Origin of the sequence: Arthrobacter sp. zg-Y179, assembly GCF_020907345.1 — a bacterium.
GTDB lineage: Bacteria > Actinomycetota > Actinomycetes > Actinomycetales > Micrococcaceae > Arthrobacter_B > Arthrobacter_B jinronghuae.
Genome location: NZ_JAJJOB010000001.1, coordinates 1 through 92,307, shown reverse-complemented (window position 1 = coordinate 92,307; position 92,307 = coordinate 1). Strand labels below are relative to the sequence as shown.

Here is a 92,307-nt window from a genome sequence, read left to right as displayed (position 1 = left end):
TAAAATGAGCTACACCCGGCGGGGTGGGGGTTTTTTGGGGCCGGGGGCGGGCCCGGGGCCCCGCCCGCGGAACCCTAGGCCATTGCCTTAGCCCCTAGCTTCAACGCTAGGAACTGAAAGGAAGAGTATGGGAGCCCAAATTCGGGTCTACCGCCAGAAGATCGCGTCGACCACGTCGATGCAGAAGATCTTCAAGGCGATGGAGCTGATTGCTGCCTCTCGCATTGGAAAGGCGCGCACCCGTGTGGCTGCGTCACTGCCTTACTCCAATGCGATCACCCGTGCCGTTTCTGCTGTGGCATCCCAGTCGGAGATCGATCATCCGCTGACCACCGAACCGGAGCAGATCCGGCGCGCAGCCGTGGTCATCATGACCTCCGACCGCGGTCTTGCCGGATCGTACTCCGCCGGTGTCCTCAAGCAGGGCGAAGCACTCAATGAATTGCTCCGTGACGAGGGCAAGGAAGTTAAGACCTACCTTGTTGGACGCAAGGGGCAGGCGTACTACGAATTCCGGAACCGTTCCGTGGAACGGGTCTGGACCGGCGGTACCGACGCACCCGAGTTCGAAACAGCCCGTGAAATCGGCAAGGCACTCCTCGATGACTTCAACACGGCCTACGAAGACGGCGGCGTGGACGAAATCCACATCGTCTACACGCGCTTCAAGTCCATGGTTATTCAGGAACCTGCGGTCATCCGACTGCTGCCGCTGGAGGTAGTGGAGGAAGAAGCCCAGTCAAACGCTGAGTTCCTGCCTCTCTACGAATACGAGCCCGAGCCGGAAAAGGTCCTGGACGCACTGCTGCCGCGCTACATCGAGTCGCGCATCTTTGCAGCCATGCTCCAGGCCGCCGCTTCCGAGCTTGCTGCCCGCCAGCGCGCCATGAAGGCCGCAGGGGACAACGCCACGGACCTGATCAAGAAGTACACGCGACTTCGCAACAACGCGCGTCAGGCCGAAATCACCCAGGAACTTTCCGAGATCGTAGCCGGTGCGGACGCGCTCAGCGCCTCCTAGCCTGCCCCGCTCGAAGATAAGTTCCAACGCATAAAAAACTTAGTCCACACGCCATCTAACTGAGTGAAGTGAGAGAGATGACTGCCCAAACTGTCGAGCACGGATCTAAATCCGTAGCCTCGGGTGCCACCGGCCGTATCGCCCGTGTCATCGGCCCGGTTGTCGACGTCGAATTCCCGGCTGACGCAATCCCCACCATCTACAACGCACTGACCACCGAGCTGACGCTCGACGGCCAGACCCGCACCATCACGTTCGAGACCTCCCAGCACCTGGGTGACAACCTCGTCCGTGCCATCTCCCTGCAGGCCACCGACGGCCTGGTCCGCGGCGCTGCCGTGTACGACACGGGTGCTCCCATCTCCGTGCCGGTAGGCGACGGCGTCAAGGGCCACATCTTCAACGTCCTGGGCCAGCCCCTGGACGTTACCGAAGACCAGCTGGAGATCACCGAGCGCTGGCCGATCCACCGTTCGGCTCCGAACTTCGCGGACCTTGAGGGTTCCACCGAGATGCTGGAAACCGGCATCAAGGTGATTGACCTTCTTACCCCGTACATCAAGGGCGGCAAGATCGGCCTGTTCGGCGGTGCCGGCGTCGGCAAGACCGTGCTGATCCAGGAAATGATCACCCGTGTTGCCCGCAACTTCGGCGGTACCTCGGTATTCGCCGGTGTCGGCGAGCGTACCCGTGAAGGCAACGACCTCTGGGTTGAAATGGAAGAGGCGAACGTCCTGAAGGACACCGCCCTTGTATTCGGCCAGATGGATGAGCCGCCGGGAACGCGCCTCCGTGTTGCACTGTCGGCTCTGACCATGGCGGAATACTTCCGCGATGTGCAGAACCAGGACGTGCTGCTCTTCATCGACAACATCTTCCGCTTCACGCAGGCAGGCTCCGAGGTTTCCACCCTTCTCGGCCGCATGCCTTCCGCTGTGGGCTACCAGCCGAACCTGGCTGACGAGATGGGTCTGCTGCAGGAGCGCATTACGTCCACGAAGGGCCACTCGATCACGTCCATGCAGGCCATTTACGTGCCTGCAGATGACTACACCGACCCGGCCCCGGCCACCACGTTCGCCCACCTGGACGCGACCACGGAACTTTCCCGTGAAATCGCTTCCCGTGGCCTGTACCCGGCCGTGGATCCGCTGACCTCGACGTCGCGTATCCTCGACCCGCAGTACGTCGGCCAGGCGCACTATGACACGGCCATCCGCGTCAAGCAGATCCTCCAGAAGAACAAGGAACTGCAGGACATCATCGCGATCCTCGGTGTCGACGAGCTCTCGGAAGAGGACAAGATCGTCGTGTCGCGTGCACGCCGCATCCAGCAGTTCCTCTCCCAGAACACCTACACCGCCAAGCAGTTCACCGGCGTTGAGGGTTCGACGGTTTCCATCAAGGACACCATCGAAGGCTTCCGGGCCATCTGCGACGGCGACGTTGACCACATTGCCGAGCAGGCGTTCTTCAACGTCGGCGGCATGGATGACGTTGAGCGTCAGTGGGCGAAGATCCAAGAGCAGACCGGGAAGTGAGCCCCATGGCGGACGCTGCTGAACTCGAAGTTGAGATTGTTGCTGCCGACCACTTCGTGTGGTCGGGAGCGGCAAAGATGGTCAAGGCCCGCACCAGCGACGGCGAGATCGGGATCCTTCCCGGCCACTCACCGGTGCTGGCCATCCTGGCAGAGGGCGGACTGGCCATCGAACCGGTGTCCGGTTCCCGCATTGAGGTAAGCGTCGACGGAGGATTCTTCTCCGTGGACAACAACCGGGTGGTCATCGTGGCGGACAACGCCAAGGTGACCAACGAAGCAACCGCCGGGACCCGCTGACTCCTTCCGATGGACAGCTCCCATGTGTTCATTGCGTTGGCCGCCCTCTTCGGGCTGCTCGTCCTTGCAGTAGTGCTCTTCGGGGTGCGCCGCAGCCAGCTGCGGCGCGCCCTGGGGACCTTCGATGCCTCCATCTGCCTTCCCCCTGCGGGGTGGCGGATGGGGGTTTGCCGTTATACGGACACCCATCTGGAATGGCTGCGCCTGGTCTCGCTGAGCCCGCGTCCGCCGTACCGTTTCCTGCGCAGTTCGCTGGAGATGGCCGGCTGGCGGGAGCCCACTGAAGCGGAGCGTGCGCGTATCCAGCCCGGTGCCGTCGTCGTCAGCTTGAACTACCAGGGCAGCATCATCCTGGTGGCCATGAAGTACGAGGCCTACACGGGCCTGTCTTCATGGGTGGAAGCCGGTCCCGTGGTCGGCATCGGTACCTGGCGCTAGGCGCTAAGGGCCGGCAGGTAAAAGCTTTGCTTAAAAGGCACAGGGAATTCTCCCTGTGCCTTTTTTGCTGCCCCGCGGGTGCCTGTCGCATCCGCCTACTATGGAGTAATGGAAGACGTCATTGTTGTTACCGGCCCGTCCACCCTTCGCGGAGCCGTTACTGTCCCGGGTGCCAAGAACAGCGTCCTGAAGCTGATGGCGGCGACGCTGCTTGCGCAGGGCCGGTCCGTCATCACGAATGTCCCCAACATCCAGGATGTCTGGATCATGGCGGAGCTGCTGCGGAGGCTGGGATGCTCGGTGGATTACGACGTCGATGCGGCGTCCGTAGCCGTGGACGTCCCGCAGGAGCTGGGCCACCAGGCGGACTATGACCTCGTCCGCGCCATGCGTGCCTCCATCTCCGTGCTGGGACCGCTGGTAGCCCGCTGCCGGCGCGCAGAGGTGGCCCTGCCGGGCGGAGACGCCATCGGTTCCCGCGGACTGGACATGCACCGCGCCGGGTTGGAACTCATGGGCGCCGAGATCGGCATCGACCACGGGTACCTGGTTGCCTCGGTCCCGGAGGGCCTGCACGGCGCAGACCATATCCTGGACTTTCCTTCCGTCGGCGCCACTGAGAACCTCATGATGGCCGCCACCCTGGCCCGCGGACGCACCGTGATCGATAACGCTGCCCGGGAACCCGAAATCACGGACATTGCCCGCATGCTCAACGGCATGGGGGCCCAGATCACCGGCGTGGGCACCAATACGCTCATCATTGACGGAGTTCAGGAGCTGCACCCGGTGGAACACCGCGTGGTGCCGGACCGGATTGTCGCCGGCACCTGGGCTTTCGCGGCAGCCATCACCGGCGGTGAGATCGAAGTGCGCTCCGCGGATGCATCAGCGCTGGCCGTGGTTCTCGACAAGCTCACCCAGGCGGGCTGCGAGGTCAGCACGGGGGAGGACGGCTTCACGGTGAAGGGGCCGGACCGTCCGGAGCCCATCAATGTCTCCACACTGCCGTATCCCGGGTTCCCTACCGACCTGCAGCCCTTCGTGGTGGCCCTCAACGCCGTCTCAAACGGCTCGGGAATGGTCACCGAGAACGTTTTCGAGGCGCGCTGGGGATTCACCTCCGAACTGGCGCGGCTCGGAGCGGTGGTGCGCCTGGACGGACACCACGCCCTGATCCAGGGTGTCGAGCTGCTTTCCGGTGCACCGGTGGTGGCAAACGACATCCGCGCCGGCGCGGCCCTTGTCATAGCGGGCCTGGCTGCTGACGGAACCACGGAAGTGCGGGGCGTGGACCATATTGACCGCGGGTATGAAAGATTCATGGAGAATCTCCGGGGTCTCGGTGCGAACGTAGTCCGCCGTCGGGGCTAGAGGGCCGCAACGCAGAAAACCCCCGGCATAAGCCGGGGGTTTTCCGTTTCTTACGAAAAGATAAAGTGCGGAAACCTTAGAGGGCGGTTACGCCGGTGGCCTGGGGGCCCTTGGCGCCCTGGCCGATCTCGAAGGAAACGCGCTGGTTTTCGTCGAGGGTCTTGAATCCGTTGGTCTGGATTTCGGAGTAGTGAACGAAGACATCGCCGTCTGAATCGTCCGGGGTAATGAAGCCGAAGCCCTTTTCGGCGTTAAACCATTTGACGGTACCCTGAGCCATTTGTTTCTCCTCATAATGTGGAACTTACCTGCACGGTCCGTGCCGGATATGTTACTGAAGCAAGAAAGCCCAAGTTCTTGCCGTTCAGCAGTTCCTTGAGGAGCTTCTCACTCGCAACGGTCTTGCGAGCATGAAAAAACACCTGCACAAAGACTTGGTAACAGCGTTGCATAACCGAAATGTCTGGTCAATGCTCAAAACGAAATATTTAGAACTTTTTTTCTGTGTCTTTTCACCCCGGCAGCCACGTTCCGCAGCGCAGGACCGCGTGCAGCTCCAGGTCCGCTGAGACCACCAGCGCATCGGCCCGCAGGCCGCGGCGCAGGGCACCCACTTCATCGGCGAGCCGAAGCACGTCTGCAGGCACCGCAGTGGCAGCACCTACGGCGTCGGCGAGCGGCACACCGGCAGCAACAGCCGTGCGTACGCACTGGAGCAGCGTGGCCGTGCCGCCCGCCAGCGTGCCGCCGGGCAGGCGGGCCGTCCCGTTCCCCACCACGACGTCGGCAGTCCCAAGCCGGTAGGTGCCGTCGCCCAGTCCGGTGGCCGCCATGGAGTCACTCACAAGGGCCACGTTCGCAGCTCCTACGAGCTCGAAAACGGTGCGTACGAGCGCGGGGTCCAGATGCGCGCCGTCGGCGATCAGCTCCACCACGGCCGCCCCGCTGCGTGCGGACCGCAGGCTCGCTGCGACGGCGCCGGGGGAGCGGTGGTGCATCGGATCCATGCCGTTGAACAGGTGCGTCACTGTGGGCCGGGGAGCGTAGCCTCCGAACCCGGCCTCTTCCATTTCGTCACGGGCGGACTCCAGCGATTCGGCAGCAACAGGGTCCGCGGCGGCGGTATGCCCCAGCGAAGGCGTCACGCCGTGGAGGACCAGGCGGTCCACCAGATCGTCTGCTCCGGGCAGTTCAGGAGCGTAGGTCATGGTGACCAGTTCGCTGTCCGCGGCCTCAATCAGCTCATCCACGAAGCCCGGGTCCGGCGGGATCAGGAACCTCGGGTCCTGCGCGCCGCAGCGCTCCGGCGCCAGGAACGGCCCTTCGGCATGGATGCCGGCAATGAGCCCTTCCCTCGCCAGGGCACCGAGCCGGGCGGCGGCAGCAAGCAGGTCCCGTCGGGATGCGGATACCATGCTGGCGAGCAGCGTGGTGGTTCCCGCAGAATGCAGGAAGGCAGCTGCCCGCCGGATTCCCCCGGCATCGGAAGTGGTGAAATCGCTCCCCGCTGCGCCGTGGCAGTGCAGGTCCACGAGTCCGGGAAGGATGAGCGAACCGGTCGGCAGCGGCGCCGGCTCCGGCCAGCCGGCGTCGTCAAAACCGCCGGCCGGGCCGGCGTACGTGATCCGGTCCCCGACGAACGCGAGTGCGCCGTCGGGAACCAGCTCGTCCGGGGTCAGCAGGCTGCCTCGGAGGTAGCCGCGGTCCCGGCTGCGCGCTGTGGGGTTCATGCACCGATTCTAGGCATGTTGCCCGGCGGCCGGGAGCGGGGCGGGGAGTCAGAAGAGGCGGGAGTCCCGGTCATCTACGCCGCGCATTGCGTCGTAGTCGAGCGTCAGACAGGTGATCCCGCGGTCCTCGGCCAGCACGCGGGCCTGGGGCTTGATCTGCTGGGCGGCGAAAATACCGCGGACGGGAGCCAGCAGCGGGTCCCGGTTGAGCAGTTCCAGGTAGCGGGTCAGCTGCTCCACGCCGTCAATGTCTCCGCGGCGCTTCAGTTCCACGGCCACCGTGGCGCCCGTGGCGTCGCGGGCCAGGATGTCCACGGGACCGATGGCCGTCATGTATTCGCGGCGGATCAGCGTGTGGCCCTCGCCCAGCCGGTTGATCTGTTCGGCCAGCAGGCGCTGCAGGTCCGCTTCCACGCCGTCCTTGATGAGGCCGGGATCGGTTCCGAGGTCATGGGAGACGTCCGAGAACCGCTCGTGGATGCTGATGATGAGGCGGTCGTCGGTCTTTGCGCTTTGGACGTTCCAGACTTCCGTGACGCCGGCTTCGGCGTCCGTCTCGTCCGGTTCGAGGCTGCGCATGGTGGCCGGAGGGCTCATCCAGTTCAGCGGTTTGTAGGATCCGCCGTCGGAATGGATCAGGACGGAACCGTCGGCCTTCACCATGAGAAGCCTTACGGCCAGGGGCAGATGGGCACGGAGGCGGCCGACGTAGTCAACGGAGCAGCGGGCTATTACTAAACGCACAGTTGCACTTTACCGGCTGAACTGCGGCAAAATGACTTCTATGCCCCGTTCGAACCATCCCCGCCGCACGCCTGCCGCCGGCAGTGCCGCCGGCCGGAACGCCCGCCGCAAGTGGGCTTCCGCCCCGCCGGAGGGGGATCTGGAACGCACGCGTGCCGGTATTCCGCGCCGTGAAAGCGGCCCAGACGGCGAATGGTCGGTGCGGCAGATCACGGCCGGCAACGCTGCAAAGGACTATCGGTGCCCCGGCTGCGGGCAGATCATCCCGCCCGGAACCGCGCATCTGGTGGTGTGGCAGGAAGACTCGCTGCTGGGCCGCCAGACCGCCGTCGAGGGACGGCGGCACTGGCACAACCACTGCTGGCGGATCCGCCGCAGGTACTGACGGGCTACTGCCGGTCCTGCCGGGCGATGAAGACTTCCTTGAGCAGCAGCAGGGTGGCGGCCGCCGTCGGAATGGCTATCAGCGCGCCCAGTACTCCCAGCAGGCTGCCGCCGGCAATCACGGCGATGACGGCGACGGCGCCGGGCACCGCCACGGCCCGCTGCATCACGCGGGGGGAGACAAAGTAGGCCTCGAACTGCAGGTAGGCCATGTAGAGGATGGCGAAGACTACGGCTGTCTGCCAGCCCTCGGTCAGGGCCACCAGTGAGACCAGCACGAGCGCTATGGGCGGGCCCACCAGCGGGATGAATGCCAGCAGCGCAACCAGGAAGGCCAGCAGCACCGAGAACGGCACGCCGGTGATGGTCATCACGATGAAGGCATAGGTGGCGTCCAGCAACGCGACCAGGCCCTGGCCGATCACGTAGTTGCCTACGCTGCCGGTGATTTCCTCCGAGAGGGCCTCCACCCGGCGGCGGCGGCTGCGCGGGGCTAGCCGGTAGGCCCACTTCTTCATCGACGGAAGGGAAGCCAGGAAGTACAGGGTCAGGACCAGGATGATCAGGGCACCGAACAGGCCGTTGGCAATCACCGTTCCCACGCTCAGGACCCCGCCGAAAATGCCGCCCACGGCGGAGCTGTTGGAGAAGAAGCTGCCGACTTCCTGCTCGATGCGGTCACGGATCTGGAACTGCTTGTCGATGTTGACGAAGAAGTCCGAGGCAAGGAAGTTGTTGATGTAGCCCGGAGCCTTGGCGATGATTTCCGTCGACTGGCTGACGATGGTGGGGATCAGTGTCGCAAAGAAGGCCGTAACGACGCCGGCGAGTACCAGCACGGTGAGGGCGATGCCGGCGGGGCGGGGGATCCGCCGTGCGGCCATCCAGCGGACCACCGGATCCAGCCCCAGGGCAATGAACAGGGCGGCGCCGATCCAGACCAGCAGCTCGCCGACGTTGGTGATGACGAAGAACAGCAGCAGGGCCAGGCCAACGCCGACCGTGAGCATAAAACCAAAGTAGATGGGATGCGCGCGCAGGCTCCCGCTTTCCGCCTCATGCCCCTGCCCGCCGCCGCTCACGCTGAGCCGTTCATCGGGAAGCCGCACGTCCTCGTCGACCGTAATCTCCGTACCGGCTGCGTCCTCGGGCGGGAATTCGAAGCGCGGGCGGGGCCGGGCGCCGGGAACGCCGTGGCGCAGGCTGTAGCGGACGCGGTCCGCAGCGGTGGAAAGGAATCCGGGCAGAGGGGTGCGGGGCGCATTCCCGTCAGGGGCATTTCCGCCCGCCGGTTTTTTGTTCGCAGGGCCGGGGAGCGGCGCGTGGACGGGCACGTCCTCGTTTTCGCTCATTTCGCGCGTTTCTCCTCTGCCTGGTTGGGCTGCTGATACGAACCGAAACCTTACCAGCCGGTGCGCCGCCAAAACCGTTTTCCGCTTACCCGCATGCGGCGGTAACCGCGCCGGGTCATCACCCGAATGGGTGCTCTGGTGGGATTTCGTTACCATTGGGTTACCAAGTGCCAGGACATCAATGACCAGCTGCGAATTAGCCGCCGCATTCCGGCGCCCGCGTTCGGGCCTGCCGGTTCGGAAAATCCGCCGCCCTGCCATGTGATTTGCCCAGACTGAAGATAGGTAAGTTGTGCGAAACAAATTTGCAGTTCCGCTGATCGTCCTCGGGGTGCTGCTGATGCTGATAGGCATTGGCCAGCGCACGTTCTGGGCGCCCCCTGAGACCCAGTCGGTTTCCATGGAAGCCGAGGGCACCGAGGGCGCCGTGGTCACCGTACTGGAACCGGAACTGCTGGCCGGATACTCCGACGGTGTTGACATCACCGTCCGTTCGGATGCTCCCTTCACGTTGGCGGTTGGGCGGGCCAACGATGTCCAGGCATGGGTGGCAGACGCCGCCGCCACCCGGCTTAGCCCGGGAGACGACAGCTCGGACCTGACCGTAGGCACCGACAAGACGGGCAAGACCGCTCCGAATCCTGCCGGTTCTGACCTTTGGGTCGTTGAAGAGTCCGGTGAAGGCGAACTGTCCTACGACTGGGAGGCGCCGGGCGAGGGCGACTGGCGGATGCTGCTCGCCACGGACGGCACCGCTGCGGCCCCCACAGACGTGACCCTGACCTGGGCGAACGACGCCACCCGTCCGTTCGCCGTGCCGCTGATCGTCATCGGTGCCCTGCTGGCCGTTCTGGGCCTGGCCCTTGCCTTCCTGCGCAGCGGCTCCGACGGGCCGCGACGCAGCAGCCGCCGCAGCGCCGGTCCGGAGACCGGGCCAGCCGACAAGCAGCCCAGCGTCTCGGGTACGACGTCGGCCTTCACCGCCGCCGTCCGCCGCCGCCGTCGTCCGGCCTTCCTGGCAGCTGCTGCCGCCGCCGTCCTGGCAGCGGGCTCTGCCCCCGCAGCGGCGCTGGCTGCCGACGAGTCCGCCGGAAGCCAGCCGGTAATCGTGGATTCCCAGCTGACCCGCATTCTGGATTCCGTGGCCGGCACGGTCGAGGCGGGCGACGCGGCCAAGGATGCGTCGATGCTGACACCGCGCGTCGGCGGGGCCGCTTACGCCATGCGTGCAGCGAACTACGCCGTGGCCGCGAAGTCCGCCGACCATGAAGCCCCGGTGCCGGTGGCCGCGGAAACGCTGCGGACCCAGTCGATCGGCACCGCCGCCGACTGGCCCCGCACCGTCGTCGCTGTGACCCAGGGTGAGGGGAACCCGGTGCCCCAGGCGCTGCTGCTGGTCCAGGACTCGGCCAGGGACAACTACAAGCTCGTTTCCGCTGTCCAGATGCTGCCTGCCAGCACCTTCCCGCAGCCGCCCGCTGCCACGGACGGCTCGGCCCAGATTCCCGCAGACTCGGACAACGGGCTGGCCATGTCGCCGCAGGACGCCGTCGCTGCGCTGGCCGACTCCCTGACCAACCCGGAGGGCGAGAAGAAGGACACCTTCGGCGCCAACCGGTTCAGCGAGGACGTGGTCAAGTTCCAGCAGCAGGTGCAGAGCGACCCGAAGAACGAGTTCGCCACCAACACGTTCCAGCATGCCGCCAATCCGGAGGAAACGTACGCACTGCGGACCGACGACGGCGGGGCCATCGTGTTCGGCTACCTGTCCAACACGTTCTCCAGCACACCCAAGGAAGCCGGCGACTCGGTCAACCTTGAAGGTACCGTCTACCAGGCATTGACCGGCGAGACGAACACCGACAAGGGCATCGACGTCACCCACGGCGAAGCCGTAATGCTCTACGTTCCGGCTTCCGGCGGCACCGGCCAGGCCCTGGTAGTGGGTGCAGCGCAGGAACTGCTGTCCGCCAACCTTAAGTAGGCGGACGCGTTGGGCTTGCCGGTGGACGGGCGAGGCGTAATAAGGTGAAGAAATGAGCACACCGAACCGCCCGTCACCGGCAGCCCCCTCCTCCATGAACCTGCGGGGGGCAGTTGACCTCTCCGCCCTCAAGGCACGTTCCGCGGCCCCGGCGGCCCCCGCAGCCCCGGGTGGCGCTGCCCCCGGAGCTGCCCCCGGCGCCGCTCCCGCGCCGTCACCGTTCGTGGTGCAGGTCTCGGAACAGACCTTCCCCCAGATTGTCCAGCTTTCCGCCGAAGTTCCGGTGGTCATTGACCTGTATTCCGATGCGAGCCCCGACTCGCAGCAGGTCTCGGCGATCCTGGCGTCCATCGCCGTGGAACAGAACGGCCGGATGCTGCTGGCACGGGTGGACGCGGAAGCTTACCCGCAGATTGCACAGGCCTTCTCCGCCGTCACCGTTCCCACCGTGGCTGCAGTGATCAAGGGCCAGCCGGTGCCCCTCCTCGACCGGCCGATGCCGGAGGACCAGATCCGTGCCCTGGTCGGCGAGCTGATGCAGGTGGCCGCCGCCAACGGCGTCAACGGGTCCCTGGAAGGCGGTACCCCGGAAGAGGCGCCGGAAGCACCGCTGCCCCCGCTCCACCAGGAAGCCTTCGACGCCATCAACGCCGAGGATTACGACGCCGCGGCTGCGGCGTACCGCCGTGCACTTGCCGAGCAGCCTGCGGACGCGGAAGCCAAGGCCGGCCTGGCGCAGGTGGAACTCATGGCCCGGCTGCGTGATGCTGACGCGGAGGCCGTCCGCCGGGCAGGCGCCGAGGAGCCAGACAACGTGCAGGCGCAGCTCGCCGTCGCGGACCTGGACATTGCCGGCGGGCACGTCGAGGACGCCTTCCGCCGGATCACCGGCCTGATCGGCAGGGTGCACGGCGAAGACCGGGAAACCGCCCGGCTGCGGCTGCTGGATCTCTTCGAAGTGGTCGGGGTCGCCGACCCCCGGGTCACCAAGGCCCGTTCCGCCCTCGCCCGGGCACTGTTCTAGGCTGTGGGGCCCTTCCTTGGACACGTCATCGCTTTTTGACCCCGTCACCCTGCGCGGAATGGAGCTGGCCCACCGCGGATGGGTAGCCGCCATGTGCCAGTATTCCGCGGATCCCGCCGATGCGCCCGGCCTACCCAATGACTGGCACCTGATGCATCTGGGCTCCTTCGCCGCCGGCGGGGCGGCCCTGATCATCACCGAGGCCGCTGCGGTTCAGCCGGAAGGACGGATCAGCCCGCAGGACGCCGGGATCTGGAACGAGGCGCAGGCCGCCGCCTGGCAGCGCATCACGGATTTTGTGCACCGGCACGGAGCCGTCCAGGCGCGCATCGGCATCCAGCTGGCGCACGCCGGGCGCAAGGCCTCCACCTATGCTCCGTTCGCTGCCGGCACGGGCAGCGTGCCGCTGTCCGACGGCGGCTGGCAGACCGTCGGACCGACGGCGGATCCGTTCGGCAGCTACGCGGCTCCCGCAGCCCTGGATGAAGCGGGTATCCGGCAGGTGATCCGCGACTTCGCCGACGCGGCTGTCCGCTCGGTCGACGCGGGCTTCGACACCATCGAAATCCACGGCGCGCACGGCTACCTGCTGCACCAGTTCCTCAGCCCGCTGGTCAATACCCGCACCGATGCGTGGGGCGGGGACGAGGCGGGGAGGAACCGGCTGACCCTCGAGGTCACCGACGCGGTACGGGCCGTGATCCCCGAGTCCATGCCGCTGCTGCTGCGGATCTCCGCCACGGACTGGATGCCCGGGGGAGTGGACGCAGAGTCCTCGGTGGTCCTGGCACGGGCTGCGCGGGAACGCGGAGTGGATCTGGTGGATGTTTCCACCGGCGGTGCCGTTCCCGGGGCCACGATCCCCGTGGCACCGAATTACCAGGTGGAGTATGCCGAAGCGGTCCGGCACGGCGCGGGCGTGCCTACCGCCGCCGTCGGACTCATCGATTCCGGTACGCAGGCGGAGAAGATCCTGCAGGCCGGTTCCGCAGACGCGGTCCTCATTGCCCGTGCCGCCCTGCGGGATCCGCACTGGTGGATGCGTGCGGCGGCGGAGCTGGACGCCAAGCTGCCCTGGGTGCCGCAGTACGAGCGGGCCGCACGGCGCGGCATGTTCTAGCCGGCGGGCTAGTCCCCGCGGGGGATGCCGCACTCCGGCAGGGAGCCTGGAAACTGGTCCCTTTTGCCGAAGACGCACCGGTACGCGGTGGCTAGGCTATGGCCATGACATCGACACCGGATCCCGTCCCGGCTCTCGCCGTCCGGGGACTAGTCAAGCAGTTCGGCCGGAAGATTGCCGTCAACGGCATCAGCCTCGAAGTGCCGCAGGGCTCGTTCTACGGGCTGGTCGGCCCCAACGGAGCCGGCAAGACCACGCTTTTGTCGCTGGCCACCGGGCTGCTGCGTCCGGACACGGGCTCCGCGTGGGTACACGGCACCGATGTGTGGGCCCGTCCCTTGGAAGCCAAGCGGTTGATGGGCATACTGCCGGACGGTGTCCGGCTCTTTGACCGGCTGACCGGTGAACAATTGGTGACGTACGCCGGCCTGCTTCGCGGGATGGACCGGGAAACGGCGCATTCCCGCACGAAGGACCTGTTGACCGCCATGGATCTTGCTGCCGATGCAGGCACCCTTGTGGTGGACTACTCCGCCGGCATGACCAAAAAGGTGGCCCTGGCCTCGGCTCTGATCCACGCTCCCCGCCTGCTGGTGCTGGACGAACCGTTCGAAGCAGTGGATCCCGTCTCGGCCGCCAACATCCGCGGGATCCTCTCCGACTATGTCGCCGCCGGCGGCACGGTGATTGTTTCCAGCCACGTTATGGACCTGGTCCAGCGGATGTGCGACCACGTGGCCGTAGTGGCCGGCGGAAACCTGCTGGCCGCGGGAACGCTGGACGAGGTCCGCGGCGACACCAGCCTGGAGGACCGCTTCGTTGCACTGGTCGGCGGGCGCACCCATGCGGAGGGGCTGGAATGGTTGCGCACCTTCTAAGGCTGAAGCTGCTGCTGCTGCGCAACTCTTTGAAGCGCAGTCCCTGGCAGTTGGTGGGGATCATACTCGGCGGCCTATATGCGCTGTCCCTGCTGGTTCTCCTGGTGGGAGCCCTGTTCGTTTTCGGAGCCGATCCGGCCCTTGCCCGGACTGCGGTGATCCTGGCCGGGAGTACAGCCGTGGTTGCCTGGGCAGTGATTCCCGTGGCATCTTCGGGACTGGACCTGACTCTGGACCCGGCACGCTTCACCACCTATGCCGTCCCGGTGCCGCAGCTGCTCGCGGGTCTGGCCGCGGGCGGGCTCATCGGCATTCCGGGCGCCGTCACGCTGCTTGCCGTGCTGGCGCAGGCCGCAAGCTGGTACCGCTCGCCGGCGGCGCTGGCCGCAGCGCTTGTACTCTCGGCCGTTGCAGTCTTCACGTGTCTTATCTCCGCCCGGGTGGCCGTGGCAGCTGCCGTCTCCCTGACTGGTTCCCGCCGGTTCCGCGAATTCACCGGACTGCTGCTGGTCATTCCCCTTTTTCTGCTAGGGCCCATCATTGCCGGTGTTACCGACGGGATCCGGGCGGGCGCAGAGTACCTTCCAGGCCTCGCCGAGGTGCTGTCCTGGACGCCGCTGGGCGCGGTGTGGGCGGTCCCCGGAGACATTGCCATTGGCCGCTACGGTGCCGCTGCGGCGAAAACCCTTATCAGCGCGGCGTTCCTGGCACTGCTGGTGCTGGTTTGGAAAACCCTGCTGCTGAGGGCCCTGGTCCGCCCGCCGCAGGCCGGGGCCGGGCGCAAGGCTGCAGGCCTGGGGCTGCTCGCCCGTTTCCCGGCCACTCCCACCGGTGCCGTGGCCGCCCGGTCGCTGATTTACTGGCTGCGGGACCCGCGCTACAGCGCTTCGCTGCTGATCCTCCCGCTGCTCGTTGTGCTCCTGCTGTTCGCGGGCAACAACGCCGGCGCGGAAGCGGGCCTGATGGTACCGCTGGCGCTGGGGCCGCTGGTGGCCTTTATTCTGGGCTTCTCCATCAGCGCGGACGTCTCCTATGACAGCACGGCGTTCGCCCTGCATGTGGCCACCGGCGTGTCCGGACGGGCGGACCGCGCCGGCCGTGCACTCGCCTGCGCAGTGCTGAGTGCGCCGGCCGTGCTTGCCGCAGCCGTCCTGCCGGCGACCCTGACCGGGCACGCGGACCTCATAGCCCCCGTACTGGGGGTTTCCCTGGCGGCGCTGATGATCGGGCTGGGAGTCTCCAGCGCAGTGTCCGCGCGCTACACCTACAACGTGCCGCTGCCGGGGGAAAACGCATTCAAGACTCCGCCCGGTTCCACCGGCCGGGCCCTGCTGGTCCAGGGTGCCTTCAGCCTCGTGACCTTCGCGCTGCTGGTGCCTGTGCTCGTTCCGGGAGTGCTCGCCGTCGTGCTGGAAAGCACTCTCTGGGGAGTTGTGACACTGCTCGCGGGCCTGCTCCTGGGTGCGGCGGTGCTGATCCTCGGGATCCGGCTGGGCGGACGGTGGCTGGACGCGCGCGGGCCGGAACTGCTGCAGCAGGTCTCCATCAACAAGTAGTCGGCGGGTACTAAGATGGAACGCATGAGCCTGCCTCCCGATCCTTTCGAAAACGATCCCCGCCGCCTGGATGACAACGGTACGTCCACGGCCACCATCGAGCGCGAAGAACTGCGCGAAGAGCTGGAACCCGGCGACAGCGAACGCTTTGCCCACTATGTGCGCAAGGAAAAGATCATGGAATCGGCGCTTTCGGGCGAGCCGGTGATTGCTCTGTGCGGCAAGGTCTGGACGCCCGGCCGGGATCCCCAGAAGTTCCCCGTCTGCCCGACCTGCAAGGAAATCTACGAGGGCCTGCGTCCCGAAGGCGACAACCCCAAGGGCAAGAAGTAGTTCGGCCTCTCCGGCCGTTTTCTGCTCGCTCCGTTTCCCAGCCTTCCGCCCGAGAAGGCAGTTAGTCCTGATGCCTGCATGACCTATGTGTTTACGCCTGCGCCCGGGCGCAGCCGCTCAGCGCTGCGCCCGTCCGGTGCCCGCACGGCAACAACCAATCGAGAAATGAGAAAGGTTGCGTTCCCCGCGTGAGTTCCGAAACCCTGTTCGGCGCCGGTGCGTCCCTGCCGCCCGCCTACCCCGAGCGCGCCGCCTGGGGCACCGCCCCGAAGCTGCGTCAGTGGCAGGCGGAGGCACTTGAGAAGTACTTCGCATCCAATGCCAGCGACTTCCTCGCCGTCGCCACCCCCGGCGCCGGTAAAACCACCTTCGCCCTGCGTGTGGCCAACGAGCTGGTGGAGCGCGGAATCGTCAACCGCATCACCGTTGTCGCCCCCACGGACCACCTGAAACGGCAGTGGGCCGACGCCGCTGCGAAGGTTGGCCTGGCAATCGACCCGAACTTCAAGAATGCCGACGGACGGCACGGGCACGGGTTCATCGGCGTGGCCGTCACCTACGCTCAGGTGGCCTCCAAGCCCATGCTGCACCGCGCCAAGACCGAGGCAGCCCGCACCTTGGTGATCCTGGACGAGATCCACCACGGCGGTGACGCCCTGTCCTGGGGTGACGGCATCCGCGAAGCGTTTGAGCCTGCCGTCAAGCGGCTTTCCCTGACCGGTACGCCGTTCCGCTCGGACACCGCCGCCATTCCGTTCGTGGAGTACGTCGAGGACCGGGACGGCATCCGCCGGTCCAAGGCGGACTACACCTACGGCTACGGCCAGGCACTGAAGGACCACGTGGTCCGCCCGGTGATGTTTATGGCCTATTCCGGGCAGATGCGCTGGCGGACCAGTGCCGGCGACGAAATGGCTGCGTCGCTGGGCGAAGCCGCGGTAACCAAGGACATCACGGCACAGGCCTGGCGCACCGCCCTGAACCCCACCGGGGAGTGGATCCCCGCCGTGCTGGCCGCAGCGGACCGCCGCCTCACCGAGGTCCGCCGGTCCGTGCCCGACGCCGGCGGGCTCGTGATCGCAACGGACCACGACGACGCCCGCGCCTACGCCGGCTGGCTGAAGAAGATCATGGGCGAATCACCCACGGTCATCCTGTCCGACGATGCCAAGGCCTCGGAAAAGATCGAGGAATTCTCCGCCGGCACCCAGCGCTGGATGGTGGCCGTGCGGATGGTGTCCGAAGGCGTGGACGTGCCGCGCCTCGCCGTCGGCGTGTATGCCACCTCCACCGCCACTCCGCTGTTCTTCGCGCAGGCCGTGGGACGTTTTGTGCGTGCCCGCAAGCGCGGCGAGACGGCGTCGGTGTTCCTGCCCTCCGTGCCGAACCTGATGGCGCTGGCCAACCAGATGGAAGTCGAACGCGACCACGCACTGGACCGCCCGGACAACCATCTGGAGGAGGAAGGCTTCGGCCTCGAGGACAGCCTGATGGAGGCGGCCAACCGGGAAGAAAAGGCCTCCGGCGAGCTGACCAAGCAGAAGTTCGAGGCCCTGGAATCCCAGGCGTCCTTTGACCGCGTACTGTTCGACGGCGGCGAGTTCGGCACCGGCGGTGCGCTGGGCAGCGAGGAGGAACAGGATTTCATCGGCATCCCCGGTCTGCTGGACGCCGACCAGATGAGCACGCTGCTGCGCCAGCGCCAGCATGAGCAGCTTTCCCGCAGGGGCCGCCGTTCCGGTGCCGCCGCTGAGGCAGCGCCTGCGGAAGCCCCCGAAGTGGTGGACCACCGCCGGCTGACCGAACTGCGGGGCGAGCTGGCGAAGAACGTTTCCGCCTGGTCCGCCCGCTCCGGCATGCCGCACGGCGTGGTGCACAGCGAACTGCGCCGGATCTGCGGCGGGCCGCCCGTGGCGCAGGCCAACGAGGAACAGCTCAACAAGCGGCTGAAGAAGCTGCAGGACTGGTTCATCGGCCGTAAGTAGCTCCGGACACAGGGAACGGCCACAGGGAACGGCAAAGGGCCGGCCGCAGCAGCGGCCGGCCCTTTCTTTTGTGCCCTTGCTAAAGGTCGATGATCTCCACGCCGGCGTCTTCGAGTTCGGCCCAGGCCGCGAGCGTGGTCTCACGCTTGATGCCGCGGCACAGTTCCGGGATCACCGCGGTGGTGTAGCCGGCAGCGACGGCGTCCAGGGCGGTGGCGCGTACGCAGTAGTCAGCGGCAAGGCCCAGCACCACCACCTCGTCCACGTCGTTGTCCCGCAGCCAGTCGTCCAGGCTCAATGTCTCGGCGTCTGTCTCCGGCTCGGCTTCCGGCTCTCCGAGGGGCACCTCGACGTCCGGCGCCAGGACGCCCTCAAAACCGGAATACGCGGCTTCGTACTGGCCCTTGCGGAAGAAGGCATCCACCAGCTCGGTATCCAGGTCCGGGTGCGGCTGGGCGCCGGGCGTGCCGGCCACGCAGTGCCTCGGCCAGGAGTCCACGAAGTCCGGCGCTTCAGAGAAATGCGCACCGGGATCGATGTGCCAGTCCTGGGTGGCGGCGACCAGATCGTACCGGCCCGCGGAGGTTTCCACGTAGTCGGTAATTTCCCCCGCGAGGTCGGCCCCGCCGGCCACAGCCAGCGAGCCGCCTTCACAGAAGTCGTTCTGCACGTCGACGATTATCAGGGCGCGGGCCATTGCTTACTCCTCGTATTCGGTGGGGATGACCGGCTCGCCGCGCTGCAGGCGGTTCACCGAGGTTGGCAGTTCGGCAAGGGACGCTTCGTGCTGCTTGGCAGCACGCGTCACGGCCTCCGGTCCCGTCCAGCCGGGCAGGACAACGCCGTCGGCCACGAACTGGTGCAGCAGCGTACGGTCGTTGCCGTCGTCCGACGGCGCGTGGCCGATGCCGATCACCTCGGCGGTTGCCGTGCCGTGTTCGTCCAGCCGGCGCAGTGCGTACTTGCGCCCGCCGAGCGAGACCTTGTTCTTTGCGGCCTTGGCCACGGAAACGAACTCGTGGTCGTCTCCCTCGCGGCTGACCAGTTTGTAGACCATGCCGGCGGTCGGCGCCCCGGAGCCGGTGACCAGGGAGGTACCGACGCCGTAGGCATCCACGGGAGCCGAGGCCAGGGCTGCTATCGCAAACTCGTCGAGGTCGGACGTGACCATGATGCGCGTTTTGGTGTTGCCCAGCTCGTTGAGCAGGTCGCGGACCCAGCGGGCCTGCGCCACGAGGTCGCCGGAATCCAGCCGCACGCCGCCCAGCGCCGGTCCGGCGACTTCCACCGCGGTGCGGACCCCGCGCTCGACGTCGTACGTGTCCACCAGAAGTGAGGTGCCAAAGCCCAGGGACGCCGTCTGCGCGGTGAAGGCCTCCTTCTCGGAATCGTGCAGCAGGGTGAAGGAATGCGCGGCCGTGCCCACGGTTTTCAAGCCGTAGCGCAGGCCCGCCTCAAGGTTGGAGGTGCTGTCGAAGCCGGCGATTACAGCCGCGCGGGCCGCGGCAACGGCGGCTTCCTCATGCGTGCGGCGCGAACCCATTTCAATGCAGGGGCGTCCGTCGGCTGCGGAGGTCATGCGGGATGCCGCGGAGGCAATGGCACTGTCGTGGTTGAGCATGGACAGGATCATGGTTTCGAGGATGCAGGCTTCGCCGAAGGTGGATTCAACGATCAGCAGGGGTGACTGCGGGAAGTACGCCTCGCCCTCGGCATAGCCGTAGATGTTGCCGGAGAAGCGGAAGTCCGCGAGCCACTCAAGCGTGCGTTCGTCCACCACGTTGGTCCTGGCGAGGAAATCCAGCTGCGGTTGTTCGAAGCGGAAATTTTCCAGGGCTTCAAGAATGCGGCCCGTTCCGGCAGCGATGCCGTAGCGGCGGCCTTCCGGCAGCCGCCGGGCAAAGACTTCGAACACGGAACGGCGGGAAGCCGTACCCGAGTGGAGGGCGGCCTGGAGCATGGTGAGCTCGTAGTGGTCCGTATAAAGGGCTGAATTCGGGGTGTGCCGGACGGCGGGACTGTTCACAGGCAAAACTCTAACCCGCGGATCCCCCTTGAGTAGAAGGCTGCACTGTGGAGGTTCGCAAACCGATTCCTCACTACAATTGGACCCATGGCTACCAGCACCGCGACCGGAACGGACACCCTGACACGTGAGGAGACGGATACCCTCACCTCTTCGGACGTTCCCTGGGTCGTGATTGTCTGGAACGACCCGGTTAATCTGATGAGCTACGTCAGTTACGTCTTCCAGAGTTACTTCGGCTATTCGGAGTCCAAGTCCCACCGCCTCATGCTGGAGGTCCACCAGGCCGGGAAGTCCGTAGTGGCCACCGGATCCCGGGAATCCGCGGAACGCGATACCGTCGCGATGCATTCCTACGGGCTGTGGGCCACCTTCCAGAAGGCGGACGCGGCCTAGCTCCGCCCAGCGCCGCCTACACCGCCCGACCCAGTGCACTGAACAGAAACGGATATTCGTGGCCACCGGCTTCAAGCTCACCCGTAAGGGCATTACCGCCAACCTGGAACCGGAGGAGCGGGACCTGCTCCGCAAGCTCTTCTCCGATGTGCAGGCCCTGCTGGAACCTGACACTGCCGCGGATGCCGATCCGCTCGCGGCCATGGTCGGCATCGATCCGTCGGCGGCCGTTCCGGAGGACTCCGCCCTGCTGCGGCTCCTCCCCAACGGCACCACGGGGAACGACGACGACGCCCTGGAGTTCCGGCGGTTCACGGAACGGACGCTGCGCGAATCAAAACAAGCCGCCCTGCGCGCCGCCGCGCTGCAGCTGGAGGCGGCACCGCTTCGACTGGACACCGAGCAGGCGCAGCTCTTTGCCCGCGCCTTGAACGATGTCCGGCTGGTGCTCGCCGACCGCCTGGGCCTGGAAAATGATGAAGACGCAGAGCGGCTGCATGACATCACCGATCCGTCGAAGGCCGAGGACTTGGACGGCTACCTTGCGCTGGTGTACAACTTCGTCACATGGTTGCAGGAGACCCTGATGCAGGCGCTGCTCGGCTCCCTGAACTGACAAGGACTCCACGGCGCCGGCAGCCAACTATGTGAGCAACGGCACGGGTCGGTGAATGTGCCCGTGCGCGGGGGAGGACTATGGTCGTTACATTATGAGTTCGAACCCGGCCAGCCCCTCCACCCGTCCACTGGGCACGTCTGTGCACGAAACAGTCCGGGTCAAGGACCCGGACGCCCCGATCGGCATCTTCGACTCCGGTGTCGGCGGGCTGACAGTGGCACGCGCCGTCCTTGACCAGCTGCCCAACGAATCCGTCATGTACGTGGGGGATACCGCCAACGGACCCTATGGGCCCCTGCCGATCGCCGAAGTCCGGGCCAAAGCGCTGGGCGTGATGGACGAACTGGTGGATTCCGGCGTCAAGCTCCTGGTGATTGCGTGCAACTCCGCCTCCGCAGCCGTCCTGCGCGACGCCCGTGAACGCTACACGCACCGGTACGGCATCCCCGTCATCGAGGTCATCCAGCCGGCCGTCCGCCGCGCAGTGGCTGCTACCCGTAGCGGACGGATCGGCGTCATCGGAACGGCTGCCACCGTTGGTTCGCGGGCCTACGATGACACCTTTGCCGCGGCCCCGCACCTGCAGGTGTCCTCGGTGGCCTGCCCGGCGTTCGTGGAGTTTGTCGAAGCCGGCATCACGTCCGGGCCCGATGTGCTGGCTACGGCGGAGGAATACCTGGCTCCGCTGAAAGACCGGGACGTGGACACCCTGGTCCTTGGCTGCACGCACTATCCGCTGCTCACCGGCGTCATTTCCTATGTGATGGGCGACGGCGTCACGCTCGTGTCCAGTGCCGAGGAAACCGCGAAGGACGTCTACCGCGCCCTGATCTCGCACGGGATTGAACGGCGCTCGCAGACCGCCCCGCAGCATACCTTTGTTGCCACCGGAGACTCGGCCTCCTTCGAACTGCTTGCCCGGCGTTTCCTGGGTCCCGAGGTGCTCAGCGTCCAGCAGGTGGAACACGTGGCCGCGCATTACCCCACTGGCAGCATGGCGCGGGTAACCCCGCAGATGATTGCCGCAGCCCGGGCTGATGCCCCTGAACGCACGGAGGCGCACAGCGGCGCTTCCTGGAACGGCACGGTATGAAACTGACCATTGTGGGCTGCAGCGGATCCTTCCCCGGCCCGGCCTCGCCGGCGTCGTGCTACCTCGTGACCGCCAACGACGGCGTCCGCGACTGGCGGATCCTGCTGGACCTCGGCAACGGTTCGCTGGGTGCGCTGCAGCGCTACATGGACCTGCGGGACATCGACGCCGTCCTGCTCACCCACCTGCATCCGGACCACTGCATGGATCTGTGCGGCCTCCACGTAGCCGTGCATTGGGACCCCTCCGGGTGGAACCGGGACCGGATCAAGGTCTGGGGCCCGGCGGCAACGGCGGACCGGATGGCAACGGCCTACGGGCTGGAGTTGGATCCGGGCATGCACGAGGATTTCGAGTTCTCCAACTGGACCGCCGGCAGTGCAGTGCAGATCGGGCCGTTCACCGTGACCCCCTACCCGGTGCGGCACCCGGCCGAAGAGGCCTACGCCCTGCGCGTGGAGGCCCGCACCGTGGACGCCGACGGCGAACCCGTACTCCGGACCCTGGCCTATTCCGGAGATACCGATTCCTGCCCCGGGCTGGAAGATGCCGCCCGGGACACCGACGTCTTCCTCTGTGAAGCTGCGTTCCATGAGGGCCGCGACGACGCCATCGAAGGCGTGCACCTGACCGGCCGCCGCGCCGGAGAAGCAGCCACCGCAGCGCAGGCCCGGCGTCTGCTCCTCACACACCTGCCGGTCTGGAACGACGCCAGCGTCAGCGTCTCGGAAGCGCGCGGAACCTACAACGGGGACCTCGCCGTCGCCGTCGCCGGTGTCTCCTACGACGTCGGTAGCCCCTTCACTGCACCCCTGGCCGTGCAGGGCTGGGTGCAGTAAAGCGGGATAGGCCCGCCGTCAGCGGCCCTTCCCGGGGCCGTGGCCCGGTCCGTGTCCGTGGCCGTGGCCGTGGCCCGGATCCTGCGGGTAGTTCCGGTCGTTGACGAATTCTTCGGGACGGTACCTGATGAAGTCCGCTTCGCCCAGTCCCAGTGATTCGGCTGCCCGGTCAAGCTGCCGGGGCTCGGCCAGGTTCCCCCAGCGCCCGGCGTCAAGGCGTTCGTCCATGGCCAGCACGGCGCCGACCCGCTCCGCATCGGTGAAGGTGCAGTGCCCGGTCCGTTCGACGTAGGACTGGCGCAGCAGCGCACCGGCCCCGGCGTCCCGAACCGTCTCCGCGTACTCCTCCATGTACTCCACCGGCGCCAGGATGTCGGCCAGGGTATGCATGGTCAGCACCGGCATCAGGAGGTCCCCGTGCGGGGTCGAGGTGCGGTCCATCCAGTCCAGGGCTTCCGGATCCGGTGCAATGTCCGCGGTGGAGGTGAGGGTATGCAGGTCCTCGCGCAGATCCAGGCCGGCACTGCGGTACAGCGCCTTGACCTGCTGCCGCTGCGCCGAGTCCCGCAGCAGGGAACGGTAATCCACCCCTTGGTTCCAGCCGCTGTCACCGTCTGCGGCGTTGACAATCGAGGCCCGCGAGCCGACCACAAACGGGATCGTCTGCAGCAGCCAGTTGTACTGCGCCTCCTGCTGTGCGGCGAAGTCCGTCCGGTCCGGTTCCATGTCCCCGCTGAACCAGGTTGGTGTGTTCATCAGGGCCGCGGCCAATGCCAGCCGGGCCCGGCCCTCCGCCGTCGCCTGTGCCTGCTGTACCGCACCCATGAGGGCAGTGATGGTGACGCCTGCTTCCTCGGCGGTGCGGAATCCCGTCAACTGCAGGTCCGTTCCGGGCAGGAGCAGTTCGGCGAGCGCGTGGATGCCGTCCAACTGGTAATTGTTCAGGTTGATTCCGCCGCCTAGCAGCCCGCAGGTGCTCACCGCTCCGTCCACGCCGCTGTCCGGGGTTTCGGCGATGAGGCTGCTGACCAGGCCGCCCATCGAGGTGCCGAAGGCGATGGTCCGGTCCGGCTCGCCCGCAGCGGCCGAGAAGGCGGCCAAGGTGCCCAGCTGGTCCTCGACCGCTGTGCCAAGTGCCCAGCCGGCGGCTGCATAGGACGAGGATGCGACCGCGAATCCCCGGGCGGTCAGCGCCTGCGCGGTGGATTCGAAGCCCGGGTCCTCCGCCGGATTGTCGGGTCCGGGCCGGAAGCCGTGGCTGTAGAGCACCAGCTTGCCGTTCCAGTCCTGCGGCAATTGTGCTGCCCACGTGGCTCCGCCGGGAAGTGTCCCGCCGAGCTCCGTGACGTCAGGTTCCGCGGCTGTTGCCGTTGCCGGGGCTGTTGCCAGGGCCAGCGAAACGGCAACCCCCAAAGATGAAAGTCTGCGCATGTGCGTGCCGATCCTTTCTGCGTCATTGCAGGGGGTTCTGGGTCAGGTGGTACCGCGCCACCCTAGGAGCAGTGCAGCGGACAGGGAAGGGTGGAAGCGCATTATCGCCGGGCCGGCCCGCCGGGCGCGAACCGTCCGGCCGATAGACTGGGCCCATGACAACCGCCGCAAACAGCCCTGTTTCCACTTCACCCTCTGCAGCCGTCCGCTCCGACGGCCGTACCCCCGACCAGCTGCGGAGCATCACCATTACCCGCGGCTGGTCGAAGCAGGCCGAAGGTTCGGCACTGATCGAGTTCGGCAATACCCGGGTGCTGTGCACCGCTTCACTGACCCCCGGTGTGCCGCGCTGGCTCAAGGGCGAGGGCAAGGGCTGGGTCACTGCCGAATACGCCATGCTCCCGCGGGCCACCAACACCCGCAACGACCGCGAGTCGGTCAAGGGCAAGCTGGGCGGGCGCACGCACGAGATCTCCCGGCTGATCGGCCGCTCGCTGCGGTCCATCATCGACACCAAGGCCCTCGGTGAGAACACGATTGTCCTGGACTGCGACGTCCTGCAGGCCGACGGCGGCACCCGCACCGCCGCCATCACGGGCGCCTATGTGGCCCTCGCCGACGCCGTGGCCTGGGCCAAGGAAAACAAGCTCATTGCCCGCAACGCCAACCCGCTGCTGGACACCGTGGCGGCCATCAGCGTGGGCATCATCGACGGCGTCCCGATGCTGGACCTGCCGTACGTCGAAGATGTCCGGGCCGAAACCGACATGAACGTGGTGGTCACCGGTTCAGGCAAGTTCGTCGAGGTGCAGGGCACCGCGGAAGGCGCTCCGTTCGACCGCGCCGAGCTGGACGCCCTCCTCGACCTGGCCCTGGCGGGTACCGCAGAACTGGCCGTCATCCAGCGGCAGACCCTGGGCCTGGCCTAAATGCCGCAGCCAACAGCGCGTCTGGTCCTGGCCACCCGCAACCCGGGCAAGCTGCGCGAGCTGCGGGAACTGCTCCGCGGGCAGGTGCCCGGCCTCGACGTCGACACGCAGGTGATCGACGCCGCCGCGGCCGGTGTCCCCGATGTCCCTGAAACCGGTGTGACCTTTGAACAGAACGCCCTGCTCAAGGCCCATGCGGTAGCCGCAGCCACCGGTTTGCCCGCCGTTGCGGACGATTCCGGGCTGGCCGTCGACGTCCTGGGCGGAGCGCCCGGGATTTTTTCGGCACGCTGGGCCGGCCGGCACGGCGACGACGCCGCGAACCTCGAACTTCTGCTGGCCCAGCTGGGTGACATTTCCGCCGAACACCGCGGGGCGGCGTTCGTCTGCGCTGCCGCCCTGGCCCTGCCCGACGGCGGCGGGACCGTGGAACGCGGCGAGCTGCGCGGAACACTGCAGGAAGCGCCGCGGGGAGCGGGCGGGTTCGGCTACGATCCGATCCTGCAGCCGGCCGGACTGGACCGCACCTGCGCCGAACTGAGCAGTGCGGAAAAGAACGCCATCAGCCACCGCGGCCAGGCCTTCCGCGCCCTGCTGCCTGCCCTGATTGCCGCCTTGGATGACGGGGCCGCAGGAATCTCCTGACCTGCTGCCGGGGTGTGTGATGTGTCCCAAACACGCCCGGGAATGCAACCCGGATTCTTCCCTGTCAGGGGGCCTAGGGCAGAATTGAGCGCGAGATGACTATTACACAAGCCGTTACCCCAGCCACCTCCGTCCCCGCCGAAGCCTCAGGCGACCCCTCAGCCCTTGGAGGTGTGGCGGACTGGGCGGTCGGCATGATGGAAAGCATCGGCGCTCCCGGCGCGGGGCTGGCCATTGCCCTGGAAAACCTTTTCCCCCCGCTGCCGAGCGAAATCATCCTGCCGCTGGCCGGCTTCACCGCCAGCCAGGGCAACTTCTCCATTGCCGCCGCGCTTTTCTGGACCACGCTGGGCTCCGTCGTCGGCGCCCTGGCACTCTACGGCCTCGGCGCCTGGCTGGGCCGGGACCGGATGCGTCGGCTGGTCGCGAAGGTGCCGCTGGTGGACCTGGAGGACGTGGACAAAGTGGAGGCCTGGTTCGGGCGGCACGGGAACAAGGCGGTGTTCTTCGGTCGGATGATTCCGCTGTTCCGCAGCCTTATTTCGATTCCTGCCGGCATCGAACGGATGCATCTGCTGACCTTCACGGCACTGACCACTGCGGGCAGCCTGATCTGGAACGCAATCTTCATCGCGGCCGGTTACTACCTGGGCGAAAGCTGGCACATCGTCGAACAGTACGCCGGCGTTTTCCAGAAGATCGTCATCGTGGCGGTGATTGCTGCGGCTGTATGGTTCGTGGTCTCCAAGGTGCGCAGCTCGAGGCGGAAGCAGGCGGCCCGCGGCAATGCCTGAGGCTGGGCTCAGTTTTACCGCAATAGATTTTGAAACAGCCAACGGTTTCCGCGGCTCACCGTGTTCCGTGGGGCTCGTCCGGGTCCGCGGGGGACATGTTGTCGAGGAAGCGTCCTGGCTGATGCGGCCTCCGGAGGGGCACGACTACTTTGACCCGCGCAACGTGCGGATCCACGGCATTGAACCGGAGATGGTGGCGGGGGCTCCGCGGTTCGGTGAACTCTTTCCGGAGATCGGCGCCTTCATCGGCGATGACCTGCTCGTGGCGCACAATGCCGCCTTTGACCTGGGCGTTATCCGTTCCGCGCTCGAGGTTTCCGAGCTGGCCGGACCGGCGTATGACTACACCTGCACAGTGGTCCATTCGCGGCGTACCTACCAGCTGCCTTCGCATTCGCTGCCTTTCGCTGCGGAAGCGGCCGGGGTGCCCCTGCTGAACCACCACGACGCCACCGAGGACGCACGCGCCTGCGCCGGGATCATGGTGGATATTGCCCGGCGCAGCGGCGCACAGTCCATGCCGGAGTTTTTCCTGCGTGACGGCCGGCCTGCGTCCCACCTGCCGGCCTACGTGCCGGGGCAGCATCCGCTGTCCAAGGCGACGCGGGACGCCCTGGCCCGGGGTACCGGTACTCCGGCTGCGGCAGCGGGCGTGTGGCAGGGCTGGCCTTCGGAAGGCGAGAATCCGCCGCCTAATCCGCTGGCGGACCCGGCGCATCCGCTGTTCGGCCAGACTGTTGTGTTCACCGGCAACCTGGGCATGGCCCGGCAGACTGCCAAGGACCGGGCCGCGGAGGTCGGCGCCCGCACGGCCAGCAACGTCACCCGCGCCACCAGTGTGCTGGTAGTCGGGGACGGGTTCGAGCCCGGGGACCTGCGCAGCGGCCGCCTGACCGGCAAGGCACGGCGGGTGCTGGACCTGCACGAGCGCGGCCAGCGCATCGAAGTCCTGTCGGAAGCCGAATTCCTGCAGACCCTCGGCGGCACTTGGCCGCGGGCATCGCAGTAGGGGACCGGGCTCTCCTAGGGTGCGACCGTGGCCGCAACGAACCCCGAGGCCAGTTTCTCAATGACGCCGCGTTCCCGCAGCGTCTCAAGGTCGGTTTCCGGAAGGGTGCCGTACCGGGTCCCCAGCAGGCTTCCCGTCACGACGGCGGCCGGTGTGCCGCCTGCCGTTGCGGCGTCCCGGATGGCAGCTGCAGTTGCGGCACTGAGGTTCCCGTCTCCCGCAGCGGCGTCCACTGCGTCTTCCACGGCCTGTGCCTCGTGCAGCCCGATCGCCAGGGCTTCTTCCGACGTGGGCGTTCCGCCCGAGGTGCCGGCCGCTGCTGCGCCCGTGCCGCCGTCGTCGTCCAGTACCGCCTGCAGCCGGTCTGCGAGCTCCGGAACTCCGTTGGTCCGGGCCTGCGCCAGCGCCTCTATTGCCGCGCTGCGGAGCGTTGCTCCCGGTGCCAGCAGGCCGTGGACCATCGAAGCGAAGACTGCAGCGCTGTGCCTTGCCGAAGGATGGCCGTGCGTCAGCGAGGCAGCGTCAAGGGCCAGCTTGTAGACCGTTTCGGTCTGGACGTAGGGGAGCAGCCCGAACGGAGCCGAGCGCACCAGTGCGGCAGGAGTGTTGACTTCGGTGTTGAGCGGGCGCTGCCGGGTGCCCATTTCCCCGGTGGAGAGCGCCTGCAGGACGTCGGGATCTGCGGCCCCCTCGGTTCCGGCCGGCTGCAGCAGCGGCTCCGCATCGATGGGGCGGGGCAGCGGTGACGGGCCGTTCTCGGGAAGCGGCAGGCCCCGGCCTCGCATCCAGCGGAGATAGGCCAGCCAGACGCACGCCGTCTCGTCCGCTCCGACTCCCTGATTTGCCCATTCAATGGCCTCAAGCAGCCCGTCGAGGGAATACAGGGCCAGCTGCGTGTCCGCGGTGATCGAGGTGCCGGACGCGCCGGCGGGCGCGGAGGCTGCGGCTCCTGCATCGCCCAGTGCGCCGCCGAGCAGGCAGCCGCGGATCTTTGCCGACAGGGCAGCGGAGGAGAGGAAAGCAGGGGCGGAATCGGGTTCGGGGATCACTCTTCCAGCATAGGCGCTGGGTCCGAAGCGGTCCGTCGGGCTGCGGTTCCTGGGACCGGGACCGGGGCTGGGGCCGAGCCCAGGTCCAGGGAGCACAGCGTCCCAGCGTGTGGGGCGGAAGAGCCCCAGTGTGGTCCCATCGGCAGCTGCGCGGACCAGCAGAGCGCCTCGGTCGGGAAAAGCCCTTCGGTTTGTCGCGAACCCAGCGGTTTGTGACAATTCCTGCGCCGCGCGGTGCAGGGATCCGGACATACTGCGGGGATCCGGACATACTGCGGGGAATCCGGACATGCCGCAGCACCACCGGGTGGGACCCTGTGTCCGTTGCCCGGGCCGGGGCCAGGCAGCACAGCGTCCCGGCGGCGTACAGGGCCAATTCAGGAAGTTCACAGGCTGCGCTGACACGGTGGGGTAGTTTGTAGTGGGTTCGCGCATGTCCGCTTCCGCACCGTTCGGGGCAGGACATGTCGCCGTACCACTTCTGTTCTTGTACCGGCGGCCGTGAATCCGGCGTCGCCACCCACACGTTAGGAATTCTTCTTCCATGTCATCTGAGTCCTTACCACTCAGCGGAGCCCGGGCCGTTGCGCCCGCCCGCGATGCAGCGCCTGCGAACGGTGGCTACAACTACGGGTTTGTCGGACGGGCGGTAGCCGAGGCTATTGGTTCCTTCCTGCTTCTCTTCGTCGGCATCGGGATTGCCATCTTCGGCAACACCGCCGGCGGCGGCATTGGCTCACCGTTGGCCTTCGGCCTGGCCCTTGCCGGTGCCATGGCGGCTTTCGGCTTCATTTCCGGCGGCCACTTCAACCCCGCGATCACCCTCGGCAGCGCAGTCGCCGGACGCACGGCGTGGAAGTTCGTCCTGCCGTACATCCTGGCCCAGCTGGTGGGCGCCGTACTCGGTGTTGCAATCCTCTGGGTTGTCATCACCGGCCACGACCAGATCGGTGAGCAGGCCCGCCAGTTCCTGACCGGCACGGCCAACGGTTACGAGGAGCACTCGACAAACCTCTTCCCGCTTCCCAGCGCGCTGCTCATGGAGGTCGTCGGCGCGGCCCTGCTGACCGCCGTCTTCCTCGGCGCAGCGTCCCGCAAGGCAGGCACGGGCTCACGCAGGTCCGTCGCCGTTTCCGGCGCATTCGCCGTCGGCGTGACCTACGCGGTCCTGCTGACCGTGCTTGTTCCCGTCACCAACGGCGGCATCAACCCGGCACGTTCCACCGCCGTCGCCATCTTCTCCGAAGGCTGGGCACTGGAGCAGCTGTGGCTGTTCTGGGTTGCACCGCTGCTCGGTGCAGTGATTGCCGGCCTCATCTTCCGCAGCGTCGACATGACCATTGACGCACACAGCAACAACGCTGCCGCCGCCCTGGACGAGGATACGGACGACACCGACACCGTGAAGCCCGTTGCCGCCAAGCCTGCCGTCACCAAGCCGGCCAAGCCGGCATCCGATGCCGGCAGCACGACGCCGGTAGTGGACGAGGAAGCCCGGGGCTTCTTTGACAAGCCCGCAGGCGGCGCCGGCACAACCCGTCCGGAGGACGGCACGCCGGGCAACCGCGCCTAGGAGCTTAAGCACTAAACAGCAGGACCCCCGGGGGCAGCGGCACGCGCCGCTGCCCCCGATCCGTTAACTGTCGGAGCCGGGCTGTAGTTTTTAAGACATGCGTTTACTGCACACTTCAGACTGGCACCTGGGCCGTTCCTTCCACGGCGTGGGGATGCTTGACGCCCAGGCGGACTTCATCGACGCCCTGGTGGACACTGTCCGGGAACAGCGGGTGGATGCCGTGCTGATCGCAGGGGACGTGTATGACCGCGCGCTTCCGGCGGTGGACACCGTACGCCTGCTGGATTCGGCACTGGAACGCATCACCGGGGCCGGCGCCGTGGTGGTGCTGTCCAGCGGCAACCATGATTCCGCCGCCCGGCTGGGTTTTGGCAGCGCACTTTTCGAGCGGGCCGGCGTGCACCTGCGCACGCGGTATGAGGACATTGCCCGCCCCGTGATCCTGCCCGCCGAGGGCAGGCCGGTGGCCGTCTACGGCATTCCGTACCTCGAGCCCCGCCTCGCCGCCGGGGAGCTCGGAGTTGAGCTCCCGAACCACTTCTCCGTCACCGCGGCGGCCGTACAGCGGATCCGGGAGGACATCCTTGCCCGCGAACAGGCCGGGTCACCCGTCGCATCCGTAGTGCTGGCCCATACATTCGCCAGCGGCGGCATCAGCAGCGACAGCGAACGCGACCTGGCAGTGGGCGGTCTTGGGGCCGTCCCCCTGGACCTCTTCGAAGAGTTCTCCTACACAGCCTTGGGACACCTGCACGGCCGCCAGCAGCTGAGCCCCACGGTCCGTTACAGCGGCTCACCGCTCCCGTATTCCTTCTCCGAGGCGCGGCAGGCCAAGGGCGGTTGGCTGTTGGAGTTCGACGGCGGCGGCCTCGCTTCCGTGGAGCCGGTCACCTGGCCGGCCCGGCGCCGGCTGGCGGTGCTGCGCGGCAAGCTCGAGGACCTGCTCGCGGACCCGGACCTTGCCGGGGCCGAGGAAGCCTACTGCCAGGTCACGCTGACCGACAGCCAGCGGCCGGCCAAGGCCATGGAACTGCTCCGCACCCGGTTCCCAGACACCCTGGTACTGGCTTTTGACCCGGAGGGCGGCGCCCGGGGACCGGCCCAGACATACAGCCAGCGGCTGGCAAAGGCCACCGACGATCTCGACATCTGCTGCGGCTTCCTTGAGCACGTCCGCTCGCGCAGTGCAGCGGATGAGGAAAAGGACCTCTTCATCGAAATCCTGAACAAGGTCCGCGAAGCAGAGGCCGCACAGTGAGAATCCACCGCTTGGAAATGCAGGCCTTCGGTCCGTTCGCAGACCGGCAGGTTATCGACTTCGATGAGCTGGGAGCCCACGGGCTCTTCCTTTTGAACGGCCCTACGGGGGCGGGGAAGACCAGCGTGCTGGACGCCATCTGCTTCGGCCTGTACGGCACCGTCCCCGGTGCCCGCCAGCAGGGACGCCGGTTGCGCAGCGACCACGCTGCCCAGGACACCGCACCCGAAGTGGTCTGCGAGTTCAGTTCCGGGGTCCGTCGTTTCGAAGTTGTCCGGAGCCCTCAGTGGGAACGTCCGGCCAAGCGTGCGGGCGGGAAAGGCACGGTCACCGAGCAGGCCAAGACGCTGCTGCGCGAGTTCGTTGACGGCGCCTGGGTCCAGAAGTCATCCCGCAACGACGAAGCGTCTGCCGAAATCACCGAGCTGCTCGGGATGAACCGGGACCAGTTCACCCGCGTGGTGATGCTGCCCCAGGGGGATTTTGCGGCCTTCCTGCGCGCCGATGCGGCCTCGCGCGAGCAGCTGCTGCAGCAGCTCTTCGGCACCTCCCGGTTTGAAGACATTGAACGTCGCCTCAAAGCCGAGCTTGTCGAAGCCACCGACCGCTTTGACACGGCGCAGGAGCAGTCCGAGCATGTGCTGCGTCGTGCACGTGACGAAATCCGGCGCTACCGCGGCGAAACGGCAGACGGCAGCGGGCCGGATGACGGTGTCGACGCTGAGGGCGGGGAAACGGAGCTCGAACAGTTCCAGGCGGAGCTCGACTCCCGGACCGCCGCTGCCCGCAAGGAACTCGCGGAGCTGATGACAGCGCGAGAAAGCGCTGAGAAGCACCTGCAGGAATTCGAGCACCGCCGTGCCCGCGGCGTGGCCCTGCAGCAGCTGATCCGGGACGAAGCAGAACATGCCGGGTCCGAAGCGGAAATTGAGCCCCAGCGGGCCGCGCTTGCGACCCACGCTGCCGCTTCCCTGCTGGCAGGCAGCGTACGGGCTAAGGAAGCCGCCACCGGGCGGGCGGACAACCGCCGCACCGAAGCTGCAGTGACCCTGCAGGCGCTGGCCGACCATGTGCTGGCCCCTGCCTACGGTGTGTCGGCCGCCGCTGTGTCGTCGGCCGCCGGGACACCGCTGCCGGACGGTTTGGAGGCGCGCGTCAGCGCGGATCTCGCAGCTGCGCGTGCTGCGAGAGAAGACGAAGAACGTACCGAAGCCCTGCTCGCCCGCGCCGGAGCGGAGGCGGACGCTGCCGAAGCATTCCGGGTGCAGGCCGTCGACGCCGACGCATCGCTGGACTCCCTGCGGGCGGAAGAGGCGGAGCTGGCCGGCGAAGCCGCGGCGCTGGGACGGCTGGCGGAAGGCGAAGCGCGGGCCGAAGCCGCCCTGGCCTCCGCCGAAGAGCTGGTCGCGACCATCAGCAGTTATGCCGCGGCAAACGAGCGTGCAGCGGTGACGGAGAAGGCGGCTGCCGACGCCCGCCAGGAGTATCAGGATCTGCGGCAGCGGTGGCAGGATCTGCTGCAGGCACGCCTGGATCAGGCAGCTGCGGAGCTGGCACAGGAACTTGCAGACGGCTTGCCGTGCCCGGTGTGCGGGGGACTCGAGCACCCGCGTCCGGCGGAGCTGCCGGACGGCGAGGCTCCGGTCACCCGCGAAGCCGAACAGGCAGCCAAGGCACGCGCGGGCAAGGCCGAAGCGGCTTACGAAGAAGCCCGGCGTTTGGCCGGTACCGCTGCCGAGGAGGCCGCAGCCCTTCGTGCCCGCGGCGGTGCAGGGGATGCCGCCTCCGCACAGGACCAGCTCGATGCGGCCCGCGCAGAGTTGGAAAATGCCCGCGGGGCCGTCCGGGCGCTGGCTGAAGCAGACCGCCGGCTCACCGCAATCGCTGCTGAACTGACGGCCGCCGAGACTACCCGTTCCGAGGCACTCATTTCCGCTGCACAGGCGGATTCCCGTGCCGCGGCCGCCCGCGAACAGGCGGCGGAACTGTCGGAGCGCCTACGGGAGGCGCTCCAGGGCTTCCCGAGCATCAGTGAACGGGTCCAGTCCCTGATTTTGTTCGCGAAGCTCGCCGCCGCCGCGCGCGAGGCAGCAGGCGCGGTCGCCGCGGCCGAAGAGGAGCTGGACCGGGTCAGCGCTGAACTGGACGCTGCCTTGGCCGGAACACCCTTTGCCTCGGCGGCCGAGGTTACGGCTGCATTGCTGGACGCCGCCACCGCAGACGCCTATGCACTGGCTGTGTCGGACTGGGAAGAGCAGGGCCGCAGGCTGCTGCTGCGGCGGGAAGCCCAGGCAGCGGCCGGCCCGGACGACGCCGCGGGGGAGCCGCTGGCCGTGCCGGACGAGGAAGACGTGGCGGAGGCGGCAGACGCGGCCGCGGCTGCACGGAAGGAACAGGAAGAGGCCGCCCTGCTCGTCCGCCTGCTGGAAGGCTCGGCCGTGCGGCTCGCCGAGTACTCTGCCGAGCTGGAGGCGGCGCTTAAGCGCACCGCACCCCTTCGCGCCCGGCGGGACCTGCTGCAATCGGTGGCAGACACTGCCCGGGGCGGTGGCGAAAACCAATACAAGATGACGTTGAGTACCTACGTCCTGGCAGCCCGGTTGGAGCAGGTCGCAGCGGCCGCCACGGAACGGCTGGCGGCCATGACCGGAGGCCGGTACGCGCTGGTACACAACGATTCCAAGTCCGGCAACCGTAAGGCCGGCCTGGGCCTGCACGTCACCGACGAGTGGACCGGACAGCACCGGGATACTTCCACCCTCTCCGGCGGTGAGAGCTTCATGGCCTCCCTGGCCCTGGCCCTGGGGCTGGCTGACGTGGTGCAGCAGGAAGCGGGAGGGGTGAACATTGAAACCCTGTTCGTGGATGAAGGGTTCGGCAGCCTCGACGAGCAGTCCCTGGAACAGGTCATGGACGCGCTGGAAGGGCTGCGGGACGGCGGTCGCGTGGTCGGGCTCGTCAGCCACGTGGCGGAAATGAAACAACGGATCCCGGCGCAGCTCCAGATCCTCAAGGGCCGCAACGGTTCCTCGGTCCGATACAGCGCCGGCGTTCCCGGTTAGGTCCAGCGGCAGGGGATGGGTAAAATCGACGGGTTACAAGGGTTGTGCGCACCGGGAGGGGGGACGGTGCGCGGTTCGACGTATCTGGATACCGCACCATGACCCAAGACACCTCCACCCCGACTCAGACACCAAGCACTGACTCACCCCCTGCGGACCCGGCGAAGACGCCGTCCACAGGCGGCCGTTACCAGGCCATCTTCGCCCTGGCCGGCACATCGTTCTTCCCCATCGCCTTCCTCGCACGGTTGCCCCTGGCCATGCTCACTGTCGGGGCACTTACCCTCATTACCGAGGTCTCCGGTTCCTACGCACTCGGCGGCCTCGCCGCGGGCGCCGTCGGCGTCGGGTCCGCGGTGGGTGCCCCGCTGCTGGGGTACCTGGCGGACCGGATCGGACAGCGTCCCGTCCTCCTGGGCACCGCCGTCCTGAACCCCGTGGCTATCGGCTTGTTCCTCCTGTCGGCCGCGCTCCTGGATCCGGCCGACGCGCCGTTCTGGATGCTGGCAGCCGGATTGTTTATGGGTGCTTCCTGCCCCCAGGTCGGGCCCATGGCACGCGTCCGCTGGATGGCCATGACCGCCCGCCGTCCGCAGGGCCGCGAGATGGACACCGCCCTCGCCTACGAAGGAACCGCGGACGAACTGACCTTCGTGCTCGGCCCGGCCCTCGTGGGCCTGCTCGCCGCCGCCGTCGCCCCCTGGCTGCCGCTTGTGCTGGCGGCAGTGCTGACGGCCACCATGGTGACCTCCTTTGCTGTGCACCACACCGTGGAACACGTCGTCCCCACCTCGCGCCGCCCGAAGATCGCCCGCAAGGGAGCAGCGCAGGCGGAAGGCGTGCCGGATCCGGAAGCGCCGGCCCCGCGCGAACGTCCGCAGTGGCTGCTCATCATGGTTCCGGTACTCGGCATGGTCGCGATGGGGTCGTTCTTCGGTTCCACCCAGACCAGCCTCACGGCGTTTGCCGGCAGCTTCGGCATGGCCACTTCCGCGGGCCTGATCTACGCGGCCATGGCTTTGAGTTCCGCCGTTGCTGCCCTGTCCGTGGCCTTCTGGCCTGAGCGCTTCGGCACCGCAGGCCGCTGGGTCCTGTGCGCCGCGGCGATGCTGGCGTTCACCCTGCTCCTGTTCCTGCCCTCGAGCATCGGCACCATGGTTGTTGTGCTGCTGATTCTGGGTCTCCCCGTGGGGCCGACCATGGTCAGCATTTTCGGCATCGGCGCCATCGTGGCCCCGCGCGAACTGATGGGTACCGTCATGACCCTGCTGGCCAGCGGCGTCGTCACCGGCCAGGCGCTGGGCTCCTCCGTGGCTGGCGGACTGGCGGATTCCTTCGGCCACAGCCACGCCTTCATCGTTCCGACCGCTTCAGCGGCAGCCCTGCTGCTGCTCAGCCTGGTCGCTGTCCGCGCAGCCCGCAAACGTTCTGCAGCCTGAACAGGCCCGGCTGCCGAACCCCTCGGCAGGTGTTGGCCGGGCCACAGTTGGCCTAGTATCGAATAAGTAGGCCAGCGAGCACCACAAAGGAGAAACACCATGGGAAATACCGAAAAGGAAGCCGGCCAGGGGGATCAGTCAAAGACGGGTTCGCAGGGCGGCCCCGAAGGCACCATCCCCCAGAGCGAGGACGGTATCGCTGCCGCGAGCACCGAAGAAGCCTCGAACTTTGAGCCCGAAGAGGATGAAGCGGCCGACGACGACGGCAAGTAGTCTTCTGACTTATAAAAACGGATCGGTCCCTCGGGACCGATCCGTTTTTGTGTCTCTCCCGGCCAGCCCGGCCTAGCCCAGGCTGGGGGCGTGCTGCGGCGGGGCCGGAATATAGATGTTGCCCGTGGTAACGCCGCCCGTTGCGGAGTCCCCGGTGTCCGGATCGCTGAACACGGAGCTGTCCGGCGAAGGGACAGACGAAGGTCCGTCCAGCACCATGGCTTCGGAAGCCAGGGAACGAAGCGCCACTGCCACTTCGTGTGCCTCGGGGCGTGCGTCCACGAGGCGGGATGTCATGGCCCGAAGGATGCCGGTCCACTCCGGTCCCACCCACTCGGGAATCTCGGGGTCACGGAGCAGGCGTGCCACGGCTGCTTCCACAATCGGGCCGGGGAATGCCTTTTCCCCGGTAAGGCATTCCAGCAGCACCAGGCCCAGTGAGTAGACGTCGGTCCGCGGATCCACGGCAGCCCCCTGTGCCTGTTCCGGGCTCAGGTAGTTCGCTGTACCGATGGTTGCGCCGTTGGCGGTGGCAACGGTGGCTTCGACCATCCTGGCTATCCCGAAGTCGGTGAGCCGCGGGTACAGGCGGGTGTCCATGTCTTCCTGGGGGAAAAGCAGGATGTTTGCAGGCTTTACGTCGCGGTGGATCACTCCGTTGCTGTGCACGTAGTTCAGCGCGTCGGCCAGATCGGCGCCCAGCGCCGCCGTTGCAGAGGAGGAGAGGGGGCCTTCCTTGAGTGTGCCGCGCAGGTCCGGTCCGTCCACCAGCTCCATCACGAGGAAGCTGGAGCTTCGGCCCTCGTCGTCAACGTGGACGCCGGCGTCCAGCAGGGTGACCAATCCGGGGTGGTTCAGGGTTGCCAGCAGCTGCATCTCGATCTGCTGGCGGCGGGTTTCGTCATCCTCGCGGAACCCGGCGTTGAAAAGCTTGACGGCTACTTCCCGGCCAAGGTTTTCGTCGACCCCGCGGTAGACAGCAGCAGCACCGCCGGACCCGATGAGTTCGGTGGTGCGGTAACGGTGCCCCAGGAGTACATCCACGGGTGTCCTCCCTTGAGGGTCAAAGATGAAAGCAGGGAATCACGCGGAACATTAATCAGTAGGCTGATTAATGTCAGGCGAGTCCACTAGCCTTTTCATCTTAGCGTGCACCCGGAAATGTTGGCGGAATAACGAGCCGCCGTAACCAAGCTGTTATTCGCCGGCCAGGAATTCCACTGCAGCGTTTTTGAACGCCCGGGAGGTTATGGCGTTCGTGTGGGTGCGGGCGGGAAGCGATACCAGTTCGGCCTGTCCGCTCAGGGCAGCCAGCTTGGGCGCCGTCGCGGCGAGGTCGTCGCGTTCCCCGGCGACCAGGAGCAGCGGCATGGAAGGAACCGCCGCTGCGGGGGAGAAGGGTTCCTCCTTGATGGCTTCGATCATCCGGAACAGGGCGGCCAGGCGATTCTGCGGAACCAGCTGGGCCATGCGCAGCAGTTCGGCGGTGCGGGGATCCGCCACCGGTGCCCCGCCCGCGGCTGCTTCGCTGGCGGCATCGAGGTCGAAGTCCGCCAGCGGGTCGCCGCTTCCCGGCCCTCCGAGCACCATGCGGTGCACGAGTTCGGGCTGGGTCGCCCCGAATTCCCAGGCGAGGCGGGAACCCAGGGAGTAGCCCACCACGTCCAGACCGCTGGCCGGGTCGTCGTCTGCCAGCGGAAACACTCCGGCGTCCTGGAGTATCTGCAGCAGGTCCGCGCGGATGCGGCTGGGGCGGTAGGAATCCAGGTCCTCCGGTGCTGCGCTGCCGCCGTGGCCGGGCAGGTCCACGGTAATGACCCGCCGTCCCGCGGCGGTCAGCGCGGTGAGCCATCCAGAGTCGTGCCAGTTCAACTGCGCACTGGAGGCAAAGCCGTGCAGCAGGAGGACGGGACGCAGCGCCGTCGTGCCCGCAGCACCGCCGGCAGGGTCGATAATCTCCACCGAAAGGCGGGGATCGGTGCCTTCCACCAGGGAGCCGTAGTCGGCCACTGCCTAGTCCTCGTCCAGCGCGGCAGTCAGCCGGACCCGGCGGCGTGCCGGAGCTTCCTGCGGCACGGTGCCCACAATGCCGGCGGTGTTGTCCGGAACCTCGAAGACGATGAGCGGTTCGCCCACGTTGATCGTTTCGCCGGGCTCGCCGTAGGTGCGTGCAACGCGGCCGGCCTGCGGGGAGGGCAGCTCCACCGCGGATTTGGTGGTTTCCACCTCGACCAGCGGCTGGTTGCGTTCCACCTGGTCACCCACGGACACCAGCCATTCCAGCACGGTGGCTTCGATCAGGCCTTCGCCGAGGTCGGGAAGGGGGAAGGGGATTTCAGCCACGCCGGTACTCCAATACTCGCTGGATCCCGAACAGGATGCGGTCGATGTTCGGGATGTATTCGTCTTCAAGATCGCCTGAGGGATACGGTACGTCGAATCCCGTGACCCGCCCAACCGGAGCGCGCAGGGTATCGAAGCAGCGCTCCGTGATCAGGGCGGCCACTTCGGCGCCGAGGCCGGAGGTCAGCGGCGCTTCGTGGACGACGACGGCGCGCCGGGTCCGCGCCACGGAGGCGGCCAGGCCCTCGGCGTCGATCGGCTTGAGCCACCGCAGGTCCAGGACCTCCACCTCGATGCCGTCCTCGGCGGCCAGCTCGGCCACGGCGAGGCAGCGGGCCACCATGGCGCCCCATGCCACCAGCGTGACGTGCTTGCCCGGACGGACCACCTTGGCACCCTCCACGGGGCCGGCGTCGTCCAGGAAGACGTCGCCCTTCTGCCAGTAGCGGGACTTCGGTTCCATGAAGATCACCGGGTCCGGAACGGCCACGGCATGCTTCAGCAGATGGTAGGCCTCGTGCGGGCTGGACGGGGAAACCACCTTCAACCCCGGAACGTGGGCGAAGAGCGCCTCCAGCGACTCACCGTGGTGCTCGGGAGCGCGGATGCCGCCGAAGCTGGGTACCCGCAGGGTCACCGGCATGGGCATTGTGCCCCTGCTGCGGTAGTTCATCCGGGCCAGCTGGGTGACTATCTGGTTCACCGCCGGATAGGCGAAACCGTCAAACTGCACCTCGGGGATCGGATGGAAACCGGCCATGGCCAGCCCCACGGACATGCCGAGGATGCCCGACTCCGCCAGCGGGGTATCGAAGACGCGGTCGGCGCCGAAGCGCTGCTGCAGCCCGTCGGTGATGCGGAAGACGCCGCCGAGCCGTCCCACGTCTTCGCCCAGGACAACGGCCCGCGGATCCTCGGCAAGTGTTTCGGCCAGGGCACGGTTCAGGGCCGCCTGCATCGAGAGGTTTTCCACCCGGCCGTCGCCGGCCTCCGGGGACGGGGCCAGGGGGGACTGCTCCTGCGCGGCGGTCTGCTCCGTGTTCCGGGCAGCGGCTTCCAGGTCGGAGGACGCCACGGCGTCGCTTAGCTGCTCAGACATGTTCGGATTCCTCCCGCCAGGCGCGGGCCTGGGCTTTGAGTGCTTCGGTGGGCTCGGCGAAAACGAAGTCGAACATTTCCCGTCCGGGACGCGGGCCGAGCGCCATGACACCTTCGCGGACGGCGTCCGCGTTGGTCTTGGCGTCCTGCAGCGCGGTGTCCAGGAAATCGGAGTCCGCCAGTCCTTCCGCCAGGAGCCGGTCTGCCAGCAGCTGGACCGGATCCGCGCCTTCGTCGCGCCGTTCCTCGGCCAGGCTCCGGTACCGGCCGGGATCGTCGCTGGTGGAGTGCGGGCCACGCCGATAGGTCATGGCCTCGATCAGTACCGGTCCGTGTCCGGCCCTGGCATGAGCGGCGGCCTCCCGCGTGGCGAGGACGACGGCGGCGGCGTCGTTGCCGTCCACGGTGATGGCTTTCATGCCGTACCCGGCGGCCCGCGCGGCGACGGTTCCGCCGGCCACCTGGGCCTCGGTGGGCAGCGAAATGGCCCAGCCGTTGTTCTGGACGAAGAAAATGACCGGAGCCTTCAGGACGCCGGCGAAGTTCATTGCTTCATGGACGTCGCCCTGGGAGCTGGCGCCGTCGCCGAAGTAAGTCAGGGCCACGCCGGGGTTCCCGGCAAGCGTCTGGCCGTGCGCCCAGCCGACGGCGTGCAGCACGGAGCCGCCGACCACTGCCTGGATCGGGGCGAGCCGGGTCTGCACCGGGTTGTAGAGTCCGCCGTGCCAGCTGGCCTTGTGGGTGGACATATAGGCGGTCATGTCCACGCCCATGGTCAGCGCCACCCCCATTTCCCGGTAGGTGGGGAAAACGAAGTCGTGCTTGGGATCCATGGCGAAGGCGCTGCCCACCTGGGCTGCTTCCTGGCCCAGTTCCGGGGCGTACCCGGGGATGATGCCCTGGCGCTGCCAGGCGATTGCGGCGAGGTCCAGCTGCCGGACGGCGGTGACCAGGCGGTACAGCTCCCGGAGTTCCTCCGCCGGCAGGGCCGCAGGTTGCAGATTGTTGTCCATAGTCCGCAATTTAGTGCTTCACGCCACAGTGAGCAAACAGCGCCCCGAACATGACACAGTCTGTACAAATGTGGCATTCAGCAGCTGACTGTGCTTGGCAGTTTGCCTATCGAGACTGCCCGGCTCGGTCCGCGGGTGCGGTGCGGGCCTTGGCGGCGCTGCGCCGCTCGAAGGACCAGGCCAGCAGTACCAGCACGGTGCTGAGGGCCGCCGTCGCCAGCAGCTGGATCCGCACATCGGGGTCGAAGAAGCCCAGGACCACGATTCCCGCGAGCAGTGCCAGCGCAAAGTAGGAGAGCCAGGGGAAGGCCCACATCTTGAACGTGAGTTCGACGCCGGCCGCTTCCGCCCGCCGCCGGAGGATGATCTGGGAGACGATGGAGATGCCCCAGACCACCAGGCAGGTGGAACCGACGGTGTTGAGCAGGATCATCAGCACGGTGTCGGGGTAGAGGTAGTTCAGCACCACGGCAATGAAGCCGAAGACCACGGACGCCAGTACCGCCCGGCGGGGCACTCCGCCGGAGCCGAGCCTGCCCAGAGCGGCCGGAGCGCGGCCGCGTTCGCCCAGGGAGTAGATCATCCGGGACGCGCCGTACAGGTTCGCGTTCATGGCGGACAGCAGCGCGATGACGATGACGACGGCCATGACCGTGTCCGCGCCGGGTACCTTCGCTGCGTGCAGGACGGCCACGAACGGCCCGGTGCTCAGCGCTTCACTGTCCCAGGGCAGCACGGTGACCATTACCAGCACCGAACCGATGTAGAAGACCAGGATCCGCCAGATCACCGAGTTAATTGCTCCGGCAATGTTCTTGGACGGCTCTTCGGTGTCCGCCGCGGCGATGGTGATGATTTCGGTGCCGCCGAATGCGAAGACCACCAGCAGCAGTCCCGAGGCCACCCCGGTCAGCCCGTTGGGCATAAAGCCGCCGTTGTCGAAGAGGTTGGAGGTGCCCGGCGACGGGACGCCGGGAAGCAGTCCGGCCACAAAGGCGGCGCCGACCGCCAGGAAGATGATGATTGCCGCAACCTTCAGGATGGCAAACCAGTATTCGAATTCACCCAGGCTGGCGGCCCCGGCAAGGTTGACGGCGGTAAACACGATGATGAACGCCAGCGCCAGCATCCACTGCTCGACGCCGGGGATCAGGGACGCGACGATGGCCGCGGCAGCCGTGGCCTCCGCGGCTATGACGATCACAATCTGGAACCACCACATCCACCCCACCGTGGTGCCCGCCGTGCGCCCCAGGGCTTTCTCGGCATACACGGAAAAAGCACCGCTGCTGGGGTCGGCTGCCGCCATCTCGCCCATCATGCGCATGATGAGAATCACCATGGTTCCGGCAATCAGGAAGGAGATCAGCACTGCGGGACCGGCCGCTGCGATACCTTCGCCGGACCCTACAAAGAGGCCGGTGCCAATGGCACTGCCGAGGCTCATCAGGACAAGGTGCCTCGGCTGCATCTTCTTCGCTCCGGACGGTTCCCCGGCCGGAAGTGCAGTATCAGTGCTGGACGGGCGGGCGGAACTGGGCATAACAGGGGAGGCCTTAGAACGAACGGATTGACTGCCGGTGCGGGCGCCGGTCGGCAGGGATGCCGTCGCGGGTCTGTACACCGGATTCCATCTTAAGGCCGGTTTGTGTGTCCTCTGTTCCGACAGTCGGCCGTGCTGCCTTTACAATTTGTACACTGCCTGTGCTTAGTCCCGGAAAGGACACCATGCCCACCGACGCGCTGGACGCCCGTATCGTCACCCTGTTTACCGACAACCCGCGTATGTCGGTGCTCGAGGCCTCGCGCCGGCTCGCCGTCGCCCGGGCCACCGTGCAGGCACGCCTGGACCGGATGCAGGAGACCGGTGTGATTGCCGGGTGGGGTCCGCGGATCGACGCCGAGGCCCTGGGGTACGACGTCGTCGCCTACTGCTCGCTCACCATCCGCCAGGACACCGGCCACGATGCAGTGGTTGCGGCGCTGTCCCGGATTCCGGAAATCCAGGAGGTCCATACCGTCTCGGGGGAGAGCGACCTGCTGGCGCGCGTGGCGGCGCGGTCCAATTCCGACCTGCAGCGGGTGATCGACGCGATTGTCGCCACCAACACCGTCCTGCGTACTTCCTCGGTGATTGTGCTGAACACGCACTTCCAGGGGCGGATGCTGCCCCTGCTGAATGCCGCAGCAACCCCGGAAGCCTGAGCTGTGATGCACTGCATAGCCGTTACACTCGCCCCATGCCCAGCTCACTCACGGCGCTGTCCGCCGCTGCACTCGGCCGCGCGGCCGCCCCGAAGCTTGCCCGGCTCCTGACGTACCGCACCGTTTCCTCCCGGGTGCCCGAGGAAATGGAGCCGGACCAGTTCGAGGCCTTTATCGCAGCGCTTCCGGAACTCTTTCCCCTCGTTTCCGCCGCCCTGCAGCTGGAACGGGTCAACGGATTCGGGCTGCTGTACCGCTGGCCCGGGACGGCGTCACCGGAAGCTGCGGCGGACGGCAGGGGTCCCGCGGTGCTGATGGCCCACTATGACGTGGTCCCTGTGGAGGACCCGTTGCGTTGGGACTACCCGCCGTTTGCAGGCACGGTCACGGAAACCTCCATCGAAGGCCGCGGCGCCCTCGACGACAAGGGCGCGCTGGCTGCCGTCCTCGAAGCGGCTGAACAGCTGCTCGCTGAGGGGTTCTCACCCGCAGGGGACATCTATTTCTCGTTCGGCAACAACGAGGAAACAGCCGGCGATACGGCTGCCGCCGCCGCGGCCCTGCTCGCGGAACGCGGCATCCGTCCCTGGCTGGTGCTGGATGAAGGGGGAGCGGTCGCCTCGGGTGCCTTCCCGTTCGTGTCTGCGCCGCTCGCCGTCGTCGGCGTCTCCGAAAAGGGCATCCTCGACGTCGAACTGGCGGTCGAGGATGCAGGCGGGCATGCGTCCACGCCAAACCGGATGGGCGCAACGGCGCGGCTGGCCCGCGCCGTCGTCCGCCTGGACCGCCGTCCTTTCCCGGCGTCCCTTCCGGAGGTAAGCGTGGAGATGGTCCAGCGGCTGTCCGGTTCGGCGCCGCTGCCGCTCCGCCTGGTTCTGGGCAACGCCGCCCACCTGCGCGGTGCGCTCACCCGGGTGTTCGGGCTGCTCGGCGGGGAGCCCAACGCCATGACCCGCACCACCGTGGCGGTGACCCAGCTGCGGGGAAGCAAGGGATCCAATGTCCTGGCCACGCGCGCCACGGCCAATGCCAATATCCGGGTGGCCGTGGGTGAGACGGTGGCGTCCACGGTGTCGCGGCTGCGGTCGATCATCCGGGACCCCAAGGTGAGCCTGCGCGTGGTGGAGGGCAACGAGCCCTCGCCGGTCTCCGCGACGGACAACGCCCAGTTCGCCCTGCTGGAGGAAACCATCCGGAGCTGCTTCCCGGATGCCGTCCCGGTGCCGTACATCATGCTTGGCGGAACCGATTCACGGCGCTTCACCTCCATCTGCGATGCGGTGTACCGCTTCGCCCCCTTCCGAATGAGTGCCGCGGACCGGGCCAGCATCCACGCCGACAACGAGCGGCTGGGCATCGAAACGTTCGGCGAGGGCATTGCCTTCTACAAGGCCCTGATGGGGGATCTCTGATGTCCGCGCCGTCCCTGCCCGGGCTGCGCATGATCGGCCCCCTCGTGGGGTTCCTGGTGCTGGTGGAAATCACCAGCGGCATCCTGCAGGGCTACTACACGCCGCTGCTCACCGACATTGCCCGCAATTTGGGGATCGACGACGGCGACGTCAACTGGTTTGAATCCGCCCAGCTGATGCTCAGCGCCCTGGCCGTGCCCATCCTGGCGAAGCTGGGGGACATCTACGGGCACAAGCGCATCCTGCTGGTCTCCACGGTCCTGACGGCGGCGGCTTCCTGGGGAGTTGCCGTGGCACCGGACTTCTGGACGTTCCTGGCCGCGTGGTCGCTCCAGGGGTTCTACGTGGTCTGGCTGCCGATGGAAATCGCCCTGATCTTCAGCCGGGTGCGCCACACCCCCAACCGGGCCGTGCTTACCCGCAAGGCGGCAGGCCTGCTGGTCGGCGCACTCGAGCTGGGCGTGATCGGCGGAGCCCTGCTGGGCGGGGTGCTGGTGGAGCACCTCCCGCTCTGGCTCACGCTGTGCGTACCCGCCGCCGCGGTGACGCTCTGCATCTTCGCCGTGCACTTCGGGGTGCCGGAATCCAACTCCCTGGACGGCGGCACCGTGGACCGTACCGGCTTCGTACTGCTGGCGGTCGGGCTGCTGCTGCTTACCTCCGGGCTGACCTTCCTGCGGATCAACGGTCCGGATACCTGGTGGGTGTGGGCTGTCCTTGCCGCCGGTGCCGCCGCGTTCATTCCCTTCGTCCGGTACGAGCTCGGGCAGAAGGACCCGCTGGTGGACTTCCGGATGCTGCGCAGCCCGTCAATGTGGCCGGTCCAGCTGACGGCGGGGCTGTTCGGCATTTCGGTGCTTGGGGCCCAGGCGCCCATGTCGACGTTCGCCCGCACCGATCCCGGTCTGCACGGCTACGGTCTGGGACTGGCGGCGTCGCAGGTGTCCATCATCATCGGCACCTACGTCTTCGCGCTGCTCGCCGGCGCGCTGCTCTTTCCCCTGGCAGCCAGGCGGACCACCCCGCGGAACACCTTGGTAGGCGCGTCGCTCCTGGTCGGTGTCGGATACGGGCTCTTCCTGCCCTTCCATGACACCCTGCCGCAGGCCCTGATGAACATGGTGGTCGCCGGGCTGGGGTCCGGGGCGTTGGTGGCTGCGCTTCCCTCGGCTGCCGCTGCGGCTGCGCCCTTGAATAGAACGGGCATGGCAACCGGACTGACCAACACCACCAAGACCATCGGCGGGTCCTTCGCCTCGGCGGTCTTCGGAATTGCGCTGGCCGGCGCAGCTGCGGACGCCCTCTCGAGCTCAGCCGCCGACGCCGGGTCGGTGGCACCGCTGCAGGGCTACCTGACGGTCTGGGCAGTGTGTTCAGCGACTGCGTTTATTGCCGCGGCCCTGCTGCTGCTGGTGCCCCGGCTGGCATTCGCCGATCCGCCGCTGACGGAGGCGGCCGCCTAATCCGCCAGGCTGGCCAGGACCTTGTCCGTCAGTTCCTTCAGGCGTGCCAGCTCAGTGTTGTCCAGTGCCGGCGTCAGCAGCTCGTGGATTCCACGTACGTGGATGCGGCCCAGGCGCCGTTGGACTGCCCGCCCCTCATCGGTCAGCGAGAGTTCCACGCCGCGCTGGTCCTGTTGTGCCGGCCGGCGCTGCACCAGGCCCCGGGCTTCAAGCCGGTCCACCATCCGGCTCAGGCTGGGCTGGCTGATGAGCAGGTGCTCGTTGAGCTCGTTAAGCCGTATCCAGCCGCCGGGGCAACGCGTCAGGTTGAACAGGACGTCGTACTCCCGCATGGTGAGCTCCCGGAATTCCGGGTCCCGCTGCAGCCGCCGCATAACGCCGACCTGGACCCGGAACAAGGATTCCCACGCTTCGGCTGCCTGTTTCGCCGTGGCGTCGTTTGTTGGATGCATTGTCCCAGCCTACTGAACCGCAGGGGACGGCGATGCAGATGACGAAGCAGGCTTCACATCCGCCTTCCGTGCTGCCACCCGTGCGGCGTGGGTGGGGCCTTCGGGAACGTCGTCCGGACGGCGGGAATCGAATTCCCTCCGCAGTTCCGGCAGCACGTATTCGCCGAAGAGGTCCAGCTGCTCCAGCACCGTCTTGAGCGGCAGTCCTGCATGGTCAATCAGGAACAGCTGGCGCTGGTAGTCGCCGAAGTACTCCTGGAAGCTCAGCGTCTTCTCCAGTACCTCCTGCGGGCTGCCCACCGTCAGCGGGGTCTGCGCGGTGAAGTCCTCCATGCTTGGCCCGTGGCCGTACACCGGGGCGTTGTCGAAGTACGGGCGGAACTCGTTGACGGCGTCCTGCGAGTTCTTCCGCATGAAGAACTGTCCTCCGAGTCCCACAATGGCCTGGTCGGCGCGGCCGTGGCCGTAGTGTTCGTAGCGCTCGCGGTACAGGCCGATCAGCTGCATGTAGTGCTCCTTCGGCCAGAAGATGTTGTTGGCGAAGAATCCGTCTCCGAAGTAGGCGGCAATTTCGGCCACCTGCGGCGTACGGATGGAGCCGTGCCAGACGAAGGGGGCGACGTCGTCGAGCGGGCGTGGCGTGGCCGTGAAGTTGTGCAGCGGGGTGCGGAACTTGCCCTGCCAGTTCACGGTTTCGTTGTCCCACAGCTGGCGCAGCAGGTTGTAGTTCTCGACGGTCAGTTCCACCGAGTCCTGCGGGTCCTTGCCGAACCAGGGGTAGACAGGCGCGGTGTTGCCTCGGCCAAGGACCAGGTCCACCCGGCCGTCCGCGAGGTGCTGGAGCATCGCGAAGTCTTCTGCGATCTTCACCGGGTCATTGGTGGTGATCAGCGTGGTGGTGGTGGAGAGGATGATCCGCTCCGTCTGTGCGGCAATGTAACCCAGCAGAGTGGTGGGGGAGCTGGCATAGAAGGGCGGATTGTGGTGCTCGCCGGTGGCGTAGACATCCATGCCGATTTCTTCGACCTTGCGGGCAATGGCCACTGCGGCCTTGATGCGCTCCGCCTCGGTCGGGATTCGTCCGGTGACGGGATCCCGGGTGATGTCGCTGACGCTGAAGACGCCGATCTGCATGGTTGCCTCCGGAAGTTCGAATGAAGCTTAAGTATATGCATTTGCATACATCTCTCCCTAACCGTTACGGGATTCGGTTCATTCCCGGGTCCGGTTCCGGGGGGGTGCGGGGTGCTGGGTGGGCGCGGAGGCGGAGTTCGTTCGAGGCCGGTTCGGAGTCGGTTCAGCGGAGTTGCAGGCGGGGTCTTGTCAGTTGGGCACGGCCGGTCGATGCAGGGGTGGTCGGGTGTCGGTGGGTGGTGGACAGGTCGGTTGGGTGCGCCCGGTCGGCGGCGCGGCCCGGTCAAGTTGCGGGGGAGGGGCGCGGCCGGTGGACGACGCCGGTGTGGCGGTTCGGTTGGGGCAGCTGGAATCGAAAATTGTGTCTGGCCAACTCCTCGACCGGGCCGGTTTTCAGGGTAGGTAGTCGGGGCGAAAAGACGGGTAATCGAGTTTTCCGGAGAGGCCGTTTTGGGCCGGTTTTCGGCCTTGGAATGTCAGTGCCGGATGAAATCCTGAGGTATGGATCAGCTCGGGAATACCGAACCGACAACTGAAGAAGCAGGCAGGGACCAGCAGCCGACAGGGCGGGTTGGCGACGCGGAACCGCCCTGCTCTCCCGTCACTCTGGCGGTGTATCGCGCGGAGCTGGCTGCCCAGCCTAACGGTGCCACTGACGCGAATACCTCCTCTTCTCCTGCCACGAGCGAGGCCGAGGCTGGCACCCAGTCAGTCGACACTCCCGTCCCTGATACCGGGTCTGGCGTTTCCGATGCGGGGCCTGGCCTTCCCGATCCATCCGGCGCTAAGCCAGCCGATCTCGGAACTCCCGCCGCCCCCGATTCCGAAGCCGCCCCCGATTCCGAAGCCGACCCGGAGGGCTCCGCGGCTGCGACTGCCGGTGCTGAGGGGAGTCCTGCTGATGCCTACCCGGATGGTTTTACCGGAACCCTTGCGCTGCAGAACCTTGAAGCCTTTGACGAGCAGATGGTGGGCGATGCCCTGTCCCGGATGGCGCATTTGATGTCCTGGGTGCAGGCGCAGGAGGCGCGTCTAGTGAACCGGATGGAAGAAATCTTTCGGGACAGCCTTTTTGCTGCGTCGGGGCGGCTTGAACCCGGGATGGCGTTCAGCCTGGCAGCGTCAGAATGTGCAGCCATTCTGAATGTTCCGCAGGTGACCGGTCAGCGGCTCCTCAGTGAGGCCGGGCAGCTGTGCGGCACCCATACGGCGACCTTGGCCGGGCTGGAAGCGGGACGGTTCTCGTACCAGCATGCGCAGGTGGTCCTGGATCAGTGCCAGAATGTTCCCGCCTCCAAGCTTCCTGAGTTTGAAGCAGACTTGCTGACCGCTGCGGAGGGTCAGACGCGGGCGCAGTTCTCCTGCAAGGCACGACGGCTGCGAGAGAGGAAGTTTCCCGAAACTGTCAGCAAACGGCACCTGACCGCGTTCGAGCAGCGCAAAGTCACTCTGGATCGGGAAGAGGACGGCATATCCTGTCTCTCCGCGCACCTGCGGGCCGAAGAAGCCCAGCAGATCTACACAACGCTCAGCAATGCGGCACGCGGCGAACAGTCCGCCGGCGATTCCCGTTCCACGGATCAGTTGCGTGCGGACATTCTGGCGCAGCTGCTGATGGGCGGCCTTGGCTCAACCCGTGTCACGGATGCCGGCGCGGCAGTCGGTGAGAGCGGAACCGGCGGCGGTGCAGCAACAGGTGCGCACGGAACCGGCGGCGGTGCAGCAACAGGTGCGCACGGAACCGGTAGAGATGCTGCCGGACCGGACGAGGGAATCATCCCGCGGGCGGAAATCATGGTCTTGATCAACGCCGAGACCCTCTTCGGGGCCAATGAGCAGCCCGCCGAGCTGCACGGGTACGGGCCCATCAGCGCCGAAGCCGCGCGCAGGCTGGCCCGCAACGCCGTCGGTTGGACCGGATTGGCCCAGGACCCGCAGACGGGCGAAATCCTTGGGGTAGGGAGGCGGCGGAAGGTGCCGGCAGGGCTCCGGCGCTGGCTCCGTGCCCGGGACGGAACCTGCAGGTTCCCCGGCTGCCGGGTCAGCACCGCGAACGCGGACATTGACCACACCGTCGACTGGGCCCGAGGCGGACCCACCGCCCACGGCAACCTGGAACACCTGTGCCGCCGGCACCACCGGTTCAAGACCTTGGGTTATTGGAAGGCGTGCCAGCCCACGCCCGGGGTAATCGAGTGGACTTCGCCGACCGGACGTGTCTATCAGACCGAGCCGTTCCTGGAACTCGGGGTACCGCAAGCGGCCGCAGACCAGGCCAGGGATCCGCGGCAGGAATCGGAGATGGTGCCGCCGTTCTGAACTTGCCACGCTTTGAACCGGCCCGCTGTCTGAACTTGCCACGCTCTGAACCGGCCCGCTGCTGCGCTGAGTTTGCCGCGAGTCTGAGCCCGCGCCGCGCGGCTGCGCGTGCATCGGATGGGAGACCAACACAGACCCACAACACAGACCCCCTACCAGTACCGCCAGCCCCCCGGCGGCGCAACTAAGCACTGCTAGGCGCGACCCCCTGCCTCGCTCATCGGTTTCTGCTCCTTCCGCTGCTGCCGCTTCTCGCGGGACCCTTCCACCAATCGGTAGAGGACCGGCACCAGGATCAGAGTCAGGGCGGTGGAGGAGATGAGCCCGCCGATCACCACAATGGCCAACGGGCGGGAAATGAAGCCGCCCTCGCCCGTGACGCCCAGAGCCATCGGAGTAAGTGCAAACACGGTGGCCAGAGCGGTCATGAGGATCGGACGCAGACGCTGGCGGGCACCGCGGAAGATGGCATCCTCCACGTTCATGCCCGGTTCATTGCCCCGAGGCTGCCGGTACTGGTTGATCAGGTCCATCAACACAATCGCGTTGGTGACCACAATGCCCACAAGCATCAGCATGCCCACCAGAGACGGAAGCCCCAACGGAACCCCGGTCAACAGCAGCAGCAGGACGGCACCGGTGGCAGCAAACGGAATGGAGACGAGCAGGATCAGAGGCTGCAGCAGGGACTTGAACGTCGCCACCATGATCACGTAGACAATGGCAATGGCTGCAAGCAGGGCCAGGCCGAGCTGCGTAAAGGACTCGTTCTGCTGGGTGGCAGCACCGCTGAGCTCGGCGGTAACGCTGGTCGGAAGGTCGACTTCCGCAAGCCGTGACTGGACTTCGGTGATGGTGGCACCAAGGTTGTCACCCTCGGGAGAGACGGAGACAACGGCGGTGCGTTCGCCGCCGGAGGAGGAGACCGACGTCGGCACCTCCACCTCTTCCACCGTGGCCAGCGCGCTCAACGGCACGGAGCCGGATCCGGCCGGCACGGAAATGCCGTTCAACTGCTCCAGTGAGGTGATGGGAGTGCCTTCACCGATGAGCACAGGCAGGTCGTCGGTACCCAGACGGACCGTTCCCGCCGGAAGCGGGCTGATGGTGGAAGCGACCAGCCCGGCGATCTGCTGCTCGTTCAAGCCGGCAGCGACAGCTTTGCCCCGGTCGATGCTGATCTGAACCACCGGCTGGGAGGAAGAGAGGTTGCTGCTCGCCTCGGCGACGCCGGGCAGGTCGGACATCGCCTCGACGATGGCATCGCTGGCCGGCTGCAGTTCCGACGGGTCCCCGGCGGATAGGGAAATATCCACGGTGTTGGACGTGCCGAAACCGCCGCCGGTACTGCCCAGGGTGACCTCGCCGGCGTCGTCCACGTCCTCGAGCGCGGACCGCACGGTATCCCGCAGGGCCACCTGGTCCACCCCTTCCTCGGTGATGACGGTGAAGTTCGCAACCGAGGAGCCGCCGCTGGTAAACGCCGCAAGCCCGGAAGTGGAGGTGCCCATGGTGACCTGGACGTCCTTCACGCCCTCGGTACCCCCAAGGACGTCCTCCACCTCGGCAGCGGCCTCGGAGGTCCGTTCAAGGGAGGTTCCGGCCGGAAGCTCCTGCCGCACGCTGAAGGTGTTCTGTCCCGTGTCACCCAGAAGGTTGGTGGGCAGCAGCGGGGTCAGGGCCGCCGTCGCCACCAGGATGATCAGCCCCGCGGTCACTGTGTAAACCGGGTGGCGCTGGGTGATACGCAGGATCGGCAGGTAGCCGCGCTGCAGGAAGGTCCGCGACTCGCGTTCCTCCGCCTCGGCACGGTAGGCGGCCGGGTCAGCGACCGGCGGGGAGGACTTGAGGAACCAGTACGCCAGCACCGGCACAATCGTCAGGGACACCAGCAGCGAGGCCAGCAGCGCGAGCGTCGTGGTGACTGCGAAGGGGCGGAACAGCTCGCCCGCCAGGCCGCCGACAAAGGCGATGGGCGCAAACACCGCCACAGTGGTGAGGGTCGACGCCGTGACGGCGCCGGCGACTTCGCGGACGGCAGTGAGGATGGCACTGCGCTTATCCTCGCCGTAGCCCAGGTGCCGCTTGATGTTCTCGATCACCACGATGGAGTCATCCACGACGCGGCCGATCGCGATGGTCAGCGCACCGAGGGTGAGGATGTTCAGCGAGTACCCGAACGCCAGCAGCCCAATGAAGGTCACCAGCAGCGACAGCGGGATGGACACGGCCGTGACCAGCGTGGAGCGCAGGGAGAGCAGAAAGACCAGGATCACCAGCACGGCGAAACCGAGGCCGAGCAGTCCCTCGGTGGTGAGGTCGGAAATGGATTTTTCGATGAACGGGGCCTGGTCGAAGATCACCGTGAAGACTGCACCGTTGCCCAGTTCGTCCTGAAGCGAGGGCAGCAGGTCCATGACTTCGTGGGAAATGCCCACGGTGTCCCCGGCGGGGGTCTTGGTGATGGACACGGCCAGGGTGGCCTCGCCGTTCGTCCGGGTGATGGAGCTGGCTTCATCCTCGGTGACATCCACCGAGGCCACGTCACCGATGGTGACCGGCGTGCTGCCCGGTGACGAGCCCGAGGACTCGACCGGCAACGCGGAGATCTTCTCGAGGCTGTCCAGCGGAGCGCCGACCTGGATCGACAGTGTCCGCCCGTCTTCCTGGACCGTTCCGGCCGGAAGGAGGGCACCGCTGTTTTCCAGTGCATCGACGATGGCGGAGGGGGTGACGCCGGCGGCTGCCAGCGCGGCGTTGTCCGGCAGAATGGCCACGTGGCGGGTGGCGCCGCCGGTGACCTCGGCGGTACGCACGCCCTCGATCTTCTGCAGGCGGGGAACTGTCAGGCGCTGCAGGTCGGCGTTGAGCTCGGCCAGCGGTTCATCCGAGGACACCGCAAGGTAGACAATCGGGAAATCGCTGATGCTTCCGGCAAGCGACTGGGGATTGGCATCGTCGGGAAGCAGCTGGCGGGAGTTGGAAATGGCCCGGTCCACCTGCCCGCGTGCCCGGTCCAGATCGGTTCCGTAGGCGAAGGTCAGGCTGATCGTGGAAATCCCCGACCGGGACGTAGCCGAGGAAGACTCGAGGCCTTCGACGGCGGTGAGCGCACCTTCCAGCGGCTCGCTGATCTGGGCATCAACCACATCGGGGGAAGCGCCCGGCAAGGCGGTGATCACGCTGATCTGCGGGAACTCCAGCGACGGGATCAGTTCCTGTTTCAGGGAGCCCATGGAGATGACTCCGAAAACAGCCACAAAAACCGTGATCAGGGCAATGAGCGCCCTGTTGGAGAGGGACAGCTTGGCCAAACGGTCCATGATCCTGCCTTAGGAAGGGCGAACTGGAGTTGGGCGACGCCGCCCGTGCCGGCGTCGTAAAGCGCTGTGCGGCGCAGGTCCGCCCCGAAGGGGAACCTGCGCCGCGGATACTGCAGGTGCTAGGAAAGTCCCAGGACCTTGTTGGTGTCGGCTTCGATCTCTGCCGCCAACTGCTCGTTCTCATTGAGCTTTACGCCGTAACCCGGGATCATTTCCTTGATCTTCGGCTCCCAGCCGTCGAACTGGCGGGGGAAGGCGCGCTTGAGCAGGTTGATCATGATGGGCGGTGCCGTGGAAGCGCCGGGGGAGGCACCCAGCAGGGCACCGATGGAGCCGTCGGCAGCGGTGATGAGTTCGGTGCCGAACTGCAGCACACCGCCCTTCTTCGGATCCTTCTTGATCACCTGCACGCGCTGGCCTGCGGTGATGAGGTCCCAGCCCTCGGTCTTCGCGGAGGGCATGAATTCCTGGAGTGCCTGGGTCTTGCCTTCGCGGGTCTTCATTACCTCGGTGACGAGGTACTTGACCAGGCTCATGTTGTCCTTGGCCACGCCCAGCATGGGCACCAGGTTGGACGGACGGACCGAAAGGGGCAGGTCCAGGTAGGAACCGGTCTTCAGGAACTTGGGGGAGAAGCCGCCGTACGGGCCGAACAGCAGCGAACGCTTCCCGTTCACGAAGCGGGTGTCCAGATGGGGCACGGACATGGGCGGAGCACCGACCGAGGCCTGGCCGTACACCTTGGCGTTGTGCCGGGAAATGATCGAATCGTCCGTGGAGCGAAGGAACTGGCCGGAGACGGGGAAGCCGCCAAAGCCCTTGCCCTCGGGGATGCCGGATGCTTGGAGCAGGTGCAGGGCTCCGCCGCCGCCGCCGATAAAGACGAAGCGGGCGGAGACGGTGCGGGTGGTACCGCTGGCACGGTCCTTGACCTTGACATCCCAGCCGCCGGTGGAAGAGCGGGACACGTTGCCGACCTCGTGGCCGAAGTGCAGGTTTACGCCGTTGGCACCCAGGTAGTTGACCAGTTCACGGGTCAGCGCACCGAAATCGACGTCGGTGCCTCCGGCGACGCGGGAGGCAGCAACGCGCTGTGACGGGTCGCGGCCTTCCATGATCAGCGGTGCCCATTCAGCCAGCTTGGCGGGATCCTCGGAGAACTCCATGGTCTTGAACAGGGGCTGTGCGCTCAGCGACTCGTAGCGGCGGCGCAGGTACTCGGAATGCGCGTCACCCCAGACGAAGCTCATGTGCGGCAGCGGGTTGATGAAGTTGTTGGAGATGTGGCCTGCAGAGACCAGATGCGACCAGAACTGACGGGAAACCTGGAACTGCTCGTTGATGCCCACCGCCTTCGCCGGGTCAACGGAGCCGTCGGCCGCGGCCGGGCTGTAGTTCAGTTCGCAGAGCGCGGCATGGCCGGTTCCCGCGTTGTTCCAGGGATCGGAGCTTTCCAGCCCCGCCCGGTCAAGGCGCTCATAGAGGGAAATGTCCCAATCTGGCTGGAGTTGCTTCAGGAACGCACCAAGGGTGGCGCTCATGATGCCGCCGCCGATCAGCAGTACATCAGTTTTCGTTGCGGAATTATCCGCCGGGCTATTAGCAGTCAACTTGTTCTCCAGTCGCGTGGGCGCTAGCCCTAGAAGCGTATCCCCGACCACATGTCTTCCTAAAATTATCGCTGCACTTGGCCCTTGGGCGGGAGGGGGCTACCTCAGCGATCCGCCAGTGTTATCCGGTTGAACACTTCGTGCAGGACAGGGCTGGTGGGATAGCCGGCCACGCGGGGGGACAACGCAAGGGCCGAAATGGGGAAGGCGAGGGGTACGGCCGGCACGCGTTCGGAAATCCGGTCGGTAATGGCCCGGTAGGCATCGGTCTGTTCCTGGCCTTCCGCGAGGCCCCGTGCTTTGTCGATGCCGCTGAAAACCTCGGGATCGTTATAGGAAAACTCGTCGGTATACCGGCCGAACAGGGTCCCGACAAAGTTGTCCCCGGCCTCATAGGTCCCGGCAAGTCCCAGCAGGTGGAAGGCCCGGTCCTCCTTGCCCTGGACCTTGTCGAGGTAGCCCTCGGACCAGTCCACCGGGACCGGCCGGATGTTGAACCCGGCTGCGGTGAGCTGGCTGCTGAGCCTGGCGTAGACCCTTTCCGGGGCGGGCAGGTAGCTGCGGGTGACACGGCGGGGGTAGTAGAAGGGCAGTTCGCGGCCGTCGTAGCCGGCTTCCGTGAGCAGCTCGCGGGCCTTTTCGACGTCGTACCCGTAGCTGGTGACAGTGTCCGAGGTCAGACCCAGCTTCTGCGGAAGGAACTGGTTTGCGGGCTTGGTGCCGTTGAGGAACAGTCCGTCCAATACGGCCTGCTTGTCGATGGCATGCGCCACTGCCCGGCGGATCAGTACATTGTCCATCCCGGGGAAATTGGAATTGATGCCCAGATAGAGGATGGAATAGGGGTCCCGCTGCTGGATCTGCAGGCCGTTGCGGGCCAGATCGCCGACGTCGTTGACGGTCACCAGGTCATAGCCGTCCACCTCGCCCTTCTTCAGGGCACGCAGCCGGCCCTCGGGGCTGGAAACGGTCTTGAAGACAACCGTGCCGATCTGTCCGGCTTCGCCCCAGTAGTCCGGGTACGCTGCCAGCTCCACGGTGTCCTCGTTCCAGCTGACGAAACGGAACGGCCCTGTGCCCACCGGATGAGCGCCGTAGGCCGAGATGTTCCGGCCGTTGCGTTCCTGGGTGAGGTCATTGGCCGCGGCATCAGTCAGGGCCTTCGGGGATGACATGGCGAAAGCCGGAGCGGCCAGGGCGGAAATGAAGCTGTCGAGCGGCTCGGTAAGCTCCACCCGCACCGTGTACTCGTCCTCCACCACGCATTCGCGGTAGACGGCGGTCTTCGGGGAGTCCGAGAACCCCCGGAAGACCGATCGGTACATCAGGGAATCGTTGCGCACGGATTCCGGCAGGGTGTACCAGCGCTCGAAGTTCCGGCGTACGGCTTCTGCGTTGAAGGGCTCGCCGTCGTGGAAGGTGACGTCGCGCCGCAGGTCAAACGTGTAGGTCCTGCGGTCCTCGGACCTGGTCCAGCTCTTTGCCAGCAAGGGTGTCGGGGCCGAGGTCAGGGCGTCAACACCCACCAGGCCTTCCAGAACCTGCCGGGTGACCCGGTAGGACTCGGTGTCCGCAGCAAGGACGGGGTCCAGGGTGGCCGGCCGGGCCGCCGTCGCAAAGGTGAACCGCTCGCTGGGGCCGGCCGGACCGGTTGCCGTGGGGGTGAGAGAGGGGGAAGGCGAATCCGCTTCGGCAGTGCAGCCGGCGAGCATGAAGGCCGCAGCCACCGCACCTGCACGGATGACGGAGCGGCGGGAAAGGGCGGGAGTGCCGGATCCGATGTCTGAATCTTTCCCAGGACCGGATTTTGCGGTGCCGGATTTAACAGTGCCGGATTTGGTCACGGTGATACTCCTCCGGGACGCTCCATCCCTCATTTTTTAGTGATTCTTCATTCTAAATGATTAAAAACCGGTAAACAGCTGTGAGACACGCGTCACAAGGGGCGCGAGTGGGGCAGGATGGGGAAATGACTGATTTGAGCACTGATTCGCCCCTGCTCGAGGTGAGCAACCTCGCGGTTAATTTCCGGACCATGGATGGAGAAGTTCCGGCGGTGCGCAATGCCGGTTTCTCCCTCCCGGCAGGAAAGACACTGGCCATCGTGGGGGAGTCCGGGTCCGGGAAATCCACTACTGCAATGGCCGTGATCGGGCTGCTGCCCGGTAACGGCACCGTGGCTTCGGGCAGCATCCGCTTCGACGGCCAGGAACTGGTGGGTCTGCCGGAATCCAAGATGCGGGCAATCCGCGGGCGTTCCATCGGCCTGGTGCCGCAGGATCCGATGTCGAACCTCAACCCGGTGACCAAGATCGGCACCCAGGTTGCCGAAACCCTGTTGGTGCACGGCATGGCGACAAGCAAGGACGTGGACCGGAAAGTAGTGGAGGTCCTGACCGCGGCCGGGCTGCCCAACGCCGCGGAGCGTGCCAAGCAGTACCCGCATGAATTCTCGGGAGGCATGCGCCAGCGTGCTCTGATTGCCATCGGCCTGGCCTGCCGCCCCCGGCTGCTGATTGCCGACGAACCCACCAGCGCCTTGGACGTCACAGTCCAGCGGACCATTTTGGACCAGATCGACCGGATGACGGAGGAACTGGGTTCTTCCGTCCTGCTGATCACCCATGACCTGGGGTTGGCAGCCGAGCGTGCCTCCGAACTGGTGGTTATGCACCGCGGCGAGGTAGTGGAAACGGGTCCCGCCCGCCAGCTCTTGGAGGACCCGCAGCACCCGTACACCCAGGCCCTGGTCCGTGCAGCCCCCAGCGTGGCAGCCGTGCGGCTGAGCCCGGGTGCCTTTGCCGGGCATGCCGGCTCCAAGAGCGGGGCGCCTGCCGCGGCGTCGGCGGCCGGAGAACTGGCCGCCGCACCCGGCACGGAGACCGCACCGGACAACATCGTGGAATTCCGCGACCTGACTAAGGTGTTCAAGATCCGCGGCCGCTCCGACGATTTCTATGCCGCCAAGAACGTCACCCTGGACATTCCCCGCGGCCGCACCGTAGCCATTGTGGGGGAGTCCGGTTCGGGCAAGACCACTACCGCGCGGATGCTCCTGAAGCTGATTGAACCCACCAGCGGGACCATGACCTTCGACGGTATGGACGTTGCCACCCTGGACAAGGTCCAGCTGCGCGAATTCCGGCAGCGGGTGCAGCCGATCTTCCAGGACCCGTACTCCTCCCTGGATCCGATGTACACCATTGAGCGGATCCTGGAGGAGCCGCTCAAAACCTACCGGCGCGGAGACAAGGCAGAACGTCAGCGCCGCGTCCGGGAACTGATGGAGCAGGTGGCGCTGCCTCCGGAGATGCTGCACCGCTACCCTGCCGAACTCTCCGGCGGGCAGCGGCAGCGCGTGGCCATCGCGCGGGCGCTGGCGCTGAAGCCCGAACTGATTGTCTGCGACGAGCCGGTCTCCGCGCTGGACGTCCTGGTGCAGGCGCAGATCCTCCAGCTGCTGGGGGACCTGCAGCGCGAGTTCGGCCTCAGCTACCTCTTCATTTCACATGACCTGGCGGTCGTCCGGCTGATCTCCGATTATGTGTGCGTGATGAAGGACGGGGAGCTGGTGGAGGCTGCCACCTCCGAGGAGGTCTTCTCCAATCCCCGCCACCCCTACACGCGGAAACTCCTGGCCTCGATTCCCGGCAACGAGCTCAACATCGACGGCGAGCTGGCGTCCTGACCATGGCAGAAACACAGGCGGGTTCCGCAGCGGACCTGGACGCAGAACTGGAGCAGCTGCTGGCGGCCCGGAACCGGGAAGACATGGCCCCCACCATCGCGGCGCTGCTGGCCGTCCTTGAACGCCATCCGGACAACGCCCGCGTCCTCTATGAAGTCGGCGGCGCCTATGACACGGCAGGTGAAGAGGCAACGGCCGCCGGATTCTACGAGCGGGCCCTGGCCCTGGGGGTGGAAGGCGACGTGCTGCGGCGCTGCTACCTGCAGTACGGCAGCACCCTCCGGCTGCTCGGACGCTCGGCGGAATCGCTGGCGGTCTTTGCCCGCGCCCGGCAGAGCTTTCCCGCATCGGTGTCGCTTGGGGTCTTCGAGGCCCTGACCCTGCATGCGGCAGGCAAGGTGAACGCGGCGCTCGCCGGTCTTCTGGTCCTGCTCGCGGAGAATGTTTCGTCGGAAGACCTGGAGCGGTATCTCCCGGCGCTGCACGGCAACGCCGCTTACCTCGCTTCGCTCGACGCCGGGGACAGCCCCCGCGCCTGAGCCGTACCGGACACCAAAGCCGGACACCAAAGAAGGGCCCTTCCGTTGGGAGGGCCCTTCTTTGGTGACGGTGGCATTGCCGTCCGCGACGGTTACTTTCGCCGCGTCTTGGGATCCAGCGCCTCACGCAGGGATTCGCCCAGCAGGGTGAAGCCAAGCGCGGTGATGGCAATGCAGATACCCGGCAGGAAGGCTAGCTGCGGTGCCACGGCCAGCTCGGCCTGCGCGTAGGTAAGCATCCGGCCCCACTCGGCGGTCTGCGGCAGGCCGCCGCCGAGACCCAGGAAGGCCAGCGCGGCGGCGTCGATGACGGCTGTCGCCAAGGTGAGGGTGGCCTGCACGATCAGCGGACCCATGCTGTTGGGCAGCAGGTGGCTCATGGTGATGGTCCGCCGGCTTAGCCCCAGGGTCTGCGCAGACAGGATGTAGTCGGCGCTGCGCTGGGAGATCATTGACGAACGCAGCAGCCGGGCGAAGATAGGCACCTGTGAGACACCGATGGCAATCATGATTGCCAGGGAACTCTGGCCCAGAAGGGCGGCAATGCTCACGGCGAGCAACAGGTTCGGCACGGAGAGCAGGATGTCGACGAAGCGCATGATCACGCTGTCCACCCAGCCGCCCAGGCCGCCGGCAATCACGCCGAGCAGCACTCCGCCGGCCAGGCCCATCGCCGTGGACACCACACCGATGATCAGTGACGCCCGGGCGCCCCAGATCAGCTTGGAGAGGACATCGCCGCCGAAACGGTCCAGGCCCAGGGGATAACCGTCAATGTCTCCCGGACCGGGGATATTGGTGGGGGTGATCTCCGTACGGCCGGGGAGGTCGTCACCGCCAAAGGGGGCAAGCAGCGGGGCGAGGATGGCCACCAAAATGAACAGCCCCACGATGACGGCGCCGGCGACGGCGGCAGGGTTGCGGCGCAGGCGGCGGAACGCGTCTTTCCACATCCCGCTTCCGGTGGCGGGCTTGGCGGTGGGAGCACCTTCGGGAAGGATGGACCCGCCGGCTGCGGGAGGCAGAGTAGTACTCACTGGACACGCACCCTTGGATCGATGAAGCCGTAGGACACGTCAACCAGCAGGTTGATCAGTGAATACGCCACGGCAATGAAGACAATGAAGCCCTGCAGGACGGGATAGTCGAGGGCGAAGATCGCGTCCCTCAGGAACCTGCCGATACCGCTGAACGCGAAGACCGTCTCGGTCAGCACGGCGCCGGAAATCAGGAGGCCGGTCTGCAGGCCGATGGTGGTGGTTACCGGCAGCATGGCGTTGCGCAGCACAAAACGGCCGCGGATGGTCTTCTCCATCAATCCTTTGGCGCGGGCGGTGCGGACATAGTCGGCGCCCTGGACCTCCAGGACCGAGGCCCTGGTAATGCGCACGATGATCGCCAGCGGAATGGTTCCGAGTGCGATGGCGGGAAGCACCAGGTGCATGACGGCGTCCCACGACGCATCCCATTCCCGCGTGAGTAGGCCGTCCAAAACATAGAAGTCAGTAACGTGCGTGGCATCGATGCGTGGATCCTGGCGTCCGTCTGTAGGGAACCAGCCCAGCTGGATAGCCAGCACCCACTTGAGGATGAAGGCCAGGAAGAACACCGGGACGGTGATGCCGATCAGGGACAGGACCACCGAGGAGTGGTCCCAGAAACGACCGTAGTGGCGGGCCGCCAGGTAACCCAGCGGGATGCCGATGCCGATCGCGAAGATAAGCGCCACGACCGCCAGCTCCACGGTGGCGGGGAAACGGGTGGCGAATTCCTCCAGTACCGGGCGCCCGGTGACGATTGAGGTGCCGAAGTCGCCCTTGAGGAGCTTTCCGACATAGGTGAAGTACTGCTCGATCAGCGGGCGGTCAAAGCCGTAGGCCTTGTTGATGTTGGCGATGGCTTCGGGGGAGGCCTTGTCACCGAGCAGGGCGGTGGCCGGACCGCCGGGCAGGTTGCGGACCCACAGGAAAAGCAGGATCGAAAGGCCGATCAGGGTGGGGATCAGCATAAGAAGGCGTTTGCCGATGACTCGTAGCACGAGTGTCCTTTCCCAGCCGTGGGGCTGGAGGATCTGGGGAGGAAAAGGCGAGGCGCGTAGGAGGCCGGGGACCCGCGGGGTCCCCGGCCTCCGTGGGTTGTTACTTGGAGAGCTTGATCTCGCTGAAGACTTCGTCGTTCACCGGGCTGGCCGGGTAGGACTCCACCCGCTCGGAGAACGCGAGCGACGGCGCCGGGTGGGCCAGCGGGATGGCCGGCACGAACTGGGCGATGTCCTCATTGATCTGCTCGTAGAGCGGGGTCTGCTCCTCGAGGGTGGACACCTGGCGTGCCTCTTCCAGCGCGTTGAAGATCTCCGGGTTGTTGAAACCGAACTCGGGCTTCTCCTGGCCGAAGAACACGCCCACGAAGTTGTCCGTGTCGTTGTAGTCGCCGGTCCAGCCCAGCAGGTGCAGACCGTGGTCGGAGCCTGCCTGCACGCGGTCGAGGTAGTCCGGGGACCACTTGTCCGACTGCGGGGTGACCGTGATGCCTACTTCGGCCAGCTGTGCGCTCAGGTTGGTGAAGACCTGCTCAGGCGTGGGCATGTACGGCCGGGAGACGCCGGTGGGGTAGTTGAACTGCACGGTGAAACCGTCCGGGTAGCCGGCTTCGGCCAGCAGGGCCTTGGCCTTCTCGGGGTCGTATTCGTACGTGGTGACGTCTTCGTTGTAGCCGTTGACGACGTCGGGGATGAACTGGGTGGCAACCTTGGTGCCCTCGGGGAGGGTCTGGCTGACCAGTGCTTCCTTGTCGATGGCGTGCGCAATAGCCTGGCGGACCTTGGGGTCGGACAGCTCGGGCACCTGCTGGTTGATGCCCAGGTACAGGATGGTGAAGGGATCGCGCTGGACCACGTTGAAGCCGGCGTCGGCCAGTGCCTGGGTGTCGGCAGGGGCCACGAGGTCGTAGCCGTCAATGTCGCCGGACTCCAGCGACTGGCGGCGGGCCTGCGGATCGTCGATGACGCGGAAGATGATGTCGGTGACCTGTGCGTCGTCGCCGCCCCAGTAATCCTCGTTCAGGGACAGGGTGAGCTGGTTGCCCACGTCCCAGCCGTCGAACTTGTAGGGACCGGTGCCGGTGGGGTGTCCCTTGGCGTATTCGGTCAGCTCGGGAGCTTCGGCCGTTCCGGAGGAGTTGTTGGCGCCGAACTCCTCCAGGGCGGCCGGGCTCTGCATGCTGAAGGCGGGCAGCGAGAGCGCGGCAACGAAACCGGCGAAGGGCTTGTTCAGCGTGATCACGGCTTCGGCATCCGAGGACGCTTCGCAGGACTTGTAGGTTGCCTCTTCGGGCGTATCCGAGAAGCCCTTGAACAGCATGCCGTAGTAGTAGGCCTGGCTTTCGGCCTGCTGGATGCCGGTGAAGTTGTACCAGCGGTCAAAGTTGGCGCAGACCGCTTCGGCATTGAAATCGGTGCCGTCGTGGAACTTGACGCCTTCTTCGAGGGCGAAGGTGTAGGTCATGCCGTCTTCCGAAGACTCCCACGACTTCGCCAGCAGCGGTGCCGGGTCCGCGGTGCCGGGTTCGACGCCGACAAGGCCTTCGAAGATCTGGCGGCTGACGCGGAAGGACTCGCCGTCGGAGGCGAAGGCGGGGTCTAGGGACTTGGGATCGGATGAAGCGGCAAAAACGAACGTGCCGTCCACATCACTGGAGCCGCCGTCGGCCCCTTCCTCGCGGTTGCTTTGGGCGCAGCCCGAAAGCACAAGCGCGCTCAGGGCAAGGCCGGCGGTAAGGGCGGACGCGCGCTTCTTGGCGGCCCGGCCTTTCCGGACGTTGTCTGCTGAAAACATGTTTTGGGTACTCCTCAAGGGCGGATGAACGCTGTGCGAGTGGTGCCTGCGGCCGGAAAACCAGCCCGGATGCGTCCTTTGGACGCACACGTATGGACAGAGCCTAATGCGGAAGTGTTTCTGTTACGTGACATTCGTCACCGTCGGCGTGGTCACGATTCGGCAACGTCAGGGCGGGAGGCGCCGGCCCCGGGCACGAAAAAAGCCCCGGTCCGAAGACCGGGGCTTTAGTGTCTGGTGCGCGAGGAGGGACTTGAACCCACACGTCCGAAGACACTGGAACCTAAATCCAGCGCGTCTACCAATTCCGCCACTCGCGCCGATTTCCCCTACAGGCCTTGCTTCGCGGCCGGGAAACCGGTTTTAGTCTACCCGAGGTTAGTCGAGCCCCAGATCACGCCGGAGCTTGGCGACATGCCCGGTGGCCTTCACGTTGTACTGGGCGAGGGCAACCTTGCCTTCGGGGTTCACCACCACGGTGGACCTGATCAGTCCCTCGTAGGTGCGGCCGTAGTTCTTCTTCTCGCCCCATGCTCCATAGGCTTCGGCCACGGCGTGGTCGGCGTCGGAGAGCAGCGGGAAGTTCAGGTTCTCGGAGGCCGCGAACTTCTCCAGCTTTTCCACCGGATCGGGGGAGATCCCCAGAACGGTGTAGCCGGCGCCCTTGAGGCTGTTCAGGTTGTCGCGGAAGTCGCAGGCCTCCTTCGTGCAGCCGGGCGTGGCCGCGGCCGGATAGAAGTAGACGATGGTGCTGCTGCCGTGCAGGTCCGCCAGGGACACGGTTGTCCCATCGGCGGCGGGAAGCGCGAATTCCGGTGCGGTTTCGTCCGGGCTCAGACGGGGCATTAGGTCTCTCCTTGGTGTCGATTTCGCCGCTGGTGCGCCAAAACGCGACATTTCCAGCGTGCGGTGGCTATCCTAGACTGTGGATCGGGACGTAATCAGCAAACTGTCTGTGCGGGTGGATCCGTCGCCGAGAGGAAGAGTTTTATTTTATGCCGGATATGGAGCGCTGGCCCACCGGGCGCCTGTTGTCTACAGCTGCACGCCTTGTAGAGCATGCCTGGAACGAGCGGTTGGTCAGTATTGGCCTGACCCACGCAGGCGTCATCGCCTTGGGTGTTCTTGACTCGCAGGGGCCAATGACGCAGGCACGCCTGGCGCAGCTGGTGCGTGTGCAGGCGCAGACGATGGGTAAGACCCTGGCCCGCCTGGAGACCCACGGACACGTGAGCCGTGTGCGCAATGACCTCGACAAGCGCAGCCACATGGTGACTATTACCGAGCAGGGCAAGGAAGCGCTCCACGAAGCACAGAACATCGAGCGCACGCTCCTCGACGGTGGTGACTTGCTGTCCGAGGCACTGCGCAGCCAGCTGCGGAAGGTCATCAGCGAGTTGGGAAGCCCGCGGTGGCAGGTCGCCGTCGACGTCCCCGGACTTCCGGTCCCGCCCGAAAGCGGTTTGGTGATGCTGCCGGAGAGCGCGGAAACCACGGAGACTGCGGAAGCCGCGGAAGCCCAGGCCGACAGCCGCTGACCGCCCGGAGCGGCAGCTAAATATGTAAGAAGAGGCACATCCGGCGGATGTGCCTCTTCTTTCGTTTGGCCGTTAGCCTCAGTGGTAAGCACACTGACGAAAGGGCGGCCGTGGAACAGCAGGTCAACGACAAATACCTCAACTTCGCGAGCATCATTGATGACGTCACCCTGGAGCAGAACGTCAAAACGTCCCGGATGCCGTTCATTTATCCGCATCTGGCTTCCATGCCGGATGCGCATCTGGGGAAGGGGGCAGCTGTCGGATCCGTGATCCCCACGCTGGGGGCAATCATCCCCGCGGCAGTGGGCGTCGATATCGGCTGCGGCATGATCGCCGTCCGCACCCAGCACTTTGCCCCGGATATTGCCGGGCTGAACCGCCGGATCCTCCGCGAAGCGATAGAACATGCCATTCCGCTTTCGGCCGGCAACAACAACCGCAGCCTCACGGACTCGGCGCGTTCACGGGTGGAGGAACTGGCCGACGACGCCGCTGCCGCCGGCTTTGACCCCGCCTCCTACCTCAAGGGCTGGCGCCTCCAGCTGGGCACGCTGGGCTCGGGGAACCACTTCATCGAAGTGTCGCTGGACGAAGAGGACGCCGTCTGGCTGTTCCTGCATTCAGGCTCGCGCGGGGTCGGGAACAAGATCGCCCAGCAGCACATCTGGGCAGCGCAGAACTACTGCGGGAAGCGGTCCATCGACCTGCCGGACCGCGACCTGGCGTACCTGGAAGAGGGGACAGAGGAATTCGACCGGTACATTGCCGAACTGATGTGGGCGCAGAAATTCGCCCTGCTCAACCGCGGGGAAATGATGGACCGGGTTGTGGGATGTTTCAGTGCCTGGACGGGGGAGGCCGTGCAGGAGCGGGAACGGATCAACTGCCACCACAACTACACCGAGGTTGAGCACCACTACGGCAGGGACGTCTGGCTCACGCGGAAGGGGGCCATCGACGCGTCGCCGGGGCGTCCGGGACTGATCCCGGGATCCATGGGCACGGCGTCGTACGTGGTGGAAGGCAAGGGCTACGCGCCGTCGCTGAACTCCGCACCGCACGGCGCAGGGCGGGAGTATTCCAGGACCAGGGCGCGCAAGACGTTCAGCCAGGAGCAGCTGCGGAAGGCTATGAAGGGGATCGAATTCCGTGACACCCCCGCTTTCATTGACGAGATCCCGGCGGCGTACAAGGACATCGACGCCGTGATGGCGGACGCGAAGGATCTGGTCACGGTGAAGCATGTGCTTCGGCAGATCGTGAACGTCAAGGGAAACTAAGCCCTCAGGTCCAGTGCACCGGTAGGGTTTGGACCCATGACCACAACCATAGAGCTCCTTGCCGCCTACGACCGGCAGCTGCGCACCGACGCGGAAACTCCCGGTGCAGCCGCCGTCGAACGGCTGGGGCCGCTGCGCCTGGTGACGTTCGACGGCGGCCGGGGCTTCATCACGTATGCCGACCTGGACGGGGCGGACGCCGCGACCATTGCCGGCTGGGTGGCCGGTGCCCTCACGCACTACCGGAGCGACCCGCAGATCCGGAAAGTGGAGTGGAAAACCCGGGGCCACGACCGGGCTCCCGGACTTCACGACGCGCTGCTGCACCACGGCTTCGAACCGGAGGAACCCGAATCCATCATGCTCGGGCGCGCGGCGGACCTGGCGGTTGATGTCCCGCTGCCCGAAGGGGTTGCCCTCCGCCGCGTTACGGAAGAGGAAGATGTCCGCGCCATGAGTGCCATGGCGGACGGGGTATTCGGCGATCCGGTCTCCATAGCGACGGCGGACTCCCTCCTGCGGCGGTTGTCCCGCGGCGACGGGATGGAACTCTGGGTGGCGGAAAGCGGCGGCACCATCATCAGCGCCGGCCGGCTGGAGCCGGTTCCGGGCACGGACTTCGCAGGCATCTGGGGCGGTGCAACGCTGGCGCCCTGGCGGGGTCTGGGCATCTACCGCGCCCTCACGGCAGCCCGCGCCCGCTCCGCGCTGGCAGCGGGCAAGGCACTGATCCACAGCGATTCCACCGAATACTCCCGCCCGATCCTGGAGCGCTCCGGCTTCCTGAAGGTGTCCTCCACAACGCCTTATCTCTGGAGTGCGGCGGCGTAGCTGCAGGAGCCGGAGCGCTGGCCGCTAGTGCCTGCCGGCTTCCCGGGAAAGCCAGTTGCGGCCGCCGCGGTGCTGTCCGCAGACGAGTTCCGTTCCCTCGGCGCGGCACCACGTCTGGTAGTCCGACGAATACAGCCGGGACCCCAGCCACTTGTAGTCCGGCCCGATCTCCCGTTTCGGCGTGTATGAAGCGAAGTTCGCGGCGTCGTCGGTACTGCCCGAACCGTCATAGCGGGCCACGGCGGGATACGGGTAGACGGGCCGGGTGCGCGAAACCGTCTCGGCACCGTCGTCGGCAGTTTCCATTTTCGAAGCGATAATCGACGCCGGCGCCCGGCCGCTTTCCACCCAGGCCATCACAGGGGTGAGGACGTCAAAGCTGTCCGGCCCCTCGCCGCCGCTGCAGTGTTCGACGCCGGGGAACATAAAGAGCCTCGCGAAGTCGTTGACGGCGTGTTTTCCCATGGTGCCGCGGACGGCGTCGTAATAGGCCAAAGTGGACTGCGGAGAAATATGGTGGTCATTCCAGCCGTGCCACAGCAGCAGTTTGCCGCCGCTCCGCTTGAACGCTCCGAGGTCCGGATCCATGGCGGACATGTAGCCGGAGGACTGCATGGTTTCCCAGAAGGCCTGCTTGGTGAATTCGAGATCGGTCAGCTCGAAGTCCGGCCGGGGGTTGTTCGGATCGGCCAGATAGCGCAGGTAGGACAAGGCGAATTGTTCACTGGACACCGGATCGCCCTGGGCCTCGGGAACAAAGAGCGTCCACGCCAGTTCCGAGCCCCACTCGTGCGAGATTTCCGGTTCCAGCCGCCTGCCCTGATCGTCAACGGCGCCGTTATGCAGCTTCCGGACCACCTCGGCCTCGGCGGCGGACAGGCAGGCTGCGGGATCCTGTCCGGCTGCGCAGATGAGCGACGCCGGGTCGAAGCCGCAGGCGCGCGGGTCATCGAGGACGCCGTCGGCCAGGCCGTCCAACGTATCGCAGGCCGCCAGGACCGCGTTGTGGATCAACGGCAGTTTCCCGGCGAGCAGGATGTCGTTGCCGTCGGCGTCCTTGTTGGCGAGAACATTCCAGGCGTGGTGGTAGGTGTTCTGCACGGCCATGTTGTTCGCCGGGGCGCCGGCTGCAATCCCGTCGAAGTCGTCCGGGAAGCGCTGCGCCTCCATCAGTGCCTCCCGGCCGCCGTCGGAGCAGCCCGTGAAATAGGAGTAGGCGGGGGAGCGGCCGTAGAACTTCGTGATCAGCGCCTTCGCCGTCAGGGCTGTGACGTGTACGCCGCGGTAGGCGAAGTCGATCTGGGCCTGCGGATTGTCTGCCGCCCAGGACCCGTCGTTCTGCCCCTGGTGTCCCATGTCGGTTGTGGCGCTGGCAACTGTGCCGTCCTCCACCACCGGGCAATCCGCCGCCTGGCCGTAGTTGATGCTGGCGTTGCCGCAGAGACCGCCGCAGCCGGTCTGCAGATACCGCTGGGTCCATCCCTCCAGCGGCAGCCGGACCACTATCGTGTTGGCCGGCGCGATGGTGCCGCGCACCTCGCAGTAGGGGTTCGGCGTGTTTTCGCTGACGACGACGGCGGAGGTGATGGTGACTTCTGCTCTGGCCGCACGGCGCAGGTCCAGTCCGGTGACGTCGCCGCAGGACATAACGGGCGCGACCGCCGGCAGCACCCGGAGCCCCTCCTCCGTGACGGCTGGGGGCGGTGCGGGCCTGCGGTGGTCAGCTGCGGCTCCCGGCACGGGGGAGAGGGACACCGCAAGCACGGCCAGGAAGCATAGGAAGGCGGAAAGCCCCTGCCTCCGCTTCGTACGTTCGGAGTGAGGATGCTGCGGGGAAAGGAAAAGCGAGTGAGTGGTGGATCCGGATCGGCGCATCAGGTCTCCTTTGACGTAGAGGCCTCCCCCAAGACCGTGGCAACGCTGCCACTGGCCGCACGGTACCAATATTGTTGACGATCCGTAACGGCTGTTCGTCGACATTGACGGTGCGCGGGCAGGTTGGAGATCCCCGAAGGCAAAAAGAAAAACCCCGCCCGACCCGGCACAGTGCCTGGTCGGACGGGGTTTTCGTTGGTGCACCCCCCGGGACTTGAACCCGGAACCCATTGATTAAGAGTCAATTGCTCTGCCAATTGAGCTAGAGGTGCGCACTTTGTTGGAAGGAAGACCTTCGCCGTGAGGCGCGGTTCGTTCTCCGCAACGACATGAAACATTACCACGTCCACGGCTGCAGTGCGTAATCGATTGCAGTAGCCCGAGGCTGAACGGGGTAACAAACACGGACGCCACCCTTGCAGACTTAATGACGATCACGTTGCTCCGAGCACGTCTAACACCCGAAGACGCCTCAGTCCCGTTGAACACGCGGCTCGATCTCGTGGGCCAGGATCGGCAAATCGTTGTCTGCGAACTAGCAAGGCGCGGGTGATGATCCAACCAAAATTTCGCGGCACCATCCCCACTGCGTGAGGGCACAGCATCGAGGCGGGAGAATTTTGCCAGCACCCTTGGGCCTACACGGCGATCCCTTCCCATGTGCCGCTAACCAAAAACTGAGCCGCAACGTTTTGGTGAAACTGTGTGCCTCAATTCGCGATCAAGGTGAGGAGACTGTTATTCTCGATGGATGGATTCCGCCCCCCCAAACGTCCTATGTATTGGGACATGCCGACTATTTCGTCCGCTAAAGCATATGGACTCACTGGGTCTGATTAATCTGCTGCACTATGGGAAAACCCCTAATTGGTGGTTTACACACAGCTCCGGTGAAGCAATCCAGTATCTTAAGACTCTGACGGGTGAATTCGACATTCCATCTAATCTCCGCCATCTGGCTTGTGAAACTACGGCAGATCTACCGAATGACCTTTCAGCGCCTGAATCACTCAAGTCTGCAGATATCGTCGTTGTTGAGATTTCAACATTCAAAAAATTACAAATGCAGGGTGTGCGTTTGAACTTTCAGAATGTATGGGGATACGCACATCGCGCGGGCGTCTCAACCAGTGACGTGCTCGCAGGAAGACAAGTCTTCTGGCCAGCGGGAATTGCCCCGTTGATGGACCTTACAGCCGATAAGTCGGATGTAAGTGAAGTTACCTCGGACCTCTTAGCAATCAAGGACTTCGTCGGGGTGCCTATGTTGACCGTCGACCACATTTATTCTCTCACTGATTCTGGTGGACCCATCCCAGGCCGACCGGCCATCACGGACCTCTTGGCAGCACTCAAGAGCAGCCACGATATACCGTTTCACTCTACCCGGGCGTTAATAGAGGAATACGGGCAAGAGGTCGCTTTGGCAGATGATAATCACTATAAGAAAGATTTTGAACTGTTAGCTGGAAGGGCGATATTAGCCTCAATCCATAGCGCCTTAAAGCACGCCTAAGCATTCGCGCCCTGGCCGTCGTCTGAAGTAGTTGTGGTATGCACGGTCTTGCAGCCCCAGGCAAAGTCGCTTCGCGACAGCCTTTTGACGGTAACGGATTGGGTCAAGCAAGAGATACGGTAAACTCGAAACCATGCCTTCAATAAGTACATATGATTCGGCCTTGCTTACCGCTAACGTTCTAGATGATGAGAATGCTTCAGCCAACGGGGCTCTCTATGATTCCAAGGGGCGCCTTCTTGTTGAATCCGTCCGCGCAGTAGATCGTACGGATTCCCATATACCTGGCGATCCGGCATCCGTCCCTCGTCCGTCTGCCGTAGTTGGGCATTACAATCACCCTGGTTATGACACATATATTGATGAAGCCATATTCGGGGGTCACATATTTGCTGGTTGGGGGCACACGATAACGGAAACAATAAGTTCCGCATGGGCAAGCACGGAGGTTCCTCAGGAAGTTCCGTTGGTTATGGTTCCATGGGGCCGTCTGTGGGTGTCGGCTCTCCCGCGCATTCGGGAAACTATGGCGTTGGCGGGGTGGGGCGATCGCCCGCTAATTATGACGGTGGGCACTGCCGTCTTTGGAAAAGTGCATGTTCCTGAGCGCCTGGTGCGATTCGATGACCTTCTTCACCGCGGTGCTTCGATTCCGGCCGAGATGAATGCTGTTTACGACTTGATGATCGGACGAAGCACACTAAGCGATCCTCGGCCTAGAATCCCCACTTTCCTGGCCCGAACACGTGGGCACAGGCGTGCGCATCCATATGAAGAGGCCATTGAGGCCGCACTTGCCGAGCGGGGGTTCAGGGTTGTAGAAGGATGGGACCTTGGTGTCCGTGAGCAAATTGCACTTATTAATTCGTCTTCGTGCTTAGTCGCTTTTTCCGGATCTAGTTTGCATAATTCTGTCTTCGCGGAGCGCAGCATTCCCGTTTTAGAGATCATGGACAATCGCGCAAGCTCAACAAGTCTCGTAGAGCGTCCTCTCCAAGCTGCACTTTGCGAACTCCGGGAACAGCCGTTCACCCGTGTTCAAGGTTACGACAACGGCCAGGCACGTACAGTGCCGGATGTCGTTGAGGAGGTTATGGGACTCTGCGTCTCGCTCGCCTAGCAGCCAGCTTTCCTGAGATGGTGTTGCACTCATTCGTAAGCACTAGTAGAGGCGTCCATGTCCACGTTCGCTCGCCCGAGCGAATGTTGCCGTCGGGCCTCGAGGAATGCAGTGTGCATCCCCGCCCAGGGCAACAAAAAACCCCGCCCGGCCAGGCGAAGAGCCTGATCGGACGGGGTAGTTGGTGCACCCCCCGGGACTTGAACCCGGAACCCATTGATTAAGAGTCAATTGCTCTGCCAATTGAGCTAGAGGTGCGTATTCGAGGTGATGGAAACCGGCGGCTTTTCTTCCGCAGTCGGCATCAGCAACGACATGAAACACTACCAGCAGTTCCGCCGGAGAATGAAATCCCGGCGGCTTTTGTGCCCCTTCTCACGTTGCGTTCCGTTCCGGCGTCCCGCCTGGATGGGGGAGGACCACCAATTCGCCTGGATTCCCGTCCCAGGCGCCGCTGCTGTCCACCACCCACGTCCGGGCGGGCAGGTTCGACGCCGGGTCCCCGGTGGTCACTGTCGTAACGGCATCGCCGGGGACCGGAGTAACCGGCAGGTCCGGGTCCGGCACGCCGGCGGTGTCGATCCCCGCCGCGGTCCGCACCGCACCGTGGACCAGCATCCGCTCCACCGTCCGGGCGGCCCAGACAGCCGCGACGGACGCAACCCCTAGGGCTGTGAAGAGAAAAGATTTCCGGGCCACGACGGCCTCCTTTAATCGGCGGAAGGCACGTTTTTCACGTTACGGCCGGCACCTGCCGCTGTCCATAGCCGGCGGCCCCGGCCACCGTCCCGCTCCCGCAGTGACACCCGTTACGCTGGCTGGCATGGCCGACACTGAATCCCGCAATGTCCCGGTGCGCACCCTGACCGTGCCCACGCCCGAACTTCTCGAATCCCTGCAGCCCCTGCCCGACGGTATGAAGGCCGCCGTCTGGGACCTGGTCGGTGAGCCCGAGGGGGTGGAGTGCGCAGAGATCGATGCGGTGGTGCTTCCCTACGCCAACGGATCCGACTACGGAGACGCACTGAACCGGGTGCCGAACCTGCTGCTCCTGCAGGCGCAGTCGACGGGCTACGACGGATTGCCCGAGCTGGTCGGTGAGGGGACGGCCATTGCCAGCGCCGCCGGCGTCCATGCTGCCGCGACGGCCGAGATGGCCCTTACCCTGATCCTGTCCGCGCAGCGGGGGATCGACACCGCACTGAGCGCCCAGCATGAGGGCCGGTGGGAATCGATCCGGTATCCGGGGTTGGCGGACCGCCGCGTGCTCCTCGTGGGGGTCGGCGGAATCGGCCGGGAGATTGCCGCACGGCTGCACCCGTTCGACGTCGAACTCACCCGGGTGGGCAGCACCGCCCGGACGGATGACGACGGCGCCGTGCACGGTACGGACGAGCTGGCAGAACTGGCGGCCCGGGCCGAGATCCTGGTGGTCATCACGCCGCTGAACGCGCAGACCCGCCACCTCATTGATGCCCGCGTGCTCGCCGCCCTGCCGGACGGGGCGCTGGTAGTCAATGTTGCCCGCGGTGCCGTGGTGGACAGCGAGGCCCTCACCAAGGAAGTGGTGTCCGGACGGCTGCGGGCCGCTCTCGACGTCTTCGACCCGGAACCCCTGCCGGCGGAGCATCCGCTGCGCCGGGCGCCCGGGGCAATCATCACCCCTCACTGGGGCGGAAACACTGCGGCGTTCGAGCCCCGGATCAAGGCCCTGCTGCGTGAGCAGGTGCAGCGGCTGGCAGCAGGAAAAGAACCGCTGAACCTCGTCCGCCCCGGCCCGTGGGGGTAGGCGAACCTGCGTCAGGCCAGTTCCAGGTACGACTCCACGAAGGAACGGAAATCTTCCCAGTCGGCGGACTGCTCCAGCAGGCGCTCGCCCGCGGAAGCCGTGGCCGGCAGTGCAGCCTGCGCTTCCACGGCAAACTGGAAGACGCGCCCGGTGCTCGTGCCCACCTCGTACGCGTCCGTGTCCAGCTCGTCGGTGTGGCTCAGATTGGTGGTGTTTACCGAAGTGGGCACTTCCAACCCGGCGAGGGTATCGACGTCGAAGGGAGCGAACACAACCTCCGCCGGACGCCACCGGTAGCCCAGCACATAAAAACCCGTTTCACCGTCGAGCCCCGGCGTGGCCAACACCAGGTTGTAGTCACCGTAATTGGGAATCTGGGATTCGAAGACGCGGCGCAGCACTCGCTTCAGCTGGTCACTGGCGGGAGTTTCTGGGTCTGCAGTGTCCGTGTCTGCAGTATGTACGCCCGGATCCGTGGACCCTGTATCCGATGTCATACCCCCAGTCTATGAACACCGTCCCCCTATTCGTGAAGCCCGTACGGGCCCGGCCTCAGATCTTCATCTGCTGTTCACAGGCCGTAACAACAGTTGCCAATGTCCGTCACAGAGACCACCCCGGCAGGCTTAAGTCCTACGATCTACCCATGAGCGTGGACAACACACCGGACATCAAACCCCGCAGCCGAGTCGTTACGGACGGGATACACGCGGCACCTGCCCGCGGTATGTTCCGTGCCATAGGCATGGGCGACGACGACTTCGCCAAGCCGCAGATCGGCGTCGCCAGTTCCTGGAACGAGATCACTCCCTGCAACCTTTCCCTGAACCGCCTCGCCACCGGTGCCAAAGAAGGCATCCACGCAGGCGGCGGCTTCCCCATGCAGTTCGGCACCATTTCCGTCTCGGACGGTATTTCGATGGGCCACGAAGGCATGCACTTCTCCCTGGTGTCCCGCGAGGTCATAGCGGACTCGGTGGAAACGGTGATGATGGCCGAACGCCTGGACGGCTCCGTGCTGCTTGCCGGCTGCGACAAGTCCCTGCCCGGCATGCTGATGGCAGCAGCACGCCTGGACCTTTCCAGCGTCTTCCTCTATGCCGGCTCGATCATGCCCGGCTTCGCCAAGATGGAGGACGGCAGCGAGCGGGAAGTCACCCTGATCGACGCCTTTGAAGCAGTGGGTGCCTGCGCCGCAGGCAAGATGAGCCTGAAGGACCTTGACTCGATTGAGCGGGCCATCTGTCCTGGAGAAGGTGCCTGCGGCGGGATGTACACCGCCAACACCATGGCCTGCATCGGCGAGGCGCTGGGCATGTCCCTTCCCGGCTCGGCCGCGCCGCCCTCCGCGGACCGGCGACGCGACGAGTTTGCCCGCAAGTCCGGCGAAGCAGTGGTCAACCTGCTGCGCAAGGGCATCACCGCCCGCGACATCATGACCAAGAAGGCCTTCGAAAACGCCATCGCCGTCACCATGGCCTTCGGCGGCTCCACCAACGCCGTGCTGCACCTGCTGGCCATCGCCCGCGAAGCGGAAGTGGACCTCACCCTCGAAGACTTCAACCGCATCGGCGACACCATTCCGCACCTGGGCGACCTGAAGCCGTTCGGCCGGTACGTTATGTTCGACGTCGACAAGATCGGCGGCGTGCCCGTGATCATGAAGGCACTGCTCGACGCCGGCCTGATCCACGGCGACTGCCTCACGGTCACGGGCAAGACCGTCGCGGAGAACCTCGCGGCCATCAACCCGCCGGATCCGGACGGGAAGGTCCTGCGTGCCATGGACAACCCCATCCACAAGACCGGCGGCATCACCGTCCTGAAGGGTTCCATGGCTCCGGAAGGCGCCGTGGTCAAGAGTGCAGGGTTCGACGCCGACGTGTTCGAAGGCACCGCACGGGTCTTCGAGCGTGAACAGGGTGCCCTCGACGCACTGGACGCCGGAGAAATCTCTGCCGGCGACGTCGTCGTCATCCGCTACGAGGGCCCCAAGGGCGGACCGGGCATGCGCGAGATGCTCGCCATCACCGGCGCCATCAAGGGTGCAGGCCTGGGCAAGGACGTCCTGCTGCTGACCGACGGCCGCTTCTCCGGCGGCACCACGGGCCTGTGCATCGGGCATGTGGCACCCGAAGCGGTCGACGGCGGCCCAATCGCCTTCGTGAAGGACGGCGACCGGATCCGAGTGGACATTGCCGCCCGCAGCTTCGACCTGCTGGTGGACCCGGACGAGCTCGAAGCCCGCAAGGTTGGCTGGCAGCCGCTGCCGGGCAAGTTCACCAAGGGTGTGCTGGCCAAGTACGCCAAGATGGTGAACTCCGCGTCCACGGGGGCCTACTGCGGGTGAAACCCTTCCCCAGCGTCAGGCGCTGGAGCGCCTGACGCTGGGGCCCCTCAGGCCTTTGCAGCCTTATTAAGCCCTGCCGCCTGTAGTGGGCGGGGCATCCACACCTTGGACGTCCAGATAGTGAGACGGACGTCTCATATGATTGACACCCCCGTAGGGGAACGCAAGACTGAACGGTATGCAGATCGTACCCGTCGTCCTTATCAAGCGCGTGGCGTAACAGCCCGACTTGTCTAAGACGTCACGCGCGAACCCCTACGGAGCCCACAGGCACGAGGGGTTTTTTTATTGGCATCGTCAGTTTTGGCTTCGCTGAACACAGAAGCCGTACCGGGCACCACCCGGGCCGGCCGTCGCTTGACCGCATTGACCATGGATTAGCATCCGCAAAGGAAGTTCCGATGAGTAAGGGATCGCCAATCAGCCCTTCGCTGATGGCCTCAAAGGCAAATGCCGCTGCACGCGCTGCGGCAGCCAAGACCAAAGACGTAGCCAGTTCCGTGTCTGCGCATCCGGAAGCCGCGGATGAGCGTATCCAGGGGCCTAACAACACTGTTCCGCCCACCGAGATGACCGGCTCCCAGGCCATCGTCCGTTCGCTCGAGGAACTCGGCGTCGACGAAGTCTTCGGACTGCCCGGCGGCGCCATCCTGCCCACCTATGACCCGCTCATGGATTCCACGAAGATCCGGCACATCCTGGTCCGGCATGAACAGGGCGCCGGCCACGCGGCCGAGGGCTACGCCATGGTGACCGGACGCGCCGGCGTCTGCATCGTGACGTCCGGCCCCGGAGCCACTAACCTTGTCACCGCCATTGCCGACGCGCACATGGACTCGGTCCCGATGGTCGCCATCACCGGCCAGGTCTCCAGCGCGTTCATCGGTTCCGACGCCTTCCAGGAAGCAGACATCGTGGGCATCACCATGCCCATCACGAAGCACTCCTACCTGGTGACGGATGCGGCCGATATTCCCCGCGTGCTGGCCGAGGCCTTCCATATTGCGACGTCGGGCCGTCCCGGTCCGGTCCTTGTGGACATTGCCAAGGACGCGCAGCAGGCGAAGACAACCTTCTCCTGGCCGCCGAAGATCGATCTGCAGGGCTACCGCACCGTGGTCCGCGGACACTCCAAGCAGGTGCGCGAGGCCGCCCGCCTGATTGCCGCCTCGCAGCGTCCCGTGTTCTACGTGGGCGGCGGTGTGCTCAAGGCCAACGCCTCGGCGGAGCTGCTCGAACTGGCTGAACTGGTGGGCGCCCCGGTGGTCACCACCTTGATGGCCCGCGGCGTGTTCCCCGATTCGCACGAACTTCACGTCGGCATGCCCGGGATGCACGGTTCGGTTTCGGCCGTGACCGCCCTGCAGCAGTCGGACCTGCTGATCACCCTCGGCGCCCGCTTCGACGACCGGGTCACTGGGGTGCTGAGCTCCTTCGCACCCGGCGCCAAGGTTATCCACGCGGACATCGACCCGGCGGAAATCTCCAAGAACCGGCCGGCGGATGTGCCGATTGTCGGCTCGGTGAAGGAAATCATCCCCGAACTGGCCGACGCCGTGCGCGGACAGTTCGAAACCGCGAAACCGGACATCTCGGCCTGGTGGGCCGTGCTGAACCGGCTGCGTGAAACCTACCCGATCGGTTACACCACACCCGAAGACGGACTGATTGCCCCGCAGAAAGTCATCGAACGCATCGGTGCGATGACCGGCCCCGAAGGCGTCTATGTGGCCGGCGTGGGCCAGCACCAGATGTGGTCCGCGCAGTTCATCAAGTACGAGCGCCCCCGGGCATGGCTGAACTCCGGCGGACTGGGCACCATGGGCTATTCGGTGCCCGCGGCCATGGGCGCGAAGGTGGGTGCACCGGACCGGGTGGTCTGGGCCATCGACGGCGACGGCTGCTTCCAGATGACCAACCAGGAACTGGCCACCTGCCTGATCAACAACATCCCGATCAAGGTCGCCATCATCAACAACTCCTCGCTGGGCATGGTCCGGCAGTGGCAGACCCTCTTCTACGAGTCCCGCTACTCCAACACGGACCTGAACACCGGGCACGACACCGTGCGGATCCCGGACTTCGTCAAGCTGGCCGAGGCGTACGGCTGCGTGGGCCTGCGCTGCGAACGCGACGAGGATATCGACGCGACCATCGCGCAGGCGCTGGAGATCAACGACCGACCCGTCGTGATCGACTTCGTGGTCAGCCGGGACTCCATGGTGTGGCCGATGGTTCCCACCGGCGTCAGCAATGACCTGATCCAGATTGCCCGCAACATGACTCCCACCTGGGAAGAGGAGGACTAGGACATGGCCCGCCACACCCTTTCCGTGCTGGTAGAAGATGTTCCCGGCGTGCTGACCCGGGTCGCCTCGTTGTTCGCCCGCCGGGCATTCAACATCAATTCGCTCGCCGTGGGCCCTTCGGAGGTGCCGGGCATGTCCCGCATCACCGTGGTGGTCGACGCCGAGGGCGACCTGCTCGAGCAGGTCACCAAACAGCTGAACAAGCTCATCAACGTCATCAAGATTGTCGAGCTGGTTCCAGATTCTTCCGTGCAGCGGGACCACATCCTGGTCAAGGTCCGCGCGGATGCCGCAACCCGGCTGCAGGTAACCCAGGCAGCCGAGCTGTTCCGCGCCTCGATAGTGGATGTCTCCACCGACTCGCTCATCGTCGAGGCAACAGGCACCGCCGACAAGCTCAACGCACTGCTCTCGGTGCTTGAGCCCTTCGGCATCCGCGAAATAGTCCAATCCGGAACCCTGGCCGTTGCCCGCGGATCAAAATCCATGAGCGACCGCGCGCTGCGCAGCGCCTGAGTTCCACCACAGACCCTTGTCCTTAGAAACCAGTAGGAGATAACCAAAGTGACTGACATGTATTACGACGACGACGCTGACCTGTCGATCATCCAGGGCCGTACCGTCGCCGTCATCGGCTACGGAAGCCAGGGCCACGCCCACGCCCTCAGCCTGCGCGACTCCGGCGTGGACGTCCGCGTGGGGCTCAAGGAAGGTTCCGCCTCGCGTGCCAAGGCCGAGGCCGAGGGCCTGCGGGTGCTGAACGTGGCGGACGCCGTCGCCGAAGCGGACCTGATCATGGTGCTGACGCCTGACCAGGTGCAGCGTTTCGTCTACTCAGAGGAAATCGCCCCGAACCTGCAGGCCGGCGACGCCCTGTTCTTCGGCCACGGCTTCAACATCCGCTACGGCTACATCCAGCCGCCGGCCGACGTCGACGTCGCGCTCGTGGCACCCAAGGGCCCGGGCCACATTGTGCGCCGCGAATTCGAAGCCGGCCGCGGCGTCCCGGACCTGATCGCCGTCGAGCAGAACCCCTCCGGAACCGCCAAGGAACTGGCCCTGTCCTATGCCAAGGCCATCGGCGGCACCCGCGCCGGTGTCATCGAAACCACCTTCACCGAAGAAACGGAAACGGACCTCTTCGGCGAGCAGGCAGTGCTCTGCGGCGGTGCGTCGCAGTTGATCCAGTACGGCTTCGAAACCCTGACCGAGGCCGGCTACCAGCCGGAGGTCGCGTACTTCGAGGTGCTGCACGAACTGAAGCTGATCGTGGACCTGATGGTCGAAGGCGGCATTGCCAAGCAGCGCTGGAGCGTCTCGGACACCGCCGAATACGGCGACTACGTCTCCGGCCCGCGCGTCATCGACGAGCACGTGAAGGAAAACATGAAGGCCGTCCTGGCGGACATCCAGAACGGTGCCTTCGCCAAGCGCTTCATCGATGACCAGGACGCCGGCGCCCCCGAGTTCAAGGCACTGCGCAAGAAGGGCGAGGACCACCCCATCGAATCCACCGGCCGCGAACTGCGCAAGCTCTTCTCCTGGATCAAGAACGACGACGATTACACCGAGGGCTCGGTCGCCCGCTAGTCCTGCGCGCTAAGCTCGAAAAGCAAGCCTGATCGGCAAGGAGGCCGGGCCCCACGGGTCCGGCCTCCTGCGTGAAAACCCCCAACACAATCTCCCAATGCAAAGAAATCTTCCAAGTGTAAAGAGGTCATCGGTGTCTGCCACCAAACCAGTCGTACTCCTTGCGGAGGAACTCTCGCCCGCCACCGTCGAGGCCCTGGGCCCCGATTTCGATATCCGGACCACCGACGGCGCCGACCGATCCCAGCTCCTGTCCGCGATTGCCGACGTCGACGCCATCCTCGTGCGGTCCGCCACGCAGGTGGACGCCGAGGCGATCGCCGCCGCCAAGAACCTCAAGGTTATTGCCCGGGCGGGCGTGGGCCTGGACAACGTGGATATCAAGGCGGCCACGCAGGCCGGCGTGATGGTGGTCAACGCGCCGACGTCGAACATCATTTCTGCGGCGGAACTTACGGTGGGGCACATCGTGTCCCTGGCCCGGAACATCCCGCAGGCCAGCGCCGCCCTGAAGAACGGCGAATGGAAGCGCTCCAAGTACAGCGGAACCGAACTGTTCGAAAAGAAGATCGGCATCATCGGACTGGGCCGCATCGGCGCACTGGTGGCCGCCCGGATGCAGGGTTTCGGCACCGAGATCCTCGCCTATGACCCGTACGTCACGTCCGCCCGCGCCGCCCAGCTGAATGTCCGGCTGGTGTCCCTCGACGAGCTGCTCGCCGAGTCCGACTTCGTCACCATCCACATGCCCAAGACCCCCGAAACCCTGGGCATGCTCGGCGCCGAGGCGTTCGAGAAGATGAAGGACACCGCTTACGTGGTGAACGTGGCCCGCGGCGGACTCGTGGACGAAGCAGCCCTGTTTGAGGCGCTGCAGGCAGGAAAGATCGCCGGCGCCGGCGTCGATGTGTTCGTCAAGGAACCCAGCACCGACCTGCCCTTCTTCGCGCTGGACAACGTGGTGGTCACCCCGCACCTGGGCGCCTCCACCGCCGAAGCGCAGGAAAAGGCCGGCATCTCGGTGGCGAAGTCCGTCCGCCTGGCGCTGGCCGGGGAACTGGTGCCCGACGCCGTGAACGTGGCCGGCGGGGTCATTGCCGAGGACGTCCGGCCGGGCATCCCGCTGATCGAAAAGCTGGGCCGGATCTTCACCGCCCTGGCCTCCGATTCCGTGACCGCCATCGACATCGAGGTAGCCGGAGAAATCGCCGCCCTCGACGTGAAGGCACTGGAGCTGGCGGCGCTGAAGGGCATCTTCACGGACATCGTGTCCGAGCAGGTTTCCTACGTGAATGCTCCGGTCCTCGCCGAACAGCGCGGCATCGAGGTCCGGCTGCTGACCACCCCGGACGTGGACGACTACCGCAACCTGCTGACCATCCGCGGCGCCCTGTCGGACGGCACCCGGCTGGAAGTGGCCGGCACCCTTACGGGCCCCAAGCAGATCCAGAAGCTCGTGGGCGTAAACGGGTACGACCTCGAAATCCCCATCAGCGAGCACCTGGTGGTGCTGCTCTACCAGGACCGTCCCGGCGTCATCGGCGCCCTGGGCCGGGTCCTTGGTGAAAAGAACATCAACATTGCCGGCATGCAGGTGGCCCGCAACTCTGAGGGCGGCCAGGCCCTGTCGCTGCTGACCGTGGATTCCTCGGTACCGCAGGACGTGCTGGAAGCGCTGAAGCTCGAAATCGGCGCCAGCGTGGCCCGCGAGGTTGACCTGCAGGACTAGCAGCACAGCCGCTGTCCGCAGGGCAGGACAGTACCGCCGGAAGGCCGGTCCCCTGAGGGGGCCGGCCTTCTCGCTTTCGGACCCGGACTGCCCCAAAGCGACACCGGCGGGTAAAACAGGGTAATTTTCTTATGTGACTTCTTCCGATTCCAAGACCCCGTTCTACATCACCACGGCCATCTCCTACCCCAACGGCGAACCCCACATCGGGCACGCCTACGAACACATCGCCACGGACGCCATGGCCCGCTTCAAGCGCCTGGACGGCTACGACGTGTTCTTTATGACGGGCACGGACGAGCACGGCCTGAAGATGCAGCAGTCCGCGGACAAGGAAGGCGTTACCGCCAAGGAACTTGCGGACCGCAACTCCGCCGCCTTCAAGCAGATGGAAGCGGACATGGGAACCTCCTATGACCGGTTCATCCGTACCACCGACGCGGACCACTACGCCGCCGCCCAGGCCATCTGGAAGCGGATGGAGGACAACGGGGACATCTACCTCTCCAAGTACTCCGGCTGGTACTCCGTCCGGGATGAGGCGTACTACACCGAGGACGAGACCGAAGTCCGCGAGGACGGCGTCCGTTACTCCAAGGAAACCGACACCGAGGTGACCTGGACGGAAGAGGAAAGCTACTTCTTCCGCCTCTCCGCCTACCAGGACAAGCTGCTGGCCCTGTACGAGGCGCAGCCGGACTTCGCGGCCCCGCGCTCGAGGTTCAACGAGGTCATCAGCTTCGTCAAGGGCGGCCTGGAAGACCTCTCCATTTCCCGCACCACCTTCGACTGGGGCGTCCCGGTGCCGGGCAACCCGGACCATGTGATGTACGTCTGGGTGGACGCGCTGACCAACTACCTCACCGGCGTCGGCTTCCCGGATACCGAAAGTGAAGCCTTCAAGAAGTACTGGCCCGCCGATGTGCACGTGATCGGTAAGGACATTTCCCGCTTCCACGCCATTTTCTGGCCGGCATTCCTGATGTCCGCGAAGCTGGAACTGCCGAAGCGGATCATGATCCACGGCTTCCTGCACAACAAGGGCGTCAAGATGTCCAAGTCGCTGGGCAACGTGGTGGCACCGAAGCAGTGGGCCGAGCAGTACGGCCTGGACTCGGTCCGGTTCTTCCTGCTGCGCGAGGTCCCCTTCGGTGCGGACGGCTCGTACAACCACGACGCCGTCGTCGGCCGGATGAACTCCGACCTCGCCAACAACCTGGGCAACCTCGCCCAGCGCTCCCTGTCCATGGTGGCCAAGAACTGCGGAGCAGCGGTACCGCAGCCCGGTGTCTTCACGCCGGAGGACACTGCCCTGTTGGAGGCAGCCGGAAACCTCCTGCAGATTTCCCGTGAAGCGTACGAAGTCCAGGATTTCCACGGCGCGCTGGAAGCCACGTGGAAGGTCCTCGGCGACACCAACGCCTACTTCGCCGATCAGGCACCGTGGGTGCTGCGGAAGACCGACGTCGAGCGCATGAACACCGTGCTCTACGTAACGCTGGAGGTGCTGCGCATCGTAGCTATCCTGATCCAGCCGGTGATGCCGGGCAGCGCGGCTAAGCTGCTCACGGTCCTGGGCCAGGACGACGACGCCGCCCGGCAGTTCAGTGCGATCGCCGCGCCGCTGGTGCCGGGTACCCCGCTGCCGGCTCCGACGCCCATCTTCCCGAAGTACGAAGAACCGGCCGAATAGGCCGCGACAGCAAAACACCCCCGGCAGATTGCCGGGGGTGTTTTTGTTCTACTGAGCAGGTCAGGCGGATCCGGCGGAGCCGAGGAACCGCTGCGCGGCCGTCTGCTCCATCACGCCGGCTACATCCTCCTGCTGCCGGCGGGCGGTTTCCGTGAGTTCCTGCAGGCGGGCCGTGTTGAACCGGTGGTCCTTGGCCGAAAGCACCAGCAGGGTCCGCCACAGGGATTCCTTCATCCGCACCAGTGACTGCAGGGACTCCAATTCCAGCTGTCCTGTGGCGCCGCCGCCGGTGCTGAGCGGATTCAGCGGACCCAGCTTGCCGGCCGCGGCCCCCACCATGGCCGCAGCCGCCTTCAGCTTGCTGCGCGAATAGCCCAGCGCGTGGATCAGGGATTCCAGTTCGTCGCGTTCGTCCGAAATTTCTTCCGCGAGCCGCGCGAAGGTTTCCTCATAGGGCGACCCCTCCCAGGTGCGCTGTGCGGCGGTGAAAAGACGGACGCCCGTCTCTGCCCCGACCAGATGGTCATCAAGGTAGGCCGCCAGTGATTCATGTTCCGTCTGGGACTGCTGCATATGCTCTCCTCACGTCGTCCGGATGCATCCAGTGGTGCCGGCTGAAATCAGCCTGCTTAGTAATTCATCCTGTCAATATCCTTGCAGATCGGCGCCCGGACCGCGAGGAGCTAGTCCGCTGCCAGCCCGGCCACGGGGGAGAGCCGTGCCGCGCGGCGGGCAGGCAGCACCGAGGCAGCGAGTCCGGCCAGGAGCGCGACGGCCAGGACCGCGAGCAGCTGCAGCCAGGGCAGCGACAGTGCCACGGTGGTGAAGGAACCCAGTGCGGATTCCGCTCCCAGCCAGCCGTAGAGCGAGCCCAGGATGCTGCCCATCAGGGCAGCCACCCCGGCAATCAGCACGGCTTCCAGTGCGAGCATGCCGCGCAGCTGGCCGCGGGTCAGGCCGAGTGCGCGCAGCAACGAGGATTCCCGGGTGCGTTCCAGGACAGACAGGGAGAGGGTGTTGGCCACACCCACCAGGGCAATCACCACTGCCACTCCCAGCAGCCCGGTGACCACCATCAGCAGGACATTGATGACCTGCTCAAAAGCACCCCGCTCAATGGCCGAACCTGAAACCTGGTAGTCGTCCACGTCCAGCGCCGCGGCTAGATCGGTACGCAGGTCCATCAGCTCGTTGGTGTTCAAGCCGTCCGTCACAGTCAGCCACAGCTGCGGCTGCGGGGGATACATGTCTTCCGCTGCCGCGGCCGGCATACCGCCCAGGGTTTCAGCAGTCTCGCTGCTGATCAGCGGCTTCAGCTGGCGGCTGTCCGAGACCACCACCTTCAGCTCGACGCTCTTGGCCGCCCCCTGAACCGTCAGGGTTTCCTCCGTGGTTCCCTGCGGCATCAGAATGACGCCGGCCTCCAGCGCCAGGGCTGAATCATGGAGTACCTTCGCAGCGTCGGCAGGGTCGAGGGCATACACACCGTACGGTCCGTATTCCGTCTCGGTCATGCCGGCCGTAGGGACCAGCACCGCTTCCTGCACACCCTGCACGGCACGTGCCGCCTTGACGTCTGCGGAAGTAAAAGGCGGCACGTCGGTGGGACCGTCGATGCTGACGTCCACCGGGTACTCCGCCGCCAGCACGTCGTCAAGGGAGGTCCGGACGGTGGCAGCGCCGGTCATCATCATGGTCACCAGGGTGACGCCGATCAGCAGGGCGGAGGAGGTGGCGGAGGTGCGCTGGGGGTTGCGGACGGCATTGAGTGCCGCCAGCTTGCCCGGCACACCCAACGGCGCCGCGATCCTGCCGACGGTACGCACCAGGGATGGAACAAAGAGGGTGGCGCACATCAGCACACCCACGAAGCTGAGCATGCCGCCGGGCAAGGCAATGAGCAGGTTGCCTTTCACCGCGCCTGCAGCCAGCAGCGCAGCGCCGCCGGCCAGCAGCACCAACCCGATACCCAGACGGACATGTCCACGTCGAGTCCCGGCGCGGACGTCGTCGGCCGGACGCAGGGCTGCAAGGGGTGCAACGGCTGTGGCGGCGCGTGCCGGAACCAGCGACGCCAGGACGGTCAGCGCGATGCCGACGCCCAGTCCGGCGATGACGGACAGCGGGGAGACCGCCAGGGTTGCGAAGCCGCTCTCCGGAATGTTCTTCAGGTAGGCGACAATGCCGCCAATGAGTGCAATGGCTGCGAGGACTCCGGCCACTGAGGCCACGATGCCAACGATCAGTGCTTCCACGATGACGGAGCGGCGGATCTGTGAACGGGCGGCGCCAATGCATCGGAGAAGGGCGAGCTCCCGGGTGCGCTGGGCCACCAGCACCGAGAAGGTATTGGAGACCACCAGGGCACAGACCAGCAGCGCCACGGCAGCGAAGGCCAGCAGGATCGTGGTGAGGATATCTTCCCCTCCGGTGTAGGAAGCAACCATTTCGTCCGTCTGCTCCTGCGCGGTGCGGACGTACACACCCTCCAAACCGCTCACGTCCTGCTGGAGCGCTGCGCGGACGTCGCCCACCGCGGCACCGTCTGCCAATGCCACCTGGATACTGCTGAAACCGGACTCCGGCTCGGCGAACCCCGCCACCGTGGCGGAGGTTGAATACAGCTGCGGGGTCCCCATGATCCGGGGATCCTTGGACGGGGACACCAAAGCCGTGACCGTCAGCTCGGCCATATGCTGCTCACCTGTCGGGTCATCGATAAAGGCGGTCAGGGGCAGTACCGATCCCTCGGCCAGCTCGTGGCGCTCCGCGGTGTCCTTGTCCACGGCCACTTCGTTGTCCGCAATGGGCAGCGTGCCCTGCAGCACTTCCACCGGGAAGAGGTCGGCGTAGTCGGAGGTGTTGCCCAGCTGGGCGAAATTGCTGTCCCGGTCCTCGCCGAAGGTGACGAAGGCCTGCCGGGCGGCGTAGACGCCGTCCACGCCGGGGGTGTCGCGGACCAAGGCCGCGGTGTCTTCATCCAATACGGCGGCATCCGCGCTGTACATATCGCCGGTAACGAGCAGATCCGCGTTCCGGTACGCCTCGCCAACGCTCTGCGTCAGTGAGGCCTTGGACGAGGAATTGATGATGAGGGTTGCGGTGAGGAAGCCGACGGCAATCAGCACCGCCAGGGAAACGGCGATGAACCGCCGGGCATTCAGGCGCACCTGCGCCAGGGCTACCTGCAGCATGCTTATGCCCCCAGCTGGGTGAGGGCGGCGAGCACGGACTCGGGGGTCGGCTGCACCAGTTCCCCGACCAGCTCGCCGTCGTTCATCAGGACCACCCGGTCCGCGTAGGAAGCGGCCACGGGGTCATGGGTGACCATGATGATGCTCTGGCCGAACTCCTTGGTGGAGCGGCGGAGGAGTGAGAGTACTTCGGCGCCGGACTTGGAATCCAGGTTGCCGGTGGGCTCATCGCCGAAGAGCACGTGCGGGCGGGTCAGCAGGGCGCGGGCGACGGCGACGCGCTGCTGCTGTCCGCCGGAAAGCTCATGCGGGCGGTGCCGGAGCCGGTCCCGGAGTCCCAGGGTCTCCGTGATGAAGTCCAGCCATTCGCGGTCCACGGTGCCGCTGGCCAGGGATACCGGCAGCGTAATGTTCTGCTCCGCGGTCAGGGTGGGCACCAGGTTGAAGGACTGGAAAACAAACCCCACGCTGTCGCGGCGCAGGCGGGTGAGATCGGCGTCCTTCAGCCCGGTGATTTCGGTGCCGCCTACCCAGATACGGCCCGAGTCCGCAGAGTCCAGGCCCGCCAGACAGTGCATCAAGGTGGATTTTCCGGAGCCGGAGGGGCCCATGATTGCCGTGAAGGTACCGGTTTCGAAGCTTACGTCCACATCCTTCAGTGCATGGACGCGGGTGTCACCGGTTCCGTAGGTCTTGTTCAGGAGCTGGGCGGCGGCGGCAAGACGCGGTTTTCCGGCGCCGGCCGCAGGGGAATGCTGTGCAAGTGATGTCATACCGCCAGAGTATGGATCAGCCAGGGGTGCCCACATCGGAGGGCAGGCGGGTCCTTCTCCGCCGTGTCTCATACCGTGGGTGGAAGCGGCCCGGCCAGCCGGTAGGACTCCTGGAGCAATTCGGATAGTTCGTCCGGGGGCAGGTGCTGCAACCGGGCCAGGAGGAGCAAGGGGGACCGGTCGTGGTGCGGCGTCCAATAAAATAGGTCCGGCTGCAGCGCCGCCAGCGCCTCGCGTTCGGCGCTCTTCACGGTCAGGACGTTTTCCTCCCACATCCGTGCCATCAGGGTACGGGCAAACCAGGCCGGCTGTTTCCAGCTCAGGCGCTCGGTCACACCGGGGAGGGAGAGGCAGATGGAGCGAACGTCGTCGACCGTGACCATGTCCCTAGGGTGCGACAATCCCCGTCTCGTAGGCAATGACTACTGCCTGTACCCGGTCCCGGGCCTCCAGCTTGGCCAGGATATGGCCCACATGGGTTTTCACGGTGGCTTCGGACAGGTACAGCTTCGCCGCGATTTCCGGATTGGACAGGCCCTGCGCAATCAGGGTGAACACCTCGTGTTCGCGGGGGGTCAGGGAAGCGACGGCGTCGGCATGCCGGCTGCCCGGAGCGCCGGCCGTGCGCAGCAGGGGAGCGACATGGTCCAGCAGGCGGCGCGTGGTTGACGGTGCAATCACGGCGTCCCCGCGGTACACGGTCCGGATAGCCTCCAGGAGTTCCTCGGGCGGTGCGTCCTTCAGCAGGAAACCGCTGGCCCCTGCGTGGATGGCGGTGAGCGCGTATTCGTCCAGGTCGAAGGTGGTCAGGACTACCACCTTCGGTCCGCTGCCGTTGTCCGAGTCCAGAATCCGGGAGGTGGCTTCGATGCCGTCCATGCCGGGCATACGTACGTCCATCAGTACGACGTCGGCGGACACGGCTGACAGCGCAGCCAGCGCCTCGCGTCCGTTACCGGCTTCGGCAACAACCTTGAGGTCCGGCTGGGAATTGATCAGCATCCGGAAACCGCCGCGCACCAGCTGCTGGTCATCCACGAGGAGTACCCGGATGGGGGCTGCGGGCTGGATGGACGGGTCGGACGCTGCCGTCCAGGGGGAATCCGGCACTGGTGCTAGGCCTCCGTGTAGGGAATGAATGCTTCAACGCGGAATCCTCCGCCGGCCGCAGGGGCGGCCTTCAACGTTCCATCGTAGAGGGACAGCCGCTCGGCCATGCCCCTGATGCCCTGCCCGGCGCCGTCGTCGTGCAGCGCCGACGCCGCGCCCAGCCCGTCGTCGAGGACGCCCAGTTTCAGTCCGGCAGGAGTCCAGTGCAGGGCTATCTTCGCGCTCGCCTTCGGTCCTGCGTGTTTGAGTACGTTCGTGAGGGATTCCTGGATCACGCGGTAGGCGGTCAGCTCCGCGCCGGGCGGCAAGGGGCGCCGCGGCGTTCCCGTGATGCTGAGGGCGGTGTCCAGTCCGCTCCGTTTGACGGACTCCAGCAGTTCCTCCATATCGGCCAGAGAAGGGAGGGGACGGGTGGAAGCGGCTTCGTCGCCCCGCAATACGCCAAGCAGGCGGCGCATCTCCCGCAGGGAACTTCGGCCGGTTTCGGCAATCACGCCCAGTGTCTTCGGTGCGATCTCCGGGTCCTCGGCGCTCGCATACCGGGCGCCGTCGGCCTGGGTGATGATTACGGAGAGTGAGTGCGCCACGATGTCGTGCATTTCACGGGCGATGTGGCTGCGTTCATCGGCGGCGGCGAGTTCACGTTCCTGCTGGCGTTCGATTTCCAAACGGCGGGCACGGTCCTGGAGCGCCTGCACCGCGAGACGCCGGGTGCGGGCGAGGTCACCGAACGTCCACGCCACCAGGACCACGGCTTCGATGGCGATGACGAGGATGGCCATCGGGACGAACCCGGTAGTTCCCGGAAGCTCGCCTTTCAGGGCCGGGGCAACGAAGTACTGCAGCACAAAGAGCACGCCGCCTATCATGGCCAGGGCCAGCCCGGCCAGACTCGCCCAGCGCGGGGCAAAGACTGCCAGGGAATACACGGTGACCAGCACGAAGATGTCTGCGGGCAGGCCGGTGACCGGGACCAGGAAGAGCTGGAGGACACAGGCGCAAGCCTGGACGGCGGCTGCCGTCACCGGATGGCTCCGGCGCCAGGCCAGGCTCATGCAGATGACCGCGGACAGGAAGAACTCGACGTATTGTCCTCCTCTAGCCAGCAGGAAGGGGACGGCAAAGATGAGTGCGGCAGCTATTGCCTGCCAGAGATTTACTTTCCCGGGGTTCGCCTGCAGCCAGGCATAGAGTCGTCGGTGCACGAGCATGGAAACCAACTGTAGGGGTGTCCGGGGCATCCGCGCGTCATACTGCGGGCTGAACTCCTGGACTACTGCGAGGGTGTCCACGATGCGGGACGGGTTGCCCGGTATCTGGACCGGTTTCCTAGGATGGGCAGCATGAGCGAAGAAACACCCCGAACCATTTCCCTGGCCGTTATCCCCGGAGACGGGATTGGGCCCGAAGTCACGGCCGAAGCAGTAAAGGTGCTGCTGGCAGTCACCGGCGGCAGCCCCGTCCGGTTCGAGCTGACGGAGTACCCGCTGGGGGCCGAGCACTGGCTGGAAACCGGGGAAACCCTTCCCGAGCACACCCTGCAAGCACTCAAGGAACATGACGCCATCCTGTTCGGCGCCGTAGGGGCCGCACCCGGAGACACCCTCGTCCCCTCCGGGCTGATTGAACGCGAACTGCTGCTGAAGCTGCGGTTCAGCCTGGACCACTATGTCAACCTGCGGCCCTCCCGCCTGTACCCGGGAGTGAAGGGCCCGCTGGCTGACCCCGGAAACGTGGACTTTATTGTGGTGCGCGAAGGTACCGAAGGTCCCTACGCCGGCAACGGGGGAGTGCTGCGGGAAGGAACCCCGCAGGAAATCGCCACCGAGGTATCCCTGAACACCGCCTACGGCGTGGAACGGGTCGTCCGCGATGCCTTCCAGCGGGCCGCCGCCCGGCCGCGCCGCCACCTGACCCTGGTGCACAAGCACAACGTGCTGGTGAACGCCGGCCGGCTCTGGAAGCGCACGGTGGAGAAGGTGGCGCAGGAGTTCCCCGAGGTCACCCATGACTATCTGCACGTAGACGCTGCCACCATTTTCATGGTGAGCGATCCGTCACGGTTCGACGTGATTGTCACCGACAACCTGTTCGGCGACATCATTACGGACCTGGCGGCTGCGATCACCGGCGGTATCGGTCTGGCGGCCTCCGGGAACATCAACATGGACCGCACCTTCCCGTCCATGTTCGAGCCGGTCCACGGGTCCGCACCGGATATTGCCGGTGAGCAAAAGGCCGATCCCACGGCAGCCATCCTCTCGGCTGCCCTGCTGCTGCAGCACCTGGGCTTCGACGATGAAGCAGCCAAGGTGGAGCGGGCAGTGGAAAAGGATCTTTCCGGCCGGGACGGAACGCGGCGTAGCACCGCCGAGGTCGGCGATGCCATCGCCGCCGCGGTGTCATAAGCTCGTTGGTAGCCAATAAGCAGTCGTAGAACGGGTTTTTGCCGTTCACAGTGGAGGAATCATGACCGTCAGCGCACTGGAATTTTCCCAGGAGCTTTCCACCAATCCCAAGCCCGCCGCCGAGCGTGCCGCCATCCTGGCAAACCCCGGGTTCGGCGACTACTTCACCGACCACACCGCCGTCATTGACTGGAAGGCGGGGGAATCTGGTGAGCAGGGGTGGCAGAACGCGCGCATTGAGCCCTACGGCCCCATCTCCATCGATCCTGCCGCCGGCGTGCTGCACTACGGCCAGGAGATTTTCGAGGGCCTGAAGGTTTACCGCCATGCAGACGGTTCAGTGGTGAGTTTCCGGCCGGAAGCCAATGCGGCCCGCTTGAACCTTTCCGCCCGCCGGCTTGCCCTGCCGGAACTGCCCGAGGAACTTTTCCTGGAGTCCATCCGCCAGCTGGTGGCACTGGACAAGGACTGGATCCCCGATGGTGAGGGCGCCGCGCTGTACCTGCGGCCGTTCATGATTGCCACCGAGGCCTTCCTCGGCGTGCGTCCTGCCCGCGAGGTGTCCTACCGCGTCATTGCTTCCCCGGCCGGAAACTACTTCGGCGGGGAACTGAAGCCCGTATCCATCTGGCTCTCCACCAAGTACGCCCGCGCAGGCCGTGGCGGCACAGGCGAAGCCAAGTGCGGCGGTAACTACGCGGCGTCGCTCATTGCCCAGATGGAAGGCGAAGCGAACGGCTGCAAGCAGGTGCTCTTCCTGGACGAATTCAATGACAACGCCGTTGAAGAACTGGGCGGCATGAACGTCTTCTTCGTCTTCAAGGACGGCCGCCTGGTCACGCCGGCCCTGTCCGGCACCATCCTGCACGGCATTACCCGCTCGTCCGTGCTGCAGCTGGGCCGCGACCGAGGCATGGACGTCCAGGAACGCAAGATCACCCTGGATGAATGGCGCGAGGGCATTGCCTCCGGCGACATCACCGAAGTGTTCGCGTGCGGCACGGCCGCCGTCATCACACCGATCGGCCAGCTGAAGTCCGAGGATGAGGTGATCGGCTCAGCGGATTCCAAGCCCGGAGAAGTAACCATGTCCATTCGCGAGCAGCTGCTCGGCATCCAGACCGGCACCGTGGAGGATACCCACGGCTGGCTGACCCGTCTGGCCTAGGAAACCATGACAATGCTTCCGGAATCCGGAGTGGTCCGCAGCAGTGACCTGACCCGCGTAAGGCTGGCGCCGAACCCGGGTCCCATGTCGCTGGACGGTACCAACAGCTACATTGTGGCTGCCCCCGGATCCGGAAGCACGGTGGTGGTGGACCCCGGCCCCCAGGACGAAGGGCACCTCCAGGCACTCGCGGAGGCCGGAACCGTGGAGCTGGTGCTCATCACCCACCGGCACCTAGACCACACGGAGGCCAGCAAACGTTTCGCAGAACTGACCGGAGCTCCGGTGCGGGCGTTTGATCCCGCTTTCTGCGTTTCAGGCAAACCGCTGACTGCCGATGAAGAGATCTCGGCCGCAGGCGTGGACATCCGGGTCCTTGCGGCTCCGGGCCACACCTCGGATTCGGTCTGCTTCTGGCTTCCCGACGACGGCGCCAACGGTTCCGTCCTGACGGGGGACACCATCCTGGGGCGGGGGACTACCGTGCTGGATTACCCGGACGGAAACCTCGGCGATTATCTGGACACGCTGGATATGCTCTCTCGCCTTGGACCGGCCATGGTGCTTCCCGGACACGGACCGGTTCAGGCGGACCTCAGTTCCCTGGTCCTGACCTACCGCGACCACCGCGAAGAGCGTCTGGAACAAATCCGGACAGCTCTGGAACAAGCCGGCCCGGGTGCAGGTGCGGGGGAGATCGCTGACCTGGTCTACTCCGATGTGCCGGCCAACGTTCGCCGTGCGGCGGAACTCTCGGTGGCCGCACAGCTTGCCTATCTTCGGAAGGGCAGCTGACGAAGGCGCCCTTCTATCGCCAGTCGCACGCAGCGGCTCCGGATGTGACGAGGAAAACCGGCTCCGGGCTTGCATAGGGGCTGCCGCCCAGTCCTAGAATGGACATATCGGCCGCAGGGCAGGGGACAGTAAAAGCGTCCCGAAGCTTGTGCGGCGGATCACTTCGAACCGGTTTGCAAGGACCGGAAGCGATGTGTAAAGTTACATGAGTCGCCGCGGCCGGGACGCTGGAAAAGCACCCGAGCATGGCGGCCAAACCCCAACAAAAAACAGAGTCCAACCAGTGCGCGCCCTTCGCGGGGCCGGTGGGAAAGACTCCGGTTGATGCTGGGTCCGGAACGGCGGAAAACGCTTTTCACGGGGTCCCGACGAGGGAAACCGAGAATTGCAAAAAACGCCGGAATGGAATAAGATATAAAATCATTGCAGCGAAGAAGAAAAGGAAAACATTGTTTTCCCGAGTATTTTCGGATTGCGTCTGTTGTTTGAGAACTCAATAGTGTGCCAAGTTTATTGATACCAATTTATTTTGATTGGTTGAACAGGCCGTTTCCGCCCACCCCGTGGGTATGGGACGGTTTTTTTAGCCGGTTTCGAATTTAG

79 protein-coding genes and 3 tRNA genes are annotated in these 92,307 nt (G+C 65.8%); 47 read left to right on the top strand and 35 right to left on the bottom strand.

What is annotated here, in order from left to right:
- Positions 1-127 precede the first annotated feature (127 nt).
- The 5 genes from LOC56_RS00405 (at position 128) to murA (ending at position 4,673) form a co-directional block, all read left to right on the top strand.
- Positions 128-1,021, top strand: a complete 894-nt coding sequence (locus tag LOC56_RS00405) for a F0F1 ATP synthase subunit gamma (RefSeq protein WP_229949496.1) — start codon at positions 128-130, stop codon at positions 1,019-1,021.
- A gap of 77 nt (positions 1,022-1,098) precedes the next feature.
- Positions 1,099-2,562, top strand: coding sequence for a F0F1 ATP synthase subunit beta (gene atpD, locus LOC56_RS00400; protein ID WP_229949494.1), 1,464 nt, complete (start codon positions 1,099-1,101; stop codon positions 2,560-2,562).
- 5 nt (positions 2,563-2,567) lie between these two features.
- A complete protein-coding gene (locus tag LOC56_RS00395; protein WP_227918261.1) occupies positions 2,568-2,861 on the top strand; it encodes a F0F1 ATP synthase subunit epsilon in 294 nt (97 codons plus the stop codon).
- A 9-nt stretch (positions 2,862-2,870) separates the two neighbouring features.
- The gene (locus LOC56_RS00390; protein ID WP_229949492.1) at positions 2,871-3,299 is read left to right on the top strand and encodes a DUF2550 domain-containing protein; all 429 of its coding nucleotides are present in this window, start codon (positions 2,871-2,873) and stop codon (positions 3,297-3,299) included.
- A gap of 108 nt (positions 3,300-3,407) precedes the next feature.
- Positions 3,408-4,673, top strand: a complete 1,266-nt coding sequence (gene murA, locus LOC56_RS00385) for a UDP-N-acetylglucosamine 1-carboxyvinyltransferase (protein WP_229949489.1) — start codon at positions 3,408-3,410, stop codon at positions 4,671-4,673.
- A 76-nt stretch (positions 4,674-4,749) separates the two neighbouring features.
- On the opposite strand, the gene LOC56_RS00380 is transcribed toward murA, so the two are convergent.
- The 3 genes from LOC56_RS00380 to nucS all read right to left on the bottom strand — a co-directional run bounded on the left by LOC56_RS00380 (position 4,750) and on the right by nucS (position 7,147).
- Positions 4,750-4,953, bottom strand: coding sequence for a cold-shock protein (locus LOC56_RS00380; protein ID WP_146361532.1), 204 nt, complete (start codon positions 4,951-4,953; stop codon positions 4,750-4,752).
- A gap of 232 nt (positions 4,954-5,185) precedes the next feature.
- Entirely contained in the window at positions 5,186-6,403 is a 1,218-nt protein-coding gene (locus LOC56_RS00375; RefSeq protein WP_229949486.1) for an N-acetylglucosamine-6-phosphate deacetylase, read from the bottom strand.
- Positions 6,404-6,451: 48 nt separating this feature from the next.
- Positions 6,452-7,147 carry an endonuclease NucS gene (nucS, locus tag LOC56_RS00370; protein ID WP_229949485.1) on the bottom strand — a complete coding sequence of 232 codons (696 nt, stop codon included), beginning with the start codon at positions 7,145-7,147 and terminating at the stop codon, positions 6,452-6,454.
- 40 nt (positions 7,148-7,187) lie between these two features.
- Between nucS and LOC56_RS00365 the strand changes: the two genes are divergently transcribed.
- Positions 7,188-7,532 carry a hypothetical protein gene (locus tag LOC56_RS00365; RefSeq protein ID WP_229949483.1) on the top strand — a complete coding sequence of 115 codons (345 nt, stop codon included), beginning with the start codon at positions 7,188-7,190 and terminating at the stop codon, positions 7,530-7,532.
- 4 nt (positions 7,533-7,536) lie between these two features.
- Here LOC56_RS00365 and LOC56_RS00360 read toward each other — a convergent pair whose 3' ends face one another.
- A complete protein-coding gene (locus LOC56_RS00360) occupies positions 7,537-8,883 on the bottom strand; it encodes an AI-2E family transporter (protein WP_229949481.1) in 1,347 nt (448 codons plus the stop codon).
- A 292-nt stretch (positions 8,884-9,175) separates the two neighbouring features.
- On the opposite strand from LOC56_RS00360, the gene LOC56_RS00355 reads away from it, so the two are divergent.
- The 7 genes from LOC56_RS00355 (at position 9,176) to LOC56_RS00325 (ending at position 17,763) form a co-directional block, all read left to right on the top strand.
- Complete coding sequence (locus tag LOC56_RS00355) at positions 9,176-10,867, top strand: hypothetical protein (RefSeq protein WP_229949479.1); 1,692 nt, start codon at positions 9,176-9,178, stop codon at positions 10,865-10,867.
- A gap of 52 nt (positions 10,868-10,919) precedes the next feature.
- A complete protein-coding gene (locus LOC56_RS00350; RefSeq protein WP_229949477.1) occupies positions 10,920-11,891 on the top strand; it encodes a tetratricopeptide repeat protein in 972 nt (323 codons plus the stop codon).
- Between the two features lie 16 nt (positions 11,892-11,907).
- Complete coding sequence (locus LOC56_RS00345) at positions 11,908-13,011, top strand: NADH:flavin oxidoreductase/NADH oxidase (RefSeq protein ID WP_269437916.1); 1,104 nt, start codon at positions 11,908-11,910, stop codon at positions 13,009-13,011.
- Between the two features lie 104 nt (positions 13,012-13,115).
- Entirely contained in the window at positions 13,116-13,889 is a 774-nt protein-coding gene (locus LOC56_RS00340) for an ABC transporter ATP-binding protein (protein WP_229949475.1), read from the top strand.
- The gene (locus tag LOC56_RS00335; protein WP_229949472.1) at positions 13,871-15,445 is read left to right on the top strand and encodes a transporter; all 1,575 of its coding nucleotides are present in this window, start codon (positions 13,871-13,873) and stop codon (positions 15,443-15,445) included. Before LOC56_RS00340 ends, LOC56_RS00335 begins: the two co-directional genes overlap by 19 nt.
- 24 nt (positions 15,446-15,469) lie before the next feature.
- A complete protein-coding gene (locus LOC56_RS00330) occupies positions 15,470-15,778 on the top strand; it encodes a DUF3039 domain-containing protein (RefSeq protein ID WP_227918249.1) in 309 nt (102 codons plus the stop codon).
- Positions 15,779-15,966: 188 nt separating this feature from the next.
- The gene (locus LOC56_RS00325) at positions 15,967-17,763 is read left to right on the top strand and encodes a DEAD/DEAH box helicase (RefSeq protein ID WP_229949470.1); all 1,797 of its coding nucleotides are present in this window, start codon (positions 15,967-15,969) and stop codon (positions 17,761-17,763) included.
- 79 nt (positions 17,764-17,842) lie between these two features.
- Here LOC56_RS00325 and LOC56_RS00320 read toward each other — a convergent pair whose 3' ends face one another.
- On the bottom strand, positions 17,843-18,460 hold the full coding sequence (locus LOC56_RS00320; protein ID WP_229949469.1) for an isochorismatase family protein: 618 nt from the start codon (positions 18,458-18,460) through the stop codon (positions 17,843-17,845).
- Between the two features lie 3 nt (positions 18,461-18,463).
- On the bottom strand, positions 18,464-19,789 hold the full coding sequence (locus LOC56_RS00315) for a nicotinate phosphoribosyltransferase (protein ID WP_229949467.1): 1,326 nt from the start codon (positions 19,787-19,789) through the stop codon (positions 18,464-18,466).
- An 87-nt stretch (positions 19,790-19,876) separates the two neighbouring features.
- Here LOC56_RS00315 and clpS point away from each other — a divergent pair, with 87 nt between their 5' ends.
- From clpS to LOC56_RS00295, 4 genes are all read left to right on the top strand, one after another.
- Complete coding sequence (gene clpS / locus LOC56_RS00310; protein WP_229949465.1) at positions 19,877-20,185, top strand: ATP-dependent Clp protease adapter ClpS; 309 nt, start codon at positions 19,877-19,879, stop codon at positions 20,183-20,185.
- Between the two features lie 58 nt (positions 20,186-20,243).
- The gene (locus tag LOC56_RS00305; RefSeq protein WP_229949464.1) at positions 20,244-20,801 is read left to right on the top strand and encodes a DUF2017 domain-containing protein; all 558 of its coding nucleotides are present in this window, start codon (positions 20,244-20,246) and stop codon (positions 20,799-20,801) included.
- 94 nt (positions 20,802-20,895) lie between these two features.
- Positions 20,896-21,897, top strand: a complete 1,002-nt coding sequence (gene murI / locus LOC56_RS00300; protein ID WP_229949462.1) for a glutamate racemase — start codon at positions 20,896-20,898, stop codon at positions 21,895-21,897.
- Positions 21,894-22,736 (top strand): MBL fold metallo-hydrolase, encoded by an 843-nt coding sequence (locus tag LOC56_RS00295; RefSeq protein ID WP_229949461.1) that lies wholly within the window; start codon positions 21,894-21,896, stop codon positions 22,734-22,736. The genes murI and LOC56_RS00295 overlap by 4 nt, the downstream gene beginning before the upstream one ends.
- Positions 22,737-22,754: 18 nt before the next feature.
- Here LOC56_RS00295 and LOC56_RS00290 read toward each other — a convergent pair whose 3' ends face one another.
- Complete coding sequence (locus LOC56_RS00290; protein WP_229949458.1) at positions 22,755-24,167, bottom strand: alpha/beta hydrolase; 1,413 nt, start codon at positions 24,165-24,167, stop codon at positions 22,755-22,757.
- Positions 24,168-24,322: 155 nt separating this feature from the next.
- On the opposite strand from LOC56_RS00290, the gene rph reads away from it, so the two are divergent.
- From rph to LOC56_RS00270, 4 genes are all read left to right on the top strand, one after another.
- Positions 24,323-25,096 (top strand): ribonuclease PH, encoded by a 774-nt coding sequence (gene rph / locus LOC56_RS00285; RefSeq protein WP_229949457.1) that lies wholly within the window; start codon positions 24,323-24,325, stop codon positions 25,094-25,096.
- Positions 25,097-25,741 (top strand): RdgB/HAM1 family non-canonical purine NTP pyrophosphatase, encoded by a 645-nt coding sequence (gene rdgB, locus LOC56_RS00280; protein ID WP_229949456.1) that lies wholly within the window; start codon positions 25,097-25,099, stop codon positions 25,739-25,741.
- Positions 25,742-25,836: 95 nt separating this feature from the next.
- Entirely contained in the window at positions 25,837-26,535 is a 699-nt protein-coding gene (locus LOC56_RS00275; RefSeq protein ID WP_229949455.1) for a DedA family protein, read from the top strand.
- Positions 26,528-27,544, top strand: coding sequence for an exonuclease domain-containing protein (locus LOC56_RS00270; protein WP_229949454.1), 1,017 nt, complete (start codon positions 26,528-26,530; stop codon positions 27,542-27,544). Before LOC56_RS00275 ends, LOC56_RS00270 begins: the two co-directional genes overlap by 8 nt.
- A 14-nt stretch (positions 27,545-27,558) precedes the next feature.
- Here LOC56_RS00270 and LOC56_RS00265 read toward each other — a convergent pair whose 3' ends face one another.
- Positions 27,559-28,593 (bottom strand): ADP-ribosylglycohydrolase family protein, encoded by a 1,035-nt coding sequence (locus LOC56_RS00265; protein ID WP_229949452.1) that lies wholly within the window; start codon positions 28,591-28,593, stop codon positions 27,559-27,561.
- Between the two features lie 544 nt (positions 28,594-29,137).
- On the opposite strand from LOC56_RS00265, the gene LOC56_RS00260 reads away from it, so the two are divergent.
- The 5 genes from LOC56_RS00260 (at position 29,138) to LOC56_RS00240 (ending at position 36,201) form a co-directional block, all read left to right on the top strand.
- Positions 29,138-30,166: an aquaporin gene (locus tag LOC56_RS00260; protein WP_229949450.1), complete on the top strand. Its 1,029-nt coding sequence runs from the start codon at positions 29,138-29,140 to the stop codon at positions 30,164-30,166.
- A 97-nt stretch (positions 30,167-30,263) separates the two neighbouring features.
- Positions 30,264-31,427 (top strand): exonuclease SbcCD subunit D, encoded by a 1,164-nt coding sequence (locus tag LOC56_RS00255; RefSeq protein ID WP_229949448.1) that lies wholly within the window; start codon positions 30,264-30,266, stop codon positions 31,425-31,427.
- On the top strand, positions 31,424-34,489 hold the full coding sequence (locus tag LOC56_RS00250) for an AAA family ATPase (protein WP_229949446.1): 3,066 nt from the start codon (positions 31,424-31,426) through the stop codon (positions 34,487-34,489). The genes LOC56_RS00255 and LOC56_RS00250 overlap by 4 nt, the downstream gene beginning before the upstream one ends.
- A gap of 98 nt (positions 34,490-34,587) precedes the next feature.
- The gene (locus LOC56_RS00245; protein WP_229949445.1) at positions 34,588-35,928 is read left to right on the top strand and encodes an MFS transporter; all 1,341 of its coding nucleotides are present in this window, start codon (positions 34,588-34,590) and stop codon (positions 35,926-35,928) included.
- Between the two features lie 99 nt (positions 35,929-36,027).
- A complete protein-coding gene (locus tag LOC56_RS00240) occupies positions 36,028-36,201 on the top strand; it encodes a hypothetical protein (RefSeq protein WP_229949443.1) in 174 nt (57 codons plus the stop codon).
- Between the two features lie 72 nt (positions 36,202-36,273).
- Here LOC56_RS00240 and LOC56_RS00235 read toward each other — a convergent pair whose 3' ends face one another.
- From LOC56_RS00235 to LOC56_RS00210, 6 genes are all read right to left on the bottom strand, one after another.
- Positions 36,274-37,245, bottom strand: a complete 972-nt coding sequence (locus tag LOC56_RS00235; RefSeq protein ID WP_229949441.1) for a serine/threonine-protein kinase — start codon at positions 37,243-37,245, stop codon at positions 36,274-36,276.
- Between the two features lie 153 nt (positions 37,246-37,398).
- Entirely contained in the window at positions 37,399-38,211 is an 813-nt protein-coding gene (locus tag LOC56_RS00230) for an alpha/beta fold hydrolase (RefSeq protein WP_229949439.1), read from the bottom strand.
- A gap of 3 nt (positions 38,212-38,214) precedes the next feature.
- Entirely contained in the window at positions 38,215-38,544 is a 330-nt protein-coding gene (locus tag LOC56_RS00225; RefSeq protein ID WP_227918229.1) for a biotin/lipoyl-containing protein, read from the bottom strand.
- On the bottom strand, positions 38,537-39,502 hold the full coding sequence (locus LOC56_RS00220) for an alpha-ketoacid dehydrogenase subunit beta (RefSeq protein ID WP_229949502.1): 966 nt from the start codon (positions 39,500-39,502) through the stop codon (positions 38,537-38,539). The genes LOC56_RS00225 and LOC56_RS00220 overlap by 8 nt, the downstream gene beginning before the upstream one ends.
- Positions 39,503-39,635: 133 nt before the next feature.
- Positions 39,636-40,655 carry a thiamine pyrophosphate-dependent enzyme gene (locus tag LOC56_RS00215; protein ID WP_229949437.1) on the bottom strand — a complete coding sequence of 340 codons (1,020 nt, stop codon included), beginning with the start codon at positions 40,653-40,655 and terminating at the stop codon, positions 39,636-39,638.
- A gap of 106 nt (positions 40,656-40,761) precedes the next feature.
- Positions 40,762-42,198 carry an amino acid permease gene (locus tag LOC56_RS00210; protein WP_442860032.1) on the bottom strand — a complete coding sequence of 479 codons (1,437 nt, stop codon included), beginning with the start codon at positions 42,196-42,198 and terminating at the stop codon, positions 40,762-40,764.
- A 185-nt stretch (positions 42,199-42,383) separates the two neighbouring features.
- Between LOC56_RS00210 and LOC56_RS00205 the strand changes: the two genes are divergently transcribed.
- The 3 genes from LOC56_RS00205 to LOC56_RS00195 are packed head-to-tail and all read left to right on the top strand — an operon-like array spanning position 42,384 to position 45,735.
- On the top strand, positions 42,384-42,860 hold the full coding sequence (locus LOC56_RS00205) for an Lrp/AsnC family transcriptional regulator (protein WP_229949435.1): 477 nt from the start codon (positions 42,384-42,386) through the stop codon (positions 42,858-42,860).
- 35 nt (positions 42,861-42,895) lie between these two features.
- Positions 42,896-44,272 carry a M20/M25/M40 family metallo-hydrolase gene (locus LOC56_RS00200; RefSeq protein WP_229949433.1) on the top strand — a complete coding sequence of 459 codons (1,377 nt, stop codon included), beginning with the start codon at positions 42,896-42,898 and terminating at the stop codon, positions 44,270-44,272.
- Entirely contained in the window at positions 44,272-45,735 is a 1,464-nt protein-coding gene (locus LOC56_RS00195) for an MFS transporter (RefSeq protein WP_229949431.1), read from the top strand. Before LOC56_RS00200 ends, LOC56_RS00195 begins: the two co-directional genes overlap by 1 nt.
- Here LOC56_RS00195 and LOC56_RS00190 read toward each other — a convergent pair.
- Positions 45,732-46,187, bottom strand: coding sequence for a MarR family winged helix-turn-helix transcriptional regulator (locus LOC56_RS00190; RefSeq protein ID WP_229949429.1), 456 nt, complete (start codon positions 46,185-46,187; stop codon positions 45,732-45,734). The two genes, LOC56_RS00195 and LOC56_RS00190, sit on opposite strands and share 4 nt — an antisense overlap.
- A 9-nt stretch (positions 46,188-46,196) precedes the next feature.
- Positions 46,197-47,321 carry an LLM class flavin-dependent oxidoreductase gene (locus LOC56_RS00185; protein WP_229949427.1) on the bottom strand — a complete coding sequence of 375 codons (1,125 nt, stop codon included), beginning with the start codon at positions 47,319-47,321 and terminating at the stop codon, positions 46,197-46,199.
- 501 nt (positions 47,322-47,822) lie between these two features.
- Between LOC56_RS00185 and LOC56_RS00180 the strand changes: the two genes are divergently transcribed.
- Entirely contained in the window at positions 47,823-49,640 is a 1,818-nt protein-coding gene (locus tag LOC56_RS00180) for an HNH endonuclease (RefSeq protein ID WP_229949425.1), read from the top strand.
- 194 nt (positions 49,641-49,834) lie between these two features.
- Here the strand turns inward: LOC56_RS00180 and LOC56_RS00175 are convergent, their stop codons facing one another.
- The 3 genes from LOC56_RS00175 to LOC56_RS00165 all read right to left on the bottom strand — a co-directional run bounded on the left by LOC56_RS00175 (position 49,835) and on the right by LOC56_RS00165 (position 56,417).
- Positions 49,835-52,963 carry an efflux RND transporter permease subunit gene (locus LOC56_RS00175; RefSeq protein ID WP_229949423.1) on the bottom strand — a complete coding sequence of 1,043 codons (3,129 nt, stop codon included), beginning with the start codon at positions 52,961-52,963 and terminating at the stop codon, positions 49,835-49,837.
- 119 nt (positions 52,964-53,082) lie between these two features.
- Positions 53,083-54,573 carry a malate:quinone oxidoreductase gene (locus tag LOC56_RS00170; RefSeq protein WP_229949421.1) on the bottom strand — a complete coding sequence of 497 codons (1,491 nt, stop codon included), beginning with the start codon at positions 54,571-54,573 and terminating at the stop codon, positions 53,083-53,085.
- Positions 54,574-54,677: 104 nt separating this feature from the next.
- Positions 54,678-56,417, bottom strand: coding sequence for an ABC transporter substrate-binding protein (locus tag LOC56_RS00165; protein ID WP_229949419.1), 1,740 nt, complete (start codon positions 56,415-56,417; stop codon positions 54,678-54,680).
- A gap of 125 nt (positions 56,418-56,542) precedes the next feature.
- Here LOC56_RS00165 and LOC56_RS00160 point away from each other — a divergent pair, with 125 nt between their 5' ends.
- On the top strand, positions 56,543-58,261 hold the full coding sequence (locus LOC56_RS00160; protein WP_229949417.1) for an ABC transporter ATP-binding protein: 1,719 nt from the start codon (positions 56,543-56,545) through the stop codon (positions 58,259-58,261).
- Between the two features lie 2 nt (positions 58,262-58,263).
- The gene (locus LOC56_RS00155; RefSeq protein WP_229949415.1) at positions 58,264-58,800 is read left to right on the top strand and encodes a tetratricopeptide repeat protein; all 537 of its coding nucleotides are present in this window, start codon (positions 58,264-58,266) and stop codon (positions 58,798-58,800) included.
- Positions 58,801-58,892: 92 nt separating this feature from the next.
- Here LOC56_RS00155 and LOC56_RS00150 read toward each other — a convergent pair whose 3' ends face one another.
- From LOC56_RS00150 to bcp, 5 genes are all read right to left on the bottom strand, one after another.
- Positions 58,893-59,837 carry an ABC transporter permease gene (locus tag LOC56_RS00150; RefSeq protein ID WP_442860031.1) on the bottom strand — a complete coding sequence of 315 codons (945 nt, stop codon included), beginning with the start codon at positions 59,835-59,837 and terminating at the stop codon, positions 58,893-58,895.
- Positions 59,834-60,838 (bottom strand): ABC transporter permease, encoded by a 1,005-nt coding sequence (locus LOC56_RS00145; protein ID WP_227918216.1) that lies wholly within the window; start codon positions 60,836-60,838, stop codon positions 59,834-59,836. The genes LOC56_RS00150 and LOC56_RS00145 overlap by 4 nt, the downstream gene beginning before the upstream one ends.
- A gap of 100 nt (positions 60,839-60,938) precedes the next feature.
- A complete protein-coding gene (locus tag LOC56_RS00140; protein ID WP_229949413.1) occupies positions 60,939-62,633 on the bottom strand; it encodes an ABC transporter substrate-binding protein in 1,695 nt (564 codons plus the stop codon).
- Positions 62,634-62,868: 235 nt separating this feature from the next.
- Positions 62,869-62,953: transfer RNA gene (locus tag LOC56_RS00135), tRNA-Leu, on the bottom strand.
- A gap of 58 nt (positions 62,954-63,011) precedes the next feature.
- Positions 63,012-63,479: a thioredoxin-dependent thiol peroxidase gene (gene bcp, locus LOC56_RS00130; protein ID WP_229949412.1), complete on the bottom strand. Its 468-nt coding sequence runs from the start codon at positions 63,477-63,479 to the stop codon at positions 63,012-63,014.
- A gap of 149 nt (positions 63,480-63,628) precedes the next feature.
- Between bcp and LOC56_RS00125 the strand changes: the two genes are divergently transcribed.
- The 3 genes from LOC56_RS00125 (at position 63,629) to LOC56_RS00115 (ending at position 66,285) form a co-directional block, all read left to right on the top strand.
- The gene (locus LOC56_RS00125; RefSeq protein WP_229949411.1) at positions 63,629-64,171 is read left to right on the top strand and encodes a MarR family winged helix-turn-helix transcriptional regulator; all 543 of its coding nucleotides are present in this window, start codon (positions 63,629-63,631) and stop codon (positions 64,169-64,171) included.
- A 110-nt stretch (positions 64,172-64,281) separates the two neighbouring features.
- Positions 64,282-65,454: an RtcB family protein gene (locus tag LOC56_RS00120; RefSeq protein WP_229949410.1), complete on the top strand. Its 1,173-nt coding sequence runs from the start codon at positions 64,282-64,284 to the stop codon at positions 65,452-65,454.
- Between the two features lie 36 nt (positions 65,455-65,490).
- Positions 65,491-66,285 carry a GNAT family N-acetyltransferase gene (locus LOC56_RS00115; protein ID WP_229949408.1) on the top strand — a complete coding sequence of 265 codons (795 nt, stop codon included), beginning with the start codon at positions 65,491-65,493 and terminating at the stop codon, positions 66,283-66,285.
- Positions 66,286-66,309: 24 nt separating this feature from the next.
- Here the strand turns inward: LOC56_RS00115 and LOC56_RS00110 are convergent, their stop codons facing one another.
- Together LOC56_RS00110 and LOC56_RS00105 are read right to left on the bottom strand one after the other, a co-directional pair.
- The gene (locus LOC56_RS00110) at positions 66,310-68,160 is read right to left on the bottom strand and encodes a tannase/feruloyl esterase family alpha/beta hydrolase (protein ID WP_229949406.1); all 1,851 of its coding nucleotides are present in this window, start codon (positions 68,158-68,160) and stop codon (positions 66,310-66,312) included.
- 196 nt (positions 68,161-68,356) lie between these two features.
- Positions 68,357-68,432, bottom strand: a tRNA-Lys gene (locus LOC56_RS00105).
- Between the two features lie 545 nt (positions 68,433-68,977).
- On the opposite strand from LOC56_RS00105, the gene LOC56_RS00100 reads away from it, so the two are divergent.
- Together LOC56_RS00100 and LOC56_RS16355 are read left to right on the top strand one after the other, a co-directional pair.
- Complete coding sequence (locus LOC56_RS00100) at positions 68,978-69,676, top strand: hypothetical protein (protein ID WP_229949404.1); 699 nt, start codon at positions 68,978-68,980, stop codon at positions 69,674-69,676.
- Between the two features lie 133 nt (positions 69,677-69,809).
- Positions 69,810-70,796, top strand: a complete 987-nt coding sequence (locus LOC56_RS16355) for a glycosyltransferase 61 family protein (protein WP_442860030.1) — start codon at positions 69,810-69,812, stop codon at positions 70,794-70,796.
- 182 nt (positions 70,797-70,978) lie between these two features.
- On the opposite strand, the gene LOC56_RS00095 is transcribed toward LOC56_RS16355, so the two are convergent.
- Positions 70,979-71,054, bottom strand: a tRNA-Lys gene (locus LOC56_RS00095).
- 117 nt (positions 71,055-71,171) lie between these two features.
- The gene (locus LOC56_RS00090; protein WP_229949402.1) at positions 71,172-71,495 is read right to left on the bottom strand and encodes a hypothetical protein; all 324 of its coding nucleotides are present in this window, start codon (positions 71,493-71,495) and stop codon (positions 71,172-71,174) included.
- 124 nt (positions 71,496-71,619) lie between these two features.
- Between LOC56_RS00090 and LOC56_RS00085 the strand changes: the two genes are divergently transcribed.
- The gene (locus tag LOC56_RS00085) at positions 71,620-72,585 is read left to right on the top strand and encodes a 2-hydroxyacid dehydrogenase (RefSeq protein ID WP_229949400.1); all 966 of its coding nucleotides are present in this window, start codon (positions 71,620-71,622) and stop codon (positions 72,583-72,585) included.
- 11 nt (positions 72,586-72,596) lie between these two features.
- On the opposite strand, the gene LOC56_RS00080 is transcribed toward LOC56_RS00085, so the two are convergent.
- Complete coding sequence (locus LOC56_RS00080; protein ID WP_229949398.1) at positions 72,597-73,082, bottom strand: hypothetical protein; 486 nt, start codon at positions 73,080-73,082, stop codon at positions 72,597-72,599.
- 149 nt (positions 73,083-73,231) lie between these two features.
- Between LOC56_RS00080 and ilvD the strand changes: the two genes are divergently transcribed.
- From ilvD to metG, 6 genes are all read left to right on the top strand, one after another.
- A complete protein-coding gene (gene ilvD / locus LOC56_RS00075) occupies positions 73,232-74,935 on the top strand; it encodes a dihydroxy-acid dehydratase (RefSeq protein ID WP_229949396.1) in 1,704 nt (567 codons plus the stop codon).
- 401 nt (positions 74,936-75,336) lie between these two features.
- Positions 75,337-77,244 (top strand): acetolactate synthase large subunit, encoded by a 1,908-nt coding sequence (locus LOC56_RS00070; protein WP_229949394.1) that lies wholly within the window; start codon positions 75,337-75,339, stop codon positions 77,242-77,244.
- A gap of 3 nt (positions 77,245-77,247) precedes the next feature.
- The gene (ilvN, locus tag LOC56_RS00065; protein ID WP_227918205.1) at positions 77,248-77,760 is read left to right on the top strand and encodes an acetolactate synthase small subunit; all 513 of its coding nucleotides are present in this window, start codon (positions 77,248-77,250) and stop codon (positions 77,758-77,760) included.
- Between the two features lie 48 nt (positions 77,761-77,808).
- Positions 77,809-78,834: a ketol-acid reductoisomerase gene (gene ilvC, locus LOC56_RS00060; protein WP_229949392.1), complete on the top strand. Its 1,026-nt coding sequence runs from the start codon at positions 77,809-77,811 to the stop codon at positions 78,832-78,834.
- 97 nt (positions 78,835-78,931) lie between these two features.
- Complete coding sequence (serA, locus tag LOC56_RS00055; RefSeq protein ID WP_442860029.1) at positions 78,932-80,563, top strand: phosphoglycerate dehydrogenase; 1,632 nt, start codon at positions 78,932-78,934, stop codon at positions 80,561-80,563.
- 133 nt (positions 80,564-80,696) lie between these two features.
- Positions 80,697-82,256: a methionine--tRNA ligase gene (gene metG, locus LOC56_RS00050; RefSeq protein WP_229949389.1), complete on the top strand. Its 1,560-nt coding sequence runs from the start codon at positions 80,697-80,699 to the stop codon at positions 82,254-82,256.
- Between the two features lie 60 nt (positions 82,257-82,316).
- Here metG and LOC56_RS00045 read toward each other — a convergent pair whose 3' ends face one another.
- The 6 genes from LOC56_RS00045 to LOC56_RS00020 form a co-directional block, all read right to left on the bottom strand.
- Positions 82,317-82,829 (bottom strand): hypothetical protein, encoded by a 513-nt coding sequence (locus tag LOC56_RS00045; RefSeq protein WP_229949387.1) that lies wholly within the window; start codon positions 82,827-82,829, stop codon positions 82,317-82,319.
- A gap of 110 nt (positions 82,830-82,939) precedes the next feature.
- Entirely contained in the window at positions 82,940-85,450 is a 2,511-nt protein-coding gene (locus LOC56_RS00040) for an ABC transporter permease (RefSeq protein WP_229949385.1), read from the bottom strand.
- A 2-nt stretch (positions 85,451-85,452) separates the two neighbouring features.
- Positions 85,453-86,223, bottom strand: coding sequence for an ABC transporter ATP-binding protein (locus LOC56_RS00035; RefSeq protein WP_229949383.1), 771 nt, complete (start codon positions 86,221-86,223; stop codon positions 85,453-85,455).
- 68 nt (positions 86,224-86,291) lie between these two features.
- On the bottom strand, positions 86,292-86,606 hold the full coding sequence (locus LOC56_RS00030) for an MmcQ/YjbR family DNA-binding protein (RefSeq protein WP_229949381.1): 315 nt from the start codon (positions 86,604-86,606) through the stop codon (positions 86,292-86,294).
- A gap of 4 nt (positions 86,607-86,610) precedes the next feature.
- A complete protein-coding gene (locus LOC56_RS00025; protein WP_331460884.1) occupies positions 86,611-87,294 on the bottom strand; it encodes a response regulator transcription factor in 684 nt (227 codons plus the stop codon).
- Positions 87,295-87,338: 44 nt separating this feature from the next.
- A complete protein-coding gene (locus LOC56_RS00020; protein ID WP_229949377.1) occupies positions 87,339-88,544 on the bottom strand; it encodes a sensor histidine kinase in 1,206 nt (401 codons plus the stop codon).
- A gap of 132 nt (positions 88,545-88,676) precedes the next feature.
- Here LOC56_RS00020 and LOC56_RS00015 point away from each other — a divergent pair, with 132 nt between their 5' ends.
- The 3 genes from LOC56_RS00015 (at position 88,677) to LOC56_RS00005 (ending at position 91,704) form a co-directional block, all read left to right on the top strand.
- On the top strand, positions 88,677-89,741 hold the full coding sequence (locus LOC56_RS00015) for a 3-isopropylmalate dehydrogenase (RefSeq protein WP_229949375.1): 1,065 nt from the start codon (positions 88,677-88,679) through the stop codon (positions 89,739-89,741).
- Positions 89,742-89,802: 61 nt separating this feature from the next.
- The gene (locus LOC56_RS00010) at positions 89,803-90,909 is read left to right on the top strand and encodes a branched-chain amino acid aminotransferase (protein WP_229949374.1); all 1,107 of its coding nucleotides are present in this window, start codon (positions 89,803-89,805) and stop codon (positions 90,907-90,909) included.
- A 6-nt stretch (positions 90,910-90,915) separates the two neighbouring features.
- Entirely contained in the window at positions 90,916-91,704 is a 789-nt protein-coding gene (locus LOC56_RS00005; protein WP_229949372.1) for an MBL fold metallo-hydrolase, read from the top strand.
- Positions 91,705-92,307: the final 603 nt, after the last annotated feature.

Excerpts from the sequence above, each read along its gene's own strand:
- LOC56_RS00210 (WP_442860032.1), bottom strand. The coding sequence starts at position 42,198 with ATGCCCAGTTCCGCCCGCCCGTCCAGCACTGATACTGCACTTCCGGCC.
- LOC56_RS00005 (WP_229949372.1), top strand. The coding sequence starts at position 90,916 with ATGACAATGCTTCCGGAATCCGGAGTGGTCCGCAGCAGTGACCTGACC.
- LOC56_RS00245 (WP_229949445.1), top strand. The coding sequence starts at position 34,588 with ATGACCCAAGACACCTCCACCCCGACTCAGACACCAAGCACTGACTCA.
- LOC56_RS00270 (WP_229949454.1), top strand. The coding sequence starts at position 26,528 with ATGCCTGAGGCTGGGCTCAGTTTTACCGCAATAGATTTTGAAACAGCC.
- LOC56_RS00290 (WP_229949458.1), bottom strand. The coding sequence starts at position 24,167 with ATGCGCAGACTTTCATCTTTGGGGGTTGCCGTTTCGCTGGCCCTGGCA.
- LOC56_RS00275 (WP_229949455.1), top strand. The coding sequence starts at position 25,837 with ATGACTATTACACAAGCCGTTACCCCAGCCACCTCCGTCCCCGCCGAA.
- LOC56_RS00260 (WP_229949450.1), top strand. The coding sequence starts at position 29,138 with ATGTCATCTGAGTCCTTACCACTCAGCGGAGCCCGGGCCGTTGCGCCC.
- LOC56_RS00035 (WP_229949383.1), bottom strand. The coding sequence starts at position 86,223 with ATGACATCACTTGCACAGCATTCCCCTGCGGCCGGCGCCGGAAAACCG.
- LOC56_RS00395 (WP_227918261.1), top strand. The coding sequence starts at position 2,568 with ATGGCGGACGCTGCTGAACTCGAAGTTGAGATTGTTGCTGCCGACCAC.
- LOC56_RS00045 (WP_229949387.1), bottom strand. The coding sequence starts at position 82,829 with ATGCAGCAGTCCCAGACGGAACATGAATCACTGGCGGCCTACCTTGAT.
- LOC56_RS00125 (WP_229949411.1), top strand. The coding sequence starts at position 63,629 with ATGCCGGATATGGAGCGCTGGCCCACCGGGCGCCTGTTGTCTACAGCT.
- atpD (WP_229949494.1), top strand. The coding sequence starts at position 1,099 with ATGACTGCCCAAACTGTCGAGCACGGATCTAAATCCGTAGCCTCGGGT.
- LOC56_RS00360 (WP_229949481.1), bottom strand. The coding sequence starts at position 8,883 with ATGAGCGAAAACGAGGACGTGCCCGTCCACGCGCCGCTCCCCGGCCCT.
- ilvD (WP_229949396.1), top strand. The coding sequence starts at position 73,232 with ATGAGCGTGGACAACACACCGGACATCAAACCCCGCAGCCGAGTCGTT.
- LOC56_RS00190 (WP_229949429.1), bottom strand. The coding sequence starts at position 46,187 with ATGCATCCAACAAACGACGCCACGGCGAAACAGGCAGCCGAAGCGTGG.
- LOC56_RS00030 (WP_229949381.1), bottom strand. The coding sequence starts at position 86,606 with ATGGTCACGGTCGACGACGTTCGCTCCATCTGCCTCTCCCTCCCCGGT.
- LOC56_RS00340 (WP_229949475.1), top strand. The coding sequence starts at position 13,116 with ATGACATCGACACCGGATCCCGTCCCGGCTCTCGCCGTCCGGGGACTA.
- LOC56_RS00110 (WP_229949406.1), bottom strand. The coding sequence starts at position 68,160 with ATGCGCCGATCCGGATCCACCACTCACTCGCTTTTCCTTTCCCCGCAG.
- LOC56_RS00320 (WP_229949469.1), bottom strand. The coding sequence starts at position 18,460 with ATGGCCCGCGCCCTGATAATCGTCGACGTGCAGAACGACTTCTGTGAA.
- LOC56_RS00380 (WP_146361532.1), bottom strand. The coding sequence starts at position 4,953 with ATGGCTCAGGGTACCGTCAAATGGTTTAACGCCGAAAAGGGCTTCGGC.
- LOC56_RS00295 (WP_229949461.1), top strand. The coding sequence starts at position 21,894 with ATGAAACTGACCATTGTGGGCTGCAGCGGATCCTTCCCCGGCCCGGCC.
- LOC56_RS00185 (WP_229949427.1), bottom strand. The coding sequence starts at position 47,321 with ATGCAGATCGGCGTCTTCAGCGTCAGCGACATCACCCGGGATCCCGTC.
- LOC56_RS00390 (WP_229949492.1), top strand. The coding sequence starts at position 2,871 with ATGGACAGCTCCCATGTGTTCATTGCGTTGGCCGCCCTCTTCGGGCTG.
- LOC56_RS00015 (WP_229949375.1), top strand. The coding sequence starts at position 88,677 with ATGAGCGAAGAAACACCCCGAACCATTTCCCTGGCCGTTATCCCCGGA.
- LOC56_RS00080 (WP_229949398.1), bottom strand. The coding sequence starts at position 73,082 with ATGACATCGGATACAGGGTCCACGGATCCGGGCGTACATACTGCAGAC.
- murA (WP_229949489.1), top strand. The coding sequence starts at position 3,408 with ATGGAAGACGTCATTGTTGTTACCGGCCCGTCCACCCTTCGCGGAGCC.
- LOC56_RS00205 (WP_229949435.1), top strand. The coding sequence starts at position 42,384 with ATGCCCACCGACGCGCTGGACGCCCGTATCGTCACCCTGTTTACCGAC.
- LOC56_RS00180 (WP_229949425.1), top strand. The coding sequence starts at position 47,823 with ATGGATCAGCTCGGGAATACCGAACCGACAACTGAAGAAGCAGGCAGG.
- rdgB (WP_229949456.1), top strand. The coding sequence starts at position 25,097 with ATGCCGCAGCCAACAGCGCGTCTGGTCCTGGCCACCCGCAACCCGGGC.
- LOC56_RS00335 (WP_229949472.1), top strand. The coding sequence starts at position 13,871 with ATGGTTGCGCACCTTCTAAGGCTGAAGCTGCTGCTGCTGCGCAACTCT.
- LOC56_RS00085 (WP_229949400.1), top strand. The coding sequence starts at position 71,620 with ATGGCCGACACTGAATCCCGCAATGTCCCGGTGCGCACCCTGACCGTG.
- serA (WP_442860029.1), top strand. The coding sequence starts at position 78,932 with ATGCAAAGAAATCTTCCAAGTGTAAAGAGGTCATCGGTGTCTGCCACC.
- LOC56_RS00160 (WP_229949417.1), top strand. The coding sequence starts at position 56,543 with ATGACTGATTTGAGCACTGATTCGCCCCTGCTCGAGGTGAGCAACCTC.
- LOC56_RS00010 (WP_229949374.1), top strand. The coding sequence starts at position 89,803 with ATGACCGTCAGCGCACTGGAATTTTCCCAGGAGCTTTCCACCAATCCC.
- LOC56_RS00405 (WP_229949496.1), top strand. The coding sequence starts at position 128 with ATGGGAGCCCAAATTCGGGTCTACCGCCAGAAGATCGCGTCGACCACG.
- clpS (WP_229949465.1), top strand. The coding sequence starts at position 19,877 with ATGGCTACCAGCACCGCGACCGGAACGGACACCCTGACACGTGAGGAG.
- LOC56_RS00375 (WP_229949486.1), bottom strand. The coding sequence starts at position 6,403 with ATGAACCCCACAGCGCGCAGCCGGGACCGCGGCTACCTCCGAGGCAGC.
- rph (WP_229949457.1), top strand. The coding sequence starts at position 24,323 with ATGACAACCGCCGCAAACAGCCCTGTTTCCACTTCACCCTCTGCAGCC.
- LOC56_RS00175 (WP_229949423.1), bottom strand. The coding sequence starts at position 52,963 with ATGGACCGTTTGGCCAAGCTGTCCCTCTCCAACAGGGCGCTCATTGCC.
- LOC56_RS00115 (WP_229949408.1), top strand. The coding sequence starts at position 65,491 with ATGACCACAACCATAGAGCTCCTTGCCGCCTACGACCGGCAGCTGCGC.
- LOC56_RS00255 (WP_229949448.1), top strand. The coding sequence starts at position 30,264 with ATGCGTTTACTGCACACTTCAGACTGGCACCTGGGCCGTTCCTTCCAC.
- bcp (WP_229949412.1), bottom strand. The coding sequence starts at position 63,479 with ATGCCCCGTCTGAGCCCGGACGAAACCGCACCGGAATTCGCGCTTCCC.
- LOC56_RS00220 (WP_229949502.1), bottom strand. The coding sequence starts at position 39,502 with ATGCAGGCGGCCCTGAACCGTGCCCTGGCCGAAACACTTGCCGAGGAT.
- LOC56_RS00100 (WP_229949404.1), top strand. The coding sequence starts at position 68,978 with ATGGACTCACTGGGTCTGATTAATCTGCTGCACTATGGGAAAACCCCT.
- LOC56_RS00365 (WP_229949483.1), top strand. The coding sequence starts at position 7,188 with ATGCCCCGTTCGAACCATCCCCGCCGCACGCCTGCCGCCGGCAGTGCC.
- LOC56_RS00040 (WP_229949385.1), bottom strand. The coding sequence starts at position 85,450 with ATGCTGCAGGTAGCCCTGGCGCAGGTGCGCCTGAATGCCCGGCGGTTC.
- LOC56_RS00155 (WP_229949415.1), top strand. The coding sequence starts at position 58,264 with ATGGCAGAAACACAGGCGGGTTCCGCAGCGGACCTGGACGCAGAACTG.
- LOC56_RS16355 (WP_442860030.1), top strand. The coding sequence starts at position 69,810 with ATGCCTTCAATAAGTACATATGATTCGGCCTTGCTTACCGCTAACGTT.
- LOC56_RS00350 (WP_229949477.1), top strand. The coding sequence starts at position 10,920 with ATGAGCACACCGAACCGCCCGTCACCGGCAGCCCCCTCCTCCATGAAC.
- LOC56_RS00020 (WP_229949377.1), bottom strand. The coding sequence starts at position 88,544 with ATGCTCGTGCACCGACGACTCTATGCCTGGCTGCAGGCGAACCCCGGG.
- LOC56_RS00215 (WP_229949437.1), bottom strand. The coding sequence starts at position 40,655 with ATGGACAACAATCTGCAACCTGCGGCCCTGCCGGCGGAGGAACTCCGG.
- LOC56_RS00140 (WP_229949413.1), bottom strand. The coding sequence starts at position 62,633 with ATGTTTTCAGCAGACAACGTCCGGAAAGGCCGGGCCGCCAAGAAGCGC.
- LOC56_RS00070 (WP_229949394.1), top strand. The coding sequence starts at position 75,337 with ATGAGTAAGGGATCGCCAATCAGCCCTTCGCTGATGGCCTCAAAGGCA.
- murI (WP_229949462.1), top strand. The coding sequence starts at position 20,896 with ATGAGTTCGAACCCGGCCAGCCCCTCCACCCGTCCACTGGGCACGTCT.
- LOC56_RS00240 (WP_229949443.1), top strand. The coding sequence starts at position 36,028 with ATGGGAAATACCGAAAAGGAAGCCGGCCAGGGGGATCAGTCAAAGACG.
- ilvN (WP_227918205.1), top strand. The coding sequence starts at position 77,248 with ATGGCCCGCCACACCCTTTCCGTGCTGGTAGAAGATGTTCCCGGCGTG.
- LOC56_RS00200 (WP_229949433.1), top strand. The coding sequence starts at position 42,896 with ATGCCCAGCTCACTCACGGCGCTGTCCGCCGCTGCACTCGGCCGCGCG.
- LOC56_RS00195 (WP_229949431.1), top strand. The coding sequence starts at position 44,272 with ATGTCCGCGCCGTCCCTGCCCGGGCTGCGCATGATCGGCCCCCTCGTG.
- LOC56_RS00330 (WP_227918249.1), top strand. The coding sequence starts at position 15,470 with ATGAGCCTGCCTCCCGATCCTTTCGAAAACGATCCCCGCCGCCTGGAT.